This window comes from Albimonas pacifica (assembly GCF_900113695.1).
Taxonomy (GTDB): domain Bacteria; phylum Pseudomonadota; class Alphaproteobacteria; order Rhodobacterales; family Rhodobacteraceae; genus Albimonas; species Albimonas pacifica.
On sequence record NZ_FOQH01000009.1, the window covers coordinates 15,120 to 127,175 of the forward strand.

A 112,056-nucleotide genomic window follows, 5' to 3' on the forward strand; every position below is an offset into this window, starting at 1 on the left:
CCCCCGGCGCCCCGTCCGCCGCGCACCGCGCCCCCCCCCTGCCCGCGCCCCCCGGCCCGCGTCCGCCCCGCCCCGCCTCTCTCTCTCACTCCGCCCGCGCCAGGCGCCCCCTGCCCCAGGCCCCGCCGGGAGCGCCTGTTCTCCGGAGCCGTCCATCGCGGATGCCGTAAGAGCGACTCGCCCGCCCCGGTCAAGGATCGCGCAGCGACCCTCCGAAGGAGGGCTTGTCCTTGACCGGGGCGGGCGAGTCGCTCAGGCATCGGACGCGATGGACGGGTCCGGAGGACAGGCGCGGGCGTCTTGTTCTTGGGTGAGTCAGGAGCCCGCCGGAGGCTCCTCCAGCAGCCATTCCTCTGCTCCCTCCCCGTGATCGCCCCCCCGCCAAGCCCGCCCGCAGGGCGCCTGCAGACCGCCCCTCCCAACGAGAAACGCCGCCCCGAGGGGCGGCGTCCGGATCGCATTCGGCCGTTCGGCCCAGGGCTCAGCTCACTTCGGCGCCATGCGGATCGCGCCGTCGAGGCGGATGGTCTCGCCGTTCAGCATCGAGTTCTCGATGATGTGCGCCGCCGTCATCGCGTACTCCTTGGGATCGCCGAGGCGGGAGGGGAACGGCACCTGGGCGCCCAGCGACTTGCGGGCCTCCTCACGCAGGCCCATCAGCAGGGGCGTCAGGAACAGGCCCGGGGCGATGGTGCACACCCGGATGCCCGAGCGGGCGAGGTCGCGGGCCATCGGCAGGGTCATGCCCACCACGCCGCCCTTGGAGGCGGAGTAGCACAGCTGCCCGATCTGGCCCTCGAAGGCCGCCACCGAGGCGGTGTTGATGATCACCCCGCGCTCGCCGTCGTCGTCCAGCGGCTCGGCCGCGGCCATGCCGGCGGCGGACTGGGAGGCGACGTTGAAGGTGCCGAAGAGGTTGACCTTGATGATCTTCATGAAGTGGTCGGGGTTCAGCGGATTGCCGTCCCGGTCCACGGTCTTGGCCGCGCCGCCGATGCCCGCGCAGTTGATCGCGATCCGCTCCTGGCCATGGGCCTCGCGGGCCTTGGCGAGGCCGGCCTTCACCGACTCGGGGTCCGAGACGTCGGTCTTGACGTAGAGCCCGCCGATCTCGGAGGAGACCGCGGCCCCCTTCTCGTCGTTGAGGTCGAACAGGGTGACCTTGACGCCGGCCTCGGCCAGGCGCCGGGCGCAGGCCTCGCCGAGACCCGAGGCGCCGCCGGTGATGACGGCGGACAGACCGCTCTGGAGCTTCATGCTTCTCTCCTGGGAGTTTCTGGTTGCTTGGGGCCGCGAAGGGGCGCGTTCAGCGCTCCTTGGGCTTGATCTCCTCGACCGGGCCGCCGGCTTTCTTCCAGCCGCCGAAGCCGGTCTCGATATGGGCGACGGGGCTCAGCCCCATGTCCTGGGCGACCTTGGCCGCGAGCGCCGAGCGCATGCCGCCGGCGCAGTAGAGGACGAACTTCTTGCCGCTCTGGAACTCTTCCTTCGCGTAGGGCGAGGTCGGGTCGATCCAGAATTCCAGCATCCCGCGCGGCACGTGCCAGGCGCCGGGGACGGCGCCGTCGCGCCAGCGCTCGCGCACGTCGCGGATGTCGACGAAGACGACGTCCTCGGCCCCGAGCATCTCGATGGCCGTCTCGGCGGGGATCACCTCCAGCTCCGCGTTGGCGGCGGCGACCATCTCCTTGGTGCTCTTGATGGGCATGGGCGTGCTCCCTGGGCTCCCTGGCGCTGCGCCGGCGGTCGAGCGGGACTCGGGTCCGGCGTCGGTTCACTGGATGGTTAAGGCCCCTGCCGGCCGACTGCAAGCCGGCCGGCAGGTGAAGCCACGCGGCGAATGCGCTCCCGGATACGCGCCCGCGCGCGGCCGCGCCTCGTCGGTCCCGCCGAGGCGCGGCCTGTCGGCGGGCGTCGGGCTGCCCTCCCCGGGGCGGCGGCGCGCGCGAGGGGGGCGTTCCCGGCCCCCGCAGGCGCGCAGGCGGGTTGACAGTTTCATGACGAACCCATCCAGATGAACAGGATTTCATTTTCGCCGGCGCGCCGGCGCCGTCGCGAGGTTTCCGATGATCCCCCAGGTCCCGCCGGGCCCCTGGACCGGCCTGCCGCCCGGCCGTGCGACGGCCTCGCTTCTGGCGGTGGACGCGGCGCTGATCGGCGCCAACGTCGGGCTCTCGGCGCTGTCGTTCCTCGACCTGATCGCCTCGGTCCCCGATGCCTGGCGGCTGGAGACCGAGCGCAACCTCGCCGCCGCCTGGACGATCCTGAAATGGGCGGCGCTGGCCACGCTCTGCGCCTGGGCGGCCTGCCGGGGGCGCGGGGCGCTGCCCGCGGCGCTGGCGGCGGCCTTCGCGATGCTGCTGGCCGACGACGCGCTGGAAGGGCACGAGCGGCTGGGCCGGGCGCTGGCGGAGGGGCTGTCCCTGCCCGCCCCGCCCTTCCTGCGCGCCCAGGACGCGGGCGAGCTGCTGGTGGTCGCGGCGGAGTGCGCGATCCTCGCCCTGCTGCTCGCCTGGGCCTGGCGCCGCCGCCGGCAGGGGGACGCGCGGCGCCTGGCGGTGTTCGTCGCGCTCTTCGGGCTGCTGGGCCTCGCGGGGGTGGTCTGCGACATGGCGCACGAGGCGGTGCGGGCCTGGCCGGTCCCGCGCTACGCGACGGGGGTGGCCGAGGACGGCGGCGAGATGGTCGTGGCCTCCCTGCTCCTCGCCTACGCCTGGGCGGTCTTCGGCCCCGTCGCGCCGCGGAGCGAGCCCGACCCCGAGCCGGTCGCCGCGCCCGGGTTCGCGCCCGACCCCGAGCGCTAGCCCCCTCGGCCCGGCCTCAGCCCAGCTCCAGCGCCACAGCCGTGCCCTCGCCGCCGCCGATGCAGATCCCGGCCATGCCGCGCTTGAGCCCGCGCGCCTCCAGCGCATGGATCAGCGTCACCAGGATCCGCGCGCCGGAGGCCCCGATCGGGTGGCCCAGGGCGCAGGCGCCGCCGTTGACGTTGAGTTTTCCGCGCGGGATGCCGAGCTCGACCTCGGCGGCCATCGGGACCACTGCAAAAGCCTCGTTGACCTCCCACAGGTCGACGTCGTCCATGCTCCAGCCGACCCGCTCCATCAGCTTCCGCATGGCCGGCGCGGGCGCGGTCGAGAACCAGGCCGGCGCCTGCGCGTGGGAGGCGTGGCCCAGGATCGTGGCCTTCACCGTCAGCCCCAGCCGCTCCGCTTCCGATCGGCGCATCAGCGTCAACGCGGCGGCGCCGTCGGAGATCGAAGAGCTGTTGGCGGGCGTCACGGTGCCGTCCTTGCGGAACGCGGGCTTGAGGGTGGGGATCTTGTCGGGGCGGGCGTTGCGGGGCTGCTCGTCGGTGGCGACCTCGACCTCGCCCTTGCGCGTGCGGACCACGACCGGGGCCACCTCCGCCGCGAAGCCGCCGTCGGTCTGGGCGCGCAGCGCCTCCGACAGGCTGCGGATCGCGTATTCGTCCTGCGCTTCCCGCGTGAACTGGAACTTCTCGGCGCAGTCCTCGGCGAAGGTCCCCATCAGGCGGCCCTTGTCGTAGGCGTCCTCGAGCCCGTCGAGGAACATGTGGTCCTTGACCTCGGAATGCCCCAGCCGGGCGCCGCCGCGCATCTTGGGCAGGAGATAGGGCGCATTGGACATGCTCTCCATGCCCCCTGCGACCATCACGGTCTGCGAGCCTGCCAGAAGCTGGTCATGGGCCATCATCACCGTGCGCATCCCCGAGCCGCACATCTTGTTGAGCGTCGAGGCCGGGACCTCCTCGCCCAGCCCCGCGGCGAAGCCGGCCTGCCGCGCGGGCGCCTGGCCCTGCCCGGCGGGCAGGACGCAGCCCATCAGCAGCTCGCCCACCTGGCCCGGCTCGACGCCCGCCCGCTCCAGCGCCGCGCGGATGGCGACGCCGCCGAGCTCGGCGGCCGTGGCGCCGGAGAGCTCGCCCTGGAACCCTCCCATGGGCGTGCGCGCCGCGCCCACGACGACGACGGGATCTTCGGAAACGGACATCGGCGGCCTCCCGGAGTTTCTGGCTGCCGCGACTCTGGCGCCCCCCGCCCGCCCCCGCAAGCGCCCCCCGGGTGCGCGCCCGTCCCCGCAACCGACGCCCGCCGCCTCTCTCCCCGCTCCGCCCGCCCCGGGCGACCCGGAGCGACGCCGGCCATGCCTCGCAAAGCGCCTGTTCTCCGGAGCCGTCCGTCGCGGATGCCGATCAGAGCGACTCGCCCCCTCCGGTCAGGGATCGCGAAGCGACCCCGCGAAGCGGGGCTTGTCCTTGACCGGAGGGGGCGAGTCGCTCAGGCATCAGACGCGATGGACGGATCCGGAGGACAGGCGCGGGGCCTGTTCTTGGGTGAGTCAGGAGCCCGCCGGAGGCGTCTCCGGTCTCCCCCCGATGCAACGCCCCACCGCAAGCGCCCGCCAGCCAGGCCCGCCCGCAGGGCGCCTGCGGACCGCCCCCCGGCCGCGCCGCGCTCGGCGGCGTCCCCGCGCGCGTCGATCGCAAAACGACGAAGGGCCCGGCGTCGCCGCCGGGCCCCCCTTGTCTCGCGTCTCGCGCGCCTTACTGGTTGCGCTGGCGATAGCCGATGCGGCGGACCGAGCCGGTGCGCGAGCGCATCAGGATGGTCTCGGTCTCCATCCACTCGCCGTCGCGCCGGGCGCCGCGGAGGATCGAGCCGTCGGTGACGCCGGTGGCCGCGAAGATCACGTCGTCGGTGACCATCTCGGTCAGCGAATACTTCTTGTCGAAGTCGGTGATCCCGGCCTTCTTCGCCCGGCCCCGCTCGTCGTCGTTGCGGAACAGCAGCCGCCCCTGGATCTGGCCGCCCATGCAGCGCAGCGCGGCCGCGGCCAGCACGCCCTCGGGCGCGCCGCCGGACCCCATGTACATGTCGATCCCGGTCAGATGCGCCTCGGCGCAGTGGATGATGCCGGCGACGTCGCCGTCGGTGATCAGGCGGATGGCGGCGCCGGTCTCGCGGACCTCGCGCACCATCTCCTCGTGGCGGGGCCGCTCGAGGATGCAGCAGGTCACGTCCGAGGGCTTGCCGCCCTTGGCCTTGGCCAGCGCCAGCACCCGCTCGGTGGGGGTCATGTCGAGGTCGACGAGCCCGGGCGCGTAGCCCGGCCCGATCGCCAGCTTGTCCATGTAGACGTCGGGGGCGTGCAGCATCGAGCCGCGCGGCCCCATCGCGATCACCGCCAGCGAGTTCGGCATGTCCTTGGCGCAGAGGGTGGTGCCCTCCAGCGGGTCCAGCGCGATGTCGACGGCGGGCCCGCCGCCCTGCCCGACCTCCTCGCCGATGTAGAGCATCGGCGCCTCGTCGCGCTCGCCCTCGCCGATCACCACCACGCCCTCGATGTTGAGGAGGTTGAGCTGGGTGCGCATCGCGTCGACGGCGGCCTGGTCGGCGGCCTTCTCGTCGCCCCGGCCGACCAGCTTCGCCGCGGCGATGGCGGCGGCCTCCGACACGCGGGCCAGTCCCAGGGACAGCATGCGGTCGGCGAAGATGCCGCCGGGTTCCTTGATCGTGTCGGGCATGGACGCTCCTCGGGTCGCGCATTCCTGAAGGGACCTGACGGCCCCATGGCTTCCTACGAAGCGGGGCGCGCGGCGGCAAGGGAAACTCCTGTGGCGCGCGCGCGCGGGCGCCCGGGACCGGCAGGGGCCGGCACGATCCCTCGCCGAGGATCTTGGCAATTCTTTGGAAAGGACATGGGGCTATTTCCGACGCGACGCATCGAGAGGAGTCGCTGCATGTTCGGATTCGCCCGCCCCGCCTCCCGTGGGAAAGACCCGCTTCGCCGGGCGCTGGACGAGGCCTGGGCCGTGATCGAGTTCACGCCCGAAGGCGAGATCCTCGACGCCAATCCCAGTTTCCAGAAGCTGGTCGGCTACACCCTCGAGGAACTCGTGGGCCGCCACCACCGCACGCTCTGCCCGCCCGAGGTGACGGGCAGCGACTACTACCGCACGTTCTGGAGCCGGCTGGCGGCGGGCGAGCATATGGACGGCCGCTTCCGCCGCGTCGGCAAGGGCGGCCGGATCTGCTTCCTGCGCGCCTCCTACATGCCGGTGCGCGACGAGGCGGGCAAGGTGGTGCGGGTGATGAAGCTCGCCGTCGACGTCACCCAGGACGCGACCGCCGAGCTCGACGCCCGCGGCAAGATCGAGGCGATCTCGCGCGTGCAGGCGGTGATCGAGTTCGACACCAAGGGCACGATCCTCGACGCGAACGAGAACTTCCTCAAGACCATGGGCTGGCGGCTGGAGGAGATCAAGGGCCGCCACCACCGCATCTTCATGCCTGAGGGGGAGGCCGACACGGGCGACTACGCCGAGTTCTGGCGCAAGCTCTCCCGCGGCGAGGCCGTCTCCCAGGAATTCCGCCGCCGCGCCAAGGACGGCGCCGACGTCTGGATCCAGGCCACCTACAACCCGGTGAAGGACCGCTACGGCGAGGTGCGCCGCATCGTGAAGTTCGCGCAGGACATCACCCCCCGCGTCACCGCCGTGCGCCGCCTGGGCTCGATGCTCGAGACCCTGGCCTCCGGCGATCTCGACAGCGTCGACGACGCGCCGATGGACCCCGCCTACGTGCCCCTGCGCGACGCGGTCCACTCGTTGCGCGGCTCCTGGCGCGACCTGGTCGAGCGGATGCGCTCGGCGATGGACCGCATCAGCCACGGCTCGACCGACATCCGCGGCAGCGCCGACGACCTCTCCGACCGGGCCGAGCGCCAGGCCGCCACGCTCGAGGAGATCGCCGCGACGGTCGAGGAGCTCTCGGCCACGATCAACGCCACCGCCAACAACTCGCGCGACGGCGAGCAGGTGGTCCGCCGCGCCGCCGAGCGCACGGAGGAAGGCCAGCAGGTGATCGAGCAGGCCACCGACGCGGTGCGCACGATCGAGGAAAGCTCGAAGCGGATCAACGAGATCAACGGCGCGATCGAGTCGATCGCCTTCCAGACCAACCTCCTCGCCCTGAACGCCGCGGTCGAGGCCGCACGGGCGGGCGAGGCCGGCAAGGGCTTCGCGGTGGTGGCCTCGGAGGTGCGCAACCTCGCCCAGCGCTCCTCGGACGCGGCCGCCGACACGACCCGGCTGATCAAGCAGAGCTCGGCGGACGTCGAGCAGGGCGCGAAGCTGATGGCCTCCGCGGTGGAGGTCTTCGCCGAGATCCGCGGCCAGGTCGGAGAGCTCGCCCGCAAGATCGCCGAGATCAACGCCGCCAACACCGAGCAGGCCTCGGGCGTGAACGAGATCAACCACGCGATGTCGGAGCTCGACTCCAACACCCAGCGCAACGCCGAGATCTCGACCCGCAACGCCTCGGCCGCCCGCGACCTCGACCAGGAGCTGGCGACGCTGACCGAGATGCTGGCCTACTTCCGCTGCACCCCGGCCGGCGGCCGCGCGCGGGCCGCGGCCCGAGCCGCCTGACGCCAGGGGCCGGCGCCCCCTGCGGGCGCGGCCCCGAGGCGACCCGGCCCACGGCCTCGGCCGGTCGGCGATCCCGCCCCCGGCGGCGGCTCCTCTCGGGCGCTCCCCGGGCCCGCCCCCGGAACGCGGAAGGCCCTCCCCGGCGCCCGGGGAGGGCCTTCGTTCCGCGGCGTGTTCCGGTCCCCTGCGGGCCGTCGCCTCAGAGGATCTCGACGCGAAGCGCCATCGGCGCGTCGATGCATTCCTCCATCGCCCCCAGCCGCCCCAGCGCCCCGTCGAGCGAGGCGCGCTCGGCCGGGTGGGTCACGAAGATCACCGGCGCGGCGCCCCCCTCGTGGTCGTACTGGCGCATCTGGCGGATCGAGACGCCCTCTTCGCCCAGCGCCGCGGTCACCTTGGCCAGCGTCCCCGGCGCGTCCTGCAGGGACATGCGCAGGTAGTAGGCCGCCGCGCCGGCGTCCGAGGCCCGCGGCGCCGCCGCCAGCCGCGTCGCCGGCACGCCGAAGGTGGTCCCCACCTGCCCGCGCGAGATGTCGAGCACGTCCGCCATCACCGCCGAGGCCGTCGGCCCCTGCCCCGCGCCGGGCCCCTGGAACACGGTCTGGCCGACGAAATCGCCCTCGACCACCACCGCGTTGGTGACCCCCGCCAGGAGCCCGATCGAGCTCCCCGCCGGCACCAGGCAGGGCGTCATGCGCTGCTCCAGCCCCAGGGGCGTCATCTTGGCGACGCCGAGCAGCTTGATGCGGAAGCCCATGTCGCGGGCCTGGTGGATGTCGGTCAGCGAGATCCGGTCGATGCCCTCGGTCTGCACGCCGGGGAAGTCGACGCGCGTGCCGTAGGCGATCGCGGCCAGCAGCGCCAGCTTGTGGGCCGCGTCGATGCCGCCCACGTCGAAGGTCGGGTCGGCCTCGGCGTAGCCCAGGCGCTGCGCGTCCTCCAGCACCGTCTCGTAGGGGGCCTCGGTCGCCTCCATCTCGGTGAGGATGTAGTTGCAGGTGCCGTTCATCACGCCCATCAGGCGCTCGATGCCGTTGGCGGCCAGGCCCTCGCCCAGCGCCTTGACGATGGGGATGCCGCCCGCGACGGCCGCCTCGAACTTCAGGGCGCGGCCGGCGGCCTCGGCCTGCTCGGCCATCGCCTGGCCGTGGTGGGCCAGCATCGCCTTGTTGGCGGTGACCACGTGCTTGCCGGTCTCCAGCGCCGCCTCGACGCAGGCCTTGGCCGGGCCGTCCTCGCCCCCCATCAGCTCGATCAGCACGTCGACGTCCTCGCGCCGCGCCAGCGCGACCGGATCGTCCTCCCAGTCGTAGCCCGAAAGATCCACGCCCCTGTCGCGGTTGCGCGAGCGTGCGCAGACCGCCGAGATGGTCACCGGCCGCCCGCCCCGCGCCTCCAGCATCGCGGCATGGGTCTGGACGATCCTGACCACCCCCGCGCCCACGGTTCCAAGTCCGGCGATGCCCAGGCGGAGAGGTTCGGTCATGATGCCCCTTGCGGATGATTGCGATGCTGCGGCGGCGATTCCGGGCCCTTGCTAGCCCCAAGCCGACGGCGCCGCAACAGCGCGCGGCGCCCGCGCGACGCCGCGCCCCCCAAACCCGCGCCCCCGAAACCCGCGCCCCGCCCGCCCCGCGCCGCGAGCCGACCGCCGGCCCCCGGCGCCGCGCCCGACGCGGCGCTCCCCGGCGGCCCGCCGCCGATGCCCGGGACCGCCCAGGCCCCCGTCCCGCAAGCGCCCCTTCCCGCGATCGCGCCGCGAACACGCCGCCGCTCCGGGGCGCGCGCCCCGACGCGGCGCTCCGCCACCCGCCCCAAGCCGGGCCCGCGCCAGGGAAGAAACCGTCCCCCAGGCGCCTCCGCCCGCCGCCGCGCCGCGAGCGGACCGCCCGTCCAGATCGAGACGCCCGACGCGGCGCTCCCACGCCCGCCCCAGGCCCGGGCCGCGCAGGGAAAGAAACCGTCCCCCGCGCGCCCCGCCCGCCTCGCGCCGCGGGCGGGCCGCTCCCCCCGGGCGGGACGCCCGACGCGGCGCCCGCGCGCCGGGGCGGTCGGCTCAGACCTCGTCCTCGTCGGGCATGTCGCGGTTCAGCGCCTTGTCGGTCCGCGGACCGCGGGCGGGGGCGGCGGCAGGCTCGGGGGCCGGGCTCGCCTCGCCCTCGACCACCTCGGCCTTGTCGTCGCGCACCATGTGCACCGGAGGGGCCGAGCCGTCCTTGAGCTCGCCGAAGTAGACCGTCTGGTGGGGGAACGGGATCTCGATCCCGCGGGCGTCGAAGATCTTCTTGATCTGCTCGTTCCAGGCCCGGCCGAAGCCCCACTGGGAGCCGGGGCGGGTCTTCGCCCGCGCCCGCAGCACCACCGCGCTGTCGCCCAGCGCCTGCACGCCGAACCATTCCACGTCGCCCAGCAGCGCCGCGCCCTGGGTCTCGTCCTCCTTCAGCGCGGCGAAGGCGTCCAGCACCGCCTGCTTGGCCTCGTCGATGTCCTCGCGATAGGCGATGCCCGCGTCCATCACGCAGTAGGCGAAGTCGCGCGTGAAGTTCGAGACCATGTCGACCGAGCTGAACGGCATCAGATGGTAGGTCCCGTTCAGGTCGCGGATCGAGACCGAGCGCACGGTCAGCTTCTCGACCCCCCCGGTGATCCCGCCCACGGTCACCACGTCGCCCACGTTCATCGCGTTCTCGAGCTGGATGAACACGCCCGTGATCACGTCCTGCACCAGCTTCTGCGCGCCGAAGCCGATGGCGAGGCCCAGCACGCCCGCCGAGGCGATCAGCGGCGCGATGTCGATCCCCAGCTCCGAAAGCGCGAACATCAGCGTGATCACCAGCAGCGCGATGGTGGCGGCGTTGCGCAGCAGGCTCAGCAGCGTCGTCTCCCGCGGCGTCGGCACCCGGCCCACGTCGGGGCTCAGCCGCCAGTCCACCCAGGCCGAGAAGGCCAGCCACACCAGGAAGGCGCCCAGCAGGATGAAGATCACGCTCACCGCGGCCCCGGTCATGCGCAGGCCGGTCTCGGTCGCGAGCCAGCCCTCGGTGTCGAAGACGCCCGCCTGCTCCAGCGCCACGCCCAGCACCACCACCGCCACGATCAGCCGCACCGCCAGCAGCAGCCGGGGCACGAAGGCGTTCAGCCGATGCTCGAGCAGCGGCAGCTTGGCGCTCAGGCTCTCGGGCAGCTTCACCCCCGCGCGCATCCGCGCGGCGAGGAAGCCGTTGATCATCATCCCGATCACGATCGCCAGCAGGATCTTGCCCGAGGCCTCCAGCACCGGCCACAGCACGTTGCCCGGCCGGGTCATCACGATCACGAAGAGCACCGCGAGGTAGATCAGCACCGGCACGTGCCACAGCTTGGCCAGGGCCGCGAAGACCCGGCGGCTGCCCGGCTCGGCCGGGGTCAGCCAGTCGGCCACGGCCCGGCGGTGGCGCAGCACCGCCACGAAGCCCATCAGCACCACGACCAGCCCCACCGCGACGCCCACCGCCTGGCCCGCCTGCCAGCCGGCGTTGCGGGCCACGATGGGAGCGGCCAGAAGCTGGCCGTAGCCCAGGATCGCCGCCGCCACGATCAGCCGCGACGTCAGATAGCGCGCCGCCGCGTCCGGCATCGGGATCAGCCGCAGCGAGCCCGTCTCGGGCCGCAACATCAGCCGGATCACGTTGCGCGCGATCTCGACCGCCACGAAGGCGTTGAGATACATGGTCTGCCGGATCCCGACCGAGCCCGGCGGATCCAGCGCGAAGGTGGCGATCGCATAGCCCGCGGCCCAGGCGGCGACCACCGTCGCCGCGTCCAGCGCCGCCATCGCGAAGCCCATCAGCAGCTTGTGAAGCGGCCCGCCCTCGGCGCCCGAGCGCCCGATCCGCCGCCGCAGCCCGCCGGCCCCCAGCCGGATCAGCACGTAGACCGCGTAGGTGCCGACGATGGTCAGTCCCAGCTCCTTGAGCGCCGACAGCAGCACCGAGGGGTCCACCGCCTCGCCCAGCCCGTCGAGACGGTCCGGCGCCTCCAGCAGCTCGTTCCAGGTCGACATCGCCGTCGAGGCGACGGCGTTCACCCAGGCCTGCGTGGTCTCGGCGATGCGCGCGCCGAGGCCGTCCTCGCCGGGCGCGGGGGCGACGGGGGCCGCCGTCTCGCCGGAGGCCGAGGCGGAGGCCGCCTCGCCCCCGCCGCCGGAAGTCTCGCCGGCGCCCTCGCCCGTGCCCTCTGCTGTTCCCTCGCCCTGGGCCTGCTCCAGCGCCTCGATCAGACGGTCGCGGGCCTCGGCGTTCCGGAGCACCTCGAGCAGCGCCGCGGTCGGCAGGGCGGCGGCCTCGGCCGCGGCCTCGCTCTCCTGGGCGCCGCCCGTCTCGGCCGCGGCGCCGGTCTGCTGCGCCTGGGCGGGCGCGAGCGACAGGGCGGCGATTCCGGCGAGGAGCGCGACGATCAGGCCGGCCAGCGTCCGCCGTCGCTTCGCCCCCCCGCGCTTCGACGGACGGGCCGCGGCCGGGCGGCGGTCAGGCGGCGGCGGGGCGGGCGTGCGGACGTCGATAGGGGGCAAGGATCTCTCCGGGGGCGGTTTCGGTTCGGTTGCGCTCCGGTCGGACGGCGCACGCGCGAAGCTAGCGCCCCGGCGCCGATTGTCACCCCCCCGCGACCCTGTCCCGCGCCGCCCGGCGGCCCGCGCGCGCACCGCAGGCGCCGCGTCGGCCGTCCCGCCCGGGGCCGCTCGTCCGCCCGCGGCGCGCCCGACGCCCGGCGCCGGCGGGCCCCGACTTCCGAAGCGGAAGGCCCGCTTCGCCGCCGTCCTGCGCCGCCCGGCGCGGGCCGCGGACGCGCCGCGTCCACGGATCCGCCCGGACCGGGCGTCGCGCCCGCGGCGCGGGCCCGGCGGCGCGCCCGGGGGCGCCGTCTCCCGTCCCGCGCCTCGCCCGATCGCCGGGGCGCCGCGCGCGAGGGCGGACCGCGCGGCCCGACGCCCTCGGCCAGCTCAGAAGATCGAGTACCCGCCGTCGATCCGCAGGCAGTCCCCGGTGTGGGCCGAGGCGCCGTCGGTCATCAGGTAGACCGCGAGGTTCGAAAAATCCTCGGGCGTGCAGTAGCGCCGGATCGGGGTCCGGCCCATCGTCGCCTTCACGAACTTCTCGTTCGAGAAGGCCGGCGCGGTCATCTCCGACTCGGTCCACCCCGGCAGGATCGCGTTCGCCGTGATCCCGAAGCGCGCCAGCTCCACCGCCAGCGCCCGCATCATCGAAAGCACCGCGCCCTTGGAGCCGCCATAGGGCTCGTTCCCCGCCGCCCCGAAGATCGTCGAAGTCGAGGAGGTCACCACCAGCCGCCCGAAGGCGTCCCCGTCCTTCGCCCGCTCGACCATGTGGGTCGCCGCGGCCTTGAAGACGCGGTGCACGCCCAGCACGTTGGCCTCGAAGACCCGGCGCCAGTCGTCCTCGGTCCGGTCCAGGAGCGAGGCCTTCCGCGCCGAGATCCCGGCGTTGGCGAACATCCCGTCCACGCGCCCGAACCGCTCCAGCGTCTGCGCCATGGCGGCGTCCACCGCCTCCTGGCTGTTGACGTCGACCGCGAGCGCCATGGCCTCGCCCGGCGCCTCGGCCAGGCGCGCCAGTGCCTTGGCGTTCTTCTCCTCGTTGCGGGCCCAGACGGCGACCTTGGCGCCCATCACCGCCAGCCCCTCGGCCATGCCGAGGCCGATGCCGCCGTTGCCGCCGGTGATCACCACCACCCGGCCCGAGAGATCGAAAGGATTCTTCGCAGCCATCACGCAGCTCCCGCCCTGGCGTCCGCCCAGTATTCGTCTTTCAAGAGACGCTTCATCAGCTTGCCCGTCGCCGTGCGCGGCAGCTCGGCGCGGAAGTCGATCGACTTGGGCGCCTTCACATGGCTCAGCCGGCCCTTCACCCAGGCGATCAGCTCCGCCTCCAGCGCGTCCGAGGCCTCGGCGGGGTTCATCAGCTGCACCACCGCCTTCACCGCCTCGCCCATCTCCTCGTCCGGCACGCCGAAGACGGCGGCGTCGGCGATCTTGTCATGGGTGATCAGCAGGTCCTCGGTCTCCTGCGGGTAGATGTTCACGCCGCCCGAGATGATCGTGTAGGAGGCCCGGTCGGTCAGGTAGAGATACCCGTCCCCGTCCAGGAACCCCACGTCGCCCAGCGTGCCCACGCCCGGCTTGAGGAAGGACTTCGCGGTCTTCTCGGGATCGCCGAAATAGACGAAGTCGATGCCGGTGTTGAAGTAGACGCCGCCGGTCTCGCCCTGGGGCAGCTCCTCGCCGTCGGGGCCGGCGATGTAGATCGCGCCGACGATGGGCTTGCCGACGGTGCCGGGATGGGCCAGCCACTCATGGCTGTCGCAGAAGGTGGCGCCGTTGCCTTCCGTGCCCGCGTAGTACTCGACCAGCACCGGGCCCCACCAGTCGATCATCTTCTGCTTGATCTCGCGCGGGCACGGGGCGGCCGCGTGAACGGCGGTCCGGATCGAGGAGACGTCGTATTTCGCGCGCACCTCCTCGGGCAGCTTCAGCATCCGCACGAACATCGTGGGCACGAGCTGGGAGTGGGTGACGCGGTATCTCTCGACCGCCGCGAGATACGCTTCGGGATCGAACCGCTCCATGATCACGCAGGTGCCGCCGAAGTTCGCCATGATCAGGCAGAAGCGCAGCGGCGCCGCGTGATAGAGCGGCGCGGGCGAGAGATAGACGGAGTCCGCGTTCGCCCCGCACTTCCCCCCCACCAGCATCTCGAGGAACGGGTTGATGTAGTCGATCGGCTCCTCGACCCAGGCCTTGGAGATGCCCTTGGGCCGCCCCGTGGTGCCCGAGGAATAGAGCATGTCCGTGCCCGCGCACGGGTCCGCGACGGGCTCGGACGGCTGGGCGGCGACCAGCGCCTCCCAGCTGTCGTAGCCCGGGGCCGTGCCGCCGACCATCATCAGCTTCGTGCCCGGCTTCACCTGGGCGGCGAATTCGTCGCCGCGCTCGGCGTATTTCTCGGAGGTGACGAAGACCTTCGCGCCGCAGTCCTGGATGATGTAGCCGGCCTCCTCGGGGGTGAGGTAGCGCGAGACGGCGGTGTAGATGATCCCGGCCCGGTGGCAGGCCCACAGGATCTCCATGAACTCGAGCCGGTTCTCCATCAGGATGGCGACGCCCTCGCCCTTCTGCACGCCCAGGCTGCGCAGCGCCTGCGCGCCGCGGTTGGAGACGGCGTCGAGCTCGGCGTAGGTCAGCCCCTTCCCCGAGCCCGCCATCACGTAGGCGAGCTTGTCGGGCGTGGTCTTCGCGTGATGCGACGGGTGCTTCATCCAATCCTCCCTGGTCGTCCGGGCCTTCGGCGGCGCGCCCGGCTTCGTCCCCTCGCGCCTCCTGCGGCGCAGGCCGCCGGAGTCGCTCTTAATCAAGCCATTAACGCGCGGGCGGGCGGAATGCAAAGCAGGCTTGCGCTGCGACCGCCCGCCGCATAGGCTGCCCGCGGCCGCCCCGCAGAGCGCATGTTCGCTCCGCCGGGTCGGCGCACCTGAGGCGACGGCGCGAAGACGCCGCGCCGGGAGGAGACGCCTTCTTGGCCGGCCCGGCCGGTGGACGGTCCCCAGGGACGGGCGGCGGCGACGTCGCCCGCCCTTGGGTCATCTTCCAGACGCCGGGCTTTCCGAAAACCCTTGCTCCGCAGGCGTGTGCGCGCCGTGGCACGACCGGACCCGCGCCGCCCGCACGCGCGGTTGCGCGCCCGCGCCGCAGCCCCGCTCGTCGCTTCGGACGACGCCCTTGCCTGTCGGTCGGTTAGCGTATACCTGCGGTCCAAGCGTTCCGCTGTGCGGCGCCGCACGCACATTCACTGACCGATTAACAGGCTTGACCCCCTCCCTCGGCGAACGGCACTCTCCCGCGCGACGCGTGGCCGCCGGCGCCCTGGAACGGGCCCGGGCCGCGGAGCCGGAGGAGAGCCCCATGGCCGAAGCCGCCTACATCTACGACGCCATCCGCACGCCCCGATCCAAGGGCAAGGCGGACGGCTCGCTCAACGAGGTCAAGCCCATCGACCTCGTGACCACCCTGCTGCACGAGATGCAGTCCCGCCACGACCTCGACACCGCGCGCGTCGACGACGTGATGCTCGGCTGCGTCGAGCCGGTGATGGAGCAGGGCGCGGTCCTGCCCAAGATCGCCCTGCAGAAGGCCGGCTGGGACGAGACGGTCCCCGGCGCCCAGGTGAACCGCTTCTGCGCCTCGGGCCTCGACACGTTCAACACCGCCGCCGCCAAGGTCGCCTCGGGCTGGGAGGACCTGGTCTGCGCGGGCGGCTACGAGAGCATGTCCCGCGTGCCGATGGGGGCCTCCGGCGGCCCGATGGCCGGCGATCCCGCGACCAACATCCAGACCGGCTTCGTCCCCCAGGGCATCGGCGCCGACCTGATCGCGACGCTCGAGGGCTTCACCCGCGACGACGTCGACGCCTTCGCCATGCGCTCCCAGCAGAAGGCGGCCGCCGCGCGCGACGCGGGCTGGTTCGACCGCTCGGTGGTGCCGGTGAAGGATGAAAGCGGCCTCGTCATCCTGCAGCGCGACGACTTCATCAAGCCCAACACCGACATGCAGGCGCTGGGGGGCCTGAAGCCCTCCTTCGCCGCTCCGGGCGCCATGGGCTACGACACCATCGCGCTGGCGAAATACCCCCATGTCGAGCGCATCGACCACGTCCACACCCCTGGCAACAGCTCGGGCATCGTCGACGGCGCGTCCCTCGTCATGGTGGGCAACGAGGCGGTGGGCAAGGACCTGGGCCTGACGCCCCGCGGCCGGGTTCTGGCGATCGCCCTGACCGCCTGCGAGCCCACCATCATGCTCACCGGCCCCGGCCCGGCCTCCAAGAAGGCTCTGGCGAAAGCCGGGCTGACCATCGACGACATCGACCTGGTCGAGATCAACGAGGCCTTCGCCTCCGTCGCCCTGCGGCTGCAGCGGGACCTGGATGTGCCCGATGAAAAACTCAACGTCGTCGGCGGCGCCATCGCCATGGGTCACCCGCTGGGCGCCACCGGCGGCTGCCTGGTGGGCACGATGCTCGACGAGCTGGAGCGTCGGAACCTCAAGCGCGCGCTGATCTGCATGTGCGTGGGCGGCGGCATGGGCATCGCCTCGATCATCGAGAGGGTCTGAGGAATGGAAGATTTCCGTTACGAGAAGGACGAGGACGGCATCGTCGTCGTCACCATGGACATGCAGGGCCAGGGCGCGAACACGATGACGCCCGCCTACAAGACGGGCATGACCGCGATCATCGACCGCCTGTATGCGGAAGAGGGCCTCAAGGGCGTCGTCATCGCCTCGGGCAAGAAGACCTTCTTCGCCGGCGGCGACCTCAACGGCCTTTTGGCGACCGAGGAGGTCGATCAGGCCTATTTCGACGATCTCCAGAAGAACAAGGGGATGCTCCGGCGGATCGAGAAACTGCCCGTCCCGGTGGTCGCCGCCATCAACGGCGCGGCGCTGGGCGGGGGCTACGAGATCTGCCTCGCCTGCAACCGCCGCATCATCCTCGACACGCCGGGCGCCATCACCGGCCTGCCCGAGGTCACCCTCGGCCTGCTCCCCGGCGCCGGCGGCGTGGTCCGCACCACCGCCCTGCTCGGCCTGGAAAAGGCTCTGCCGGTGGTGATGGAGGGCAAGCCTCACGCGCCGAAAAAGGCCCTCGCGCTCGGCATGGTCGACGAGATGGTCGCCACGCAGGAAGAGCTGATCCCCGCCGCGAAAGCCTGGATCAAGGCCAACCCCGGCGCCCACGCCCAGCCCTGGGACCAGAAAGGCTTCCGCTACCCCGGCGGCGACGCGACCTCGCCCAAGGTCCGCCAGATCGCCTCGGTGGCCCCCACCCTGCTGATCAAGAAGACCCGCGGCCTGATGCCCGCGCCCGAGCGGATCCTGGACGTGGCGGTCAACTCCATGCGCATGGGCTTCGACTCCGCCCTGCGCGACGAGTCCCGCCAGTTCCTGCGCCTGGTGGTCTCGAAGGAGGCCAAGGCCGCCATCACCACCTTCTTCTTCGGGAACCAGGCCATCAAGGGCGGCAAGTTCCGCCCCAAGGCCGAGAAGTGGAAGGCCGGGTCCTCCGCCGTCCTCGGCGCCGGCATGATGGGCGCCGGCATCGCCTACGCCCACGCCGCCCGCGGCCTGCCGACCGCGCTGAAGGACACCGACCTCGCCAACGCCGAGAAGGGCAAGGCCTACTCGGCCAAGCTCGTCGAGGGCGCCAGGGCCAAGGGCCGGATGGACGACGCCAAGGCCGAGGCCCTGCTCGCCAACATCCGCCCCACCGACGCCGACGACTACGAGAACGTCGACATCATCGTGGAAGCCGTCTTCGAGGACATCGCCCTGAAGGAGCAGGTGATCCCCGCGACCTTCCCCAAGCTGTCCCCGACCGGCATCTACGGCTCCAACACCTCGACCCTGCCGATCTCGATCCTGGCCGAGGCGGCGCCCGACCCCAGCCGCTTCATCGGGATCCACTTCTTCTCGCCCGTCGACAAGATGGCCGTCGTGGAACTGATCCTGGGGGAGAAGACCTCGGACGAGACGCTGGCCAAGGCCTATGACTACGTCCAGCAGATCGGCAAGACGCCGATCGTGGTCAACGACAGCCGCGGGTTCTTCACCTCGCGCGTCTTCGGCACCTTCATGAACGAGGGCATGGCGCTGCTGATCGACGGCATGGCCCCCGCGATGATCGAGCGGGCCGCCTGGAAGATCGGCATGCCCGTCGGCCCCCTGCAGGTGCAGGACGAGGTCTCGATGGTGCTCTCCGAGCGGGTCCGCGAAACCCACCGCAAGCTCGACGAGCGCCTCGGCGTCACCGACGGCTTCCCGGTGAAGAACGAGGCTTCGGCGGCCATCGCCCCGAAGATGGTCGCGCTCGGCCGCGGCGGGCGCCACTACGGCGGCGGCTTCTACGACTACGGTCCCGAAGGGCGCAGCCTCTGGCCCGGCCTCAGCCAGTTCATGACCGGCAACGGCGGCGTGACCATGGACGAGGCCCAGGACCGGATGCTCTACCGCCAGGCGATCGAGACCCTGCGCTGCCTCGACGAGGGCGTCCTGCGCTCCGAACACGAGGCCAACATCGGCTCGATCATGGCCATCGGCTTCCCCGCCTGGACCGGCGGCGCCCTGCAGTTCATCCGCGGCGTGGGCGTGGACGCCTTCGCCCGCCGCGCCGAGGAACTGGCCGACGCCTGGGGCGAGCGCTTCCGCGTGCGCCCCGAGGCCTACGACAAGCTGCGCGAAACGACGGCCAAGGCCGCCTGACCGCGACCCCGAACCACCCTTCCGGCCCCCCGCCCACCGGGCGCGGGGGCCGGTCCCGTCAGAGCGCCCCCGCAAGGCGCCCCCCCTTGGGAGGACCCCCATGATCGCCCGCACGCTTTACGAAGAAGACCACGAGATGTTCCGCGACTCCGTCCGCAAATGGGTCGCGGCCGAGGTCACCCCCCACGTCGAGACCTGGCGCGAGAACGGCCAGGTCAGCCGCGAGGTCTGGAAATCCGCCGGCGCGCAGGGCTTCCTGTGCATGTACGCCGACGAGAAATACGGCGGCGCCGGCATCGACGACTTCCGCTACGACATGATCCTGATCGAGGAGATGGCGATGGCGGGCGCGAGCTCGGGCTTCGCCGCCTCGCTGCACAACCGCGTCGTCGGCCCCTACCTGCACAAGTTCGGCACCGACGACCAGCGCGACCGCTTCATGGCCGGCTGCGTCTCGGGCGAGACGCCGCTCGCCATCGCCCTGACCGAGCCGGGCACCGGCTCCGACCTCGCGGGGATGAAGACCCGGGCCGAGGACAAGGGCGACCACTGGCTGATCAACGGCCAGAAGACCTACATCTCCAACGGCCAGATCGCGAACCTGATCGTGGTCGCCGCCAAGACCGACCCGGACAAGTCCCACGCCGTCGGCCTGTTCCTGGTCCCCGGCGACACCCCCGGCTTCCAGCGCGGCAAGAAGCTGCGCAAGATGGGCGGCCACGGCCAGGACACGTCGGAGCTGTTCTTCGACAACGTCAAGGTCCCCAAGGAGAACGTGCTGGGCGACCCGACCGGCGGCTTCAAGGTGATGATGAACAACCTCGCCGAGGAGCGGATCATCTCCGCCGTCGGCTCCCTCTCGGCCGCCGAGCGCTCGTTCCAGATCACGCTGCAGTACATCAAGGAGCGGACCGCCTTCGGCAAGCCGATCGGCCTGTTCCAGAACTCGCGCTTCAAGATGAGCCACCTGCGCACGCGCCTCGACGCGACCTGGGCCTTCCTCGACCACTGCGCCCTGCAGCACGTCAACGGCAAGCTCACCTCCGAGCTCGCCGCCGAGATCAAGCTCTTCGCCTCCGAGACGCAGGCCGAGACGGTGGACGAGTGCGTCCAGCTCCACGGCGGCGCCGGCTACATGGACGAATACGAGATCGCCAAGCAGTACGTGGACGCCCGCGTCACCCGGATCTTCGCCGGGTCTTCGGAGATCATGAAGGAGATCATCGGCCGCGGCCTGGGTCTCGACGACCGCAAGAGGAACCACTGACATGCCCGGACCGCTCGAAGGACTGAAGCTGATCGAGATGGCCGGCATCGGCCCGTGCCCGCTCGCCGGCCAGCTGATGGCCGACCTCGGGGCCGAGGTCATCGTCATCGACCGCAAGTCGGGGGGCGAGCGCCCCTCCGACGTCAACAACCGCAACAAGAAGTCGGTGGCCCTGAACCTCAAGACGCCCGAGGGCGTCGAGGCGGCGCTGGCGCTCATCGCGTCGGCCGACGCCCTGATCGAGGGCTTCCGGCCGGGCGTGATGGAGCGCATGGGGCTGGGCCCCGACGTGTGCCTCGCGAAGAACCCCGGCCTCGTCTTCGGCCGGATGACCGGCTGGGGGCAGGACGGGCCGTGGAGCCAGATGGCGGGCCACGACCTCAACTACGTCTCGCTGACCGGCGCGCTGGGGATGATGGGCAAGAAGGGGCAGGAGCCGACCCCGCCCCTCAACCTCGTCGCCGACTACGGCGGCGGCACCATGTTCCTGATCTTCGGCGTGCTGTCTGCGCTGTGGGAGCGGTCGAAGTCCGGCAAGGGCCAGGTGGTCGACGTGGCCATGATCGACGGCGTGGCGGCGATGACCGGCATCTTCCGCAACCTGATGGCCGCCGGCCGCTGGGGGCCCGAGCGCGAGAGCAACATGCTCGACGGCGGCGCGCCCTACTACCGCTGCTACGAGACCAAGGACGGCAAGTACATCTCGGTGGGCTCGATCGAGCCGCAGTTCCACCGCGAGATGATCGAGAAGGCCGGCCTCGACCCCGCGGACAACGAGACCCAGGACGACAAGGCCGTCTGGGAGAAGCGCCGCGCGGCCTACGAGGCCCATTTCAGGACCAAGACCCGCGACGAGTGGGAGGCGATCTACGCCGGCGGCGACAGCTGCGTGGCGCCGGTGCTGACCCCGCAGGAGGCCGAGACGCACCCCCACAACGTGGCGCGCAACGCCTACCTCGAGGTCGGCGGCGCCACGATGGCGAGCCCCGCCCCCCGCTTCGACCGCACCCCGGCCCCGACGCCGAAGCCCGCCCGCCCGATGGGCGCGGACACCGAAGCCGCCCTGACCGCCGCCGGCGTCTCGGCCGAGGATCTCGCCCGCCTGAAGTCGGCCGGCGCGCTCTCCTGAGGCGTCGCGCCTGAGGCCTCGGGCGCGCCTGCGCGCGCCCCCGCCCCCCTGCCCGCCACCGGCGGGAGAGGGGGCGCCCGGCCGCGCCGCCTCGCCCTGACCAGACCCCCGAGCCCCGTCGCGCATCCCGCGGCGGGGCTCGACGCTTCCGCGGCGGCGCGCCGCCGCGACCCTGGGCCCGACGCTCCGCCGGCCTATCTTCAGCCCCCGCCCGCCGTTTCCAAAGGGACCGCCCATGCGCTCGCTCGTTCCCCCTCCCGGCCGCCTCGCCGCCGCCCTCCTCCTGGCGGCGGGCCTCGCCTCCCCGGCGCTTGCAGACGAGGCCGCGGGCGTGCAGCCCGTCTCCGGCTTCGAGCTCGAGCGCTATCTCGGCCTCTGGCACGAGATCGCGGTGATCCCGAACTGGTTCCAGTCCGATTGCGCCGCCGCCACCACCGCGACCTATGCGCCCGCGCAGGACGTCGACGGCATCGAGGTGATCAACAGTTGCCTCGAAGCGGACGGCGCCCGCGCGACGGCCGAGGGCCGGGCCCGCTTCACCGGCGCCTCCGACCGCGGCGCGCTCGAAGTCGCCTTCGTGAGCGTGCTGGGAACCTGGCTCTGGCCGCTCTCGGGCGACTACATCGTCTTCGCGCTGGACCCGGACTACCAGTGGACCGCGATCGGCCATCCGTCGCGCGACTACGGCTGGATCCTGGCGCGCGACGAGACCCTGCCGCCCGAGACCCTGGCCGGGATCCGCGCGCGCTTCGTGGCGGCCGGCTACGACCCCTGCGCCCTGCTCATGTCGCCCCGGGCCGTCGGCGACCCCCGCACCCCGCTCTGCGAGCTGCCCTGAGCCCCGCGTCCGCGCAGGCCTCGCCGCGCGGAGCGTCGCTCCTCGCGCGGAAGCTGCGCCCGCGCCTTGGAACCTTTCGCCGCGGGGCGGTTTACATCGCGCCCGACAGTTGCGACCTTGGACCCGGAGCGACCGAGCACCCGCGCGCCGCGCGGCCTCGGCAAATTCACCCCCCCCGCCGAAAGGACATCTCATGACTCAGGCGAAGCCGGGCGACACGCTGCATCTTCACTACACGGGCAAGCTGGACGACGGCGCCGTGTTCGACAGCTCCGAGGGGCGCGATCCGCTGACCTTCCAGCTGGGCTCCGGCCAGATCATTCCCGGGCTCGAGGCCGGCGTGACCGGCATGGAAGTCGGCGAGAAGCGCACCGTGCGCATCGAGCCCGCCGAGGCCTATGGCGAGCACGATCCCGCCCGCGTCCAGGCCGTCGAGCGCGCCGCGGTCCCCGACCACATCCCCACCGAGCCGGGCACCCAGCTTCAGGTGCAGCTCCAGGACGGGCAGATGATGAACGTCACCGTGGCCAAGACCACGGAGACCGAGCTCTACCTCGACGCCAACCACCCGCTCGCCGGCAAGGCCCTGACTTTCGACGTCGAGCTGGTCGAGATCGCCTGAACGGGGCCCGGGATCGCCCGGGCCCCCGCGGCGCAGGAAAGGGGCGAGCCCGACGGCTCGCCCCTTTCCATCTCCGGACGCGCCCCGACGGGGTCCGTCCCGCGCGCCCCCGGACCCCGACCGCCCGCGGACCCCGGGCGGCGGGCGCGCGGCAAGGCAGGCCGCCGCCCCCATGATCCCGCCGACACCGCGGGCCCCGGGCGCGCAGGAGCGCGGACGGCGGCGGGCGCGCCCCGCCCGGTCCCCGGCGTCGCGGCCCTGCCTGGCGCGGTTGACTTCGGGTCCCGCGCGGGGGAGCGCTTGGGCGCCCGCTCGCCGGCCCCCTGCCCGATCTCCCGGAGGATCCCATGTCCCTGATCGTCATCACCGGCGCCGCCCGCGGCATCGGGCTGGAGATGGCCCGCCAGGCCCGCGCCCGCGGCGACGAGGTGCTGGCGCTGGTGCGCGACCCCGCGGCCGCGGCGCTCGCCGGGACCGGCGTGCAGGCCCTGCCCCTCGACGTGACCGACCCCGACGCCTTCGCGGCGCTGGCGCCGAAGCTCGAGCAGGCGCTCGCCGGCCGGCGCGTCGACCTCGCGGTCTGCAACGCCGGCGTGCTGCTGGGGCGCGGGGCGCTGCCCTCGGCCCCCACGCCCGCGCAGTGGGCCGAGAGCTTCGCGGTCAACGTCGCCGGCGTGTTCCTGACCGCGACGACCCTGCTCCCGTTCCTCGCGCGGCCGGGGGGGCGGCTCGCGGTGATCGGCTCGGCGATGGGCAGCCAGGCGCGCGCGCCCGGGGGCAGCTACGCCTACCGCGCCTCCAAGGCCGCGGCGCTGAACGTGGCGCGCAACCTCGCCGCAGACCTGAGGGCCGAGGGGATCGCGGTCGGCTGCTGGCACCCCGGCTGGGTGCAGACCGACATGGGCGGCGCCTCGGCCGAGGTCGCCCCCGCCGCCTCCGCCGCCGGCCTGCTCGCGCGGTTCGACGCGCTGACGATGGAGACCACCGGCGTCTTCGAGGACTGGCAGGGCGCCCCGATCCCGTTCTGACGGGATCCGCGGCGCGCCCCGCCCCGCGGCGGCGGGGTCAGTCGAAGCCGCCCCGCGGCGGCAGGGTCAGGCGAAGCCGCCCTGGGCCGAGAGCTTGGAGGGGTCGACGCCGATCTTGAGCATGGCGCGGCGCCACTTGGCGTCGTCGTCCGGGCCGAACACCAGCTCGGGGTCGGAGGGGCAGACCAGCCAGCCGTTGGCCTGAAGCTCCTGCTCGAGCTGCCCGGGCGCCCAGCCCGCGTAGCCCAGCGCCAGCACCGCGCGGCGCGGGCCCTTGCCCGCCGACATGTCGCGCAGGATGTCCACCGTCGCGGTCAGCGCGAGACCGCAAGCCAGCGGCTTGGTGGCGCCCGGCGCCTCCCAGTCGTCGGAGTGCAGGACGAAGCCGCGCCCCATTTCCACCGGGCCGCCGAAGTGGACCGAGAATTCCTCCGCCCCCTCCCCCGGCTTCACGCCCACCTGCTTGAGCAGGTCGGAAAAACTGAGCTCTTTCGCGGGCTTGTTCACGATCAGCCCCATGGCGCCGTCGTCGCCGTGGGAGCACATGAAGATGACCGTCTGCGCGAAACGGGGATCGCCCATGGCGGGCATGGCGACCAGCAGCTCGCCCTCGAGGGGGCCGCCGGCTCGGGGCTCGGCCTCTGGGGCCGCGTCTGCGGAGGGGACCGTCGTCATGCAGAGAATGATGGACCTCCCACCCCCCCTCTTCAACGGTTGGATGGCGAAATATGCGCCCGCCGGGATGGGTTCGCCGGAACGTGACTTCCGGGGATCGCGCCACGGGGCTATCTGGATGACATGAACCGTTCGCACCGCCCTCTCCGCCGCGGCCTCGCCGCGCTCGCCCTCGCCGGCCTCGCGCTCGCCCTGCCCTCCGCGCAGGGCGCGCAGGCGGGCGGCCCGGCGCGCAGCCTCGCCATCGCCTGGAGCGCGCAGGAAGGCGCGGGCCCCGTGGGCGAGACGGCGCGCGCCCAGCGCTCGGACCTGCGCCTGCTGGCCGGGTGGGAGACCGAGGACGGCGGGCGCATGGCGGGCCTGACCATCCGCCTCGACGACGGCTGGAAGACCTACTGGCGCGTGCCCGGCGACGCCGGCATCCCGCCGGAGTTCGACTGGAGCGGGTCGGAGAACGTCGCCTCGGTCGAGGTGCTGTGGCCGCGCCCGGTCGCCTTCGATCTCTTCGGCATGACCACGCTGGGCTACAAGCAGGAGGTGACGCTGCCGCTGAAGGCCGTCCCCGTCGATCCCGCCAAGCCGATGGTCCTGCGGCTGAGCCTCGCCTACGGCGTCTGCGCCGACATCTGCATGCCCGAGATGGCGGAGGTGGCGCTGCCGCTGGGGGGCGCGCCGAACCGGGGCCTCGCCCCGATCGAGGCGGCGCTCGCGGCGCTGCCCGAATCTCCCGCCTCGACCGGCGCCCGTCTCGCCGGCTGCCGCCTGACCGGCGAGGGCGACGCCCGCCGGCTGGAGGCGAGCCTGCGCCTGCCCTCCCCGCCCCGCGGCCCGCTGCTGGCCGTGGTCGAGGGGCCGGAGCCGTTGTGGTTCGAGCCCGCGGCGCTGACCGCGGCCCCCGATCTGGGCCGCGACGCGATGCGCCTCAGCGCGCGGCTGGACCCGGCCTCGGGCGCCGCCTGGCTCGACCGGACCGCGCTGCGGGTCACGGTGCTGGGCGCCGACCGCGCCGTGGCCTTCGAGGGCTGCGAGGGCTGAGCCCCGCCCTCCGGGCGCGCCCCGTCGCCCCGGGCCCAGGCCCGCCCGCAGGGCGCCCACGGACCTGCGAATCCCCGCCTTTCCGGCTCTCGCCCCGCCCCCGGCCCACGGGCGCCCCGCGGGCGGGCTCGGCGGGACCGCGCCCGGGGCGGGCGGAGCGCGACGCGCAGGCGCAACAATATGTCCTTCTTTTGGCCACATCGGCGAACTTTATTGCGCAAGATAGTTGCGCAATCGTCTTCGCTGCGCTAGGTGCAGTGCAGCAAGCCCGCCGCTGCGGGCGAATCCGGGCCGGCGTCGCCGGTCCCCCTTCGGGAGAGCCGACATGCTCGACAACCTGCCGCGCGGCACGATCTGCATCGAGGAAATGGAGATCGGCATGTCGCGCTACGTGCTGAAGACGATCACCGACCTCGACATCGAGCTGTTCGCCCAGGTGTCGACCGACCGCAACCCGGTGCATCTCGACGACGCCTACGCCCGCGACACGATCTTCGCCGGGCGCATCGCCCACGGGATGCTGACCGCGTCCCTGATCTCGGCGGTGATCGGCGAGCAGCTGCCCGGCCACGGCACGGTCTACATGGGCCAGTCCCTGAAGTTCCTCGCCCCCGTGCGCCCCGGCGACACGGTCGAGGCGCGGGTGACGGTCGCCGACATCATCCACGCCAAACGCCGCGTCGCCCTTGATTGCGAATGCCGCGTGGGCGACAAGGTCGTCCTCAAGGGCGAGGCGCTGGTTCTGGCGCCCTCCAGCAAGTTCGACTGACCTACACCGGGCGGCCCCGCGGCTTCGCCCGGGGCCTTCCAGGGGACCCGATGCGCCTCATCCGATCCGGGACCGAGATCCGTCCCGAGGACCGCGGCGCCTCCGCCGCCATGGGCAATTTCGACGGCGTTCACCGCGGCCATGCCTCGGTGATCGACCTCGCACGGCAGGAGGGCCGCCCCCTCGGCGTGGTCACCTTCGAGCCGCACCCGCGCGAGGTCTTCGCCCCCGACGCGCCCCCCTTCCGCCTGATGAACGCCCCCGCCCGCCGCCACCGGCTGGAGAAGCTGGGCGTGGACCTCTGCGTGGAGCTCGAATTCGACCGCGCCATGGCCGCGCTCTCGGCCGAGGCCTTCGCCCGCGACATCCTCGCCGGCCGCCTGGGCCTGAGCCGGGTGGTGGTCGGCGAGGACTTCCGCTTCGGCAAGGGCCGCGAGGGCGACGCCGCGATGCTGGCCGAGCTGGGCGCCCGATACGGGTTCGAGGCGGTGACCGCCCCGATGGTCGAGGGCCCCGCCGGCCGGGTCTCCTCCACCGCCATCCGCGAGGCGCTGTGCGCCGGCGACCCCGAGGCCGCCGCCCGGATGCTGGGCCACTGGCATCGCCTGGACGGCACGGTCAGCCACGGCGACAAGCGCGGGCGCGAGCTGGGCTTTCCCACCGCCAACGTGGTGCTCGAGAACCTGCTGCTGCCGAAATTCGGCGTCTACGCGGTCGAGATCGAGGTCTTCGACGGCCCCCATGCCGGGCGATACCCCGGCGCGGCCTCGCTCGGCGTGCGCCCGACCTTCGGGATCAACGCCCCGAACCTCGAGACCTATCTCTTCGACTTCTCCGGCGATCTCTACGGGGCCGAGGTCTCGGTCGCGCTGATCTCCTGGCTGCGCGGCGAGGAGAAGTTCGACGGGATCGAGCCGCTGATCGCCCAGATGCACGCCGACTGCGACCTGGCGCGCGAACGACTCGCCGCCCGCATCGACCCCGCCGCCTGAGCGACCGCCCGGGCGGCTCCCCGCCCGCCCCGCAGGCGCCCCACGGCCCGGCCGCGCAAGCCGTTCGCTCGCAACCGCCCCCCGCGAGCGCCCCGGGCTGGACCCGGGGCCTCTCCCGCCCTCGCGGCCCGTACGCCGCGGGGCCCTCGCAGCCGCGCCCGCCGCGGCGCGCCCCTGCGCCCCGGCCCGGCCGCGCACGCACGCGCACGCCCCGCGCTTGCCCCCCGCCGCCCGCTCGGCTAGCAGCGAAGGCGAAGGAGCCGCCCGATGACCACGCCCGACCCCGCCTCCGCGCCCGTGCATTTCTTCCTGCACGTCCCCAAATGCGCCGGCACCACCGTCGAGCGCCATTTCGAGCGCACCCTGGGCGAGGGCTTCCTGCTGGCGCCGCGCTGGCGCAATCCCCTGCGCGACGTGATCGGCAACCGCTATCCCTCGCTGAGCCTCGAGGACCTGGCGGGCGTCCGCGCCGTCTCCGGCCACTCCCTCTCCCGCTCGCTCTCGGAGAAATTCCCGGGGCGCGAGGTGAAGTGCTCGGTGCTGCTGCGCGACCCGGTCTCCTACCTGGTCAGCTTCTACAACTACCGCTGGGCCCGGCATGAGGAGCGCGGCCAGCCCGCCCCCGGCGCCTTCGACGCCTGGCGCGGCGCCCAGCGGCGCAACCCGATCACGCGCTTCCTGCTGCACCGGTTCTTCGAGGTGGGCTACCCCGGCATCTACCGCCTCTCGACCCGCGCGCGCTTCCTCTACCTCGAGGCCGCCTTCCAGGGCTTCCACTTCGTCGGCGGCTACCGGCGCTGCGACGAGGCGCTGGCCGGCATCTCGCGGGAGCTGGGCGTGGATCCCACGGTCGAGTCCGAGAACGTGGGTCACGTCAAACGCCTCTCCGCCGCCGACCTGAGCGAGGCGCAGATCGCCGCGATCCTGACCGAGAACGCCGCCGACGCCCTGCTGTTCGAGCGCTGGAAGGACCGGGGCTTCGAGCGCGCCGCCAATCCCGCCGACCCCGAGGGCGCCGCCCGCGCCCTGCCCGGGCGCGACCTGGCCGCCAACCTCGCCGCCGACGTCGAAAGCGCCGTCCGCCGCAAGCTCTGGCGCGGCTGAGGCCGCCCGGCCCCCGGTCCCCCACGCGCCCCCGCCCGCCCCGCCGCGCGGGCGCGCCCTCGCCCCGGGCGCTGCGCCCGACGCGCGGCGCCGCGCCCCCGGCGCGGCGTCGAACCTCGCCGCCATCGCCGCGGCACGCCTTGCCCGCGCAGGCTGCGCCGCTATGATGCCCGCCAGCCGACGTCCCCCCCTGAGAAGAGGCCCGCATGAGCATCGACGCGCCCGAGACCGAGATCGTCGAGAAAACCCGCATCGCCTGCGACGGCGGCGGCCCGGGCATGGGTCATCCGCGCGTCTGGCTGCAGATCCCGCCCGAGGACGGCTTCGTCGAATGCGGCTACTGCGACAAGCGCTTCATCCTCAAGGACGGCCCGGCCGACACCGGAACCGCCGACACCGGCGCGGCCTCGTAAGGCCCCGCGCCCCCAAAGCGACAGGAGGGGCCCGATGGGACCCGGCGATCGTCTCGAGCTGATCGACGGCTCGGGCTTCATCTTCCGCGCCTATCACGCGCTGCCCGCCCTCACCCGCAAGTCCGACGGACTGCCCGTCGGCGCGGTGGCGGGCTTCTGCAACATGCTCCAGAAGATCCTCGAGGCGCGCGCCGCCAACGACGCCGAGGCCCCGACCCACGCCGCGGTGATCTTCGACTACTCGGCGAAGACCTTCCGCAACGACATCTACCCCGAATACAAGGCCCACCGGCCGGAGCCTCCGGAAGACCTGCGCCCCCAGTTCGCCCTGATCCGCGACGCCACCCGCGCCTTCAACCTGCCCTGCATCGAGATGGAGGGCTATGAGGCCGACGACCTGATCGCCACCTACGCCCGCCAGGCGGAGGCCGCAGGGGCGAAGGTCTCGATCGTCAGCTCCGACAAGGACCTGATGCAGCTCGTCACCGACGCGGTCTCGATCGTGAAGCCCGGCCTGAAGGGCGGCGCCGACGAGATCATCGGCGCCGACGGCGTGCGCGAGAAGTTCGGCGTGGGGCCGGATCGGGTGGTCGACGTGCAGGCGCTGGCCGGCGACTCGGTCGACAACGTCCCCGGCGCCCCGGGGATCGGCCTGAAGACCGCGGCGCTGCTGATCAACGAATACGGCGACCTCGACACGCTCCTCGCCCGCGCCGAGGAGATCAAGCAGCCCAAGCGCCGCCAGACCCTGATCGACAACGCAGACCAGGTGCGCATCTCCCGCGAGCTGGTGACGCTCTGCGCCGAGGTCCCGGTCGAGGAGCCGCTGGACGACTTCGCCCTGCGCGACCCGGACCCCGAAACCCTGCTGGGCTTCCTGCGGCTGATGGAGTTCCGCACCCTCACCGCCCGCGTCGCCGAGCGGCTGGGCGTCACCGACCTCCCCGCCCCCGCCGCCCCCGAGGGCGCGAGCCCGGAGGCCAGGGGCGAGACCGGCGGCAAGGCCGCGGACGCCCTGCCCGCCGAGGACTGGCGCGACCCCGCCCTGACCGCCCCCATCGACCCCTCGACCTACGAGATCGTGCGCGACGCCGACGCCCTGCGCGCCTGGATCGCCCGGATCGAGGACCGCGGCGAGGTCGCCATCGACACCGAGACCACCTCCCTCGACGAGATGGTGGCCGAGCTCGTCGGCGTCTCCCTCTCCGTCACGCCGGGCGAGGCCTGCTACGTCCCCCTCGCCCACATGACCGGCGACGGCGACCTGCTGGGCGCGGCCGAGAAGGCCCCCGGCCAGATGGACCGCGAGGAGGCGCTGGAGATCCTGCGCCCGATGCTGGTGGATCCTGCGATCCTCAAGATCGGCCAGAACCTGAAATACGACCTCAAGGTGCTCGCCCGCCACGGCACGCCGGTCAGCCCCATCGACGACACCATGCTGATCTCCTACGCGCTCGACGCAGGCCTGCACGGGCACGGCATGGACACGCTCTCGGACAAGCATCTCGACCATCGCCCGATCCCGATCAAGGACCTCCTGGGGACCGGCAAGGCCGCGATCACTTTCGACCGGGTCGAGATCGACAAGGCCGCCCCCTACGCCGCTGAGGACGCCGACGTCACGCTCCGCCTGCACCGGATCCTCAAGCCGCGCCTCGCGCGCGAGGGCCTCGCCTCGGTCTACGAGGTGATGGAGCGCCCCCTGGTCCCCGTGCTGGCGCAGATGGAGATGGCCGGCATCAAGGTCGACCGCCAGCACCTGAGCCGCCTCTCGGGCCGCTTCGCCCAGCGCATGGCCGGCCTCGAGGCCGAGATCCACCAGCTGGCGGGCGACAAGTTCAACGTCGGGTCCCCCAAGCAGCTCGGCGAGATCCTGTTCGAGAAGATGGACCTCCCCGGCGGCAAGAAGGGCAAGAACGGCGCCTGGGGCACCGGCGCCGACGTGCTCGAGACGCTGGCCGCCGAGCAGGGCTCCGAGCTCGCCTCGCGAGTGCTGGACTGGCGCCAGGTCTCGAAGCTGAAATCCACCTACACCGACGCCCTGCAGGAGCATATCAACCCCGAGACGGGGCGCGTGCACACCTCCTTCAGCCTGGCCGCGACCACCACCGGGCGGCTCGCCTCGACCGATCCCAACCTTCAGAACATCCCCGTGCGCACCGAGATGGGCCGCGAGATCCGCGCGGCCTTCATCGCCGAGCCCGGGAACGTGATCCTGTCGCTCGACTACTCCCAGATCGAACTGCGCATCCTCGCCCATATCGCGGGCATCGAGGCGCTGAAGCAGGCGTTCAGGGATGGCCAGGACATCCACGCGATGACCGCCTCCGAGGTCTTCGGCGTGCCGATGGCGGAGATGACGCCCGAGATCCGCCGCCAGGCCAAGGCGATCAACTTCGGCGTGATCTACGGCATCTCGGCCTTCGGGCTCTCCAACAACCTGCGCATCCCACGCGACGAGGCCAAGGCCTTCATCGACGCCTATTTCGAGAAGTTCCCCGGCATCAAGGCCTACATGGACGCGACCGTCGCGGGGGCGAAGGAGACCGGCTACGTCTCCACCCTCTTCGGCCGGCGCATCCACACGCCCGAGATCGGCGCCAAGGGTCCGCGCGCCGGTTTCGCCCAGCGCGCGGCGATCAACGCCCCGATCCAGGGCTCGGCCGCCGACATCATCCGCCGCGCGATGATCCGGGTGCCCGCCGCGATGGCCAAGGCCGGACTCGCCGGCCGCATGCTCCTCCAGGTCCACGACGAGCTTCTCTTCGAGGTCCCTGAAGCGGAGGCCGAGGCCACCATCGCCACGGTCCGCAAGACCATGGAGGGCGCGGCCCTCCCCGCCGTCGACCTCGCCACGCCCCTGGTGGTCGACGCCGGCCAGGGCGCGAGCTGGGCCGAGGCGCACTGAGCCCGTCCCGCGCCGGCGCCCGGGCCCACAGGCGCCCTGCGGGCGGGCCTGGCGGCGTCGCGCCCGGCGCAGCCGCCCGCCTCTCCAGGCGCCCCCGGCGCCCGGCCCGCCCCGGTCGCGAAGCGCCTGTTTCCCGGAGCCGTCCGTCGCTGATGCCGATCAGAGCGACTCGCCGGGAGCGGTCAAGGATCGCGAAGCGACCCGCGCTTGCGCGGGCTTGTCCTTGACCGCTCCCGGCGAGTCGCTCAGGCATCTTCAGCGACGGGCGGATCCGGGGAACAGGCGCGGCCCTGTTTCCGGGTGAGATCCCGAGCGTCCCCTCGCTCCGCAAACGCGCGCCCCACGCAATCGTGCGCCCCCGCGCGCTGACGCGCGGCCGCGCCGCCGCTATCTCCCTCGGCATGACCCTGACCCGCCGCCCCGTCCTCGCCGCCCTTCTGGCCGCCGTCGCCGCCCCCGCGATTCTGCGCGCCCGCGCGCTCGCCGAGGCCGACCTCGCCCCAGCCGCCGCCCGCGCCTCGGAGCTCGGGCAGCTGCACGCCCTCGCCGTCGCCCACCGGGGCGAGACGATCTACGCCCGCGCCTTCCGCGGCCCCGCGCCGGAGCGTCCGGTGAACGTGAAGTCGGTCTCCAAGACCATCGTCGCCGCGCTGGCCGGCGCCGCCATCGACCGCGGGATCCTGGAGGGGCCCGGGCAGACCCTCGCCTCCGCCGCGCCCTCGCTGATCCCGCAAGGGGCCGACCCGCGCGTCGCGCGGATCACGCTGGGCGACCTGCTGAGCCTGCGCGCGGGGCTCGAGCGCACCTCCGGCCCCGGCTACGGCCCCTGGGTGCAGAGCTCGAACTGGGTCCGCCACGCCCTCACCCGCCCCTTCGTGGACGCGCCGGGGGGGCGAATGCTCTACTCCACCGGCTCCACCCACGTGCTGGGCGCCGTCATCGCCGAGGCCGCGGGCCGCGACCTGCGCGCCCTCGCGCGGGCCTGGCTGGGCGAGCCGCTCGACATCGCCTTCCCCCCCTGGACCCGCGACCCCCAGGGCCGGTTCATGGGCGGCAACAACATGGCGATGTCCCCGCTCGAGATGCTGCGCTTCGGCGAGATGGCGCGCCAGGGCGGCCGCTGGCAGGGCGCGCAGGTGCTGCCGCAGAGCTGGCTCGAGGCCTCCTGGACCCCGCGCGGCCGCTCGCCCTTCTCGGGCGACGCCTACGGCTACGGCTGGTTCCTCTCCGAGGCCCGCGGCCACCCGCTCGCCTACGCCCGCGGCTACGGCGGCCAGGCGATCTACGTGATCCCCGAGCTGGAGCTGACGGTCGCCGTCACCTCCGACCCCGACCGCCCCGCCCGCTCGCAAGGCCATTTCGGAGACCTCAACGCCCTCGTGGCCGACGAGATCGTGCCCGCCGCCGAACGCCTCGCCTGAGGTCGCGCCGGCGCGCCCGCCCGGCCGGCCCCACGGCCGACCGCCGGACCGCCGCCGCGCGCCGACCGCCTGCCCTGCGCGCGCCCGTCGCGCGGCGGCGCCGGCGCCGCAGGCGCCGGCTACCCGGTCCAGGCTCTCGAGATGGTCGGCCCTCCGGGCGTCCGCGCGCGGCGCGCCCGCCCCCGGGCCCGACGCCGGTCCGCCGTCGCGGGCCGATCGCCCGCCCCGGGCACGCCCGGGACGCGGCGGCGCCCGGGCCGCAGGCCCGGGCCCTCAGGGTTTCGCGAAATCACGGGCGTTCGCCAGCGACGGCACCCGGCCGCGGGCCTTCGCCACCTCGGCCAGATCCAGGTCGACCAGCGTCGCGCCGATCTCCTCGCCCGCGTCCGCCAGCACCTCGCCCCAGGGGGCGACGGCCATGGAATGCCCGTAGGTCCTGCGCTGCCGCCCCTCCGCGACCGCCACCATCGGGTGCGTCCCGGTCGAGGCCGGGGCCAGCACGAAGCAGCCGGTCTCGATCGCCCGCGCGCGCATCAGCGGCTCCCAATGGGCGGCCCCTGTGGGCTGGGTGAAGGCCGAGGGGATGGTCAGGATCTCCGCCCCCGCCTCGGCCAGCGCGCGATAGAGCGCGGGGAAGCGCAGGTCGTAGCAGATCGTCATCCCGATCCGCCCCCAGGGCGTGTCGGCGACCACCGCCTGCCCGCCGGGCCGGTAGGCGGCGGATTCGCGATAGCTCTCGCCCTCGCCCACCTCGACGTCGAACATGTGGATCTTGTCGTAGCGCGCCACGATCCCGCCCGCGGCGTCGATCAGGAAGCTGCGGTTCACGAACCGCCCCTTCGGGAACCCCTCCTCCGGCGGCGCCTTCAGCGCCAGCGAGCCGACCAGGATCCAGATCCCCAGCTCGGCGGCCAGCGCCCGGTAGCCCGCGAGGCTCTCGTCCGCCTCCTCGGGCTTCAGCACCTCGGCCTGCAGGGCGCGCGAGAAGGTGACCATGTTGGTCACCTCCGGCGTCAGCGCCAGCTGCGCGCCCCGCGCCGCCGCCTCGCGGATCAGCGCCGAGGTCGCGGCCAGGTTCTGCGCCGGCACGTCCGAGGCGCAGGTCTGGATCAGCGCGACCCTCAGCGTGCCCGCCATCAGGCGACCATCGCGTCGAGCCTGCCCTCGCGCTCCAGCGCGTGCAGCTCGTCGCAGCCGCCGACGCCTTCGCCCGCGATGAAGATCTGGGGCACGGTGCGCCGGCCGGCGGCGCGCTCCATCATCTCCTCGCGCGCGCCGGGCACGGAGAACACGTCGTACTCGACGTAGGGGATCCCCTTCTGGTCCAGCAGGCGCTTGGCGCGCACGCAGAAGCCGCAGATGGGGCTGGTGTAGATCTCGACCTGTTTCATTCCGAACCTTCGCTCTGCCGGGCAGAGAATATGGGCCCGTCGGCCTCCGGCGCAACCCGCGCGAGGCAGAGCGCGTCGACGCGCACCGCCCCCGCCGCCCGCAGCGCCGCCGCGCATGCCGAGAGCGTGGCGCCCGAGGCATAGACGTCGTCGACCAGCAGCACCGCGCGCCCCTCGACCCGCGCCCGCCGGCGCGCGGGCACCGCGAAGGCGCCGGCCTGGTTCGCCGCCCGCGCCTCCCGGCTCAGCCCCCGCTGCATCGGCGTGGCGCGGGTGCGCGCCAGCAGGTCCGCGCAGCAGGGCGCCCCGGTGCGGACCGCGATCCGCCGCGCCAGCTCCGCCGACTGGTTGAAGCGCCGGCCCAGCAGGCGGCGCCAGTGCAGGGGCACGGGCGCGATCACGTCCGCCGCCTCCAGCAGCTCCCGCCCCGCCCGGATCATCCAGGTCGCCGCCGGCCGCGCGATGTCCAGCCGGTCGCCGTGCTTGAGCGCCAGCGTCAGATCCCGCCCCCGCCCCTCGTAGAGCACGGCCGCCCGCGCCCGCCCGAAGGCCAGCGCGCGCCCGAGGCAATGGTCGCAGAACGGCGCGTCCTCGGCCCCCGAGAGCGGCGAGCCGCAGCGGTCGCACAGCGGATGCGAGATGAAGGTCGCCTCGCGCCAGCAGGCGGGGCACAGCGCGTGGGCCTCCTGCACCTCCGCGCGGCACCAGGTGCATTGGGGGGGATAGAGCAGGTCCGCCGCCCCCAGCCACAGCGGCCGCAGCCAGCCGCGCGCCGCGGCCCCGGCGCGGGCGAGGCGCGGGGGCGCCGGCAGGGTCTCCCGCGCGGCGGGCGGATCGATCTCGGGAACGGACGCAACGAGACGGGTCATCGGCGAGCCGGCCTCCTTCCCCTTGCGTCCCGATGCCAATATATCCCGGCGCAGCCGCGGCGCCAGCCCGCGCTGCGCCCCGGATGCAGAGGAAGGAGAGCCGCCCTGCCCCCGAAGCCCGCCCGCCCCCGCGCCGACCGATCCCGGGCCGCCCGGCCCCGCCCCCCCCGGTGCGCGCGATGAGCCAGCCCCCCGACCTCTCCGCCGCCGGCGGCGCGCAGCCCCCCGCGCTCTTCGACCGCGCCCTGTGGCTCGCGCGGCGCGCCCGCCGCGCCCTGCCCCGGCCCGAGGCCCGCTTCCTGCACGAGGCCGCGATCGAGGGCGTGCTCGACCGGCTCTCGATGGTCGCCGACCGGACGTTCCCGAAGGCCGCCCTGGTCTGGCCCGGCGCGCCCGAGTGGGCCCCCGCCCTCGCCGCCCACCCCCGGGTGGGCGCGCTCGAGACCGCGCCCCTGACCGCGGAGGAGGTCCTGCCCCTCGCGCCCGGCGGCTTCGACCTCGCCGTGCTCGGCTTCACCCTGCACTGGGCGAACGACCCGGTCGGCGTGCTGATCCAGATGCGCCGGGCGCTGAAGCCCGACGGGCTGCTGATCGCCTGCGGCCTCGGCGGCGCGACGCTGGCCGAGCTGCGCGAGGCGCTGGCCGAGGCCGAGGCCGCGACCACCGGCGGCCTCTCGCCCCGCATCTCCCCGATGGGCGAGATCCGGGCGATGGGCGCGCTGCTGCAGCGCGCGGGCCTCGCGATGCCCGTCGCCGACGTCGACCGGATCGAGACGAGCTACGCCGACAGCCTCGCGCTGATGCGGGAGCTGCGCGCGATGGGCGAGGCCAACGCCCTGCACGCGCGCAACCGCGCCCCCCTGCGCCGCGAGCTCCTGGCCCGCGCCTGCGCGATCCACGCCGAGCGTCGCCCGGCGGAGGGCGGCCGCGTCGCCGCCGCCTTCGAGATCGTGACCCTCACCGGCTGGGCCCCCGGCCCCGACCAGCCGCAGGCCAGGCGCCCCGGCTCCGCCGTCGCCCGCCTCGCCGACGCGCTGGGCACGACCGAGCGCCCGACCGGCGACAAGCCCCCCCGCTGACCGCGCGCCCCGACCTGACGCCCGGGCCTGCGCCCGCCGCCCGCGCCGCCCCCGCCTGCCCCGCCGCTCGGCCCGCCCCACGCGCCCCCGGCCCCAGGCGCTGCCGGGAGCGCCTGTTCTCCGGAGCCGTCCATCGCGGATGCCGTAAGAGCGACTCGTCCGCCCCGGTCAAGGATCGCGCAGCGACCGGCGAAGCCGGCTTGTCCTTGACCGGGGCGGGCGAGTCGCTCAGGCATCAGACGCGATGGACGGCTCCGGAGAACAGGCGCGGGCTTGTTCTTGGGTGAGTCCGGAGCCCGCCGGAGGCTCCCCCCTCCCCCATCCCTCCCGACGCCTCCACCACGCGCCCCCAGCCAAGCCCGCCCGCAGGGCGCCTGCGTCCCGCCCGCCCCCCCTTGCCCCCGCCCGGGCGACGCGGCATGACGCCCCCAGCGCCCTCGTCGCCATTGACCCGCGTCCGCCTCCCCCTAAGTGCGGGACGCCGGGTCCGTCGCGGGGGCCGCAGGAAACGGAGGGGCCGATGCTCGACGCCAGCCAGATGACCGAAGCCGGAGCCGGCCGGCTCGCCCATGCGCCGGGCGACCATCCCCCGGTTCCCCGCGCGAAGATCGGCGTGATGCTGGTCAACCTCGGCACGCCGCCGGCCACCGACTACTGGTCGATGCGCCGTTACCTGTCGGAGTTCCTCTCCGACCGCCGGGTGATCGACTACTCGCCCCTGTTCTGGCAGCCGCTCCTGCAGCTGGTGATCCTCTCCAAGCGCCCGTTCTCCTCGGGCAAGGCCTACGAGAGCATCTGGAACAGGGAGCGCGACGAGAGCCCGCTGCTGACCATCACCCGCGAGCAGACCGAGAAGCTGCGCGCCCGCCTCGCCGCCGACCTCGGCGAGGGCGTGGTCGTCGACTTCTGCATGCGCTACGGCGAGCCCTCGACGATCAGCCGCGTGAAGGCGATGCAGGCGGCGGGGGCGGAGAAGATCCTGTTCTTCCCCCTCTACCCCCAGTACGCCGGCGCCACCACCGCGACCGCCAACGACGCCTTCTTCCGCGCGCTGATGGAGATCGAGTGGCAGCCCGCCGCGCGCACCGTGCCGCCCTACTACGCCCACCCCCTCTACATCGAGGCGCTGGCGAAGTCGGTCGAGGCCGCCTATGCGGGCATGGACCGTCGCCCCGACGCGCTGGTCACCTCCTACCACGGCCTGCCCAAGCGCTACCTGGTGGAGAAGGGCGACCCCTACCACTGCCAGTGCGCCGCCACCACGCGCCGCCTGCGCGAGCGGCTGGGCTTTCCCACCGAGGAGGTCGTGCTGACCTTCCAGTCCCGCTTCGGCTCCGAGGAATGGCTGCAGCCCTACACGGTCGAGGAGGTCGCGCGCCTCGCCAAGGCCGGCAAGACGCATATCGCGATCATGGCCCCGGCCTTCTCGTCGGACTGCGTCGAGACGCTCGAGGAGATCTCCGAGGAGATCAAGGAGAGCTTCCTGCATGCCGGCGGCGAGCGCTTCGACTACATCCCCTGCCTCAACGCCTCCGAGGACCACATGGCGATGATCGAGGCGATCGTGCGCAACGAGCTGCAGGGCTGGATCTGACGCCCCGACGCCAACCGGCGCGGCCCCGCCCGTTGCGGCCGCGCCGCGGCGCCCTATGTCCTTCCCCGAGAGGGAATGGATACGGGAGCGCACAATGGAACTCTTCGCCATACCCTGGATCGTCGCCTTCGGGCTGGTGGTCTGGTGGGCCTCGGTCTGGGGGCGCAGCGTGTTCTGGGCCGTCGTCGGGTCGCTGTTGCTGACGCCGCTGGTCTGGGGAATCGTGCTGCTGATCATGGGCCCCGACCGCGAGGCGATGGGCTGAGGCGGCCGCCGCCGGCCGCGCCGGCCCCTGAAAGCCGCGTCGGGCGCGCCGCATTCCGGCGCCCGACGCGACGTCTTTCGACGCGAACGTCAATCGTTTCTTGATTCCGCGCAGGGCGCGCGGAAGTCTTTTTCCAGCGAGCGGCCGCGCCGCGGCCCGTCGCCGTCCACCTCGCGCCGCGCCCGGCCGTTCCGGCCCGGGCCTCCGACGCCCCTCCCGTACGGCGACCGAGCCCCGCACGCGACCGCCTGCCGCCGCCGGCAAGGCCGCCCGTCCCCTGCCGACGCGCCCGCATCGGAGCCGGACGGACGGAGGACGCCATGAAACTGCTGCCTGCCCTCTTCCAGAAAGCCATCGTGAAGGGTCGGGTCGAGCTGCGCACCCCCGAGGGCGAGACCGTCGTCATCGAGGGCGCCGAGCCCGGCCCCTGGGTCGCGATCCGCATCACCGACCCGACGCTCGACTGGAAGATCCCCCTCAATCCCGAGCTGATCGGCGCCGAGGCGTTCATGGACGGGACCCTGATCGTCGAGGACGGTCCCGAGGGCGGCACCGCCTACGACCTGCTGAGCCTGCTGTTCGAGAACGAGAGCGCCTTCAACCTCTCCGGTCCCCAGGCGCTGGTGCACTGGATCGACAAGGCCTTCCGCCGGATCTGGCAGCACAACCCCGCCTGGCGGTCGAAGAAGAACGCCTCGCATCACTACGACCTCGGCAACGCCTTCTACCGGAGCTGGCTCGACCCCGACCTGCAGTATTCCTGCGCCTACTACCGCGACGGGACCGAGAGCCTGCGCGACGCCCAGATCCTCAAGAAGCGCCACATCGCGGCCAAGCTGAACCTGTCGCCCGGGCAGCGGGTGCTCGACATCGGCTGCGGCTGGGGGGGCATGGCGCTCTATCTCGCCGCGACCGCGGATGTCGAGGTCACCGGCATCACGCTGGCCGAGGAGCAGCTCGAGATCGCCCGCGCCCGGGCGAAGGCCGCAGGCCTCGAGCATCGCGCGCGCTTCGAGCTGATCGACTACCGCGACGTGACCGAGCGCTACGACCGCATCGTCTCGGTGGGGATGCTGGAGCATGTCGGCGTGGGGCACCTGGAGACCTATTTCGCCAAGGTCCGCGACTGCCTGAAGGACGACGGGGTGGCGCTGATCCACACCATCTCCTCGATGAGCCCGCCGGCGGGCACCGGCCCGTTCCTGCGCAAGTACATCTTCCCCGGCGGCTACACCCCCACCCTCTCGGAATGCTCGGCCGCGACCGAGAAGGCGGAGCTGTGGGTGCTCGACTGCGAGGTCTGGCGGCTGCACTACGCCCGCACGCTGCGCGCCTGGCAGGACAACTTCCAGAAGGTGCGCGCCGAGGTCGAGGCGATCTACGACCCGCGCTTCGCCCGGATGTGGGAGTTCTACCTGGCGGCCTGCGAGTGCAGCTTCGCCTACGGCTCCTCGAACGTGCTGCAGCTCCAGATCGGGCGGGCGCGGGACGCGACGCCGCTGCACCGCGACTGGATCTCCTCGGCCGCCGCGGCGCTGGCGCGCAACGAGCCCGAGGCGGTCAGCCGCATCGAGGCCGCCACCGCCCGCGTCTTCGGCGAGACCCCCGCGACGCCCGAGACCGCGCCGGGCCACGTCTACGACGGCCCGCGCGAGGCCAAGGGCTGAGCGAGGCCCGGCCGGGCCGCCGGAGACGCGAAGGACCGCCCCGGGGGGCGGCCCTTTTCGTCCGCCCGGGGGCGGTCCGGACCCCCGCGCGTCCCGGGGGACGCGCGGGCGGTCACTCGTCCTCGAGCCGGGTGACGATCACCGTCACCACAGGCCGCTTGCCCCAGCGCCGCGCGCAGACGGCGCGGACCGCGCGGGAGGCGACCTCCTCGATGTCCTTGTCGGCCCGGCGGCGCTTGGGCAGGCCCTCGACCGCCTCGTCGACGGCCTCGTAGATCATCGCCTCCAGCGGCATCGGCCAGCGCTCGCTCTGCGACGGGCCGCCGATGACGCGGATCTCGGGATCGGCGAGCAGCTCGCCCCCCTCGTCCACCACCAGGGCCGCCACCACGTGGCCCTGGCGGGCCATCTTCAGGCGCGAGCGGACCACGCCGTCCATCGCCCCGATCATGGTGTCGCCGTCGAGGTAGAGACGCCCCGTCGGCACCTGGTCCACGATCACCGGCCGGTCGCCGCCGATCGCCACCACCGTCCCGTTGGGCGCCGGGATCGCCGGCACCTGCAGCGAGGCCGCGAAGGCCGAATGCTCGACCAGGTGGCGATGCTCGCCGTGCATCGGCACCGCGATGCGGGGCTTGAGCGACTCGTAGAGGGCCCGCAGGTCCTCCTTGCGCGCGTGGCCGGAGACGTGGATGCGCCCGGTGAGCTCGGGCGAGCTCTCGTCGACCACGTGCACGCCCCGCTCGGAGAGCTGGTTCCACAGCTTCACCACGCCCGGCTCGTTGCCCGGAATGGTCTTGGAGGAGAAGATCACCATGTCCCCCTCCCCCAGCCGCACGGTGGGGTGGGAGCCGGACGCGATGCGCGCCAGCGCCGCGCGACCCTCGCCCTGGGAGCCGGTCACCAGATAGAGCACATGCTCCGCCGGGACGTCCTTGGCCTCGTAGTCCGAGATCACCTTGGGGAAGTCGCGCAGCAGGCCGGTCTCGACCGCGGCGGAGACCATGCGCTCCATCGCCCGGCCGACCAGCACGATCGCCCGGCCGGCGTCGTTGGCCGCGGTGGCGATCGACTTCAGCCGCGCGACGTTGGAGGCGAAGGTGGTCGCGGCCACCGCCCCCTTGGCCGAGCGGATCAGGTCGGTCAGCGGGCGGATCACCTCGGCCTCGGAGCCGCCGTGCCCCGGCAGGAACACGTTGGTCGAGTCGCAGACCATCGCCTGCACCCCCTTGGACCCGATGGCGCGGAACGCCTCCAGGTCGAAGGGCGCGCCGATCTGGGGATCGTCGTCGACCTTGAAGTCGCCGGTGTGCACGATCCGCCCCGAGGGCGTGTCGATCACCAGGCTGGCGGCCTCGGGGATCGAGTGGGTCACGGGCTGGAAGCGGACCTTGAAGGGCCCGGCCTCGATGGTCTCGCCCACGTCGACGATGTTCAGGCAGCGCGGGTCGACGCCCGCCTCCTCCAGCTTGCGACGGATGTGCAGGCCGGTGAAGGGGCGGGCGTGGATCGGCGCTTTCAGCTGCGGCCACAGGCGGCCGAGGCCGCCGATGTGGTCCTCGTGGGCGTGGGTCGCGAAGATCCCCACCAGCTTGTCGGACTGCTCGGCGATGAAGGAGGGGTCGGCCATCACCAGCTCGATGCCGGGAGAGGTCTCCATGTCGCCGAAGCCGACGCCGCAGTCGACCATGATCCAGCGGCGCTTCGCGCCCTGCCCATGGCCGTAGAGATACATGTTCATCCCGATCTCGCCGGCGCCGCCAAGCGCCACGAAGACCAGGTCGGAGGGGTCGGACATCAAGTCTTGCCTTGTTTATTCAATTCATAGATGGCGGCCAGGCCCCTGAGCGTCAGGTCCCCGTCGACCGCGTCGATCACGTCGGTTCCTCGCGCGAACAGCGGCGAGAGACCCCCGGTCGCGATCACCTTCATCTTGCGGCCCCGCTCGTCCATGATCCGACGGCAGAGTCCCTCGATCAGGGATACGTAGCCCCAGTAGATGCCCGATTGCATGCACGCAACCGTATTCAGCCCGATCACCTTCTCGGGCTTGGTCACGTCGATCTCCGGCAGGGCCGTCGCCGCGGTCTCCAGCGCCTTGAGGGCGAGGTTCACGCCGGGCGCGATGATGCCCCCTTCGTAGGCCCCGTCCTCGCCCACCACGTCGATGGTGGTGGCGGTGCCGAAGTCGATCACGATGACCTCGCCGCCGTAGGTCCGCCAGGCCGAGAGCGTGTTGACCAGCCGGTCGGCGCCCACCCGCGTGCCGGGATCGACGCGCACGTCGATGCCCACCGCGGTCTCGGGCTTGCCCACCACGATGGGGCGCACGCCGAAGTAGCGGTCGGCGAGCACCCGCAGGTTGAACATGGTGCCCGCGGCCGTCGAGGAGATCACCACCGCGTCGATCTGCTTGGCCGAGACGCCGTGATGGTCCATCAGCTGGCGCAGCCAGACGAAGTATTCGTCCGCGGTGCGCTTCACATCGGTGGCGCAGCGCCAATCCGCAAGATATGCCGTGCCGTCATGCAGGGCGAACACGCTGTTGGTGTTGCCCACGTCGATCGCCAGAAGCATCGCCCGGTCTCCTCCCGCTCGGCTTCGTCTTTCAGGGAAAGAACACGTCCGCGGCCGCGATTCTGCGCGCGCCCTGCGGGGTGTCCAGAACCAGCCGACCGTCGGGGTCGAGGTCGGCGAAGATCCCCGTGACCGTCTCCCGCGGCAGGCGGGCGACCACGGGCTCGCCCAGGCGCGCGGCGCGGGCGAGGAAGGCGTCGCGCAGGGGCGCGAACCCCTCGTCGCGATAGCGGTCGAACCAGCGCGCGAAGGCGGCGGCGAGCACGGTGAAGGCCGCTTCGGCCGAGGGCGCCGGCACGCCGGCGTCGGCCAGGCTGATCGGCGGAAACGCCGCGGCCGGGTCGCCCGGCGGGCGCGAGGCGAGGTTCACGCCGATCCCGACCGAGATCCAGTCGGGCCGCGCGCCCTGCCCCTCGGACTCGAGCAGGATGCCGGCGATCTTGCCGCCGTTCACGAGCACGTCGTTGGGCCACTTCAGCGCGATCTCGGCGGCGGGCGCGAAGCGCCCCGCCAGATCCGCCACCGCCAGCGCCGAGACGAAGCTCAGCAGCGCCGCCTCCTTGGCCGACATCTGCGGGCGCAGCATCAGCGTGGCGGCGAGGTTGCCGCCCGGGTCCTTCCAGGCGTTGCCCCGGCGGCCGCGGCCGCCGGTCTGCAGCTTGGCCATGATCCAGACCGGCCCCGGCTCGCCCGCGCGGGCTTTCGCCCGCGCGTCGTCCATGGTGGAGCCGGTCTGCTCGTGGATCTCGCGCCCGTAGCCCTCGGGCCAGACGTCCATCTAGTGGATCAGCGAGGCGGCGGCGACCGCCGCGGCCTCCGGCACGCCGAAGAGGTTGATCAGCGGCATGCCGCCCAGCCCGATGACCAGCGCCGAGACGGCCAGCGTCACGCCATGGGCCAGCGGCATCGGGCCGGTCAGCCCCTGCCCGACCTCGTCGAAGAACATGATCTTGACGATGCGCAGGTAGTAGAAGGCGCCGATCACCGAGGCCACCGCCCCCGCCGCGGCAAGCGGGATCATCCCCGCCTCGACCGCCGCGGAGAACGAATAGTACTTGGCCCAGAAGCCCACCAGCGGCGGGATGCCGGCCAGCGAGAAGAACAGCACCAGCATGGCGATGGCCGCGGCCGGACGGGTCCCGGACAGGCCCGCCAGGTCCGAGATCTGGGTGACCGGCTTGCCGTCGCGCTCCATCGTCAGGATGAAGGCGAAGACGCCGACGTTCATGGTCACGTAGATCGCCACGTAGATCAGCAGCGAGGTCGCCCCGTCCGGCGTGCCCGCCGCCAGCCCGACCAGCGCGAAGCCCATGTGGGCGATGGACGAATAGGCCATCAGCCGCTTGATGTTGCTCTGCCCGATCGCGGCGACCGAGCCCAGGAACATGGACGCGATCGCGAGGAACGCGAGGATCTGGCCCCAGTCGTGCGCCGCCCCCCCGAACCCGTCGTAGAGCACGCGGGCGAACAGCGCCGCCGCCGCCGCCTTGGGGGCGGTCGCGAAGAAGGCGGTCACCGGGGTCGGCGCGCCCTCGTAGACGTCGGGCGTCCACATGTGGAAGGGCACGGCCGAGATCTTGAAGGCCAGGCCCGCGCACAGGAACACCAGCCCGAACAGCAGGCCGATCGAGGTCTCATGCTCGGCCACCGCGGCGATGGACTCGAACTTCGTGGCGCCGGTGTAGCCGTAGACCAGCGACGCGCCGTAGAGCAGCAGGCCCGAGGACAGGGCGCCGAGCACGAAATACTTCAGCCCCGCCTCGGTCGAGCGCAGGCTGTCGCGGCGGATCGAGGCGATCACGTAGAGCGCGAGCGACTGCAGCTCGAGCCCCATGTAGAGCACCATCAGGTCCCCGGCCGAGACCATCACCATCATGCCCAGCGTCGCCAGCGCGATCAGCACCGGATACTCGAAGCGCATGATCTTGTGCTTGCGCATGTAGCCGTCCGACAGCAGCAGGATGATCGCCGCGCCGAACAGGATGATCACCTTGGCGAAGCGCGCGAAGGGATCGTCGATGAAGGTGCCGTTGAAGGCGGTGTGCGTCCCGCCCGTCAGACCGTCCACCGCGCCCAGGATCGCGAGGAACAGGGCGGTCAGCCAGGTGATCGGCCCCGACCACTTGTCGCCCTGCCCGTAGGCGCCCGCCATCAGCGCGACCATCGCGAAGATCGCGAGCATCAGCTCGGGCAGGATGACGGAGATGTCTTGGCTCAGCATGTCAGTGCGTCCCCTGCGCGGAATGCCCGCCGTCGCCGTGGCCGCCCTCGGGGGCCTCGGCGGCCTCCATCAGCGTCGGCGCCGCGTCCGCGGTCGTGATGATGCCATGGTCCCGCGCCTCGGCCACCGCCTGGTCGACGCCGCCGACCAGGTGCTCGACCGAGGGGCCGAACACGTCGGTGATCAGGCTGGGATAGACGCCCAGCAGCAGCGTGCCCACGACCAGCGGCGCGAACAGCGCCTTCTCCAGCCGGGTCATGTCGGCGATCTGCTTCAGGCTCTCCTTGATCAGGTCGCCGAAGACGACCCGGCGGTAGAGCCACAGCGCATAGCAGGCCGAGAAGATCACGCCCGTCGCCGCCCCGAGCGCCGCCCAGGTCGAGACCTGGTAGGTGCCGGCCATGGTCAGGAACTCGCCGATGAAGCCCGAGGTGCCCGGCAGGCCGACGTTGCCCATGGTGAACAGCATGAAGATCACCGCGAAGGCCGGCATCCGCACCGCGAGGCCGCCATAGGCCGCGATCTCGCGCGTGTGCATCCGGTCGTAGATCACGCCGACGGTGAGGAAGAGGGCGCCCGAGATGAAGCCGTGGCTCAGCATCTGGAAGATGGCGCCGTCGACGCCCTGCTGGTTGGCCGCGAAGATGCCCATGGTCACGAAGCCCATGTGGGCGACGGAGGAATAGGCGATCAGCTTCTTCATGTCCTCCTGCATCATCGCCACCAGCGAGGTGTAGATGATGGCGACGACCGAGAGGAAGAAGACGAAGTCCGTCATCAGCTCGGAGGCCACGGGGAACATCGGCAGGCTGAAGCGCAGGAAGCCGTAGCCGCCCATCTTCAGCAGGATCGCCGCCAGCACCACCGAGCCGGCCGTCGGCGCCTGCACGTGCGCGTCCGGCAGCCAGGTGTGCACCGGCCACATCGGCATCTTCACCGCGAAGGAGGCGAAGAAGGCGAACCACAGCAGCGTCTGCATGCCGCCCAGGATCTCCCAGCCCATCAGGCTGAAGGGCTCGGCCGAGAACGGGTAGGTCAGCAGCGTGGGGATGTCGGAGGTCCCGGCCTCCCAGTACATCGCCAGCATCGCCACCAGCATCAGCAGCGAGCCGAGCAGCGTGTAGAGGAAGAACTTGAACGAGGCGTAGATGCGGTCCTTGCCCCCCCAGATGCCGATGATCAGGTACATCGGGATCAGGCCGGCCTCGAAGAACATGTAGAACAGGAACATGTCCAGCGCCGAGAACACGCCGAGCATCAGCGTCTCGAGCACCAGGAAGCAGGCCATGTATTCCTTCACCCGGCTCGTGACGTGCCAGGAGGCGCCGATCACGATGGGCATCAGGAAGGTGGTCAGCATCACGAACAGGATCGAGATCCCGTCCACGCCCATCTTGTAGCTGAGCCCCATCAGCCAGGTCCCCTCTTCCACGAACTGGAAGTCGGGGTTGGAGCTGTCGAAGCCGCCGAGGATCACGAGGCTCAGCAGGAAGGTGGCCGTGGTGGTGATCAGGGCCACCACCTTGGCGTTGAGCTGGGCGGCTGCGTCCTCGCCGCGCAGCACCAGGATGAGGACCAGCGCCCCGATCAGGGGCAGGAAGGTCACCAGCGTGAGGATGTTGTCCATCTCAGTGCGCCCCCCCGCCGACGCTCAGCCAGGTGATCAGGATCGAGATGCCGATCAGCATCACGAACGCGTAGTGGAAGACGTAGCCGGACTGGGCCCGGCCCGCGAGCCGGGTGAAGAAGGGCACCACGCCCATCGCCAGCCCGTTGATGGTCCCGTCGACGACGGCGCCGTCGCCCTTCTTCCACAGGGTCCGGCCGATCCACATCGCGGGCCGCACGAAGATCCAGTGGTAGAGCTCGTCGAAATACCACTTGTTGAGCAGGAACTTGTAGAGGCCGTAGTGGCGCTCGGCCAGCTCCCGCGGCAGCGAGGGCGACTTGATGTACATGATCCAGGCCACCAGCAGACCGCCGAGCATCGCCACGAAGGGCGAGAGCTTCACCCAGGCCGGAACGGCGTGGCTGTCATGCATGACGTGGTTGGCCTCGCCCATGAAGAGGGCGACGTTGAACCATTCCTCGGCGCTCTCGCCCCCGATGAAGGGGTAGTAGAACACCATGCCCGCCAGCACCGCGCCCGCCGACAGCAGGTAGAGCGGCCACATCATCACGCCCGGGCTCTCATGCGCGTGGTCGTAATGCTTCTTGTCCCGGGTCTCGCCGAAGAAGGTCATGAACACCAGGCGCCAGGAGTAGAAGGAGGTGAAGGCCGCCGCGATCACCAGCATGGTGAAGGCGAAGCCCGAGGCCGCGTTGTGCGAGGCGTAGGCGCCCTCGATGATCGCGTCCTTGGACACGAAGCCGGCGAAGCCGATCGGCAGGTGGATCAGGTCGTAGCTGAACGGGATGCCGACGCCGGTGATCGCCAGCGTGCCCAGCGTCATGCACAGGAAGGTCACGGGGATCTTGTGGCGCAGGCCGCCGTACTTCCGCATGTCCTGCTCATGGTGCATCGCGTGGATCACCGAGCCCGCGCCGAGGAACAGCAGCGCCTTGAAGAAGGCGTGCGTGAACAGGTGGAACATCGCCGCCTGGTAGTAGCCCACGCCCGCGGCCACGAACATGTAGCCCAGCTGCGAACAGGTCGAATAGGCGATGACGCGCTTGATGTCGTTCTGCACCAGGCCGACCGTCGCGGCGAAGAAGGCGGTCATGCCGCCCACCACCACGATGAAGGTCTGGGTCGCGGGCGCGAACTCCATCACCGGCGACATCCGGCAGACCAGGAACACGCCCGCGGTCACCATGGTGGCGGCGTGGATCAGGGCCGAGACCGGGGTCGGACCCTCCATCGCGTCGGGCAGCCAGGTGTGCAGCAGAAGCTGCGCCGACTTGCCCATCGCGCCGACGAAGAGAAGGAAGCAGGCGAGCTCGGCCGCGTTCCACTCGGTCCACAGGAAGTGGACGGAGGTCCGCGCGAGTTCAGGCGCCGCGGCGAAGATGGTGTCGAGGTCGATGGAGTCGGTGACGAAGAACAGCGTGAAGATGCCCAGCAGGAAGCCGAAGTCGCCCACCCGGTTGACCACGAAGGCCTTCATGGCGGCGGCGTTGGCCGAGGGCTTCTTCCACCAGAACCCGATCAGCAGGTAGGAGGCGACGCCCACCCCTTCCCAGCCGAAGAACAGCTGCAGCAGCGTGTCGCCGGTGACCAGCGCCAGCATCGCGAAGCTGAAGAACGACAGGTAGGCGAAGAAGCGCGGCTTGGCGGGATCCTCCTCCATGTAGCCCATGGAGTAGAGATGCACGAGCGCCGAGACCGAGCACACCACCACCAGCATCACCGAGGTCAGCCGGTCCAGCCGGATCCCCCAGTCCACGGTCAGCGAGCCGCTGTCGACCCAGCGGAACAGGGTCAGCTTCTCGACGCCCTCGGGCAGCGAGAAGAAGACGATCCAGGCGAACAGGGCCGCGACCATCATGATGCCGGTGGTCAGCATCATGGCGCCCTTGTCGCCGAGCATGGTCTTGCCGAAGCCGGCGAGGATGGCCCCCGCCAGCGGCCCCAGCAGGATGAAGAGCGTCAGGCTCTCGAGCATCCCTTATCCCTTCATCATGTTGACGTCCTCGACCGCGATGCTTCCGCGGTTGCGGAAGAAGCAGACGAGGATGGCGAGGCCGATGGCGGCCTCCGCGGCGGCGACGGTCAGCACGAACAGGGTGAAGACCTGCCCGGCGAGGTCGCCCAGGTGGGCGGAGAACGCCACGAAGTTGATGTTGACCGCGAGCAGCATCAGCTCGATCGACATCAGGATGACGATGATGTTCTTCCGGTTGAGGAAGATGCCGAAGATCCCCGTGACGAACAGGATCGCCGCCACGGTCAGGTAGTGCTCGATGCCGATGCCCGCGCTTTCCATCGCGTTCCCTTTCAGCTTGCCGTCCCGCGGCGTGTCGTTCAGAGGCCCTGACCGGGCTTCACGTCCTTCAGCTCCACGGCCTCGTGCCGCTCGCGGTAGATCTGGTTCAGCACGTCCTGGCGCTTGATGCCGGCCTTGTGGCGCAGCGTCAGCACGATGGCGCCGATCATCGCCACCAGCAGCACCAGGCCGGCGAGCTGGAACAGCAGCACGTAGTCCGTGTAGATCAGCCGCCCGAGCGCGCGGGTGTTCTCCACCTCGGCCGGGATCGGGGCGACGGCGGTGCGCAGCTCCGGCGCGGCGTCCGCGAAGACCCACTGGCCGGCGACGAGGCCGAGCTGGATCAGCAGCACCAGCCCGATCAGCAGGCCCACCGGCAGATAGTCCGACATCCCCGCGCGCAGCTCGGCGAAATCGACGTCGAGCATCATCACCACGAACAGGAACAGCACCGCCACCGCGCCCACGTAGACGATGGCCAGCAGCATCGCCACGAACTCCGCCCCCACCAGGACGAACAGGCCCGAGCAGGAGAAGAAGGCCAGGATCAGCCACAGCACCGAATGGACCGGGTTGCGGGCCAGGACGGTCATCAGCCCCGCGGCGATGGCCGTGCAGGCGAAGAGATAGAAGGCGAGGGTCGCCACGGTCATCGGTCCGTCCCCGTGTTGCGGGGCGCAGGGGTCTGCGCCATCTCAAGGCGCGCAGTCCCCTGCGCCGTCGTTCCGTTCAGCAGGCGTTCCCGCGGGCCCGCCAGGCGGAGGCCCGCCAGGGCGCGTCCGTCGCGGAGCGCGTGAAATCGATCTCCAGGTCGCAGGCGTATTCCTCGACCCGGGTGCGGTAGGAGGGGCCCGGCCAGCCCCAGCCGCCATACATCCCCGGCCCGCCGTAGCGGGGGGACAGCGTGCCCAGCCCGCCGGGCTGGTAGGGCGGCCAGGGGCCCCAGGGATCCTCCCAGGCCACCACCCGGCGCTGCGACCAGCGCAGCGAGCGGACGTCGTCCGCCACGTCCGGCGTCTCCTCGCCGGTGGTCAGCTCGGCGTCGGGGACGCCCAGCTCCTGCACGATCTCGCGCTCGGTCAGGCCCATGCGCGGGTCCATGCGTTCCTTCAGCGTCGGCGTCGGCGCGCCCCCGGTGCAGCCCGCGAGGGCGAGCGCAGCCAGGCAGGCGGTCGCGATACGGCGCAGCATAGGCCGTCTCCTTTCGTCCCCCCAGGTGGTCGCCGCGCATCATGCCCCTCGGTCCCCCGCTCAGCGATAGGGGGCGTCGAGCTCGAGGTTGCGGGCGATCTCCCGCTCCCAGCGCTCGCCGTTCGCGAGGAGCTTCTCCTTGTTGTAGAACAGCTCCTCGCGGGTCTCGGTCGCGAACTCGAAGTTCGGACCCTCGACGATGGCGTCCACCGGGCAGGCTTCCTGGCAGAAGCCGCAGTAGATGCACTTCGTCATGTCGATGTCGTAGCGCGTGGTGCGGCGCGAGCCGTCCTCGCGCGGTTCGGCCTCGATGGTGATCGCCTGGGCGGGGCAGATCGCCTCGCACAGCTTGCAGGCGATGCAGCGCTCCTCCCCGTTGGGGTACCGGCGCAGGGCATGCTCGCCGCGGAAGCGCGGCGAGAGGGGGCCCTTCTCGAACGGGTAGTTCAGCGTCGCCTTGGGCTTGAAGAAGTATTTGAAGCCCAGGCGGAAGCCCCCGATGAAGTCGGCGAGCACGAAGTAGCGCGCGGCGCGGGCGGCGGTGAAAGCCATCTGCGGTTTCTCCTTACCAGCGGGCGTAGCCGGGGACGCCGTACTGCGCGAGCCCGGCGGCGATGACCACCCAGCCCAGCGACAGCGGCAGGAACACCTTCCAGCCGATGCGCATCAGCTGGTCGTAGCGGAAGCGGGGCACGACCGCCTTCACCATGGCGAACATGAAGAAGAAGAAGACGGTCTTGAGCGTGAACCAGAAGATGCCGTCCGGCAGACCCGGGATCGGCGACAGCCAGCCCCCGAAGAACAGCGTCGTCATCAGCGCGCACATCAGCGTGATCGCCATGTACTCGCCGATCATGAACAGCAGGTAGGGGGTGGACGAATACTCGACCTGGTAGCCGGCGACCAGCTCGGATTCAGCTTCCGGCAGGTCGAAGGGCGGGCGGTTGGTCTCGGCCAGGGCCGAGATGAAGAACATGATCATCACCGGGAAGTGCGGCAGCCAGTACCAGGAGAACAGGCCGTAGGCGCCGTCCTGCGCCTCCACGATCCGGGTCAGGTTCAGCGAGCCGGTGGTGATCAGCACGCCCACGATGATCAGGCCGATCGAGACCTCGTAGGAGATCATCTGCGCGGCCGAGCGCAGCCCGCCCAGGAACGGGTATTTCGAGTTCGACGCCCAGCCGCCCATGATCACGCCGTAGACCTCGAGAGAGGACACGGCGAAGATGAACAGGATGCCGACGTTGATGTCGGAGACCACCCAGCCCGCGTTGAACGGCACCACCGCCCAGGCGATGGTCGCCAGCACGAAGCTGATCAGGGGCGCGAGGAAGAACACGGTCTTGTCCGCGCCGGCGGGGACCACGATCTCCTTCATCGCGAACTTGAGGAAGTCGGCGAAGCTCTGCAGCAGGCCGAAGGGGCCCACCACGTTGATCGACTTGCGAAGCTGCACCGCGCCCCAGACCTTGCGGTCCATCCACAGCAGGAAGGCGAGCGAGACGAGAAGGCAGACCGTCACCACCAGGCACTGAAGCAGGATGATCAGGCCTGGGAGGGCGTAGGAGGTCCAGAAGCCGGCGTCTTCCATGGGTTCGGTTACTCCGCGGCCATCGGCTGCGCCTCACGGTCCGCCTTCAGCCGGGAAAGCTCGGCCATGACGGTGGAGGCGCGCTGGATCGGGTTGGTCAGGTAGTGGTCCACGACCGGGGCGATGAAGGCCGCGTCGTCGATGTCGCCGGCGGGAAGCGCCGGGCCCTCGTTGACGGGAACCTCGTCGATCTGGCCCAGGTGAGGGACCGCCTCGAACATCTTGGCGCGCAGCGCCGAGAGGCTGTCGAAGGGCAGCGTCTGCCCGAGCGTGGCCGAGAGGGCGCGAAGGATCGCCCAGTTCTCGCGCGCGTCGCCCGGGGGGAAGCCGCAGCGGTTGGCCATCTGCGGACGGCCTTCCGTGTTCACGAAGATCCCCGACTCCTCGGTCCAGGCGGCGCCCGGCAGGATCACGTCGGCGCGATGCGCGCCGCGGTCGCCGTGGGAGCCCTGGTAGACCACGAACGGGCCGGCCGGGATGTCGCCCTCGTCGGCGCCGAGGTTGAAGACCACGTCGGCCTTCAGCGCCTCGGGCACGCCGCCCTCGGCGACGCAGCCGAGATCCAGCGCGCCGACGCGGCTGGCCGCCGTGTGCAGGATCAGCAGGCCCGACTGGGTCCTGGCGCAGATCTCCTGCACCATCGCCAGGATCGAGAGGCCGTCGGCGCGGGCCAGCGCGCCCTGCCCGACCACCACGACCGTGTTCAGGTCATGGTTCTCCTCGGGGTTCTTCATCTCCAGCACGTCCTTGAGGGCGGCCTTGCCCTCGCCAGCATGATGGACGTCGTAGGTCAGGTCGTTGCGCGCGCCGATCCGGCCCACGGTCGCCCCGTTCAGCCAGGCCTTGCGGATGCGCGCGTTCAGCACCGGCGCCTCGGAGCGCGGGTCGACGCCGACCAGCAGGATGCGGTCCGCGGTCTCCAGATCCTCGATCGTGGCGGTGCCGGCGTAGGCGGCGCGGTTGTCGGCGGGCAGCATCGCGCCGTTCAGTCGGCTTTCCACGACGCCGCCCAGGCTCTCGACCAGCGACTTCAGCGCGAAGGCGGACTCGGTGGAGGCGAGGTCGCCGACCAGGCCCGAAACGGTCTTGCCCTTGGCCGCGGCGGCGATCGCCTCGAACGCCTCCGTCCAGGTGGCGGGGGCCAGCTTGCCGTCGCGACGGATGTAGGGCTTGTCCAGCCGCTGGCGGCGCAGCCCGTCCCAGACGAAACGGGAGCGGTCGGCGAGCCACTCCTCGTTCACCCCGTCATGGTTGCGGGGCAGGATGCGCATCACCTCGCGCCCACGCACGTCGACGCGGATGTTGGAGCCCAGGCCGTCCATCACGTCGATGGTCTCGGTCTTCTTGAGCTCCCACGGCCGCGCGGTGAAGGCGTAGGGCTTCGAGGTCAGCGCGCCCACCGGGCACAGGTCGACGATGTTGCCCTGCAGCTCCGAGGTCAGGGTCTGCGCGAGGTAGTTGGTGATCTCCGAGTCCTCGCCGCGGCCGGTCTGCCCCATCTCGGGGACGCCCGCGACCTCGGTGATGAAGCGCACGCAGCGGGTGCAGGAGATGCAGCGGGTCATGCAGGTGCCGACCAGCGGTCCGAGGTCCATGTCGACCGCGGCGCGCTTGGGCTCGCGGTAGCGCGAGAAGTCGACGCCGTAGGCCATCGCCTGGTCCTGCAGGTCGCACTCGCCGCCCTGGTCGCAGATCGGGCAGTCGAGGGGGTGGTTGATGAGCAGGAACTCCATCACCCCTTCGCGGGCCTTCTTGACCATCGGCGTGTTGGTGAAGACCTCCGGCGGCTGGCCTTCCGGCCCGGGCCGCAGGTCGCGCACCTGCATGGCGCAGGAGGCGGCGGGCTTGGGCGGCCCGCCCTTCACCTCGACGAGGCACATGCGGCAGTTGCCGGCGATCGACAGCCGCTCGTGGTAGCAGAAGCGAGGCACCTCGACCCCCGCGGCCTCGCAGGCCTGCAGGATGGTCATGGCCCCATCGACCTCGATCACCTCGCCGTCGATGCTGATTTTCTTGAGGTCGCTCATGCCGCCTCCGCCGCTCCGCGGCCCCGGGTCTTCCAGAGCTGCGCCTGTTCCAGATGGGACCAGCCGAACGCCGCGTCCGTGTCGCCCTCGGCTTCGAGACGACGCAGACGGGCGACGCCCTCCTCGACCGAGGGGCGATGGCCGACCGGGACCCACCACATCACCAGCCGCGGGGTCGCCCACGGCTCGAACCACTCATGACCGCGGGCGTAGAAGCGCCCGTGCACGGTCCTGAAAACGAAACGCTCCAGCGCCTCCGCGCTCTCCCACACCGAGAGGGCCGAGGCGATGCGCGGATCGCCGCCCAACGCGCCCTGCGGGTCGAGCTGCGCGGCCTCCATCGCGGCGTCGCCGAGACGCCACACGAAGCCTTCGCTGCGCTCCCCCACCGCGTTCACCCGGTCGAGCGCGTCCCTGAAGGGCGCGACCCGCGGGTCCTCCCAGTCATGGAGCAGCCGGCCCAGGTTGAAGGCGGCGAGATGATGGGCGGCGGGCTGCATCACTCCGCGGCCACCGCGGCGGAGATGCGGCCGGTTTTCTTCGCCTTGATCCGGTCCTCGATCTCGCCGCGATAGTGGCGGATCAGGCCCTGGATCGGCCAGGCGGCGGCGTCGCCCAGCGCGCAGATGGTGTGGCCCTCGACCTGCTTGGTGACGTCGAGGAGCATGTCGATCTCCTCGATCTCGGCGTCGCCGGTCACCAGGCGGTCCATCACCCGCATCATCCAGCCGGTGCCCTCGCGGCACGGCGTGCACTGGCCGCAGCTCTCGTGCTTGAAGAACTTCGCCAGGCGCCACACCGCCTTGATCACGTCGGTCTGCTGGTCGATGACGATGGCGCAGGCGGTGCCGAAGCTGGATTTCAGCTCCCGCATGCCGTCGTAGTCCATGATCGCGTCCTCGCACTGCGAGGCCGGGATGATCGGGCAGGAGGCGCCGCCGGGGATCACCGCCTTGAGGTTCTTCCAGCCGCCGCGCACCCCGCCGCCGTGCTTCTCGATCAGCTCGCGCATCGGGATCGACATGGCCTCTTCGACCACGCAGGGCGTGTTGATGTGCCCGGTCAGGCCGAAGAGCTTGGTGCCGGCGTTGTTGTTGCGCCCGAAGCCCGCGAACCACTCGCCGCCGCGGCGCAGGATGGTGGGCGCCACCGCGATCGACTCGACGTTGTTCACCGTCGTCGGGCAGCCGTAGAGGCCGGTGTTCGCCGGGAACGGCGGCTTCAGCCGCGGCATGCCCTTCTTGCCCTCGAGGCTCTCGAGCAGCGCCGTCTCCTCGCCGCAGATATAGGCGCCGGCGCCGTGGTGGAGGTAGACGTCGAAGCCCCAGCCGTGGGCGTCGGGGCCCAGCAGGCCCGCGTCGTAGCACTCGTCGATGGCGCTCTGCAGCGCCTCGCGCTCGCGGATGAACTCGCCGCGGATGTAGATGTAGGCGGCATGGGCGCCCATCGCGAAACCGGCGACCACGCAGCCCTCGATCAGGGTGTGCGGGTCATGGCGCATGATCTCGCGATCCTTGCAGGTCGCGGGCTCGGATTCGTCGGCGTTGACCACCAGGTAGTGCGGCCGGCCGTCGGATTCCTTGGGCATGAACGACCACTTCAGGCCGGTCGGGAAGCCCGCGCCGCCGCGGCCGCGCAGGCCCGACTTCTTCATCTCGTCGATGATCCAGTCGCGCCCGCGCGCCAGCAGGCCGGCCGTGTCGTCCCAGAGGCCCCGGGCCTGCGCGCCTTTCAGCGTGCGGTCCTTCATCCCGTAGATGTTCTGGAAGATCCGGTCTTCGTCCCGCAGCATTCGCGTCACTCCTTATCGGCGCCCCGGTCGGTTTCCCGCCGGCGCCAGACCAGAAACAGGGTCACCAGGGCCCAGCCGAGCGCGGCCAGGCACAGCATGTCGAGCAGGAAGGCGAAGCGGAGCGGGATGCCCAGTTCGCCGCCCAGGAAGCTGAGCGCCATCCACAGCAGCATGGCGACGACGATGACGATGCTCGCCAGCCGCGTCTGCGCCCTGTCGGCGTCTCCGTCCCGCTTCCCGGTCACGCTCATCGCCCCCCGGTTCCCTTCAGTTCTCGCCCGCGTCTTCCGCGAGCGTCTTGGCCTGCCCGCGCCAGTCGTCGCGGGAGGCGCGGCCGGCGGCGCCGGTCACGTTGGCCTCGATCCAGGCGAGCTCGGCGTCGCTCCACCCAGCGATCTGGCTGTAGTGGAAGACGCCGGCCAGGTTCAGGTTGCCCTCGATCGCCGGGCCGATGCCCGTGATCTTCTTGAGGTCGTCGGGCTTGCCCTCGATCGCCTCGGCGAGCACGTCGGGCTGGATCGCCTCCAGCGCCTCCGACCCCTCGGGGCGGGCCTCGTGGTCGTACTCGGTCTCCGCCTCCGGCTGAGGCGGCGCGGCCTCGGGCTGGGGCGCCTCGGGCGCCTTCTCGGGCGCGGGCGCGCCCATGTCCGAGTTGATCACCGCCGCCGTGGCCACCGCCTCGGTCCCCTGGATCCGGGTCTGCCCGTCGCCCAGCGCGGTCGCGAGCTGCACCGAGGCGTTGCGCGAATTGCGCGGCTCGCCCTCGGGGATGATCAGCGCGGTCAGGCCGGTCTTCGGCTCGGAGGCGTAGCGCCCGCCCTGCGGGCCGGGCGTGGGCACGCGGCCCTCCGCCAGCTCGTCGAGGATCCAGGCGAATTTCTCCGCCGTCAGATCCTCGTAGAAGTCCTTGCCGATCTGCACCATCGGGGCGTTGGCGCAGGCGCCGAGGCACTCGACCTCCTCCCACGAGAACATCCCCTCGCGGTAGGGGGTGTGCGCCTTGGGCCCGATCTTCTCCTTGCAGACGGCGATCAGGTCCTCGGCCCCGCAGATCATGCAGGTGGTGGTGCCGCAGACCTGCACGTTGTAGCGGCCGACCGGGGCCATCTGGAACATGAAGTAGAACGAGGCCACTTCCAGGACGCGGATGTTGGCCATGCCCAGCATCGAGGCGACCGTCTCGATGATCGGGCGGGAGATCCAGCCCTCCTGCTCCTGGGCGCGCCACAGGAGCGGGATCACGGCCGAGGCCTGGCGGCCTTCCGGATACTTGGCGATCTGCGTCTTCGCCCATTCCAGGTTCGCCTCTGTGAAGGCGAAGCTCTCGGGCTGTTCGTGATGAAGACGGCGAAGCATCAGTGACGCTCTCCCAGGTCCTTGACTGCGCACTCGGCGGTCGGCCGACCGGGGTCGGCGACCAGCACGTAGCGGCGGGTTTCCGTCGGCAGGATCGGGCCCGCGACGATCCAGTCCTCGATCTCCGCCACCCTAGAGGCGCCGGTCATCGCGTTCTCGGCCGAGAGGATCAGGAACGCGCCGACGCGCTCGGGCTCGATCGAGGCCTGGCGATACAGGCCCGCGCGCTCGGAGGCCATGATCTCGCAGAACCCTTCCAACAGCGGACGGCGATCCGTCCGCACCAGCGCCTCGTCGAACTCCGCGGCCAGGGCCATGGACGGACCAGCCAGGCACATCGGTCCGGCCAGCGCGAGGGCGCCTGCAGCCGCCGTTCTCACCGGTCCACCTCCCCGAACACGATGTCGAGCGAGCCCAGGATGGCGGAGACGTCCGCCAGCTGGTGGCCCTTGCAGATGTGATCCATGGAGGCGAGGTGCGCATAGCCCGGCGCACGCAGCTTCACGCGGTAGGGCTTGTTGGTCCCGTCGGAGACCAGATAGACGCCGAACTCGCCCTTGGGCGCCTCGACCGCGGCGTAGATCTCGCCGGCCGGCACGTGGAACCCCTCGGTGTAGAGCTTGAAGTGGTGGATGAGGGCCTCCATCGAGGTCTTCATGTCCGACCGCTTCGGCGGGGAGAGCTTGCCCTTGTGCTGGACCGGCTCGCCCTTGCATTTGTCCAGTTTCTCAATGCACTGGCGCATGATCTTCACGCTCTCGCGCATCTCTTCCATGCGGCAGAGGTAGCGGTCGTAGCAGTCCCCGTTCTTGCCCACGGGGATCTGGAACTCCATCTCGTCGTAGCACTCGTAGGGCTGCGCGCGGCGCAGGTCCCAGGCCATGCCCGAGCCGCGCACCATCACGCCCGAGTAGCCCCAGGCCAGCGCCTCCTCCTTGGAGATCACGGCGATGTCGACGTTGCGCTGCTTGAAGATGCGGTTGTCGGTGAGCAGCGCCTCGAGGTCGTCGACGACCTCCAGGAACGGGTCGCACCAGTCCCAGATGTCCTGCAGCAGCTGCTGGGGCAGGTCCTGGTGGACGCCGCCGGGACGGAAATAGGCCGCGTGAAGGCGGGCGCCGCAGGCGCGCTCGTAGAAGACCATCAGCTTCTCGCGCTCCTCGAAGCCCCAGAGCGGGGGCGTCAGGGCGCCCACGTCCATGGCCTGCGTGGTCACGTTCAGCAGGTGGTTGAGGATGCGGCCGATCTCGCAGAACAGGACGCGGATCAGCTGGCCGCGGCGCGGAACCTCGACGCCGACCAGACGCTCGATGGCCAGGCACCAGGCATGCTCCTGGTTCATCGGGGCCACGTAGTCGAGCCGGTCGAGATACGGCAGGTTCTGCAGGTAGGTGCGGCTCTCCATCAGCTTCTCGGTGCCGCGATGCAGCAGGCCGATATGGGGATCGGTCCGCTCGACGATCTCGCCGTCAAGCTCGAGCACCATGCGCAGAACGCCATGCGCCGCAGGGTGTTGCGGGCCGAAGTTCAGGTTGAAGTTGCGGATCCGCTGCTCGGCGGTCTGGAAGTCGGAACCGTCCATGTCAGTTGCTCTCCCTGTCCGGGCCGCGGAAGGCCATGACCCACAGCAGAATGATCGAGACCGGCGGGATGATCGCGAACAGCGCCAGCCACGACGGCATGCCGGAGCGCGGCAGCAGCTTCCAGAACGGCACGATCACCAGCAGCGCGCCGATCAGCCAGACCAGCCATCCGGACATGCCGAAGGCGAAATAATGGGCCTCGCCCTGCATCATTTCGCGCCCGCCTTGTCGTCGCCGGGCAGGATGTACTCGGCGCCCTCCCAGGGGCTCATGAAGTCGAACTGGCGGTAGTCCTGGGTCAGCTTGACGGGCTCGTAGACCACGCGCTTGGCGGCCTCGTCGTAGCGGACCTCGACATAGCCGGTCGTCGGAAAGTCCTTGCGCAGCGGATGGCCGCGGAAGCCGTAGTCGGTCAGGATCCGGCGCAGGTCGGGGTGGCCCGAGAAATAGACCCCGTACATGTCGAAGGTCTCCCGCTCGAACCAGTTGGCCGAGGGGTGCAGGTTCACGATCGAGGGGACCAGCTCGTCCTCGCGCACATGGACCTTCAGGCGGATGCGCAGGTTCTGGCGCATCGACAGGAAGTGGTAGACCACGTCGAAGCGCTGCTCGCGCGCGGGCCAGTCGACGCCGGAGACGTCCACCAGCGTGGTGAACTGGCAGGCCGGGTCGTCGCGCAGGAACTTCACCGCCTCGGGCAGCTTGTCCAGCGCCACGATCACCGTCAGCTCGCCCACCGAGATGGAATGGGAGACGACCGCCTCGGGCAGCCGCGCCTCCATCAGGGCGGCGATTTCGGCGAGGGCTTCTGACATCGGTTCGCGGTCTCCTGGCTCGGTCGCTGGGGTCCGCCCGCGCTCAGCGGGCGATCACCCCGGTGCGCCGGATCTTTCGCTGAAGCTGGAGGATGCCGTAGAGCAGCGCCTCGGCGGTCGGGGGGCAGCCGGGAACGTAGATGTCGACCGGAACGACCCGGTCGCAGCCGCGCACCACGGAGTAGGAGTAGTGGTAGTAGCCCCCGCCGTTGGCGCAGGAGCCCATCGAGATCACGTAGCGCGGCTCCGGCATCTGGTCGTAGACCTTGCGCAGGGCCGGGGCCATCTTGTTGGTCAGCGTGCCCGCCACGATCATCACGTCGGACTGGCGCGGGGACGCGCGCGGCGCGAAGCCGAAGCGCTCGACGTCGTAGCGGGGCATCGAGGTCTGCATCATCTCGACCGCGCAGCACGCCAGGCCGAAGGTCATCCAGAACAGCGAGCCGGTGCGCGCCCAGTTGATCAGGTCGTCGGCGGTGGTGAGCAGGAAGCCCTTGTCCGCCAGCTCGTCCGAGAGGTTCCGGGCGAAGATGTCCTTGTCCGCGCCGGCCGAGGCCGGCTGCCAGGTCGAGGCCTTGGCGGCGGGGACGTATTCGCCGTCGGGACCGGCGGTCTTGGCCTCGGTCCCCTGTCCGGTGGGCGTCACTCCCATTCCAGGGCTCCCTTCTTCCACTCGTAGGCGAAGCCGATGGTCAGGACCGCGAGGAAGATCATCATCGACCAGAAGCCGAACAGCCCGACGTCCTGGAAGGCGACCGCCCAGGGGAACAGGAAGGCGACCTCGAGGTCGAAGATGATGAACAGGATCGAGACCAGGTAGAAGCGCACGTCGAACTTCATGCGCGCGTCGTCGAAGGCGTTGAAGCCGCATTCGTAGGCGGAGATCTTCTCCGGATCGGGCCGCCGCACGGCGAGCACGACCGCCGCAAGGATCAGCACCAGGCCGAGCCCGATCGCCAGAGCGAGGAAGATCAGGATCGGAAGGTATTCACGGAGCAGGTCTTCCATGGGCCCTCCCGCTGGCCGTACGGACCCGCGCCGACCTCGGCGCGCCCTCGGCCTTCAGAGACGGGCCACGTCTATCGCCGCGCCGCGGGGCAGTCAACAAAGCGCGGCCCCAAGAAAGCGGCGGATTTGGGGAGGCGATTCCGCCGGATCGCGACTGGCGCGACGGCAAGATCCTGATCCGGCGGGGGAATCGACGGCGCACAACCGCATGCAGTTGCATACGGCCGCATTGCTGCGCCGCGGAAGAATCGCGGGCGCCCTCGTCGGGCCGCCGCCTGCGCCGCAGGAGTCGCTCCGGGCGCGCCTGTTCCGCGGTGATGCAGCGCAAGGGATTGAGAAACCGTTTCCACCTGGCCGGACGGTCGCGCCGAACCCTGCGTCGCGCCGATCGGGAGGGAGAGGGGATCCTCCGTCCTCGCGGGATCGGACGGATCCGATCCCGCGGGAGGAGTGGGCGGCGATGGCGCGGTTGACGGGGCTCGAACCCGCGACCCCCGGCGTGACAGGCCGGTACTCTAACCAACTGAGCTACAACCGCAGCCGCCGTCCCGGTCCGGTTCGTTCCGGGAGTGGGCGGTTGATATTCGGCCGGGCCGGGGGCGTCAATACCCCTTCAAGCGGAAAATCGGAGGAAATCCGCATGCCGTGAGGTCGGCTTTCCGCGGGCCCCGCGACGCCCATATGAAAGGGTCTCGCCGCAGGCGGGCTCCGCCCCGCACGCCCCGCCGATTTCTCCCCGGGAGACCCTCATGTTTCGCACCCTGCTCGCCGCCTTCGCCCAGCCCGAGCCCCCCGAGCGGCTGGACACCGAGGACTCGCGGCTGGCGCTGGCGGCGCTGATGGTGCGCGCGGCGCGGGCCGACTCGATGTACGAGGCGAGCGAGCGGGCCGAGATCCTCGCCCGCCTCGCCGCCCGCCATTCCCTGCCCGAGGCGCAGGCCCGCGCGCTGCTCGAAGAGGCCGAGGCGCTGGAGGCCGAGGCCCCCGACACCGTCCGCTTCACCCGCCTCATCAAGCAGGCCGTCCCCTACGAGGACCGCACGGAGGTGATCGAGGCGCTGTGGGCCGTGGCGCTCGCCGACGGCGCCCGCGCCCCCGAGGAGGACGCCTTCCTGCGCCAGCTCGCCCCCCTGCTCGGCGTCTCCGACCAGGACAGCGCCCTCGCCCGTCGGCGCGCCGCCCGCGACTGACGCGCCCCCGGCCCGGGGAGCAGGCGCGACCTCTGTTCCCTGGCGAGTCCGGAAGCGCCCGGCACGGCCGGCCCGAACGCCCCCCGGTTGCCAAATCCCTCTCCCGGACGCAGGCTCGCGCGCGATCCTCTCCCCCTCCCGGAGCCTCCGATGACCCATCCCGCCCTTCCCGCCGTCCTGGAGCGACTCGACCAGGATCTCGACGCGGGGCTCGAGCGGCTGTTCCACCTGCTGCGCTTCCCCTCCATCTCGACCGACCCCGCCTACAAGGGCGACTGCGCCGCGGCGGCCGAGTGGCTGGCGGGCGAGTTGAGCGGCCTCGGCTTCGACGCGCAGGTGCGCCCCACGCCCGGCCACGCGATGGTCGTGGCCCATGGCGACGCGCTGGCCGAAGAGGGCGCCGACGGCCCCAGCCTGCTGTTCTACGGCCACTACGACGTGCAGCCCGTCGACCCGCTGAACCTGTGGGATGACGAGCCCTTCGATCCGAAGATCGACACGCTCCCCGACGGCCGGCGCGTGATCCGCGCCCGCGGGGCGGCCGACGACAAGGGCCAGCTGATGACCTTCGTCGAGGCCTGCCGCGCCTGGGTCGCGGTCCACGGCAAGCTGCCCGCCCGCGTCTCGATCCTGTTCGAGGGGGAGGAGGAATCGGGCTCCCCCAACCTGGTCCCGTTCCTGAAGGCGAACGCGCAGGAGCTGTCGAAGGACATCGCCCTGATCTGCGACACCGGCATGTTCGCCCCCGGCAAGCCCGGCATCACCACCATGCTCCGCGGGCTGGTCGGCGAGCAGATCACGGTGAAGGCCGCCAACCGCGACCTGCATTCGGGCATGTACGGCTCGGCCGCCGCCAACCCGATCCGGGTGCTGGCGAAGATCCTCGCCTCCCTGCACGACGACCAGGGGCGCGTGCAGATCCCCGGCTTCTACGACGACGTCGACGAGCTGCCCGAGGAGATCCGCGCCCAGTGGCAGGCCCTGCCCTTCTCGGCGCAGGAGTTTCTGGGCGAGGTCGGCCTGAGCCATCCCGCCGGCGAGCAGGACCGCTCGGCCCTCGAGATGATCTGGTCGCGCCCGACCTGCGAGTTCAACGGCATCTCCGGCGGCTACGAGGGCGAGGGCTTCAAGACCGTGATCCCTGCGCAGGCCTTCGCCAAGGTCTCCTGCCGGCTGGTCTCGCGCCAGGACCCCGAGAAGATCCGCGCCTCCCTGCGCGCCTTCGTCGAGGCCCAGCTTCCGCCGGACTGCACGGTCGAGTGGCATCCCCACGGCGGCGCCGGCGCCACGGTGATGGATTTCTCGAAACCCTCCTTCGAGGCGGCGCGCGAGGCGCTGTCGGCCGAGTGGGAGACCGAGGCCGCCTTCATCGGCTCGGGCGGCTCGATCCCGGTGGCGGGGCATTTCCAGAGCCTGCTGGACATGCCGTCGATGCTGATCGGCTTCGGGCTGGACGACGACCGCATCCACTCGCCGAACGAGAAATACGACCTCGAGAGCTTCCGCAAAGGCGCCCGCGCGTGGGCGCGCATCCTCGCGAAGCTCGCCGAGAAGGGCTGAGGCGCGACGCCTCGGGACGCGGAAAGGGGACGCGCGGGCGTCCCCTTCTTCGTTTCGGGCGGTCCTCGCGTCGGACGGTCTTCGCGTCGGGCGGTCTTCGAGTGGGGCGGTCTTCGTTCCGGAGCGTCGCGGCGCTCAGCGCGCCCGGCGGCGGCCGGTGCGGCGGGTCCCGGCGGTCTCGGCGGCGGCCAGGCCCTCGGCGAGGACGGCGGTCATCGGGTGATCGGAGGCCTCGGCGGCGTAGCGGGCGTGGAGGGCGCGGACGGCCTCGGTCGTGCCCTCGTCCCGGCTGCGGCCCAGCGCCCAGTCGAAGAAGATCGCCCGGCAGGCCACGGCGTCGATCCCGGGCATGCGATAGGCCTCGGCGATCAGGCCGCGGGGGTCGAGCGGATCGGACGGGGGGCGAGACTGGCCCATGGGCGGCTCCTGTCGGGGCGGGAGCGCCGCGCGCTCCCCGCCCGCACCCCTAGCCGCGCGAGCGCCCGCCCTGCAACCGCGGAGGCGACGGGGCGCAGGTCGCTTCCCGACCTCCGCCCGGGGCGATCCCGCCGCCGGAGGTCTCGTCTCCCCGCCCGCGCGCCTGACGGGGCGGCCGCGGGAGCGCCCGGCGCAGGGCCTGCTCCGACACCGCCGGACAAGGTCCCATCAGCCGGCGGGCGCCCTCGCCGCTCTCGACGCTCGGCCCCCGCCCGGCGGCTGGCGCGAGTTGACAGCTGTCAACTCGCGCCAGCCGCCAGCCGTCGCCGCGCACGGATCGGCCGCCCTCGGGCCCGGCGCGCCGACGCCCGAGCGCCAGGTGTCCGACGCCAGCGGCGGAGCGGCGCGTCGATGCCGATCGGCGCGGAGCCGGGCGGCCTGCCGGCGCCGGTCGGCCCCCGACGGGGCGGAAGCCGGCGGGCTCGGGGCGGCGTCCACGTCCCTCCGGTTCCGCCGGGGTCCCGCCGCCGGCCGCAGGCGACCGGGCCGGAGGCGGCGCGGCGGCGTCGGGTCAGGCGGCCTCCCGGTCGCCCTGGGCCTCGCGGATCGCGGCGGAGAGGTCGGCCAGCGAGTAGGGCTTGGGCAGGAACACGAAGTCCCGCAGCCCCTCCAGGTTGCGGCGGAAGGCGCCCTCGGCGTAGCCGGAGACGAAGACCACCGCCACGTCGGGCCGCGTCTCGCGCGCGGTCTTCACCCAGCTCGGGCCGTCGAGGCCCGGCATCACCACGTCCGAGACGATGACGTCGACGTGGAAGCCGGGATCCTCGAGGATCTCCAGCGCCTCCTCCGCGTTCTCGGCCTCGACCACCTGGTAGCCGCGCAGGCCCAGCGCGCGGGTGGCGAAGGAGCGCACCGGCGCCTCGTCCTCGACCAGCAGCACCACGCCCTCGGCCCGGGTCTCGGCCACGCGGCGGGCGTCGGCGTCGGCGGGCGGGGCGCGGTGGGCGGCGCCGGCCTCGCCCTCGAGCCGCGGCAGGTAGACGGTGAACACCGCCCCCGAGCCCGGCGGGCTGTCGGCGAAGATGAAGCCGCCGGTCTGCTTGACGATGCCATAGGCGGTCGACAGGCCCAGCCCCGTGCCCTCGCCCGGCTTCTTGGTGGTATAGAAGGGCTCGAAGATCTGGCCGATGCGGTCGGGGGGGATGCCCTGGCCCTCGTCCGAGACCTCGATCGCCACGTAGTCGCCCGGCGGCAGCACGGCGCGGTCGCGGCGGAATTCCTCGTCGAAGCGCACGTTGCGAGTGCGCACGCGCACCTCTCCGCCGGCGGGCATCGCGTCGCGGGCGTTGACCACCAGGTTCATCACGACCTGCTCGAACTGGCGCTCGTCGACGCGCACCAGGCCGAGATTCTCGCCATGTTCCAGCTTCAGGCGCACCTTCTCGCCCAGCAGGCGGTTGAGGAGGTGGCTGAGCTCGGTCAGCGTCGCCACCAGGTCGGTGGTCCGGGGCTGCAGGGTCTGCTTGCGCGAGAAGGCCAGCATCTGGCGCACCAAGGCGGCGGCGCGGTTCGAGTTCTGGCGGATCTGCATCAGGTCCGAATGGTCCGCGTCCGAAGCGTCGTGGCGCATCAGCAGCAGGTCGGTGTGGCCCGCGATCGCGGTCAGCAGGTTGTTGAAATCATGCGCGACCCCGCCGGCGAGCTGGCCCACGGCCTGCATCTTCTGGCTCTGCACGAACTGGGCCTCGAGCGTCTTGAGCTCGGTCGCGTCGCTCATCACCGCGATCAGGGTGGGGCGGCCGTCCTCCTCGAGGCGGGAGAAGGAGAGCTGCAGGAAGGTCTCGCGGTCGTCGCGCCGGCCCCGCGCGATCTCGGCCCGGCCGGTGGAGCGGCCGCGCGCGGCCTCGGCGATGCGCTCGGCGATGGGGCGGCCGAGCCCCTCGGCCAGACGCTCGAACCGGGCGCCGGCGACGGCGCCGGGGCCGAGCAGGCGGCGCGCGCGTTCGTTGGCCGAGATCAGCACGCCGTCGACCCCCAGCCGCGCGACGGCCACCGGCAGTCGGTCGAGCAGGTCGAGCCCGGCCGCGCGCGGGCGCGCGTCGCCGGGCAGCAGCAGCCAGCCCAGGCGCCCGGCCTCCGGCCCCGGCGCGTCGGCCTCGGCGGCGATGCGGGCGCGCAGGGCGGTGGGCAGCGGCAGGCCGCGCAGCGGGCCGCCGTCGGCCGAGGCGAGGTCGTCGGGCGGCGCGGCGGCGGCGGGATCGAGCTCCGCCAGCGCGGGGGCCACGTGGCGGGCGGCGGCGTTGGCGGCGAGCCCGCCGGGCCCGCGCATCACCGCCGGCAGCCCCATCGCGTCGAGGGCCGCGGCGAGGCCGGCGGCGGCGGCGGGCGAGGGCGGATCGATGCGCCACAACAGCCGGTCGGGCGAAAGGCGGCGCAGCCCCACCCGGCAGGCGCGGCCGCCGAAGCGGAGCTGCCGGGTCTCGGCTGCGCCCTCCGCCCGGGCGACGCGCAGCAGGCGGTAGATCTCGCGCGCAGGGGGCGTGCCGTCGGCGCTCGGGGAGGGCGCGTCGAACAGCGCCTCGGCATGGTCGGGCAGGCCCGCGGGGAACAGCAGCGGCGCGGCCTCGGGCAGGCCCGGCGGGGGGACGGCCCGGCGCGCGAGGCGCAGCGCGGGGTTGCAGGCGAGGGTCCGGCCCCGGGCGTCGGTGAGGGCGACGGGGCCCGGATCCTCGGCGTGCAGCGCCTCGAGCGCGAGGGCGTCGGGCGAAGGGCGCGGCGCGGCGCGCGTCGACCAGGGCTGGGCGGCGCGGGCGACGAGCGCGATGGCCAGCGCCCCGATCGCGAAAGCGCCGAGCGCCATGCCGATGTGGTCGTCGATCGCGAGCGCCAGCGCCAGCGCCAGCGAGGCGACGCCGATCACCACGATCTCGGGCGCCGCGCGCAGGTCGCCCGCCGTCGCGGCGGACGGGCCCGCGGCCGGCCGCCGCGGCGAGGCGTCGTCCGGGAGGCCGGCGGCGGCGTCGGCAGAGGCGTCGGCAGGGGCCTGGGCGTCGGCGGCGTCGTCGGCGGGGGCGGCGCGGACCGGTCCCGCGGGGGGGCGACGCGTGTCGGGCGCGTCGGCCTCGCGTCCCGGCTCGGGCGGAGGCGCGTCCTCGGGCGGGCGGCGGCTGGCGTCGAGCGTCATCCGCGGGCGCCTGCGGGGGGCGGGCAAGCCGCCGCTCTGCGGGCGGGCGGCGCGGCGCAGGGCGCGGCGCGGGGCGTGATCGTCGCCTCGCCCGGGGGCGGCGCGGTTGCGCGAGACCCAGCCTTCCTCATCGCCGCCATCGCCTCCCCATCGCCCAGCCCGATCCGGCCGCACGGCGGCCGGTCTTCCCGACCCGCCGAAGCCGGCGGCGAAGGCGACCGACCCCGCGCCGGGCCGTCCCCGAACAACAGGGGACCGCGCCGACGCTCTGGCCGTCACCGCGCCGGGACAGTGAAGGCGTGAAACCCTTAGAAAGGGTAAACCATGAAAGCGCAACTATCTAGAGTTGAGCGCGACTTGCGCCCATCCCCGGCGGCGGCGTGGGGCGACGGCGTGGGGATGCGGCGCCGGGCGCAGGCCGCGCAGCGCCCGGACGGCGGCCCTGCCGGCCCCCGCGCGGTCAGGCCGGGCCGCGCACGAGCCGGGCGGCGTAGAAGCCGTCCCCGCCGTCGAGGGGGGTCAGGCGCAGCTCCTCCGACAGCTCGAAGCCGGAGCCGGGCAGGAAGGCGCGCACGCGGGCGCCGTTCTCCTCCTCCAGCAGCGAGCAGGTGGCGTAGACCAGCCGGCCGCCGGGGCGCACGAAGGCGGCGGCGGAGGCCAGCACCTGGGACTGCACGCGGGTCAGCCGCGCGAGCCCCTCGGGCGAGAAGCCCCACTTGGCGTCGGGGTTGCGCCGCCAGGCGCCGGAGCCCGAGCAGGGGGCGTCGGCGAAAACCAGGTCGAAGCTCGCCTTCGCCGAATCGGGGACCGGGCCCGGCAGCGGCGCGATGCGCGCGCCGGCGCGGGCCGCGCGCGGGGGCAGGTCCTGCATCCGGGCGGGGTCGACGTCGTGGGCGATGACCTCGCCCTCCCCGCCCATCGCCGCGGCCAGCGCCAGCGCCTTGCCGCCGCCGCCGGCGCAGTAGTCGAGCACCCGCTCCCCCGGACGGGCCCCGGCGAAGGCGGCGGCGGCCTGGGAGGCCACGTCCTGCACCTCGACCCAGCCCTGCAGATAGGCGTCGGCGCTCTTCAGCCCGCGCCCGCCGGAGGTCACCCGCAGCGCGTCCGGCGTGGCGGGGCCCGAGGCGATCGAGACGGGCGCCGCCAGCACCCCCTGGGCCGCGAGGCTCGCCAGCGCCTGCTCGGGGCGCGCCTTCAGGCGGTTCACGCGCAGGTCGACGGGGGCGCGGCGGCGCAGGCTGTCCATCACCGCCTCGGCGTTCGGGCCGTGGGCGGCGCGGAACAGGGGCGGCAGCCAGTCGGGGAGGTCGAGGCGCAGGGCGTCGGGCGCCTCGATCACCCCGCGCTCGGCGCGCTCGGCCAGGCGCTCGCGCTCGTGCTCGGTGAGGGGGGCGGGGGCGTGGCGGGCGCCGGAGAACAGGGCCTCGGGGTCGCCGGTCTCGGCCGCCAGCGCCAGGATCCGGGCGCGGCCGCCGTCGCCCGCGCCCTCGCCGGCCGCGGGCCAGGCCAGCGAGCGCCAGCGGCGCAGGGCGTCGTAGACGAGGTCCGCGATGGCCGCCCGGTCGCCGGAGCCGGCGTAGCGGTTGGCGCGCCGCCAGGAGACCAGGAGGCGGTCCATCGGGCGCCCCGGCGCCCAGGCGTCGAGGATGTCGATGGCGGCCTGGAGGCGGGCGGCGGGGGTCATGGCGGGTCTCCTGCGCTTCTGGCGGCGTCTGCACGCTCAACCTAGCGCCGCGCTGCAGCGCAGCAAAGGGGCGGCGGGGGCGCAGGCGGGGAGATCCCGGCGGAGATCGGTCGAGGATCGCCAAGCGCGCTGGCCCTGCGCGCGCGGAGCGCCTAGCCTCCGCCCCCGAAGCCCCGGCCAGACGTCTGCGAGGAGCCGCCATGTCCCGTCGCCCGCCTTTCCCGACCGCCCTGCCCGGCCTGGCGCTGGCGGCCCTGCTGGCGCTGCCCGCCGCCGCCCAGACCCAGGTCGCGCCCGAGGCGACCCACGCCCGCCGCCCGGTCCCCGCCGAGGCCGTGGCGGAGCGCTTCATGGTCGCCGCCGCCCATCCGCTGGCCGCCGAGGCGGCGCGCGACGTGCTGGCCGAGGGCGGCACGGCGGTCGATGCGGCGATCGCCGCGCAGGCGATGCTGGGGCTGGTGGAGCCGCAGAGCTCCGGCCTCGGCGGCGGCGCCTTCGCGCTGGTCTGGGCGGGGGGACGCCTGACCTCCTGGGACGGGCGGGAGACGGCGCCGGCGGCGGCCGGCCCCGACTACTGGCTGACGGCGGAGGGCGAGCCGATGGCCTTCGCCGACGCCGTGCCGGGCGCGCGCTCGGTCGGCGTGCCGGGCGTGCCGCGGCTGATGGAGGCGATGCACCAGGCCCACGGGCGCCTGCCCATGGCGCGCCTGCTGGCGCCCGCCATCGCGGCGGCGCGCGAGGGCTTCGCGGTCTCGCCGCGGATGGCGGCCTCGATCGCCTCGGCCCCCGGGCTCGACGCCTTTCCCGCCGCCCGGGCCTATTTCTTCGCGGGCGGCGCCCCGCTGGCCGAGGGGGCGCGCCTGCGCAACCCGGCCTATGCCGGGTCGCTGGAGGCGCTGCGCGACGCGGGGGCCGAGGCCTTCTACACCGGCCCCCAGGCGCAGGCGCTGCTGGAGGCGCTGGAGGGGTCGTCCAACCCCTCGCCGATGACCGCGGAGGATCTCGCGGCCTACCGGGTGGTGGAGCGGCCGGCGGTCTGCGTCGACTATCGCGCCTGGGAGATCTGCGGGATGGGCCCGCCCTCCTCGGGCGGTCTGAGCGTGGGGCAGATCATGGGCATCCTGGCGCATCGCGACCTGCCCGCGCTCGGCGACGGTCCGCAGGCGTGGCGGCTGACGGCGCAGGCCTCGGCGATGGCCTTCGCGGACCGCGGCCTCTACATGGCCGACGCGGATTTCGTGGAGATGCCGCAGGGGCTGCTGAACCCCGACTACCTGGCGGCGCGCGCGCAGGCGCTGGACGCCGACGCCCCGCCCGCGGCGCCCTATGCGCCGGGCGAGCCGCCCTGGGACCACGCGCGGCTGCGCGCCCCGGACGCCCAGGCGGAGCGGCCGGGGACCACGCACCTGTCGGTGGTGGACGCGGAGGGGATGGCGGTCTCGTGGACCGCCTCGATCGAGACGGGCTTCGGCTCGCGGCTGATGGCGAACGGGTATCTGCTGAACAACGAGCTGACCGACTTCAGCTTCCGCCCCGAGCAGGACGGCGCGCCGGTGGCGAACCGGGTCGAGGGGGGCAAGCGGCCGCGCTCCTCGATGGCGCCGACGATCGTGCTGCGCGACGGCGAGCCGGCGCTGGTTCTGGGCTCGCCCGGGGGGGCGCGGATCATCGGCTACGTGGCGGGGACGCTGGTGCGGATCCTCGACTTCGGGATGAGCCCCGCGCAGGCGGTGGCGGCGGGGCACGTGGCGAACCTCAACGGGATCACGCATCTCGAGGCGGGGACCGAGGCGGAGGCGCTGGCGCCGAGCCTCGGCGAGACGCGGGCCTTCGACATGAACTCCGGCCTGCACGTGATCGCCATCGGTCCCGACGGGCGGCTGAGCGGCGCCGCGGATCCGCGGCGGGAGGGCGTGGCGCTGGGCGAATAGGGCGCCGCGTCGGGCGTCGCGCCCGGGGCCGAGGCCCCGCCCGCGGCGCGCCCGGGAGGCGTCGCCCGTGGCGAGCGGTCCCGGACGCCGCCGCCGCGCCCCCCTCCGGTCGGGGGCGGGGTGGGTGGGCGGGAGCCGCCGGCCGGAGGGGGGCGCGGCGGCGGCGCTACCCGTCGAGGAAGGCGCGCACCTGGCCGAAGACGTCCTCGAACATCTCGGTCGTCAGCACGCCGGTGTTGGTGTTGTAGCGCGAGCAGTGGTAGCTGTCGAAGACCGTCAGCCGCCCCACCTCGTGGCGTGCGGCATGGCCGAAGGGATGGTCCTTCAGCTTCGCCCCCAGCGCGCGGATCACGCTGTCATGGCTGATCCGCCCCAGGCAGACGATCGCCCGCAGCCCCTCCAGCGCCCCGATGCGCGACGCGAGGAACCGCCGGCAGGTGTTGATCTCCGCCCCCACCGGCTTGTTCTGCGGCGGCACGCAGCGCACGGCGTTGGTCACCATCGCCCCGTGCAGCGCGAGCCCGTCGTCGGGCGAGGCCTGGAATTCCCCGGAGGTGAAGCCGAACCTGCCGAGCGTGGCGTAGAGCAGCCCGCCCGCGAAATCGCCGGTGAACGGCCGTCCGGTGCGGTTGGCGCCCGAGACGCCGGGCGCCAGCCCCACCACCAGCAGGCCGGCCCCAGGGTCGCCGAAGCTCGCCACCGCGCCGTTGAACCAGTCGGGTTCGCGGGCGCGGACCTCCTCGCGATAGGCGACGAGACGGGGGCAGAGGGCGCAGTCGGCCGGCGCCTCGGGCGGCGCGGGCGGCAACGCTTGGGCGCTTCGGCTCATGGCGGGGGGATCCGTCGGCGAAGAGGGGCGGATCGCCGAGCGAGGCGGCGAAGGCGGAGGTCCCGCAACCGGCGCGGCCCGCGCCGGGGGGCGCGGGCCGCGAGCGGTTGCGGAGCGACGATCAGGCGTCGTCTTCGGCGTCGACCGTGTCGGGCGCGCGCACCGGGCGGGGCGGACGGCCGATGATCTCCTTGAGCTCGTCGAGCTCGATGAAGTTGTCGGCCTGCCGGCGCAGGTCGTCGGCGATCATCGGCGGGCTGGTGCGGATGGTCGAGACCACCGAGACCCGGACCGCCTTGCGCTGGATGCCGGCCACCAGCGGGCGGAAGTCGCCGTCGCCGGAGAACAGCACCATGTGGTCGATGCGGTCGGCCATCTCCATGGCGTCGACCGCCAGCTCGATGTCCATGTTGCCCTTGATCTTGCGGCGGCCGGTGGAGTCGGTGAACTCCTTCGCCGGCTTGGTGACCATGGTGAAGCCGTTGTAGTCGAGCCAGTCGACCAGCGGGCGGATCGGCGAATACTCCTGATCCTCCACCAGGGCGGTGTAATAGAACGCCCTCACCAGCTTGCAGCGACGCATGAACTCGTTACGCAGAAGCTTGTAGTCGATGTCGAAGCCCAGGGCTTTCGCGGCGGCGTAGAGGTTTGACCCGTCAATGAAGAGGGCCAGACGTTCGTCACGGTAGAACATGCAATCTCCTTCGCCGCGAACCGCGTGCCTGACAATTTCTCCGCCCTCAGCAGGGCGAATCGGTTCCGGCGCGTCGTGCGGAGCCTTTCGCCAAGCCAGAGAAGGATGCAACCATCGCGCGGCCGAAATCGACCGTCTTTGAAGCCCGGGAAGTGCGATTCACGCCAAAGCGTGCATTTTTGATCCGCGTCGACGGCGGTTCGACGGGCGGTTTCGTCTCGAATTGTTAACCATTGGGGCAAATTCGCGGCGAAACCGCGTCCACCTTCTCGGCAGGGGCGCAAGATTACCTGTTGGGCGCCCCATTATTCGGCGCCGACGGCGATCCGTCACGAAAAAGTTGAGAAAATCGCTCGGCCGCATCGGAAACGCCTTGACGCGGGAGCGCGCGCGCGGGCGAGGTGGGGCGCGCGTCGCCGGAGTCCGCGCAGCGACGCCCCGCCGCGGGGCGCGCGCCGCTCGACGCGTCGAATTCGCACCGTGCGCGCCCTTGCGCATCGTCTCGGCAAGGCATACTAAGGCGGTTCTCCCGAAACGCCTGCCGGAGACGACTTCATGGCCCGCGTCACCGTCGAGGATTGCGTCGACAAGGTTCCCAACCGGTTCGATCTGGTTATGCTCGCCGCCCATCGTGCGCGCGAGATCTCGACCGGCGCCGAGATCACCATCGACCGCGACAACGACAAGAACCCGGTCGTCGCGCTGCGCGAGATCGCCGACCAGACCCTGACCCCCGACGACCTCGAGGAAGGGCTGATCCAGTCGCATCAGCGTCATATCGAGGTCGACGAGCCCGAGGACGACGAGATGGCGCTCCTGATGGGCGGCGGCGAGGTCGACGCGCCCGTCGACGACGTCTCGGAGGAGCAGCTGCTCCGCGCCCTGATGGCCGAGCAGGCGGAAAACAAGGGCTGAGGTCGAGAGGATCCCCCGCCCCGGGCGACCGGGGCGGCGCATGGGGGAGGACGATGTGGGCGACGGCTTCATCCGACAGTTCGAACTCGTCGAGAGGGTCCAGGCCTACAACCCCAACACGGACGAAGGTCTGCTGAACGCAGCCTACGTCTTCGGCGCAAAGGCGCACGCCCCCCAGAAACGCGCCAACGGAGAGCCCTACTGGGGCCACCCCGTCGCGGTCGCCGGCATCCTGACCGAGCTGAAGCTCGACGACGCCACCATCGCGACCGCGCTCCTCCACGACACGATCGAGGACTGCCCGGGCGTCACCTACGGGACCATCGCCGAGCATTTCGGCGACGAGATCGCGGAGCTCGTCGACGGCGTCACCAAGATCTCCAAGCTCAAGCTCTCCTCGAAGGAGACCGAGCAGGCCGAGAACCTGCGCAAGCTGCTGATGGCGATGTCCAAGGACGTGCGCGTCCTGCTGGTCAAGCTCGCCGACCGGCTGCACAACATGCGCACCATCCAGTTCCTCAAGCCCGAGAAGCAGGAGCGCAAGGCTCGCGAGACCATGGAGATCTATGCGCCGCTCGCCGGGCGCATGGGCATCCAGTCGCTGCGCGACGAGCTCGAGGACCTCTCCTTCCAGGTGCTGAACCCGCGCGCGCGGGATTCGATCATCCGCCGCTTCGGCCAGCTGAAGCGCGAATCCGGCGACGTGATCCCCCAGATCCTCGAGGATCTGCAGATCGTCCTCGCCCAGGAAGGCATCGAGGCCGAGGTTTCCGGCCGCGAGAAACGCCCCTACGCCATCTGGCGGAAGATGGAGGAGAAGGGGCAGGAGTTCTCGCGCCTCTCCGACATCTACGGGTTCCGACTGATCTGCCGGACGGAGTCCGACTGCTACCGCGCGCTGGGCGCCGTGCACCGGCGCTGGAAGACGGTGCCGGGGCGGTTCAAGGACTACATCTCGACGCCCAAGACCAACGGCTACCGCTCGATCCACACCACGGTGTCGGGGCGCAACGCCAAGCGGGTCGAGGTGCAGATCCGCACCCGCGAGATGCACGAGGTCGCCGAGACCGGCGTCGCCGCGCACTGGGCCTACAAGGACGGGCAGCGGGGCGAGAACCGCTTCACCGCCGACCCGTTCGCCTGGCTCCGCCAGCTGACCGACGATTTCAAGAGCGCCGAGAAGCCCGACGAGTTCCTCGAGCACGTGAAGCTCGACATGTTCCAGGACCAGGTGTTCTGCTTCACCCCGAAAGGCAGGGTCGTCACCCTGCCCCGGGGGGCCACGCCGATCGACTTCGCCTACAACATCCACACCCGCATCGGGGACAGCTGCGTCGGCGCCAAGATCGACGGGCGGCGCGCGCCGCTCTCGACCCGGCTGCGCAACGGCCAGACGGTGGAGATCATCCGCGCCGAGGCCCAGCGCCCCCAGCCGGTGTGGGAGGAGATCGCCGTCACCGGCCGCGCCAAGCAGGCGATCCGCCGGGCGCTGCGCGCCGAGCGGCGCGAGGCCGACGTGCGCATCGGCCGGGGCATCGTGCAGTCGGCCTTCGAGCGCGCCTCCAAGACGATGACCCGCAAGGCGCTGGCGCTGGCGGCCGAGAAGCTCAACCACGACGGGCCCGACGACCTGCTGCAGGCGGTGGGGGCGGCCGAGGTCTCGGCGACCCAGATCCTGACCGCGCTGTTCGGGCGAGAGGGCGACTTCGACGCGCCCCTGCGCCCCGCGGCGCCGGGCGACAGCTCCCGCCTGCCGGTGACGGGCGTGTCGCGCGCGCGCAAGGTCAAGTTCGGGGAGTGCTGCCAGCCCGTCCCCGGCGACCGCATCGTGGGCATCGCCGAGAAGGGCAAGGGCGTGACGGTCCACGCCATCGACTGCCCCGTCCTCGCCGACTACGAGGAGACGCCCGAGGCCTGGGTCGACCTGCGCTGGGACCCCGAGACCGCCTGGACCCAGCCCCACCAGACCTCGCTGACCGTGACCTTCGCCAACCAGACCGGGGCGCTGGCGCGCGTGTGCACGGTGATCGCGGAGCTCAACGCCGACATCGCCCACCTGGAGCTGATCGAGCGCAAGCCCGACTTCTATCGCGCGCGCATCGACCTCGAGGTGCGCGACGTCAAGCACGTCTCCCAGGTGGTGACGATGCTCAACGCCCAGACCATGGTCCACGAGGCCGCCCGCCTGACCCCGGGCGCAGGCGCGCCCGCCAGCCGTCCCGCCCCCCTGCCCGCCGGTCCGGTGGTGCGCATGGCCGGGCGCGAGGACGGGCTCGGCGCCGAGCCCTCGGGCGCGCGCACGCCGGGGTCCGCCCGCGGGCGGGCCGGCGCGCCCGCCGGGGGCGGCTGACTCCATGTTCCGCCGCCGCGACCCTCTTCCCTTTCGCGACCGGTTCCGGGAATTCCTGTCCCCCCGCAAGGGCTGGCAGCGGGGATACCGCTACCTGGGCAAGCGCATGCAGCGGCTGCCCGACACGCCGCACCGCATCGCGCTGGGCTTCGCCTGCGGGGTCTTCGCCTCGTTCACCCCGTTCTTCGGCTTCCATTTCGTGATCGCCGCGGCGCTCGCCTTCGCGCTGCGCGCGAACGTGCTGGCCTCGGCCACGGGCACCTTCGTGGGCAACCCGCTGACCTTCCCGGTGATCGCCGGCGCCTCGTTCTGGATGGGGCGCAAGATCACCGGCATCCACTTCGCCGAGCCCTACCACGGCTGGACCTTCGGCTGGCTGTGGGACAACCTCGACGCGATCTTCGTGCCCTATCTGGTGGGGGGCGTGCTGCCGGGGCTGGCGGGCTCGGTCGCCTTCTACCTGGTGCTGCGCCCGATGATCGCCGCCTATCAGAACCGCCGTCGCTCGAAGCTGATGGCCGTCGCCAAGGAGCGGGTGCGCCAGGCCCACGAGCGGCGCCGTGCGGCGAAGGAGGCCAAGCAGGCCGCCAAGGCCTCGCCGATCCGCCGCGCCGGCGATCCGGCGAGCTGAGCCGCGCCGTCCCTCCGGCGAGGACCTGCCCGACGATCCGCGGAGAGGGCGCCGAGGCGCGCTCTGGTCGCGCCTGGAGGCCGCCTGGCGTCAAGACAACCTCGCCGCGGGCGCCTATGCTGCCCGCGACCGACTCTGCGAAAAGGACCCGCGCGATGACCCTGGCGAAGCCTCTCGGCCGACTGCGGCTGGGCGTGAACATCGACCACGTCGCCACCATCCGCAACGCCCGCGGCGGCGCGCATCCCGACCCGATCAAGGCCGCCAAGATCGCCGAGGCCGCGGGCTGCGACGGCATCACCGCGCACCTGCGCGAGGATCGCCGCCACATCACCGACCCCGACATCGAGGCGCTGATGGGCGCCCTGTCGGTGCCGCTGAACTTCGAGATGGCCGCCACCGACGAGATGCAGGCGATCGCCCTGCGCCACCGCCCCCATGCCGTCTGCATCGTGCCCGAGAAGCGGGAGGAGCGCACGACCGAGGGCGGGCTCGAGGTGGCGAAGGAGGAGAACCGGCTCGCCCATTTCATCGCGCCCCTGCGCGAGGCGGGCTGCCGCGTCTCGATCTTCATCGCCGCCGACCGCCGCCAGATCGAGGCCGCCGCGCGCATCGGCGCCCCGGTCATCGAGCTGCACACCGGCGCCTATACCGACGCCCATAACGAGGGCCGCTTCGACGAGCGCGACGTCGAGCTCGAGCGTCTGCGCGAGATGGCCGCCTTCGCCCATTCCATCGGCCTCGAGGTCCATGCCGGCCACGGCCTGACCTACGACACGGTCAAGCCCGTCGCCGCCTTCCCGGAGGTGATGGAGCTCAACATCGGCCATTATCTCATTGGCGAGGCGATCTTCTCGGGCCTCGACAGCGCCATCCGGCGGATGCGGGCGCTGATGGACCAGGCCCGGCAGGAGGCGTTCGGCGAAGGGGCGGCGTAGGGCGCATTTCAATGCGCCATCGGCGGGCGGAGGGCGGCAAGGCGCATTGAAATGCGCCCTACCCCTCCGCCAGCCTGCGGGCGAGCCTGCGGTGCTTTTCGACCTCGGCCTCGAAGCCCTGCATGACGATGCGCCCCTCGCGGACCACGGCGCGGCCCTCGACATAGGTCTCGCGGGCCCTGGCGTCGGCGCAGAGGAGGAGGCCCGCCAGAGGATCCCAGCCGCCCGCCTGGGCGAGGCCGTCGGTGGCGAACACCGCGAAATCGGCGCGCTTTCCGACCGAGAGGGAGCCAAGGTCGTCCCGCCCCAATACCTGCGCGCCGCCCAGCGTCGCGATCTCCAGCGCCTCGCGCGCGCTCATCGCGTCGGCCCCGCGGGAGACGCGCTGCAGCAGCATCGCCTGCCGCGCCTCCGCCAGCAGGTCGCCGGAGTCGTTGGAGGCGGAGCCGTCGACCCCCAGCCCCACCTTCACGCCCGCGTCGCGCATCGCGCGCACCGGGGCGATGCCGCTGCCGAGCCGGCAGTTGGAGCAGGGGCAGTGCGCGACGCCGGTCCCGGTGCGGGCGAAGAGCGCGATCTCGGAGGCGTCGAGCTTCACGCAGTGGGCGTGCCAGACGTCCTCGCCGACCCAGCCGAGCCCCTCGGCGAAATCGCCGGGGCGCTGGCCGAAGGTCGCCAGCGAATAGGCGATGTCCTCGTCGTTCTCGGCGAGATGCGTGTGCATCAGCACGCCCTTGTCGCGCGCGAGCAGCGCCGAATCCCGCATCAGTCCCGGCGAGACCGAGAACGGCGAGCACGGCGCCACCCCCACCCGGATCAGCGCGCCGGGGCGGGCGTCGTGATGGGCGTCGATGACGCGGATGCAGTCCTCCAGGATCGCGGGCTCGTTCTCGCACAGCGCGTCGGGGGGCAGGCCGCCCACGCTCTCGCCCACCGACATCGAGCCGCGCATGGCGTGCAGGCGGACGCCGAGGCGCAGGGCTGCGTCGATCTCGTCCTCCAGCCGCGCGCCATTGGGGAAGATGTAGAGGTGGTCGGAGGAGAGCGTGCAGCCCGCGAGCGCCATCTCGGCCAGGCCGATGAGGGCGGAGGAGTGGATCTCCTCCGGGCCCATGCGGCTCCAGATCGGGTAGAGCGACTGCAGCCAGCCGAAGAGCAGCGCGTCCTGGCCGGCGGGGACGGCGCGGGTCAGGGTCTGGAACAGGTGGTGATGGGTGTTCACGAGGCCCGGGATCACCACGCAGCCGGAGACGTCGAGGATCTCGTCCGCCGCCGCGGGCAGGGTCGCGGTCGGCCCCACCGCCTCGATCACCCCGTCGCGGGCGAAGAGGCCGCCGTCCGCGATCTCGCGCCGCTCCCCGTCCATCGTGGCCAGCACCCGCGCGTGGCGGAGGAGAAGCGTGCCCATGCTCAGGCCCTCTGCATCGCGAGGCGGGCGGCGAGGGCGAGGAAGATCGTCCCCGTCGCCGCCTGCATCGCCTGGGTCATGCGGCGCGAGCGCGCCAGCGCCCGCCCGATGTGGCCCGCCGACAGGCCCACCGCGCCGTTGATCGCCATGCCCCCGATCCCCAGCACCGCGCCGAAGACCAGGAACTGGGCGAGGATCGGCCCCGCCTCGGGCCGCACGAACTGGGGGACGAGGGCCAGCACGAAGATCCCCATCTTGGGGTTCAGCAGGTTCACCAGCAGACCCGCGCGAAACGCGGCCGCGGGCCGCATCGCCCGGGCCGCGGGGCCGCGGGCGAGCCCCTCGCCCCGCGCGAGTTCCCGGAAGGCGCCGAAGGCGAGCCAGACGAGATAGGCGACGCCGGCCCAGCGCACGACCTCGAAGGCGACCGGGTGGGCGGCCATCAGCGCGGCCAGCCCCACGCCCGCCGCCGTCGCATGCACGAGGCTTCCGGCCGAGATCCCCGCCGCCGCCGAGACCCCCGCCGCCGGCCCCGAGCGCGCCCCCTGCCCGAGGCAGAACAGCATGTCCGCCCCCGGCGTCAGGTTCAGGGCCAGCGCCACGGGCACGAAGAGGGCGAGGGTCTCGGGGGCGACGGGGAGGGGCATGGCGGGCTCCGGGCTGCGGTCGGCTCCCGCCTACTCCGAGGGCGCGCCGGCGCGCAACCAGGCGCCGAGGACGGCGCGCTCCTCGGGGGTGATGCCGGTCTCGTTGCCCAGCGGCATGATGTTGGACATCACCGCCTGCGCGATCATCTTGGGCGCGTGGGCGCGGATCTGGTCGAGATCGTCGAACATCACCCCGCCCGGCGCCTCGTCGAAGCTCTCGTGGCTGGGACGGGCGGCGTGGCAGGTCGAGCAGTGGGTCGCCACGATCGCCATGGCGCGCTGGGGCTCGAGATCCGCCTGCACCTGGTCGGGCCGCCAGGACGAGAGCCACATCATGCCCACGAACAGGAACGAGGCGACGGGAAGCTGCCAGTAGACCGCCCAGCCGTGCTTGCCCATGTCGTGGCTGTTGAAGAAGTGGCGCACGATGCCGCCGATCGCCAGCACGAAGGCCACCATGATCCAGTTCAGCGGATGGCCGAAGGCGATCGGATAGTGGTTCGAGATCATCATCGCGACCACGGGCAGCGTCAGGTAGTTGTTGTGGGTCGAGCGCAGCTTGGCGATCTCGCCGTAGCGGGGATCGGGCTCGCCGCCGGCCTTGAGGACCTCGACCACCTTCTTCTGGTTGGGGATGATCACCATGAACACGTTGCCCGACATCATCGTGGCGATCAGCGCGCCGGTGTGCAGCCAGGCCGCGCGGGCCGAGAACACCTGGCCGTAGAGCCAGCAGATGAAGACGATGGCCGCGTAGAGCACCGCGAACAGCAGGGGCGGATTGGCGCGCAGCGCGCTCTTGCACAGCTGGTCGTAGAGGAACCAGCCCACGAACAGCGACCCCGCCGAGACCAGCACCGCCAGCCCCACGGGGATGTCGGCGACGGAGCGGTCGATCAGCAGGCCTTCGGCCCCCCACCAGTAGGTGACGGCGAGCATCACGAAGCCGGTCAACCAGGTGGAATAGGCCTCCCACTTGTACCAGTGCAGGATGGCCGGCATCTTCTCGGGGGCCACCGAATACTTGCGGATCTGGTAGAAGCCGCCGCCGTGGACGGACCAGCTCTCGCCCTTCACGCCCTGGGGCAGGTCCGGGTCGTGGCGCAGCGAGTAGTCCAGCGCCATGAAATAGAACGACGACCCGATCCAGCCGATGGCGGCCACGATATGCGCGGCCCGGACCAGAAAACTGATCCAGTCGTGAAAAAGCGCCTCCATGGGCAGGGTCCCCCGTCGTCCGGTCTTTATTTCCTGGGGGGGGAGGTTATCTGCGCTAGGCGGCCCCGGCCAAGGGCGTTTCGCGCTCGCCACCGGGGCTTCGGCGCCGCAGCATGTCTTCCGCCCTCCCCGCTCGAAGGAGCCGCCATGTTCGTTTTCCCCCAGCCCCCCGCCGAGATGACCCGGGACGCCTTCGTCGCCCGCTTCGGCGGCGTCTACGAGCACTCGCCCTGGGTGGCCGAGCGCGCCTGGGACGCGGGACTGGGCGAGGAGACGGCGACCTCGGGCGGCCTCTCGGGCGCGCTGCACGCACAGGTGATGGCGGGCGACGAGGACGAGCGGCTGGCGCTGCTGCGCGCGCACCCCGACCTCGCGGGCAAGCTGGCGCTGGCGGGCGGGCTGACCGCCGAATCGAGCGCCGAGCAGGCGGGCGCCGGCCTCGACCAGTGCACGCCCGAGGAACTGGCGGAGTTTCAGGAACTGAACGCCCGCTACACCGCGCGCTTCGGCTTCCCCTACATCCTCGCCGTGAAGGGCCGCCACCGCGAGCAGATCCTGGAGAATTTCCGCGCCCGGGTGGAGAACGACCCCGAGGCGGAGCTGGCCGAGGCCATCGAGCAGGTCCGCCGCATCGCCCTCCTGCGGCTGGAGGCGATGGCCGGGGGCTGAGCAGGCGGAAGCTTCCGCTACGGAATGCCTTGATTTCACGTCACAATGATTGCTTCCCGTTCATCCAGGAGGTTAGGGTTCCTCATCATCTGTTCACCTGACGATCCGTCGGGCTGCGTAAATCGGACCAGCGTACCATGGCACTCCCCCGGCTTTCCGTCCCCGTCCTTGCCTTCGCGGCCGTCGCCGCGTTCGCGCCGCAGACGGGCGCCCAGGCCGCGACCGCCTACGACAGCGGCGTCGGCGCAGCGGATGCGACCTATCTCGAGCCGTCCTACACCGGCCCCGTCGGCGACCCGATCGACGACTACGAGTTGGCGGACGACATCATCCTGGGCTCGGACTACGACATCGGCTCGGCGACCTTCCTGGGGTCGAGCACCGACGCCGCGCCGTTCAGCTTCGACATCGCCTTCTACGCCGTCGACGGCGCCGCGCCCGCGACGTCCCCGACCGCGAGCCGGACCGGCGTCGCCTACTCGACCTTCGACACCGGCGAGACGCTGAACGGCCGCGCCCTGCAGAGCTACACGATCGCGTTCGACGTGATCTCGCTGACGGCGGGGAACTGGTGGGTGTCGATCGTCGCCAACGCCCAGGGCGATGACAAGTGGCACTGGGCGGGCGTCTACCAGAACACCTCCTCGATGCGCTTCCGCGAGGCGGGCGGCGGCGGCGCCTGGGGAACCTACACCCCCCTCGACATGGCCCTGACGCTCGACGCCGGCGCCTCGGGCACGCCGGTCCCCGCGCCCGCCGCGCTGCCGTTGCTGGCCGCGGGCCTCGCGGGCTTCGCCCTGGTCGGGCGCCGCCGCCGGGCCTGATCCCGCCGGCCGCCGGGCGCCCGCGCCCCCGGTTTTCCCCGCCCCCGCGCGCTCCGGCCGGAGGTCGGCGGGGGTGGGCGGGCGGGAGCCGACCTTCGGTCGGAGCGCGCGGGGGCGGGCGGCTCCCCTCAGGCGGCCAGGGCCGCCGCCTCCTCGAACAGGATCGCGTGGCGGGCCGCCAGCTCGTGCGGGTCGCGCGAGTAGCCGCCGCCCAGGGCCGCGGCGACCGGCAGGCCGCGGCCGCGCAGCCGCTCCAGCACCAGCCGGTCGCGCCGGCGCAGCCCCTCCAGCGTCAGCGCCAGCCGTCCCAGGCGGTCGCCCTCCCAGGGATCGACGCCGGCGTTGTAGAAGACGAGGTCCGGCGAGGCCCGCTCCACCGCCTCGTCCAGCGCGTCGGAGAGGCGGGCGAGATAGGCCTCGTCCCCCAGCCCGTCCTCGAGCCCCACGTCGAGGTCCGAGACCGCCTTGCGCGCCGGAAAGTTCTTCTGCGCGTGGATCGAGAAGGTGAACACCCGCGGGTCGGAGGCGAAGATCCACGCCGTCCCGTCCCCCTGGTGCACGTCGCAGTCGACCACCAGGATCCGCGGCGCCGCGCCCTCGTCCGCCAGCGTGCGCGCCGCCACCGCCACGTCGTTGAACACGCAGTAGCCCGAGCCGTAGTCGGGGCCTGCGTGATGCGAGCCCCCGGCCGCATTCACCGCCAGCCCCCGGTCCAGCGCCAGCCGCCCCGCGAGCAGCGTGCCCGCCGAGGAGAGCTGCGCGCGCCGGGCCACCTCGGGCGTCGAGGGCAGGCCGATGCGCCGCGTCTCGTCGGCCGTCAGGGTGCAGGCGATCACCCGCTCCACATAGCCGATGTCATGGGCGCCCGCGACCTGCAGCGCCTTGAGCGGCGCAGGCGCGAGCCAGCCGCCGGTCTCCATCAGGCCGCGCTCCTCCAGCGCCTGGCGCAGGTAGAAGTATTTCGACATCGGGAACGGGTGGTTGGGCCGCAGGGCGACCGTGTAGTCCGGATGCCAGACGATGGGCAGCGTCATCCGCCCGGCCCCTCGGCCGAAGGCGCGGGCAGCAGGCGGTCGACGACCTCGGCCGCGGCCTCCCGCGCGGCCTGCATCCGCTCGGCCAGCGCCTCGATCTCCGTCTCGCCCGAGACGCGCAGCAGCGCGGCGATGGGGCCCGGGCCCGCGGTCGCGGGATCGAAGCCGCCGGAGGTCGCGACGCGCAGGGCCTGGAGGAGGCGCGACTGCAGGTCGTGCGCCTGCGCCAGCGCCGCGACGTCGCCGGGATCGAGCCGCCCCGCCGCCTCCAGCGCCGCCAGCGCCCGGGGGGCGGAGGCGCCGCCCAGCGGCAGGTCCGGCGCGCCCTCGGCGGCGGCGGCGAGCAGGCCCGCCTGGGCCACGAACTCGATGTCCATCAGCCCGCCGCGGTGGCGCTTCATCGCCCAGGGGTCCTCGCGCCCGCCCTTCTCGGCCTCGGCGATGCGCGCGCGCATGTCGGCGGCGCCGGTCCAGGCCTCGGCGGCGGGACGCTCGAGGCGCAGGGCCTCCCCGACCGCGGCGCGCACGTCGTCCTGCAGGTCCGCGCGGCCCGCGACGGGGCGCGCGCGGGTCAGGGCCATGCGCTCCCAGGTCCAGGCGCGCTCGGCCTGGTAGGCGCGGAAGCCCGAGAGCGAGGTCGCCACCGTCCCCTGCCGGCCGGAGGGGCGCAGGCGCATGTCGATCTCGTAGAGCTCCCCCTCCGCGGTCTTCGCGGTCATCGCCGAGATCAGCGCCTGCGTGAAGCGGGAGAACCAGGCGGGGGAGGACAGGGATTTCTTCCCCTCCGAGGCCTCCTGCCCGCCCGCGTCGTAGAGCACGATCAGGTCGAGGTCCGAGGTCGCGGTCATCTCCCCCGAGCCGAGCCGCCCCATCGCCAGCACCGCGGCGCCGCGGCCGGGCGGGGGCCCGTGGCGGCGGGCGAACTCGGCCTCCACCAGCGGGAACAGCGCGCGGATGCAGGCCTCGGCGATGGCCGAGAACCCGTGGCCCGCCTCTTCCGCGTCGGCGATGCCGCGCAGGAGCTGCACGCCCATGCGGAAGCGCATCTCCTTGGCCCAGGAGCGGGCGACGTCGAGCTGGCGCTCGTAGTCCTCCTCCCGCGCGAGCCATTCCGAGAGCTCCTCGGTCAGGGCGTCGGCGCCGGGCAGCGGCTCGAAGAAGTCGGTGGCGAGGATCGCGTCGAGCACCCGCGAGGAGCGCCCCAGCGCCTCGGCCAGGCGCGGCGAGGCGGCGCAGATCTCGGCGATCAGGTCCACGAGGCGGGGGTTCTGCTCGAAGAGCGAGAACACCTGCACCCCCGCCGGCAGGCCCGACAGGAACCGGTCGAACTGGGCGAGCGCGTCGTCGGGCGAGGCGGCCGCGCGCAGCGCCTGGAGGATGCGCGGCTCGAGCCCCGCCAGCAGCGTGCGCGCGCGGGTCGAGCGGGTGGCGGGGATCGCGCCCTGGCGCCAGCGGTCGATGATCCCCTCGGCGTAGTCCGGCCGCTCGAACCCGGCCGAGGCGAGGTCGGGGGCCTGCGCGGGCTCGGCCGCGGCGGGGGCGCCGGGGGGCTGGAAGAAGGCCTCGGCGATCTTCGAGACCCGCTCCATGCGCGCCAGGATGTCGGCCTCGAACGCCGCGCGGTCCGACCAGCCCGAGAGGGCGGCGACCCGGTCGCGGGCCTCGGGCGCGGTGGGCATGGTCTGGGTCTGGCGGTCCTCGATCATCTGCAGGCGATGCTCGAGCTCGCGGTGGGCGACATAGGCGGCGTCGAGCTCGGCGGCGGCCTCCTCGCCGACCCAGCCGGCTCCGGTCAGGGCGCGAAGGGCGGCGCGGGTGCCGCGGTCGCGCAGCGCGGGGTCGCGGCCGCCGCAGATCAGCTGGCGGGTCTGCACGAAGAACTCGATCTCGCGGATGCCGCCGCGGCCGAGCTTGACGTTGTGGCCGGGGATCGAGATCGGGCCGCCGCCGCCGCGGTGGGCGCGGATCCGCTCGCGGATGTCGTGGGCGTCGCGGATGGCGGCGAAGTCGAGGAACCGCCGCCACACGAACGGGCGCAGGCGGCTCAGGAACGCCTCGCCCGCCGCGATGTCGCCGACGCTGGCGCGGGCCTTGATGAAGGCCGCCCGCTCCCAGGTGCGGCCGAGCGATTCGTAGTAGCGCTCGGCCGTGTCCATGCCGATGCAGACCGGCGTCACCGAGGGATCGGGGCGCAGGCGCAGGTCGACGCGGAACACGTAGCCCTCGCCGGTGGGCTTCGACAGCAGCTGGCTGACCCCCTGGACGACCTTCACCAGGCGCGAGCGGACCTCGGCGTAGGCGTCGGCCTCGTGGCGGGATTCGTCGAACAGGAAGATCAGGTCGATGTCGGAGGAATAGTTCAGCTCCCGCGCGCCGCCCTTGCCCATGGCGAGCCCGAAGAGGCCCGCGGCCCCCGCCGCGTCGTCGGGATCGCGGGACAGCCGGCCGCGGGCGAACTCGTCCGCCAGCAGGCCGCGCAGCGCGCCCTCCACCGCCGCGTCGGCGAAGTCCGACAGCGCCGCGGTGGCCGCGTCCAGGTCCCAGACCCCGCCCAGATCCGCGAGCCCCGTCAGCACCGCCAGCCGCCGCTTGCCCCGGCGCAGGATGCCGGCGCGCTGGGCGGTGTCGGCCTCGGCCACGGCGCGCATCTCCGCCGCCAGGGTCGCGAGCGCGGGCTCGGGCGGGCCCTGCAGGACGTCGGCCAGCCACTCCGCTTCGCGCCGGATCAGGCCGTGGAGGAAAGGGGAGGAGCCCCCGGTTCCCTCCACCAGCGGGCGCAGCTCGGGCGCGGACAGGTGGGCCGAGAGCGCCTCCCACGCCTCGGCCCCGCGGGCGGGGTCGTGGGCGAGGGGCGCGCGGGTCAGGCGGGAGGCGAAGGGTTCGGCGGTCATGGGGCGCATCCTCGCCGCCCGGGGGCGCGTGTCAACGCACGAGCGAGGCCCTCTTGCGTCGGTGCGGCGGCGGGCGCATCGATAAGGAAACCACACGAAAATGGGGAGGACTCGCCGTGACCGCCGCAACCCTGACGCCCGACCGCTACCGCTGGGTGGTGGTCTTCGCCGCGGCGGTGATCCTGGCGCTGAGCATGGGCCAGATGGTCAACGGCCTTGCGGTGTTCTTCGTGCCGCTGGAGCGGGAATTCGGCTGGGCGCGCGGGGACGTGGCGCTGATCAACGCGGCCGGCGTCGCCGGGCTCGCGGTCGGCGGCATTCTGATGGGGCGCCTGGCGCCGCAGGTCGGGACCCGGGCGGTGTGCCTGTTCGGGGCCGCGGTGATGGGCCTGTGCGTGATCGCGGCCAGCCAGGCGAGCGCGCTGTGGCAGTTCTACCTGCTGTTCGCGGTGGCGGGCGCGCTGGGCGGCTCGGCCTTCTTCGCGCCGCTGATCGCGCTGGTGGGCAACTGGTTCGCGGCGGGCGCGGGGATGGCGCTGGGGATCGCCTCGGCCGGGCAGGCGCTGGGCCAGGGCGGCGTGCCGCTGGTCTCGGCGATGATGATCGAGGCCTGGGGCTGGCGCGGCGCCTTCATGGGGCTGGGGGTCGCGACGCTCGCGGTCTGCGTGCCGCTGGCGCTGCTGATGCGCGAGCCGCCGGCGCCGGCCTCGGGCCTCGCCGGCGCGGTCGAGCCGCTGCCCACCCCCCTGCCCCACCGCACCGTGGTGGCGCTGATGTGCGTGGCGGTGGTGGGTTGCTGCACGCTGATGTCGGTGCCGCTGATGCATCTCGCGCCCCTGATGCAGGGCTGCGGGCTGACGGCGACGGATGCGGGGGGCGTGATGGTGGCGATGCTCGCCTCGGGCATCCTGGGGCGGCTGGTCTTCGGGCGGCTCGCGGACGTGATGGGGGCGCTGCCGGCCTATGCCACCGCCTCGCTGTGGCAGACGCTGATGGTGTTCGGCTTCACCCGCTTCGCGACGCTCGACGGGTTCTACGTCTACGCGGTGCTCTACGGCTTCGGCTATGCGGGGGTGATGACGGGGGTGCTGACCTCGACCCGGGCGCTGTCGCCGGCGGCGAAGCGGGCGTCGGCGATGGGGATCATCGGGGCCTTCGCCTGGCTGGGCCACGGGGTCGGGGGCTGGCAGGCGGGGGCGCTCTACGACCTCACGGGGGGCTACGATGCAGGCTTCGGCGTGGCGCTGGCGGCGGGGGTGATGAACCTCGCGGTGCTCGCCGGGCTGATGGTCTTCATCCGCCGGGCGGGAGCGCCGGCGGCGGCCTGAGCGCTCAGCGCGCGGCGGCGAGGAAGGCCGCGAGGTCGCCGTAGCCGGTGAAGCGCCGCTGGTGGGCGAGGCCGAGGCGGGCGGCGGCCTCCTCGGCCTTGCGGTCGAGCGCGGGGTCCTCGACCTGGGCGAGGTGGACCAGCGTGGTGTAGTTCCCGAACAGCATGTCGCGCAGCTGCGGGTGGCGGTCGAGGCCCATGGGCTTCCACACGAAGGCGTCGAACTGCCGGACCAGGAAGTCGGTCAGATAGAAGCAGGTCATCTCGGCGTCGCCGCGGGCGGCGAAGGTCTCGTTGCCGTCGAAGAAGCTGTAGCAATGGGGGCCGGGGATCATCTCGACGCCCAGCTCCTGGCAGCGTTTCGCCAGCAGGCCGCCGGTGCCGCAGTCGGCGTAGACCACCTTGATGGCGTCGAAGCGGCCGCGGGCGCGGGCGACCTCGGCCTCGACCGCGTCGGGGATCAGCTCGGGGCGCAGGTGGAGCTGAGCGGGGAGGCACTTGAGGTCCAGGTGCGACCAGCCGTTCAGGCGGATCAGCGCCAGGATCTCGCGCGCCAGCGCCCCGCAGGCGATCAGCCGGGTGCGGGGCGCGCCCTCGGGCGCGGCGGCGGGGGCGGAGAGGCCCTCGACGGTCAGGGCTGCGTCGTCGATGCCGAGATCTTCGGGGCCGAGATCTTCGGGGCGGGGGTCTTCGGGGCGGGGGTCTTCGGGCGCGGGCCGGGTCATCGGGGCGGGGTCATCCTTTTCTGCGCGCGGCGTAGCCGACGCTGCCCGCCGGCAGGGGGTGGTCGCCCCAGCGGTCGAGGGGGCGGGCCTCGAACCCCGCGCGCTCGAGCAGCGCGAGCACCGCCTCGGGCGCGGGCGCCGCCAGCAGGCGGCGGGCGCGGCGCAGGCGGGGGCGGCCGTCGACGAGGCGCTCGGTCTCGGTCTCGCGCGCGAGCGTGTCGCCGATCCTGAGCGATCGGGCGGCGTAGCGCCAGCCCGGCCCCTCGGCCGCGTCGTCGGGCGGCAGAACCGCGGGATCGGGGAGGTCGAAGATCAGCCAGGCGCCGGGGCGCAGGATCTCGCCCGCGCGGCGCGCGACGGTGTCGAGCGCGGGGCGGCCGGCGGCGTCGAGATAGGCCAGCGCCCAGCCCAGCGCGGTGACGAGGTCGACCGCGGGCATCGGCGCCCGGGCAGCGTCCATCGTGGCGGGGCGCAGGCCGCGGGCCCGGGCGAGCGCGGTGCAGGCGGGCGAGAGGTCGAGCCCGGTGACCCGGAACTGCGCCGCCTGGGCGGCGGCCATCCAGCGCCCGTCCCCGCAGCCCAGATCGTGGAGCGAGGGGTTTCGCCCCGCCCCCACCGCCGCCGCCCGGCCCATGGCGATCAACCAGGGCAGACCCGGGTCGAGCCTTGGCGCGAGCGCCTGCGCGTGGATCGCGGCGAGGTCCTCGTCGAAGGCGCCCGGGGCGAGCGGGAAGGGATCGGCGGGGGCCATGGGGCGCTCACCGGCGGGCGGGGGCCGCGGGGGTCCGGCGCGCGGCGGCGAGGCTGGGGAGGGGGCGCGCGGCGGCGCGCGGCGCGCCCGGGCGCGGATCCGCGCCGACGGCGGCCGCCCGAGGGTCGGCCGAACGCCGCGCCGCGACGGCTTCCGGCCTGCGGGGCGCGGACGCGGCCTGCGAGGCCGCGCTCCCGACGCGCGCGAAACGATGCAGGGGGATTCGCCCATAGCTTGCAACGCCGCGCTGCGAGGCTCGGTCGCCTCGCCGGGAGGGCGAGGCGCAGGGGGCGGCCGCCTGCCGCGGGGCGCGGGGGGCGCGGGCGATCAGCCCGCGGCCACCTGGTTGTGCTTGCGCGCGGCGATCAGCTGCTTGGCGGTCTCCACCGCCACGGCCGCGTCGCGGCAGTAGGCGTCGGCGCCGATGGCGCGGCCGAACTCCTCGTTCAGCGGCGCGCCGCCGACCAGCACGATGATCTGGTCGCGGATGCCCTTCTCCTTGAGCTGGTCGATGACGACCTTCATGTAGGGCATGGTCGTGGTCAGCAGCGCGGACATGCCGAGGATCGCGGCCTCCTCGCGCTCCAGCGCCTCGAGGTAGTTCTCGACGGCGTTGTTGATGCCGAGGTCGACCACGTCGAAGCCCGCGCCCTCCATCATCATCGAGACCAGGTTCTTGCCGATGTCGTGGATGTCGCCCTTCACGGTGCCGATCACCATGGTGCCCATCTTGGGGGCGTCGGTCTCGGCCAGCAGGGGGCGCAGGATGCCCATGCCGGTCTTCATCGCGTTGGCGGCGAGCAGCACCTCGGGCACGAACAGGATCCCGTCGCGGAAGTCGTCGCCGACGACCTTCATCCCGGCGACCAGCGCCTCGGTCAGGACCTTGTAGGGGGCCCATCCCCGCTCGAGCAGGATGTTCGTCCCCTCCTCGATCTCTTCCTTGAGACCGTCGTAGAGGTCGTCGTGCATCTGCTGGACGAGCTCGTCGTCGTCGAGCTCCGCAAGGACGATGTCGTCGTCTTCGTCCGCCATGGACAGGCCTTTCTGCGTCTGGGCGGCGCGCCGGAGACCGGAGGAGGGCCGCCGGGGCGTCGCGCGTCGCGTGCGTTGCGGGCACGATAGACCGCTTGCGCCGGTCGTGCACGGCGGAAACGCGACGCAATGTCCGCGTCCCGCGTCGTCCAGGCGGGCCCGCAGCGCCCCTGCGGCACGGGTTTGGGGGGCGGTCCGGGGGGGCGGGCCGGGCGCTCAGGCCCCGGCGGCTTCGGCCTCGGCCAGCGCGCGCAGGCGCGCGACCATCGCGCGCAGGCCGTTGGAGCGCTGGGAGCTGAGATGCTCGGTCAGGCCGAGGCGCTGGAACTGCGCCTGCGCATCGGTGGCCAGGATCTCCTGCGCGGTGCGCCCGGAGTAGAGCGCGCGCAGCACCGCAATCAGGCCGCGCACGATCAGCGCGTCCGAATCCCCGTCGAAATGCAGGCGGCGGGGGGCGCCCTCCTCGACCCGGGGGACGATCCAGACCTGGCTGGCGCAGCCGTCGACCCTGGTCTCCGGACCCTTCAGGGCGTCGGGGAGGGGCGGCATCTTCTTGCCGAGGTCGATGACGTAGCCGTAGCGGTCCTCCCAGTCGTCGAGGAACTCGAAGTCGGCGGCGATGTCCTCGAAGGCCTGAGGGGCGTCGGTCATGGCGATCTCCTGATTGGGGCCTCACCTAAGGCCCCCGGGCGGGCGCGGCAACACCCCGGCCGGCGCGCGGGGCCGTCCGGGCGGCCCTCGCGTCCGCTGCGCGGCCGCGTCGCCCCGCCCTGCCGTCCCCGTCGCGGGGCGGAGCGCGGCCGGGGCGCCCGGAGCGGGGGCGGATCGGCGGTCGGATCGAGGAACGGCGCCGGGCTCGCGACGGATGGGCGACGGGCGAGCCACGCACGGGCGATGCGCCGGGATCGGCCGGCGCGCGGGGCTGCGGCGGCGGCGGGCGTCCCGGCGGAAGGCGGGCGCAGGCCTTTCCTTTCCGGGCGCGCTGTGGCGTGATGCGCGCCGCCGCCGACGGGCGGCGCAGAGGAATGGACCGACGACTGGGATGACGGGGACGACGAGCATGGTTCTGCCGCGAGCGACGCGCGCATGGGGACGTCCGGCCGTGGCCGCGGCGCTGACCGCGGGGCTGGCGCTGGCCGGCTGCAGCTGGGGCGAGGAGGAGCAGGCGCCGGTCGAGGCCCAGACGCCGCCGCAGGGCGGCGCCCCGGGGCCGAGCGGCCCGGTCTACGAAAAGCGCCCCGTCGCCAGCGTCGAGTCGCTGGAGATCGGCCAGATCTACCGCGGCCGCCTGCTGACCGCGCACGGCGCCGCGCCCGCCACCGGCTGGTTCCACGCCACGCTGGAGCCGCGCAACGGCTCGCGCCTGGCGCCTGACGGATTCCTGGAATTCGACCTGGTCGCGGCCCCGCCGGAGCTCAACGGCGGCGAGCCGGGCGTGCCCGCCCGCCTGCCGATCCGCGCCGACCGGGCGATTCCCACCGCCGACCTGGTGGGCGCGCAGGGCGTGCGCGTCTATGCCGGCGCCACCGCGGCGGCGCTGCGGGTCTCGGTCTCCGCGCCCCAGCCGGGGCAGGCCGGCGGGCCGCGCACCCAGGCCGTGTTCAGCCCCGTCGCGCCGACGCGGAGCGTCGATGCCGACGACCCCGCCTCCGCCCCGCCGACGCCCCCGCGCATCGGCCAGTAAGGACGCGCGCGGCGGCCTCGCCCGCCCCCGGCGCGCCCCCTCGGCCGCGGTCCGCGCCGCCGCCGGCCGCAGCGCCCGCCCCCCGCCCCGGCCCTCGCCCCGGCCCCCGCGATCCGGGAGCGCCGGTCCCCAGGGGCGGCCGCGAGGGGGACGGCCGGGCGGGGCGATGCGGAGGCGCAGCCGACGCGAGGGCCGCCCGAGCCGGGCCCGAAACGCCGGCGGGCGGCGCGGACCTTCGCCCGCGCCGCCCGCCTGGATCGTCCGAGACCGGACCGGATCAGTCGTCGAACTCGACGATCTCGATGTCGGTCCCGTTGGCGCTGAGCGCGATCTCGCCGCGCTTGAGCTGCAGGGCGAGCTCCCCGAAGGCCTTGCGCCGCCAGCCCGACAGGGCCGGCACGTCCGGCTCGTCCTCGGCCGCGATCAGGTTCAGGTCCTCGGACGAGGCCAGCAGCTTCGGCGCCACCCCCAGGTCCTCGGCCCGGCTCTTGAGCAGGACCTTCAGCAGGTCGATCAGCGCCTCGGAGCCCTTGCGCGAGGCCTTGGGCGCCTCCCGCTCGGGCGTCTCCTCCTCGGGCGTCTCCAGGCCCCTGGCGACGGCGGCCAGGATCTCCTTGGCGACGTCGCCCTTGCGGGCCTCCCGCTGCAGGAAGCGCGAGCGCTGCAGCTCGTCCATCGAGGTCGGACGGGCCGAGGCGATCTCGAGCAGCGCGTCGTCCTTCATCAGGCGCGAGCGGGGCACGTCGCGCTCCTGCGCGCGGGTCTCGCGCCATTCGGCGAGCGCCGCGGCGACCGCGAGGAACCGGGGCGAGGAGGAGCGGGTCTTCAGCCGCTTCCACGCCTCGGTCGGCTCGTTGCGGTAGGTGGCGGGGTCGGTCAGCACCGCCATCTCCTCGCCCACCCAGGGGCCGCGGCCCGAATCGCGAAGCTCCTGGTCGAGGTGCTCGTAGATGCGGCGCAGGTGGGTGACGTCGGCGATCGCGTAGGCGAGCTGCTTCTCCGACAGCGGCCGCGCGGCCCAGTCGGTGAAGCGCGAGCTCTTGTCGAGGCCCTGCTTGCAGATCTTGCGCACCAGGGTCTCGTAGCCGACCTGGTCGCCATAGCCGCAGACCATCGCCGCCACCTGGGTGTCGAACAGCGGCTCGGGGATCAGGTCGCCCAGCTTCCAGAAGATCTCGAGATCCTGGCGGGCGGCATGGAACACCTTCACGACGGAGGTGTCCCGCATCAGCTCGAACAGCGGCCCGAGGTCCAGGTCCGTCCCGATCGGGTCGATGATGGCGGCCGTCTCGTCGCCGGAGCCCGGATAGGCGACCTGCACCAGGCACAGCTGCGGCCAGTAGGTGCGTTCGCGCAGGAACTCGGTGTCGACGGTGACGTAGGGGTGCTTGGCGCAGCGCGCGCAGAAGTCGGCGAGCGCCTGTGTGTCCTTGATGACGTTCATGAGGAGTGCCGGTCGTCCTCCGGGGGGTGAGCGGGGCGCGGTCATCGCGCCCGGGTGCGTGGGGCTATAGACCCAATCGGCGAGACTGCACAAGCGCGGCGGACCTCGCGGCGCCCGACGCGGGCGTCAAAGCGCCTCGAATTGCGCCGCGACATGGGCGACCAGCGCCGCGTCGCCCCGGTTCAGCGCCCGGATCCGGGCGACCAGCGAGGGGTCGAGGCTCTCGATCCCCGGCTTGCCCCGGGTGCGGCGCACGTGACCGAGCGGCGGGAAGGCCAGCCCCAGCTTCTCGCCGATCCGCTCCACGAAACGGTCGATCTGGGGCAGCGTGGCGGCGAGCCACAGCCGCTCGTCCACCGCGCGCCGGGCGGCCTCGAGGTCAGGGAGGCCGCCCGCGAGCTGCCGGCACTGGTAGTCGTGCTGGTAGACCTCGGGTCGCGCCTCGATCGCCTCGACGAACTCGGGCAGCTCCAGGTCGTAGAGCCGATGCTCGAGACAGTCCGAGCGCGCCCGGTCCCGCTTGCCCCGCATGAAGGCGTGGTCCGAGAGAAACCGCTCGGCCGGGTCGCGCAGGATGGTGATGTAGTGGCGCGGCCGCGGGCTGGGCGGCTCCTGGCCCAGGATCATGTGGGCCCCGTAGAAGGGCTGGTCCTCGACCAGATGCACCGGCCGCCCCGTCAGCCGCCGGCCGAGGATCGCAAGATCCTCGCCCAGGTTGATCGCCGCCCGCCTCAGCGGCCCGTGGATCGCCAGCAGCCCGGTCTCGGCCCGCTCGGCCGAGCCCCAGGGCGTGCGCATCGGCGGATGCGCCCCCAGCCCCTGCATCAGCACGGCCGCGAGCGCGGTGCCCGCGGTCTTGCGGATGTGGACGAAGACGATCTGGTCGGTCGCCGGGTTGGGCGTGACCTGGTGGTAGAGCATGACGCCTCCGGCCGGATCGGGACCGGGCAGACTTACGACCCGCCGCCCGAGGCGGCAAGCGCCGGGACCCGTCGCGAGGGCCCCCCGCGCGGCGCCCGCGCGCGAGGGGCGAGGCGGCCAGGGGCCCGGCTCGGCGGCGCAGACCCTGCGCACCCGGCCCGGCGGCCCGGGGCGCACCCGGGCGAGACGCCCGCCCTCGAAGGTCGGGATCAGCTTCGGCGGCGGCCCGGCGACGGAGTCGTCGTGGACCAGCCCCATGTCCGCCCGCCGCGCCGCCTCGCGGCTCAGGGCGCCGGTCTCCCTCTCTCCGGCCAGCACGCGCGACAGGCGCGCGTGGTCGAAGGCGCCGGAGCGCTCGATCGCCCGGCCGATGCGGGCCCGGCGGGTGATCCGGCCGGCAAGCGACCGGCTCTGCAGCTCCGCTTCCGAGCGGGCCGCGCCGACCAGCGCCTCGTCGGCGAACTTGACGGAACAGGCCATGAGGGCGCCGCCTGAGGCATAAGGCGGCGCTTCTCCACCCCGGCTTCAAGGTCGGGTGAATCGCCCGGCCCGGAACGGCGAGGGGCGCGCCGGGTCTCCCCGACGCGCCCCTCGCGGCCCGGTTCGGGCGGCTCAGTCCCGGGGGACGACCCGCAGGCCGAGCTCGCGCAGCTGCTCGTTGGTGGCGGGCGAGGGGGCCTGCATCATCAGGTCCTCGGCGCGCTGGTTCATCGGGAACATGATGACTTCGCGGATGTTCTCCGCCCCGGCCAGCAGCATCACGATGCGGTCCACGCCCGGCGCGATGCCGCCGTGCGGGGGCGCGCCGAAGCGGAAGGCCGAGAGCATGCCGCCGAAGTGGTCGTCGACGAACTGACGGTCATGGCCGACGATCTCGAAGGCCTTGTACATGATCTCCGGCTTGTGGTTCCGGATCGCGCCGGAGCTGAGCTCCACCCCATTGCACACGATGTCGTACTGGTAGCCCTTGACGTCGAGCGGGTTCATCGTCTCCAGCGCCTCGAGCCCGCCCTGGGGCATCGAGAACGGGTTGTGGGAGAAGTCGAGCGCGCCGGTGTCGGGGTCCTTCTCGTACATCGGGAAGTCGACGATCCAGGCCAGCTTGAACTCGTTCTTCCACGCGTCGTTGGGCTGCAGGTCGGCCCAGATCGTGTTGCGGGCGCGCCCGGCCACGTCGACGAACTTCGCCGGCTCGCCCGCGAGGAAGAAGGCCGCGTCGCCCGCCTTCAATCCGAGCTGAACCCTAAGCGCTTCTGATCGCTCGAAGCCGATGTTCTTCGCCAGAGGGCCGGCTGCTTCGTAGAGATACGAACAATCGACGCCCTGGAAATTGGTATCGCCGCTCGCCGCAAGGTCATTAATTCGTTGCTGGCGCGCCATTTCATACAGTTCGCTGCCCGGAGCAGCATCCTCGCCCGTCAACTCGATCCGTCGCCAGAAGATGTAGCCCATGCCCGGCAGGCCTTCCTTCTGCGCCCAGGCGTTCATCCGGTCGCAGAACTTGCGCGACCCGCCGCCGGGCGCCGGGATGGCGCGGACCTCATGGCCCTCCTGCTCGACGATCTTCGCGAAGATCGCGAAGCCGGAGTCGCGGAAGTGGTCGGAGACGACCTGCATCTCGATCGGGTTGCGCAGGTCGGGCTTGTCGGAGCCGTATTTCAGCATCGACTCCGCGTAGGGGATGCGCGGGAAGACCTTGGAGACGGGGCGCCCGCCGCCGAATTCCTCGAAGACGCCGCGCATCACGGGCTCGATGGCCTGGAACACGTCCTCCTGCTCGACGAAGCTCATCTCGATGTCGAGCTGGTAGAACTCGCCCGGGGAGCGGTCGGCGCGCGGATCCTCGTCGCGGAAGCAGGGCGCGATCTGGAAATAGCGGTCGAAGCCCGCCACCATGATCAGCTGCTTGAACTGCTGGGGGGCCTGCGGCAGGGCGTAGAACTTGCCCGGATGCAGGCGCGAGGGCACCAGGAAGTCGCGCGCGCCCTCGGGCGACGACGCCGTCAGGATCGGCGTCTGGTATTCTAGGAACCCCTGGTCGGTCATCGAGCGGCGCAGCCAGGAGATGACCTTCGAGCGCATCACGATGTTCTGGTGCAGCTTCTCCCGGCGCAGGTCGAGGAAGCGGTACCGCAGGCGGGTCTCCTCGGGGTATTCCTGCTCGCCGAAGACCGGCAGCGGCAGCTCGCCGGCCTCGCCCAGCACCTCGACGTCGCGGACGTAGACCTCGATGTCGCCGGTGTCGAGCTTGGGGTTGCGCAGGTCCTCGGCGCGGGCCTTGACCACGCCGTCGATGCGCACCACCCACTCGGAGCGGACCTTCTCGACGTCCTTGAAGGCGGGGCTGTCCGGGTCGCAGAGCACCTGGGTCATGCCGTAATGGTCGCGCAGGTCGATGAACAGCACGCCGCCATGATCCCGCACGCGATGCACCCAGCCGGAGAGGCGGACGTCCTGGCCGACATGCTCGGCCCGGAGCGCGGCGCAGGTGTGGGAGCGGTAGGCGTGCATGATCATCCCCTCGGGAGGCGTCGGAAGCGGTCGGAAGTCGGCGAGGGGCTTCCACTTCCCGGGCCCCGATGTCAAGGGCGCGCCGCCCTCGAACCGCCCCCGCCCGCCCCGCACCCCGCCGGAAGCGCCTGTTCTCCGGAGCCGTCCGTCGCTGATGCCGGAAAGAGCGGCTCGCCCGCCCCGGTCAAGGATCGCGAAGCGACCGCGCTTGCGCGGCTCGTCCTTGACCGGGGCGGGCGAGCCGCTCAGGCATCAAGCAGCGACGGACGGCTGCGGAGGACGGGCGCGGGCCTGGTCTCGGGTGGGTTCCCGAAGCGCAGAAGGCCCCGCCGAAGCGGGGCCCTCCTGAGGCCCGCAAGGGCCGAGGCATAGGCGTGCCCGCCTCCGGCGGGCGCCGCATCCTCAGAAGAACGCCTGCAGCCCGGTCTGCGCCCGGCCCAGAATGAGCGCGTGCACGTCATGCGCGCCCTCGTAGGTGTTCACCGTCTCGAGGTTCATCGCGTGGCGCATCACGTGATACTCCGCCGAGATCCCGTTGCCCCCGTGCATGTCCCGGGCCATCCGCGCGATGTCCAGCGCCTTGCCGCAGTTGTTGCGCTTGATGATCGAGATCATCTCCGGCGCCGCCATCGCCCGGTCCATCAGACGACCCACCCGAAAGGCCGCCTGCAGGCCCAGCGAGATCTCCGTCTGCATGTCCGCCAGCTTCTTCTGGAACAGCTGGGTGTTCGCCAGCGGCCGGTTGAACTGCTTGCGATCCAGCCCGTACTGGCGCGAGCGGAACCAGCAGTCCTCCGCCGCCCCCATCACCCCCCAGGCGATGCCATAGCGGGCGCGGTTGAGGCAGCCGAAGGGACCCGACAGGCCCTCGATGTTGGGCAGAAGGGCGTCCTCGCCGACCTCGACCCCCTGCATGGAGATCGAGCCGGTGATCGAGGCCCGCAGCGACAGCTTCTGCTCGATCTTCGGCGCCGAGAGACCCTTCATGCCCTTCTCGAGCACGAAGCCGCGGATCTTGCCGCCATGGGCGTCGGACTTGGCCCAGACCACGAAGACGTCGGCGAAGGGGGCGTTCGAGATCCACATCTTCTCGCCGGTCAGCCGGTAGCCGCCGTCGATCTTCTCGGCCCGGGTCTTCATGCCGCCGGGGTCGGAGCCCGCCTCCGGCTCGGTCAGCCCGAAGCAGCCGATCAGCGTCCCCGCCGCGAGGCCCGGAAGATACTTCTTCCGCTGCTCCTCGGAGCCGTAGGCGTAGATCGGGTACATCACCAGCGAGCTCTGCACCGACATCATCGAGCGGTAGCCCGAGTCCACCCGCTCCACCTCCCGCGCGATCAGCCCGTAGCTCACATAGCCCGCGCCGATCCCGCCGTATTCCTCGGGGATGGTCGAGCCCAGCAGCCCCATCTCGCCCATCTCGGCGAAGATCTCGGGCTCCGAGGTCTCCTCGAGGAAGGCCTTGGTGACCCGGGTCGCCAGCTTCTCCTGCGCGAAGGCGTGGGCTGCGTCCATCAGCGCGCGCTCGTCCTCCTCCAGCTGGTCGGCCAGCAGGAACGGGTCCTCCCACACGAACGACGCCTGCGACGGACGATCCTTGGGCTTCAGCTGCGCGGTCATGGTCTTCTCCTCCCCGCGCCGGCCGCGTGTCGGCGCAGGCCGGCGAGGGCCCTGCGCGGGCGCGGAGGGGGCGGGCGCCTCCGCGCGGCGAAACAGAGGGCGAAGCGTTACCCCAGCCGGGCGCGGATGCAAACCGCAGGCGCGCTGCCCGCGCCCCCTGCCACGCGCGCCCCGCGCCCCCTGCCCGGCCGCGCACGCGGTTGTGAGCGGGACGCGCGCTCGCTATAGCTGGCGGGGACCGCCACGCGCCCGGAACAGGGGCGTCCCCCGCGGCGCCGCGAGCGGCCGAAGCCCCGCGCGCCCGGCCCCGAGACCCATGCTGCAGGACCGTCCATGACCGACAAGCTCAGCCAGTTCCTCGCGACCCGCCCCTGGATCCTCGCCGACGGCGCGACGGGCACCAACCTCTTCGCGCTGGGGCTGGAGCATGGCGACGCGCCGGAGCGCTGGAACCTCGAGGAGACCGACAAGGTCAAGGCGCATTACCGCAGCTTCATCGACGCCGGCTCCGACCTGGTGCTGACCAACACCTTCGGCGGCACCGCCAACCGCCTGAAGCTGCACCAGATGCAGGACCAGGTGCACGAGATCAACGCCGCCGCCGCGCGCCTGCTGAAGGAGGCGATCGCCGAGTCCGGGCGCGACGTGATCTGCGCGGGCGACGTCGGCCCGACCGGCGACCTGTTCCAGCCCGTCGGCCCGCTGAGCTTCGAGGACGGCGTCGCCGCCTTCGAGGCGCAGATGAAAGGTCTGAAAGACGGCGGCGCGGACGTGCTGTGGGTCGAGACCATGTCCTCGGAGGAGGAGTACAAGGCCGCCCTCGAGGCCGCGCATCGCGTCGGCCTGCCGGTGGTGGGCACCATGTCCTTCGACACCAATGGACGGACGATGATGGGCGTGGCGCCGAAGCGGCTCGCGGCGCTGGTGCATGAATGCGGCCACGACCATGCGCCGGTGGCCTACGGCGGCAATTGCGGGACCGGGGCGCCGGACCTGCTGGTGGGGATCATTTCGGCCGCGGACGAGATCCGCGAGGACGACGTGATCGTCACCAAGGCCAACTGCGGCATCCCCGAGTATGTCGACGGCGCCATCCGCTATTCCGGCACGCCGGAGCTGATGGCCGACTACGCCTGCCTCGCGCGCGACCTCGGGGTGAGGATCATCGGCGGCTGCTGCGGCACCCAGCCGGGCCATGTCGCGGCGATGCGCCGGGCGCTGGAGGCGGTGCCCCGCGGCCCGCGTCCGACGGTCGAGGACGTGATCGCCAAGCTGGGCAAGACCACCGGCTCGACCCTGGACCTGCTGAGCGACGAGACCGCCGCCGCCCCCAAGCGCGGCGGCGGCCGCCGGCGGCGCAGCGCCGGCTGAGGCCCGGGCCCCGGTCCGGGAGGTGAAACGGCGCGCCCCGCGGGGCGCGCCGTTCGCGTTCGCGGGAGCGGGGACGGCGCCGATCGCTCCGACGACCGGCGCGGAGCGCGGGCGGTTGGCGGGCGACACGCGCGCCGGCCCCACCTTCCCTTGCAGCGCCGGCCGCCCGGCCCCGCCCGCCGCAGACGCGGCGTCCGCCCTGCGCCGCCGTCGCCGCCCTCGACCCAGGCGTGCGACACGAAAACGCCCGCCGCGGCGGGGGCCGGGGCGGGCGCGTTCAGGTCAGGTCGCCGGGGCGCGGGGCCGCCGGCGAGGGCGGCCTCAGCCGACCAGCTCGAGGCCCGAGAAGAAGAAGGCGATCTCGATGGCCGCGTTCTCGGCCGAGTCGGAGCCGTGGACCGAGTTCTCGCCGATCGAGAGCGCGAAGGCCTTGCGCACGGTGCCCTCGGCGGCTTCGGCCGGGTTGGTGGCGCCCATGACTTCGCGGTTGCGCGCGACGGCGGACTCGCCCTCGAGCACCTGCACCACCACGGGGGCGGAGGCCATGAAGTCGCAGAGCTCGCCGTAGAAGGGGCGCTCGGCGTGGACGGCGTAGAACTGGCCGGCCTGGGCCGGGGTCAGCTGGATGCGCTTCTGCGCGACGATGCGCAGGCCGGCATCCTCGAACATCTTGTTGATCGCGCCCGTGAGGTTGCGGGCGGTCGCGTCCGGCTTGATGATGGACAGCGTGCGCTCGACGGCCATGGGTGGTCCTCTCGTCAGGAGATCGGGGTGTCGATCAGGTTGTCGGAGGGGCCGCGCGATCGCGCCGGCCCCGGAAAAGGCGCGCGCTCGGTAGCATGGGAGACCGGACCATGAAAGCGCATTTCGCGGGCTTCGCCCGCTACAACGCATGGGCGAATCGTCGCCTCTACGACGCCGCGGCAGGGCTGAGCGACGGCCGGCTCCGCTCGGACGAGGGCGCGTTCTTCGGCTCGCTCCACGGCACGCTCAACCACCTGCTGGTCACCGACGTGATCTGGATGGCCCGGATCCGCGGCATCAAGGGCCCGCCCTGGACGCTCGACCACATCGCCCACGACGATTTCGCCGACCTGCGCGCCGCGCGCGAGGCGCTGGATGCGGATATCGTCGCCGGCATCGACGCGCTGCGCGAGTCCGACATCCTTGCAGGCGAGATCGCCTATACCCGCGTCACGCGCCCCGAGCTGATCGTGCAGCCGCTGGCGCACGCGCTGGCGCATCTGTTCAACCACCAGACCCACCACAGGGGGCAATGCCACATGATCCTGACCCGGCTGACGGGAACCGCGCCCGAGCTCGACCTGCTGGTCTACCAGCGCGAGGCGACGGCCGCCGCATGACCGACCTCCGCCCCCCCGTCTGGTTCGAGGACCTGACCCCCGGCACGGTCATCAAGACCGCCGGCGCCACGATGACCGAGGGCCAGATCATCGAGTTCGCGATGCGCTGGGACCCGCAGCCCTTCCACATCGACGTGGAGGCGGCGAAGGAGAGCATGTTCGGCGGGCTGGCGGCCTCGGGCTTCCACACCATGCTGACCGCGTTCCGGCTGCTGCACGCGACCAATTTCATGTATCCCGCCGGCCAGGGCTCGGGCGGGATGGAGAGCCTGCGCTGGCTGATCCCGGTGCGGCCGGGCGACACGATCCGCATGGAGTGCGAGGTCACCGACGCGCGCGTGCTGAAGTCGAAGCCGCACATGGGCGTGTGCGCCTTCCACTACCACGTCTACAACCAGCGCGACGAGCAGGTGATGGACTGGAAGGCCTCGGCCTTCTATCTGCGCCGCCCCGAGAACCGGCCCGGGAACCGGCCCGAGGGCGGGACGGCGGCGGGAGCGGCGGCGGAGTGAGGGGGCTCGCCCGCGGGCGGCCCGCGCCGGCGTCGCGAGGGGGCCGCGCCCCCGGCGACGCGGGCGGGGTCAGTCGAAGCGGGCCTCGATCGGCGTCGGCAGGCCCGCGACGCGGGGTTCGGAGCGCACGCGGGCGCCGATCGCCTCGATCCGCGCCAGCGCGCGCGCAGCGGTGACCGAGGCGCCCCCGGTCTCCTCAAGCAGTTCGCAGCAGGTCTCCGACAGGTCCTGGAGCGCCCGGCGCGCGCGTTCCGCCTCGTCGGGGTCGCCGTTCAGGCGGGCCACGTCGGCGAGGAAGGCTGCGATCTGCCCCGCCACGAAGGCCGCCGCCCCGACCGCCTGTTCAGGCGGCAGCTCGTAGACCTCGCCCAGCACGTCGAAGACGGCGTCTTCCAGTTCGGCCCTCCGATCGTCTCCATCCCGCAAATTCGTTTGTGCGCGCATGGCCTTGGCCCCTTTTCGGCTTGCGACAGCTTGTGCGTCGAAGTGTAGCTGGGGCGCCGGGCCTATCAAAGCGAATCAAGCCGTCGCGGATGAATATTCGATTGTCATGAACCACCGACCGCCCTGTAATGGGGTCGGTTTCCGCACAGCGGCGCCATGATCCGCGCCGGGCCCCTTCGACGCCCCCCCGCGACGGGCCTTTCCCCGGCCCGCGGCCTGCGCTATCCGCGGGCCCATGATCGCGATCCGCAACATCGACTTCTCCATCGCCGGCCGCCCCCTGTTCGAGGGCGCCTCTGCCACGATTCCGCTCGGCCACAAGGTGGGCGTCGTCGGGCGCAACGGAACCGGCAAGACCACGCTGTTCCGCCTGATCCGGGGCGAGCTGCACCTGGACGGCGGCGAGATCGAGGTCGGCCGCGGCCTGCGCCTGGGCGGCGTCGCGCAGGAGGCGCCGGGAACGGAGCTGTCGCTGCTGCAGACGGTGCTCGACGCCGACGAGGAGCGCGCGGCGCTGCTGCGCGAATCCGAGACCTCCGAGGATCCCCTGCGCATCGCCGAGGCGCAGGAGCGTCTGGTCGCCATCGAGAGCCACACCGCCGAGGCCCGCGCCAGCGCGATCCTGCGGGGCCTGGGCTTCGACGCCGAGGCGCAGGCGCGGCCGTGCTCGGAATATTCCGGCGGCTGGCGGATGCGGGTGGCGCTGGCGGCGGTGCTGTTCTCGCGCCCCGACATCCTGCTGCTGGACGAGCCGACCAACTACCTCGACCTCGAGGGCTCGATCTGGCTGGAGAACTTCCTCGCCACCTGCGCGGCGACGGTGATCGTGATCTCCCACGACCGGGGGCTCCTGAACCGGGCAGTGAACCACATCCTGCATCTGGATCGCAAGAAGCTGACCCTCTACGGCGGCGGCTACGACCAGTTCGAGGAGGTGCGCCGCCTGAAGATGGAGCAGACGGCCGCCGCCGCGGAGAAGCGCGCCAAGGCCCGCGCCCATATGCAGAGCTTCGTGGACCGCTTCCGCGCCAAGGCCTCCAAGGCCAAGCAGGCGCAGAGCCGGATCAAGATGCTGGAGAAGATGACCCCGATCGAGTTCCAGGCGGACTCGGACGTCTCCCCCTTCTCCTTCCCCTCCCCGGCCGAGCTGCCGCCGCCGCTGATGCAGGCGGAGAAGGCGGTGCTTGGGTATAATGGCCGGGCGGTGCTGCGGGACCTCAACTTCCGCATCGACCAGGACGACCGCATCGCGCTGCTGGGCGCCAACGGCCAGGGCAAGTCGACGCTCGCCAAGCTGATCTCCGGCCGGCTGCCGCCGATGGAGGGGGGCTGGCGCTGCTCGCGCGGGATGAAGGTCGGCTTCTTCGCCCAGCACCAGCTCGACGAGCTGGTGCCCGGCGAGACGCCGATCCAGCACGTCCAGCGCCTGCTGCCGGATGCGCCGCAGGGCAGGCTGCGCGCGATCCTGGCGCGCGGCGGCATCGGGGGCGACATCGCCGCGAACCCGGTCGACCGGCTCTCGGGCGGGCAGAAGGCGCGGCTCTTGATGCTGCTCGCCGCCTGGGACGCGCCGCATGTGCTGGTGCTGGACGAGCCCACCAACCACCTCGACATCGAGAGCCGCGAGGCGCTGGCCCAGGCGCTGGCGGAATACGAGGGCGCGGTGATCCTGATCTCCCACGACCCGCACCTGGTCGAGGCGGTCGCGGACCGGCTGTGGCTGGTCAAGGACGGGCGCGTGCGCGCCTACGACGGCGACATGGAGGACTACCGCCGGCTGCTGCTGTCCGAGCGCGGCGGCGGCGGCCGGCTGGCGAGCCAGGCCGAGAAGCGCGAGGCGAAGGAGGCGAAAGCCGCCGAGAAGGCCGCCGCGAAGGAGGCCGCCCGCCCCCGCCGCTCCCAGGCGGAGCTGCGCCGGGCGCTGGCGCCGCTGAAGGCGGAGGTCGCGAAATGCGAGGAGCGCATCGCCAAGCTGGAGGCGATGCGGCGCAAGATCGACGCCCGCCTGATGGCGCCGGGCTTCTACATGAACGCCCCCGCCGACGAGGCCGAGGCCCTGCAGCGCAAGCGCGCCGAGATCGAGGCCGCGGTGCTGCGGGCCGAGGACCTGTGGGCGGCGGCGCAGGAGCGGCTCGACGCCGAGGAGTCCGCGGCCTAGATCGAACGGGCGGGGGGGCTGACCACGGAGGCCCCGATGCCGAACCCGAGCATCAAGGACGAAGACGTCTACCAGGCCCTGCGCGACCAGGGCGCGAGCAAGGAAAAGGCGGCGCGCATCGCCAACGCGAAGGCGGCCGGCGACAAGCCGTCCCGCAAGGGCGGCAAGGCCTCGCCCTACGAGGACTGGACGGTCGAGGCGCTGCGCAGGCGCGCCGCCGAGCTCGACGTCTCCGGCCGCTCGAAGATGCGCAAGGCCGAGTTGATCGAGGCCCTTCGCGCCCGTTGACCGCCCCCGGCGGCGCCGCCGCCTCCCTGCGTCCACGCCGGCCGCAGGACCCGGTCGCCCCCGGCGCCCCCAGCTCGTCATCCGGCCATAGGCCCGCACTCGGCGGCGGCCCGGCCAGGCGCCGCCTCGACCCGGCGCCGCGGGCGCGCGGCGCCGGCCGGGCGCGACCCCGACGCGGCGCCTCCGCCGCCCGCGACCGGGGTCGCGGCCAGTACCGTCAGGCAGCGGCCGGCCGCGGGAGGCGGCCCGCGCCGCGCGCGGAGCAGGCCCTGTCGTCAGCGGCCGGCGAGGGTCCGGCCCGGCGCCCCGCCCGCCCGGCGCCGCGGGCGGAGCCGCGCGGCCGGACGGGACCGCGACGCAGCGCCTCGTTCAGCCGCGAGGCGCGTCGAGGCCGGTGACCTCCGAGGGCGGGGCGAAGACGTCCACCGCGACCGTGTCCTCCAGCGCCTCGATGGCGTGGGGCACGCCGCCGGGCAGGCGCAGCAGGTCGCCGGGGCCGATCTCGTAGACCGTGGTCTCGCCCGGATGGCCCACCGTCAGGCGCAGGCGGCCGAGGATCACCAGGGTGAACTGCTCGTTGGGATGGCTGTGGGGCGGCAGCGACAGGCCCTTCGCGACGATCGCGTGCTGGATCATCGCCTGCTCGCCCTTCACCCGGCGCAGGATCGCGCCGGGGACCGGCTCCAGCCCCTCCATCTCGTCGAAAACGCTCTTCAGGCCCTGCATCGGTCCCTCCCCTGCCCGGCGCGCCGGCCCCGCGCCCGCGCCGCCGCCCGCAGGCTAGGCCGGGCGGCGCGCAGGGGGAAGGCCGGGCCGCGCGGCGCCCGGCGCGGGGCCCGGCGTGGGGCGGAGGAGCGAAAGGCGGGCGCGCCGCCCGGCGCCCTGCCGGCCCTCGCAGGGGCTTGCGGCCGGCGGGCGCTTGCGTTCCGCGCGCCTGCACCCGATGTTCCCCCCATGGACGCACTCGACGGCATCGCGCTGGAGCGCCTGGTCTACCTGGTCCTGCTCCTGGGCGTGGTGCTCTCGGCGGTGGTCTCCGTCTATCGCGGCCGGATCGGCACGGGGCTTCGCGACGCGCTGCTCTGGGGCCTGATCTTCATCGGCTTCGTCGCCGTCTACGGCATGCGCGAGGACCTGGCCGCCTCCCTCTCCCGCACCCAGGACCGGGTCGCGGCCTCGGGCGAGGTCGTCGTCCCCCGCAGCCCCGACGGCCATTTCCGGGTGCGCGCCCAGGTCGACGACGCGGAGGTGATCTTCCTGATCGACACCGGCGCCTCGGGCGTGGTGCTGACCGCCGACGACGCCCGCCGCGCGGGCTTCGACCCCGACGAGCTCGCCTATACCGGCCGCGCCCAGACCGCCAACGGCGAGGTGCGCCTCGCCCCGATCCGCCTCGCCCGCCTCCGGCTGGGCGAGGTCGAGGCCGAGCGCTTCCGCGCCTCGGTCTCGGAGGGGCAGCTGTTCTCCTCCCTCCTCGGCATGGACTTCCTGCAGCGCTTCTCGCGGGTCACGGTCGAGGGCGACCGGATGGTGCTGGAGCCCTGAGGCCGGCCTGCCCGCCGGCTCAGCCGATCCGGGAGACCTCCGCCAGCAGCCGCCCGCCGGCCGCGATCCGGCGGCCGTTCTTCCACACCTCGCGCCCGCCCGGGGCGCCGGCCACGGCCTCGGGCACGTGGGCGGCGGGGATCGTCACGAAATCGGCCGCGGCGCCGGGGCGGAAGCCGTAGTCGGCGAGACCCAGCGCCTTCGCTCCCGCCTCGGTGACGACGTCGAAGGCCATGGCGAGCTGCGCGTCGGTGTTGAAGCCCGAGCGATAGCCGATCATCCGCGCCCGCCCCAGCATGTCGCCGTCGCCGTAGGGGGACCACGAATCCCGGATGTTGTCGCAGCCCGACCAGACCGTCGCCCCCGCCTCGCGCAGCAGCGCCACCGGCGGGAAGTTCCGCGCGCCGGGGGCGGTGGTCATGATCGCCACCCCGGCGGCGGCGATCCGCTCGGCCGCCTTGCGCTGCGCCGTGGGGTCGACGTCGCCCAGGCCATAGGCGTGGGAGACGCCGACCCGGCCCTGCATCCCCAGCGCGACCGTGCGCTCGCAGATCCGCTCGATCTCGAAGACGCCCAGCGTGCCGGTGTCGTGCAGGTGGATGTCGACCGGCGCGCCCCGCCGTTCGGCGAGGTCGAAGACCGCGTCGAGGTGCCCCTCGACGTCGCGGTCGAAGGTGGCGGGGTCGAGGCCGCCGACCACCTCGCAGCCCATCTCCAGCGCCGCGTCCATCATCCCGGCGACGCCCGGCGAGTGCAGGATGCCGTTCTGGGGAAAGGCGCAGAGCTGCAGGTCGATCAGGCCCGCATACTCTTCGCGCACCGAGAGCAGCGTCTCGACATGGCTCAGGCCCACGGTCAGGTCGATCATCAAGTGGCTGCGCATGCGGGTGGAGCCGTGGGCGAGGCAGAGCTCGAGCTGGCTGCGCGCCCGCGGCGCGAGGGGCGCGGCCTGCGCCAGGTTCTCGTGCTGGAAGGCCACCCGCTCGTGCACGTCGAAGCCGTCGGTGCAGGGCTTGTAGGGGAACCAGGCGTCGCCCCAGAAGGAGGTGTCGAGGTGGATGTGCCCCTCGACGAAGCCCGGCGCCACGAGGGCGCCCGCGAAATCCACCGTGCCGCCGGCCTCGGGGCGCGGCGCGCCGGGCGGCAGGATCGCCTCGATCCGGCCGCCGGTCACGGCGAAGGCGGCGCGGGTGCCGTCAGGGAGCAGGGCGTTCTCGAAGATCAGGTCGGTCACGGGGGGGCGGGCTCCGGCGGCTGGGATCGGGGGCGGGCCCGCGCAGGCTAGAGCCTCGCCGGCGGCGAGGAAACCGCTCCGCGCGCGGAAGCGCCGCGTCGGGCCGGGCGCCCGGCCCGGGCGGTCCGCCCGCGGCGCATCGCGGCCGAGCCGCCCGGGACCCCGGCCGCGGGCCGGCGACGGGGCCCCCGGGCGCGCCCGTCGACCCGCGCCGCGGGCGGACCCGCGCGATGGGCGCACGGCCCGACGCGGCGGCGCCTGCGCGCGGGGCCGGGGACGGCGCCCCGGGGCCGGGCCCGCCGCCCGCGGCAGGCCTGCGACGGCGCCCGCAGGCGCCGCCCGGGCCGCGCGCCGCGGGCGGACCCTCGGCACGGGCGCGCGGCCCGACGCGGCGCTCCGCCGCCGGCGGCGCGCGCAGCGCCCGCCGGCCGCGCAAGCTCAGACCGCGACGCCCAGCTCGACCAGGTGGCGCGCGCCTTCGGGCAGGTCGGCGCGGTCCTTCAGCTCCAGGATCAGGCGCGCCCCGGGAGCGTGCTCGGCGATCGCGGCGAACAACGGCTTCCACGCGATCCGCCCCTGCCCCGGCGCCCAGTGCCGGTCCGCCCAGCCGTCCACGTCCTGCACGTGGACATGGCGCAGCCGCGCCCCGGCGGTCAGCACGTGCAGGTCCGTCGGCCGCCCGCCCCGCGCCACATGGGCGTATTCCGCGTGCCCGGTGTCGAGCGAGACGAAGACCGGCGCCGGCGCCAGCGCGTCGACCAGCGCCACGCGGTCGGCGGGGTCCTTGTCCTCGACGTTCTCGATCACGAGCTCCACGCCCAGCTCGACGGCGCGCGCCAGCACCGGGGCCAGCAGCTCGGCGCAGCGGGCGATCAGGCCCTCGCGCCCGCCCGGCATCAGCACGAGGTTGTCGTGGCTCCAGGTGGTGAAGGGCGAGTGGGCGACCATCTGGCTCGCCCCCAGCCGGCCCGCCGCCTCCAGCCCCTGCATGAGGCGGCGGCGCGCGAAGGCCTGCGCCTCGGGATCCCAGGCGGCGAGGTCGACGTTGAAGAACGGGCCGTGGATGCCCAGGCGCCCCGACCAGCCGTCGAGCGCCCGCTTCGCCGCCGCGACCAGCGGCGCGGGATCCTCGAGCGCGGCGGGCAGGAACCAGTCCTGGATCTCGAGGTCCCGGTCGCGCTCGCGCAGCCAGTCGACATGGGCGGGGATCTCGGCCGTCATCATCGCGGCCCCGAGAACGAGGGTCATGGGCAGGCTCCTGTCAGCTCGCCCCCTTCCACGCCCCGAAGACGACGGGGGCGTGACGGGACGAAGAAGGTTGCGCGACGCCGGCGCCCGGGCCTCCGCCGTCGGCGCGGCCGCGGGGCGGCGCCGGGCTCAGCCCCCGCTTTCGGCGCGCTTCACCCAGCGGCCGCCGTCCTGCGCCCAGTAGACCGCCTTCATCCCGCCCGAGGAGACCTCGCGCCAGGCCGCGCGGGCGCGGTCCTTGGCGGGCGCGTCGGCGTCGTCGAACATCAGCACCACCCGCTCGAAGCCCGCGAACTCGGGCACGTCGGGGGCGGCGCCGTCGACCAGCATCAGCACGTCGGGGCGGTTGGGGGTCTCGCGCCCGGCGGTGAGGTAGATGGGCTGCGCCTCGGGGAAGCCGTCCTCGGGGGCGCCGTGGGGGAGGAAGGACTCCTCGCGATAGGTCCACAGCCGCTGGTTCAGCGCCGAAACCCGCGCCTTGGAGCCCGCGCGCACGCAGACCCGCCAGCCGCGGGCGAGGCATTTCTCCAGGATCTCCGGCGCCGCCGCCTCCAGCGCCGTGTCGGTGAGGTGGTAGAACCAGGCCTCGGCCATGCGTCTTGCGACCTCTCGATGCGCTCCGCGATCCGGGCGCCGGCCGGGCCCGGCCCGGCGCGGTCTCGGGGGGCTCGACGCCCCCCGAGACCGCCCCGCCGCGCCGGGGCGCGCGGACCTCAGCCCTTCTCGCGCCCTTTCACCAGCGCGTCCACCGCCCGCACGCCCCAGCCGGTCGCGCCGCGGGGCGCGAGGTCGGTGGCCTCGGACATCAGCGCCACGCCGGCGATGTCGACATGGATCCACGGCACCTCGTCCTTGACGAAGCGCTTGAGGAACTGGGCCGCGGTGATCGAGCCCGCGGGCCGCCCGCCGGTGTTCTTGATGTCGGCGAGGCGCGACTTGATCTGCTTGTCGAAGGCCGGGTCCATCGGCAGGCGCCAGGCCTTCTCCCCGGCCGCCTTCGCCGCCGCGCCGAACTCGTCGGCGAAGGCGTCGTCGTTGGCGAAGTAGCCCGCGTACTGGTGGCCCAGCGCGATGATCATCGCCCCCGTCAGGGTGGCGAAGTTCATCATCACCGCGGGCTTGAACCGCTCCTGCGCGTACCAGAGCACGTCGGCGAGCACGAGGCGCCCCTCGGCGTCGGTGTTGATCACCTCGATCGTGTCGCCCTTCATCGACTTCACGATGTCGCCGGGGCGCTGCGCCTTGCCGTCGGGCATGTTCTCGACCAGCCCGACCAGCCCCACCACGTTGGCCTTCGCGCCGCGCAGGGCGAGCGCGCGCATCACGCCCGCCACCAGGCCGGCGCCGCCCATGTCCATGGTCATCTCTTCCATGCCGCCCGCGGGCTTGAGCGAGATGCCGCCGGTGTCGAAGACCACGCCCTTGCCGACCAGCGCGATCGGCGCCTCGTCGCCGCCGCCCTTCCAGGACATGACCACGACCTTGGAGGGCTGGCAGGAGCCCTCGCCCACCCCCAGCAGCGCCCGCATCCCGAGCGACTTCAGGTCGGCCTCCTCGAGGATCTCGACCTCCAGCCCCAGCTCGCCCATGGCGGCGAGGCGGGCGGCGAACTCCTCGGTGCCCAGCACGTTGGCGGGCTCGTTGACCAGATCGCGGGTGAAGAACACGCCCTCGGCCACCGCCATGTCGTCGCGCGCGGCGCGGGAGACCTTCTCGGGCGCGTCGGCGTAGAGGCGGACCTCGCCGCGCTCGGTCTTCTCGTCCTCGCCGGTCTTGTAGACGTCGAAGCCGTAGGCGCGCAGCGCCATGCCGAAGGCGAGGGCGGCGGCGATCCCGGGCTCGCCGGTCCCGCCCGCGAAGACCGAGATCCCCTTCTTCGCGGCCTTGCCGGAAACGGCGGCCGAGACCGCGCCGCCGGCCTTGCGCGCATCCTCGACCGAGGGCTCGGCCCCCAGCGAGACCAGCAGCAGCGCGTCGGCGGCGAGGCCCGCGGGAGCGGGGAAGCGGATCAGGTCGCCGGGCTTGCCCTTCCACTCGGCGGCGGCGACGGCGCGGGTCAGGCCGCCGCCCATGGCGGCGTCGGCGGCGGCCGCGGCGGGGGTCAGGGCGTCGGGGCCGAGCGCCAGGACCACGACGGTCCCGCCGGCGGCGGCCAGCGCGCCCTCTTCCTCGGTCTCGAACTCGATCTCGATCGGCGCGCTCATCTTCGGCCCTCCCCGGCGCTTCTTGCGATGATGTCGAAGACAGACCTAGCCCCGCGAGGCGCCCCTTGCCAGCGCCGCAGGGTCGCGGCGCGACGTCGCTGGCCGCGCGCGGGCGGCCCCCCGCCGCGCCCCGCGCGGGCGGCGGAGGCGCCGCGCGACGCGCCCGCCCCGGGGCGGGCGTCCGTCCCGCGGCGCGCGGGACCGCTCCGCCTGGGGCGAGCGGCGCGGGACGCCGCCGGCCCGCCCCGAAGCCCCTCCGCGGGTCTGCGCCGCGGGCCGGGCGCCGGCCCCGGGCGGCGACCGTCGCGCGGCGCGGCGCGCCCTGCGCCCCGGGGTGCGCGTGGCGGGGCGGCCCCCGCCCGCCCAAGGCGCGCCGCGTCGGCCTGTGCCGCGGGCCGAGCGCCTGCCCCCCGCGATGTCCGTCGCGCGGCGCGGCGCAACGCGGATCCCGGGGCACGCGCGCCGGGCACCGTCCCCGAACGCGACCCGCGCCGCGGCCGGGAACGCGCCGCGGGCCGGACGCCGGCCCCGGGCGGGCGCGCGGCGCGGCGCCTCGGCTCGGGGCGGGACGCGAGGGGCACGCGGCGGGGCGCCCCGGGGGCGCGAGCGGGCGTGATCGGGGCCGTCTTGCCTCCGCCCCGCGGCGAGCGCATGTTCCGCCCCATGCGCGGCGTCGCCTCCCGATACGTGATCTCCCAGATCCTCGGCCCCTTCGGCCTGTTCTCGCTGGTCCTGCTGGGGCTGGTGTGGCTGACGCAGTCGCTCAGGGTGATCGAGACGGTGGTCGCCTCGGGCCAGTCGGCGGCCGTGTTCCTGGAATTCGCCGCCCTGCTGCTGCCGGTGGTGATCTCGATGATCCTGCCGGTCGCGGGCTTCGCGGCCTCCCTCTACGCCCTGAACCGGATGTTCATGGACTCGGAGGTCGTGGTGCTGATGGCCGCGGGCATGTCGCGCCTGCGCCTCGCGCGTCCCGTGCTGATCTTCGGCCTGGGCGTGATGACGGCGATGTTCGTCGTCACCCTCTACCTGATGCCCACCGCCAGCCGCGAGCTGCGCGACCGCATGGCCGAGGCCGGCGCCGACGTCGCCGGCGCCCTGCTGCGCGAGGGCGAGTTCCTCAACCCCGCCGACGGCGTCACCGTCTACGTCCGCCGCGCCGGCCGCGACGGGCAGATGGCGGGCCTCTTCGTGCAGGACGACCGCGACGCCGACAGCCGCGTCACCTACACCGCCCAGCGCGCCGCCCTGGTGCGCACCGAGGCCGGCCCCCGGCTGGTGATGTTCGAAGGCGCCGCCCAGCGCTTCGACCGCGAGCAGCGCACCCTCTCGGTGCTCGCCTTCGACAAGCTGGTCTACGACCTCGCCCCCCTGATGCGCACCGGCGACGAGCGCCGGCTGCGCCCCTCGGAGCACTACTTCTGGGACCTGGTGGCCCCGAGCGAGGCGGTCCTCGACGGGCGCGAGCGCGACGAGTTCGTGGCCGAGGGGCACGAGCAGCTCTCCTCCCCGCTCTACGCCGTCGCCCTGCCCCTGATCGCCATGGCCGCCCTGCTGGGCCCGGGCTTCCGGCGGCGCGGCTACGGCAAGCGGCTCGCCGCGGGCGTGGCGCTGGCGGCGCTGTGCCGGCTGCTGGGGGTGGCGGCGAAGTCGACCACCGCCTCCTTCGCGCTGGCCTGGCCGGTGATGTATCTGGTGCCGGTCCTGGGGGCCGCGCTGGCGCTCGTGGTGCTTTGGCGCGGCATTCCCCAGCGACGCCAGCCCGCCCCCGACCCGGAGCCCGAGACCCCGGCGGAGGCCGCATGATCGGAACGCTCTCGCTCTACGTCATGCGCCGCTTCGTGGGCGCCTTCACCGCGGCTTTCGCCGCGGTGCTGTTGCTGGTGGTGCTGGTGGACCTCGTCGAGCAGATGCGCCGCTCGGCCGGGACCGCCACCAACTTCTCCCAGGTGCTGGAGCTGTCGCTGCTCCACGCCCCCTCGCTGATGATGGAGATCCTGCCCTTCCTGACCCTGATCGCCGCGCTGACCTGCTTCGCACGCCTCGCGCGGTCGTCCGAGCTGGTGGTGACGCGGGCGGCGGGCGTCTCGGTCTGGCGGCTGATCGCGCCGGCGGTGGCGGCCGCGGCGCTGGGGGGCGTGCTGGCCTTCTCGGTGCTCGACCCGCTGTCCGCCGGCCTCCTGCAGCGCTTCGAGCGGCAGGAGGCGCGCTGGATCAAGGACCGCGCGAGCCTGCTGTCGGTCTCAGGCAACGGGCTGTGGCTGCGCCAGGCGGGCGGCGAGGGGCAGACCGTGGTCCACGCCCAGCGCGCCAACGGCGACGGCACGCAGCTGTGGCGCGTCAGCCTGTTCCGCTTCGCCGAGGGCGACCGGCTGGCCGCCCGGGTCGAGGCGGCGCGCGCGGTGCTCGAGCCCGGGCGCTGGGTGCTCTACGACGTGCGCGAATGGGACCTCGCGCAGCCCACCGCGCGCAGCTCGCCCGAGGGCGGCACGCCGCCGGCGGGCGAGACCGACGCCCAGGCGCAGGCCGAGCTCGGCGTCGCCCCCGCCATGGGCTGGACCGACCTCGAGCAGCTGACCCTGCCGACCGAGCTGACCCGCGCCCAGATCCTGGAGAGCTTCGCCTCCCCCGGCACGATCTCCTTCTGGGCGCTGCCCGGCTTCATCAAGGGGCTGGAGGCGGCGGGCGTCTCGGCCGCGCGCCACCGGATGCACTGGCAGGCGCAGCTCGCGCTGCCGCTGCTGCTGCCGG

The 112,056-nt window shown here is 72.8% G+C and carries 98 protein-coding genes and 1 tRNA gene (1 of these 99 cut by a window edge); 39 read left to right on the forward strand and 60 right to left on the reverse strand.

Translation table 11 applies throughout. The features are described 5' to 3' along the window. Positions 1-486 precede the first annotated feature (486 nt). Both BM064_RS19045 and BM064_RS19050 read right to left on the reverse strand, forming a co-directional pair. Positions 487-1,257 carry a 3-hydroxyacyl-CoA dehydrogenase gene (locus BM064_RS19045; protein WP_092862310.1) on the reverse strand — a complete coding sequence of 257 codons (771 nt, stop codon included), beginning with the start codon at positions 1,255-1,257 and terminating at the stop codon, positions 487-489. A 49-nt stretch (positions 1,258-1,306) separates the two neighbouring features. Further along, positions 1,307-1,708, reverse strand: coding sequence for a rhodanese-like domain-containing protein (locus BM064_RS19050; protein ID WP_092862312.1), 402 nt, complete (start codon positions 1,706-1,708; stop codon positions 1,307-1,309). A gap of 358 nt (positions 1,709-2,066) precedes the next feature. Between BM064_RS19050 and BM064_RS19055 the strand changes: the two genes are divergently transcribed. Further along, complete coding sequence (locus BM064_RS19055) at positions 2,067-2,804, forward strand: hypothetical protein (RefSeq protein ID WP_092862314.1); 738 nt, start codon at positions 2,067-2,069, stop codon at positions 2,802-2,804. Positions 2,805-2,820: 16 nt separating this feature from the next. On the opposite strand, the gene BM064_RS19060 is transcribed toward BM064_RS19055, so the two are convergent. Together BM064_RS19060 and glpX are read right to left on the reverse strand one after the other, a co-directional pair. Continuing rightward, entirely contained in the window at positions 2,821-4,011 is a 1,191-nt protein-coding gene (locus tag BM064_RS19060; RefSeq protein WP_092862316.1) for an acetyl-CoA C-acyltransferase, read from the reverse strand. 553 nt (positions 4,012-4,564) lie between these two features. After that, the gene (gene glpX / locus BM064_RS19065; RefSeq protein ID WP_245779217.1) at positions 4,565-5,545 is read right to left on the reverse strand and encodes a class II fructose-bisphosphatase; all 981 of its coding nucleotides are present in this window, start codon (positions 5,543-5,545) and stop codon (positions 4,565-4,567) included. A 216-nt stretch (positions 5,546-5,761) separates the two neighbouring features. Between glpX and BM064_RS19070 the strand changes: the two genes are divergently transcribed. After that, a complete protein-coding gene (locus BM064_RS19070; protein WP_177236328.1) occupies positions 5,762-7,450 on the forward strand; it encodes a methyl-accepting chemotaxis protein in 1,689 nt (562 codons plus the stop codon). A gap of 199 nt (positions 7,451-7,649) precedes the next feature. On the opposite strand, the gene BM064_RS19075 is transcribed toward BM064_RS19070, so the two are convergent. The 4 genes from BM064_RS19075 to BM064_RS19090 all read right to left on the reverse strand — a co-directional run bounded on the left by BM064_RS19075 (position 7,650) and on the right by BM064_RS19090 (position 14,761). Further along, a complete protein-coding gene (locus tag BM064_RS19075) occupies positions 7,650-8,936 on the reverse strand; it encodes a homoserine dehydrogenase (RefSeq protein WP_092862320.1) in 1,287 nt (428 codons plus the stop codon). A 570-nt stretch (positions 8,937-9,506) separates the two neighbouring features. Further along, positions 9,507-11,999, reverse strand: coding sequence for a mechanosensitive ion channel domain-containing protein (locus BM064_RS19080; RefSeq protein WP_245779218.1), 2,493 nt, complete (start codon positions 11,997-11,999; stop codon positions 9,507-9,509). Positions 12,000-12,428: 429 nt separating this feature from the next. Further along, positions 12,429-13,214, reverse strand: a complete 786-nt coding sequence (locus BM064_RS19085) for an SDR family NAD(P)-dependent oxidoreductase (protein ID WP_092862322.1) — start codon at positions 13,212-13,214, stop codon at positions 12,429-12,431. After that, positions 13,214-14,761, reverse strand: coding sequence for an acyl-CoA synthetase (locus BM064_RS19090; RefSeq protein WP_092862324.1), 1,548 nt, complete (start codon positions 14,759-14,761; stop codon positions 13,214-13,216). Before BM064_RS19090 ends, BM064_RS19085 begins: the two co-directional genes overlap by 1 nt. A gap of 643 nt (positions 14,762-15,404) precedes the next feature. Here BM064_RS19090 and BM064_RS19095 point away from each other — a divergent pair. From BM064_RS19095 to BM064_RS19125, 7 genes are all read left to right on the forward strand, one after another. Then, positions 15,405-16,613, forward strand: coding sequence for an acetyl-CoA C-acetyltransferase (locus BM064_RS19095; RefSeq protein ID WP_092862326.1), 1,209 nt, complete (start codon positions 15,405-15,407; stop codon positions 16,611-16,613). A gap of 3 nt (positions 16,614-16,616) precedes the next feature. After that, positions 16,617-18,758 carry a 3-hydroxyacyl-CoA dehydrogenase NAD-binding domain-containing protein gene (locus BM064_RS19100; RefSeq protein WP_092862328.1) on the forward strand — a complete coding sequence of 714 codons (2,142 nt, stop codon included), beginning with the start codon at positions 16,617-16,619 and terminating at the stop codon, positions 18,756-18,758. A gap of 100 nt (positions 18,759-18,858) precedes the next feature. Further along, positions 18,859-20,025 carry an acyl-CoA dehydrogenase family protein gene (locus tag BM064_RS19105; protein WP_092862330.1) on the forward strand — a complete coding sequence of 389 codons (1,167 nt, stop codon included), beginning with the start codon at positions 18,859-18,861 and terminating at the stop codon, positions 20,023-20,025. A 1-nt stretch (position 20,026) separates the two neighbouring features. Beyond that, positions 20,027-21,154, forward strand: a complete 1,128-nt coding sequence (locus BM064_RS19110; RefSeq protein ID WP_092862332.1) for a CaiB/BaiF CoA transferase family protein — start codon at positions 20,027-20,029, stop codon at positions 21,152-21,154. Positions 21,155-21,389: 235 nt separating this feature from the next. Next, on the forward strand, positions 21,390-21,992 hold the full coding sequence (locus tag BM064_RS19115) for a lipocalin family protein (RefSeq protein WP_092862334.1): 603 nt from the start codon (positions 21,390-21,392) through the stop codon (positions 21,990-21,992). Positions 21,993-22,185: 193 nt separating this feature from the next. Then, the gene (locus BM064_RS19120) at positions 22,186-22,614 is read left to right on the forward strand and encodes an FKBP-type peptidyl-prolyl cis-trans isomerase (RefSeq protein WP_092862336.1); all 429 of its coding nucleotides are present in this window, start codon (positions 22,186-22,188) and stop codon (positions 22,612-22,614) included. A 347-nt stretch (positions 22,615-22,961) separates the two neighbouring features. Next, entirely contained in the window at positions 22,962-23,642 is a 681-nt protein-coding gene (locus tag BM064_RS19125; protein WP_092862338.1) for an SDR family NAD(P)-dependent oxidoreductase, read from the forward strand. A gap of 66 nt (positions 23,643-23,708) precedes the next feature. Here BM064_RS19125 and BM064_RS19130 read toward each other — a convergent pair whose 3' ends face one another. Beyond that, positions 23,709-24,317 carry a YqgE/AlgH family protein gene (locus BM064_RS19130; protein ID WP_092862340.1) on the reverse strand — a complete coding sequence of 203 codons (609 nt, stop codon included), beginning with the start codon at positions 24,315-24,317 and terminating at the stop codon, positions 23,709-23,711. A 123-nt stretch (positions 24,318-24,440) separates the two neighbouring features. On the opposite strand from BM064_RS19130, the gene BM064_RS19135 reads away from it, so the two are divergent. From BM064_RS19135 to BM064_RS19165, 7 genes are all read left to right on the forward strand, one after another. Next, the gene (locus BM064_RS19135) at positions 24,441-25,352 is read left to right on the forward strand and encodes a protein-disulfide reductase DsbD domain-containing protein (protein ID WP_092862342.1); all 912 of its coding nucleotides are present in this window, start codon (positions 24,441-24,443) and stop codon (positions 25,350-25,352) included. Positions 25,353-25,677: 325 nt separating this feature from the next. Beyond that, positions 25,678-26,121 carry a MaoC family dehydratase gene (locus tag BM064_RS19140; protein ID WP_092862344.1) on the forward strand — a complete coding sequence of 148 codons (444 nt, stop codon included), beginning with the start codon at positions 25,678-25,680 and terminating at the stop codon, positions 26,119-26,121. Positions 26,122-26,171: 50 nt separating this feature from the next. Next, positions 26,172-27,113, forward strand: coding sequence for a bifunctional riboflavin kinase/FAD synthetase (locus BM064_RS19145; protein WP_092862346.1), 942 nt, complete (start codon positions 26,172-26,174; stop codon positions 27,111-27,113). A 267-nt stretch (positions 27,114-27,380) separates the two neighbouring features. Next, complete coding sequence (locus BM064_RS19150; protein WP_092862348.1) at positions 27,381-28,217, forward strand: sulfotransferase family protein; 837 nt, start codon at positions 27,381-27,383, stop codon at positions 28,215-28,217. 206 nt (positions 28,218-28,423) lie between these two features. Then, positions 28,424-28,630, forward strand: a complete 207-nt coding sequence (locus BM064_RS19155; RefSeq protein WP_092862350.1) for a zinc-finger domain-containing protein — start codon at positions 28,424-28,426, stop codon at positions 28,628-28,630. A gap of 34 nt (positions 28,631-28,664) precedes the next feature. Then, a complete protein-coding gene (gene polA / locus BM064_RS19160; protein WP_092862352.1) occupies positions 28,665-31,538 on the forward strand; it encodes a DNA polymerase I in 2,874 nt (957 codons plus the stop codon). Between the two features lie 401 nt (positions 31,539-31,939). Next, positions 31,940-32,959, forward strand: coding sequence for a serine hydrolase domain-containing protein (locus BM064_RS19165; protein WP_092862944.1), 1,020 nt, complete (start codon positions 31,940-31,942; stop codon positions 32,957-32,959). A gap of 273 nt (positions 32,960-33,232) precedes the next feature. Here the strand turns inward: BM064_RS19165 and BM064_RS19170 are convergent, their stop codons facing one another. From BM064_RS19170 to BM064_RS19180, 3 genes are read right to left on the reverse strand one after another with little or no spacing between them, the layout of a single operon-like run. Beyond that, complete coding sequence (locus BM064_RS19170; RefSeq protein ID WP_092862947.1) at positions 33,233-34,084, reverse strand: carbon-nitrogen hydrolase family protein; 852 nt, start codon at positions 34,082-34,084, stop codon at positions 33,233-33,235. An 11-nt stretch (positions 34,085-34,095) separates the two neighbouring features. After that, positions 34,096-34,350 (reverse strand): glutaredoxin 3, encoded by a 255-nt coding sequence (grxC, locus tag BM064_RS19175; RefSeq protein WP_092862354.1) that lies wholly within the window; start codon positions 34,348-34,350, stop codon positions 34,096-34,098. Continuing rightward, entirely contained in the window at positions 34,347-35,219 is an 873-nt protein-coding gene (locus tag BM064_RS19180; protein ID WP_245779219.1) for a ComF family protein, read from the reverse strand. Before BM064_RS19180 ends, grxC begins: the two co-directional genes overlap by 4 nt. Before the next feature lie 179 nt (positions 35,220-35,398). Between BM064_RS19180 and BM064_RS19185 the strand changes: the two genes are divergently transcribed. The 4 genes from BM064_RS19185 to BM064_RS19195 all read left to right on the forward strand — a co-directional run bounded on the left by BM064_RS19185 (position 35,399) and on the right by BM064_RS19195 (position 39,824). Then, complete coding sequence (locus BM064_RS19185) at positions 35,399-36,298, forward strand: methyltransferase domain-containing protein (RefSeq protein WP_092862953.1); 900 nt, start codon at positions 35,399-35,401, stop codon at positions 36,296-36,298. Between the two features lie 520 nt (positions 36,299-36,818). Then, positions 36,819-37,892, forward strand: a complete 1,074-nt coding sequence (hemH, locus tag BM064_RS19190) for a ferrochelatase (protein WP_425426183.1) — start codon at positions 36,819-36,821, stop codon at positions 37,890-37,892. 94 nt (positions 37,893-37,986) lie between these two features. After that, positions 37,987-38,157, forward strand: coding sequence for a hypothetical protein (locus BM064_RS27565; RefSeq protein ID WP_177236329.1), 171 nt, complete (start codon positions 37,987-37,989; stop codon positions 38,155-38,157). A gap of 320 nt (positions 38,158-38,477) precedes the next feature. Further along, positions 38,478-39,824, forward strand: a complete 1,347-nt coding sequence (locus BM064_RS19195; RefSeq protein WP_092862356.1) for a class I SAM-dependent methyltransferase — start codon at positions 38,478-38,480, stop codon at positions 39,822-39,824. Between the two features lie 112 nt (positions 39,825-39,936). Here the strand turns inward: BM064_RS19195 and BM064_RS19200 are convergent, their stop codons facing one another. From BM064_RS19200 to BM064_RS19310, 23 genes are all read right to left on the reverse strand, one after another. Next, a complete protein-coding gene (locus tag BM064_RS19200; protein WP_092862358.1) occupies positions 39,937-41,622 on the reverse strand; it encodes a ribonuclease J in 1,686 nt (561 codons plus the stop codon). Beyond that, positions 41,622-42,401, reverse strand: coding sequence for a type III pantothenate kinase (locus BM064_RS19205; protein WP_092862360.1), 780 nt, complete (start codon positions 42,399-42,401; stop codon positions 41,622-41,624). Before BM064_RS19205 ends, BM064_RS19200 begins: the two co-directional genes overlap by 1 nt. A 31-nt stretch (positions 42,402-42,432) precedes the next feature. After that, positions 42,433-43,179, reverse strand: coding sequence for a biotin--[acetyl-CoA-carboxylase] ligase (locus BM064_RS19210; protein WP_092862362.1), 747 nt, complete (start codon positions 43,177-43,179; stop codon positions 42,433-42,435). Further along, positions 43,180-44,622, reverse strand: coding sequence for an NADH-quinone oxidoreductase subunit NuoN (gene nuoN, locus BM064_RS19215; protein WP_092862364.1), 1,443 nt, complete (start codon positions 44,620-44,622; stop codon positions 43,180-43,182). Between the two features lies 1 nt (position 44,623). Then, positions 44,624-46,249 (reverse strand): NADH-quinone oxidoreductase subunit M, encoded by a 1,626-nt coding sequence (locus BM064_RS19220; protein WP_092862366.1) that lies wholly within the window; start codon positions 46,247-46,249, stop codon positions 44,624-44,626. 1 nt (position 46,250) lies between these two features. Beyond that, complete coding sequence (gene nuoL / locus BM064_RS19225) at positions 46,251-48,227, reverse strand: NADH-quinone oxidoreductase subunit L (RefSeq protein WP_092862368.1); 1,977 nt, start codon at positions 48,225-48,227, stop codon at positions 46,251-46,253. A gap of 3 nt (positions 48,228-48,230) precedes the next feature. Further along, the gene (nuoK, locus tag BM064_RS19230) at positions 48,231-48,548 is read right to left on the reverse strand and encodes an NADH-quinone oxidoreductase subunit NuoK (protein WP_092862370.1); all 318 of its coding nucleotides are present in this window, start codon (positions 48,546-48,548) and stop codon (positions 48,231-48,233) included. 38 nt (positions 48,549-48,586) lie between these two features. Beyond that, positions 48,587-49,201 (reverse strand): NADH-quinone oxidoreductase subunit J, encoded by a 615-nt coding sequence (locus BM064_RS19235; protein ID WP_092862372.1) that lies wholly within the window; start codon positions 49,199-49,201, stop codon positions 48,587-48,589. Between the two features lie 76 nt (positions 49,202-49,277). Further along, positions 49,278-49,739: a hypothetical protein gene (locus tag BM064_RS19240; RefSeq protein ID WP_092862374.1), complete on the reverse strand. Its 462-nt coding sequence runs from the start codon at positions 49,737-49,739 to the stop codon at positions 49,278-49,280. Positions 49,740-49,799: 60 nt separating this feature from the next. Then, on the reverse strand, positions 49,800-50,291 hold the full coding sequence (gene nuoI, locus BM064_RS19245) for an NADH-quinone oxidoreductase subunit NuoI (RefSeq protein ID WP_092862376.1): 492 nt from the start codon (positions 50,289-50,291) through the stop codon (positions 49,800-49,802). 13 nt (positions 50,292-50,304) lie between these two features. After that, entirely contained in the window at positions 50,305-51,330 is a 1,026-nt protein-coding gene (gene nuoH / locus BM064_RS19250; RefSeq protein WP_092862378.1) for an NADH-quinone oxidoreductase subunit NuoH, read from the reverse strand. Positions 51,331-51,338: 8 nt separating this feature from the next. Beyond that, positions 51,339-53,357, reverse strand: coding sequence for an NADH-quinone oxidoreductase subunit NuoG (nuoG, locus tag BM064_RS19255; RefSeq protein WP_092862380.1), 2,019 nt, complete (start codon positions 53,355-53,357; stop codon positions 51,339-51,341). Next, the gene (locus BM064_RS19260) at positions 53,354-53,857 is read right to left on the reverse strand and encodes a DUF3291 domain-containing protein (RefSeq protein ID WP_092862382.1); all 504 of its coding nucleotides are present in this window, start codon (positions 53,855-53,857) and stop codon (positions 53,354-53,356) included. The genes nuoG and BM064_RS19260 overlap by 4 nt, the downstream gene beginning before the upstream one ends. Next, positions 53,857-55,149, reverse strand: coding sequence for an NADH-quinone oxidoreductase subunit NuoF (gene nuoF, locus BM064_RS19265; RefSeq protein ID WP_092862384.1), 1,293 nt, complete (start codon positions 55,147-55,149; stop codon positions 53,857-53,859). Before nuoF ends, BM064_RS19260 begins: the two co-directional genes overlap by 1 nt. A gap of 5 nt (positions 55,150-55,154) precedes the next feature. Beyond that, positions 55,155-55,400 (reverse strand): DUF5337 domain-containing protein, encoded by a 246-nt coding sequence (locus BM064_RS19270; RefSeq protein WP_092862386.1) that lies wholly within the window; start codon positions 55,398-55,400, stop codon positions 55,155-55,157. A gap of 16 nt (positions 55,401-55,416) precedes the next feature. Then, a complete protein-coding gene (gene nuoE, locus BM064_RS19275) occupies positions 55,417-56,505 on the reverse strand; it encodes an NADH-quinone oxidoreductase subunit NuoE (protein ID WP_092862388.1) in 1,089 nt (362 codons plus the stop codon). Beyond that, positions 56,505-56,822: a hypothetical protein gene (locus BM064_RS19280; RefSeq protein WP_092862390.1), complete on the reverse strand. Its 318-nt coding sequence runs from the start codon at positions 56,820-56,822 to the stop codon at positions 56,505-56,507. The genes nuoE and BM064_RS19280 overlap by 1 nt, the downstream gene beginning before the upstream one ends. Before the next feature lie 59 nt (positions 56,823-56,881). After that, positions 56,882-58,087, reverse strand: a complete 1,206-nt coding sequence (locus BM064_RS19285) for an NADH-quinone oxidoreductase subunit D (RefSeq protein ID WP_092862392.1) — start codon at positions 58,085-58,087, stop codon at positions 56,882-56,884. A gap of 1 nt (position 58,088) precedes the next feature. Beyond that, positions 58,089-58,301, reverse strand: coding sequence for a hypothetical protein (locus tag BM064_RS19290; RefSeq protein WP_092862394.1), 213 nt, complete (start codon positions 58,299-58,301; stop codon positions 58,089-58,091). After that, entirely contained in the window at positions 58,298-58,903 is a 606-nt protein-coding gene (locus BM064_RS19295; protein WP_092862396.1) for an NADH-quinone oxidoreductase subunit C, read from the reverse strand. The genes BM064_RS19290 and BM064_RS19295 overlap by 4 nt, the downstream gene beginning before the upstream one ends. A 43-nt stretch (positions 58,904-58,946) precedes the next feature. Beyond that, positions 58,947-59,555: a NuoB/complex I 20 kDa subunit family protein gene (locus BM064_RS19300; RefSeq protein WP_245779220.1), complete on the reverse strand. Its 609-nt coding sequence runs from the start codon at positions 59,553-59,555 to the stop codon at positions 58,947-58,949. Next, complete coding sequence (locus BM064_RS19305) at positions 59,546-59,911, reverse strand: NADH-quinone oxidoreductase subunit A (RefSeq protein ID WP_092862397.1); 366 nt, start codon at positions 59,909-59,911, stop codon at positions 59,546-59,548. Before BM064_RS19305 ends, BM064_RS19300 begins: the two co-directional genes overlap by 10 nt. A gap of 461 nt (positions 59,912-60,372) precedes the next feature. After that, a tRNA-Asp gene (locus BM064_RS19310) sits at positions 60,373-60,449 on the reverse strand. 211 nt (positions 60,450-60,660) lie between these two features. On the opposite strand from BM064_RS19310, the gene BM064_RS19315 reads away from it, so the two are divergent. Both BM064_RS19315 and BM064_RS19320 read left to right on the forward strand, forming a co-directional pair. Beyond that, on the forward strand, positions 60,661-61,101 hold the full coding sequence (locus BM064_RS19315; protein WP_092862399.1) for a tellurite resistance TerB family protein: 441 nt from the start codon (positions 60,661-60,663) through the stop codon (positions 61,099-61,101). Between the two features lie 150 nt (positions 61,102-61,251). Beyond that, entirely contained in the window at positions 61,252-62,661 is a 1,410-nt protein-coding gene (locus BM064_RS19320) for a dipeptidase (RefSeq protein WP_092862401.1), read from the forward strand. 135 nt (positions 62,662-62,796) lie between these two features. Here the strand turns inward: BM064_RS19320 and BM064_RS19325 are convergent, their stop codons facing one another. The 3 genes from BM064_RS19325 to BM064_RS19335 all read right to left on the reverse strand — a co-directional run bounded on the left by BM064_RS19325 (position 62,797) and on the right by BM064_RS19335 (position 67,946). Next, a complete protein-coding gene (locus BM064_RS19325; RefSeq protein WP_092862403.1) occupies positions 62,797-63,078 on the reverse strand; it encodes a hypothetical protein in 282 nt (93 codons plus the stop codon). Between the two features lie 571 nt (positions 63,079-63,649). Further along, entirely contained in the window at positions 63,650-66,262 is a 2,613-nt protein-coding gene (locus BM064_RS19330; protein WP_245779221.1) for an ATP-binding response regulator, read from the reverse strand. Positions 66,263-66,722: 460 nt separating this feature from the next. Then, positions 66,723-67,946, reverse strand: coding sequence for an RsmB/NOP family class I SAM-dependent RNA methyltransferase (locus tag BM064_RS19335; protein WP_092862405.1), 1,224 nt, complete (start codon positions 67,944-67,946; stop codon positions 66,723-66,725). 200 nt (positions 67,947-68,146) lie between these two features. Between BM064_RS19335 and BM064_RS19340 the strand changes: the two genes are divergently transcribed. Further along, positions 68,147-69,877, forward strand: coding sequence for a gamma-glutamyltransferase family protein (locus BM064_RS19340; RefSeq protein ID WP_092862407.1), 1,731 nt, complete (start codon positions 68,147-68,149; stop codon positions 69,875-69,877). Positions 69,878-70,043: 166 nt separating this feature from the next. Here the strand turns inward: BM064_RS19340 and BM064_RS19345 are convergent, their stop codons facing one another. Both BM064_RS19345 and BM064_RS19350 read right to left on the reverse strand, forming a co-directional pair. Further along, complete coding sequence (locus BM064_RS19345) at positions 70,044-70,706, reverse strand: uracil-DNA glycosylase (protein WP_092862409.1); 663 nt, start codon at positions 70,704-70,706, stop codon at positions 70,044-70,046. A gap of 121 nt (positions 70,707-70,827) precedes the next feature. Then, a complete protein-coding gene (locus tag BM064_RS19350) occupies positions 70,828-71,400 on the reverse strand; it encodes a LabA-like NYN domain-containing protein (protein ID WP_092862411.1) in 573 nt (190 codons plus the stop codon). Between the two features lie 555 nt (positions 71,401-71,955). Here BM064_RS19350 and rpoZ point away from each other — a divergent pair. The 4 genes from rpoZ (at position 71,956) to BM064_RS19370 (ending at position 76,234) form a co-directional block, all read left to right on the forward strand. After that, positions 71,956-72,315, forward strand: coding sequence for a DNA-directed RNA polymerase subunit omega (gene rpoZ, locus BM064_RS19355; protein WP_092862413.1), 360 nt, complete (start codon positions 71,956-71,958; stop codon positions 72,313-72,315). Positions 72,316-72,355: 40 nt separating this feature from the next. Beyond that, positions 72,356-74,665, forward strand: coding sequence for a RelA/SpoT family protein (locus BM064_RS19360; protein WP_092862415.1), 2,310 nt, complete (start codon positions 72,356-72,358; stop codon positions 74,663-74,665). Between the two features lie 4 nt (positions 74,666-74,669). Further along, positions 74,670-75,296, forward strand: a complete 627-nt coding sequence (locus BM064_RS19365) for a DUF2062 domain-containing protein (RefSeq protein WP_092862417.1) — start codon at positions 74,670-74,672, stop codon at positions 75,294-75,296. Positions 75,297-75,451: 155 nt separating this feature from the next. Beyond that, complete coding sequence (locus tag BM064_RS19370) at positions 75,452-76,234, forward strand: pyridoxine 5'-phosphate synthase (protein WP_092862419.1); 783 nt, start codon at positions 75,452-75,454, stop codon at positions 76,232-76,234. Positions 76,235-76,292: 58 nt separating this feature from the next. On the opposite strand, the gene BM064_RS19375 is transcribed toward BM064_RS19370, so the two are convergent. From BM064_RS19375 to BM064_RS19385, 3 genes are read right to left on the reverse strand one after another with little or no spacing between them, the layout of a single operon-like run. Then, positions 76,293-77,642: an 8-oxoguanine deaminase gene (locus BM064_RS19375; protein ID WP_092862421.1), complete on the reverse strand. Its 1,350-nt coding sequence runs from the start codon at positions 77,640-77,642 to the stop codon at positions 76,293-76,295. A 2-nt stretch (positions 77,643-77,644) separates the two neighbouring features. Continuing rightward, positions 77,645-78,289 carry a LysE family translocator gene (locus tag BM064_RS19380; protein ID WP_092862423.1) on the reverse strand — a complete coding sequence of 215 codons (645 nt, stop codon included), beginning with the start codon at positions 78,287-78,289 and terminating at the stop codon, positions 77,645-77,647. 30 nt (positions 78,290-78,319) lie between these two features. Further along, complete coding sequence (locus BM064_RS19385; protein WP_092862425.1) at positions 78,320-79,507, reverse strand: urate hydroxylase PuuD; 1,188 nt, start codon at positions 79,505-79,507, stop codon at positions 78,320-78,322. A gap of 147 nt (positions 79,508-79,654) precedes the next feature. Between BM064_RS19385 and uraD the strand changes: the two genes are divergently transcribed. Both uraD and BM064_RS19395 read left to right on the forward strand, forming a co-directional pair. Beyond that, a complete protein-coding gene (gene uraD / locus BM064_RS19390) occupies positions 79,655-80,176 on the forward strand; it encodes a 2-oxo-4-hydroxy-4-carboxy-5-ureidoimidazoline decarboxylase (RefSeq protein ID WP_092862427.1) in 522 nt (173 codons plus the stop codon). A 137-nt stretch (positions 80,177-80,313) separates the two neighbouring features. Then, positions 80,314-81,000 carry a PEP-CTERM sorting domain-containing protein gene (locus BM064_RS19395; RefSeq protein ID WP_092862429.1) on the forward strand — a complete coding sequence of 229 codons (687 nt, stop codon included), beginning with the start codon at positions 80,314-80,316 and terminating at the stop codon, positions 80,998-81,000. Between the two features lie 128 nt (positions 81,001-81,128). On the opposite strand, the gene BM064_RS19400 is transcribed toward BM064_RS19395, so the two are convergent. Continuing rightward, positions 81,129-82,034, reverse strand: coding sequence for a histone deacetylase family protein (locus BM064_RS19400; protein WP_092862431.1), 906 nt, complete (start codon positions 82,032-82,034; stop codon positions 81,129-81,131). After that, positions 82,031-84,925 (reverse strand): bifunctional [glutamine synthetase] adenylyltransferase/[glutamine synthetase]-adenylyl-L-tyrosine phosphorylase, encoded by a 2,895-nt coding sequence (locus BM064_RS19405; RefSeq protein WP_092862433.1) that lies wholly within the window; start codon positions 84,923-84,925, stop codon positions 82,031-82,033. Before BM064_RS19405 ends, BM064_RS19400 begins: the two co-directional genes overlap by 4 nt. Positions 84,926-85,041: 116 nt before the next feature. Here BM064_RS19405 and BM064_RS19410 point away from each other — a divergent pair, with 116 nt between their 5' ends. Further along, positions 85,042-86,253: an MFS transporter gene (locus tag BM064_RS19410; RefSeq protein WP_218161080.1), complete on the forward strand. Its 1,212-nt coding sequence runs from the start codon at positions 85,042-85,044 to the stop codon at positions 86,251-86,253. 4 nt (positions 86,254-86,257) lie between these two features. Here the strand turns inward: BM064_RS19410 and BM064_RS19415 are convergent, their stop codons facing one another. The 4 genes from BM064_RS19415 to BM064_RS19430 form a co-directional block, all read right to left on the reverse strand. After that, positions 86,258-86,977, reverse strand: coding sequence for a DUF1638 domain-containing protein (locus BM064_RS19415; protein WP_092862435.1), 720 nt, complete (start codon positions 86,975-86,977; stop codon positions 86,258-86,260). Positions 86,978-86,987: 10 nt separating this feature from the next. Next, complete coding sequence (locus BM064_RS19420) at positions 86,988-87,728, reverse strand: methyltransferase domain-containing protein (protein WP_143103383.1); 741 nt, start codon at positions 87,726-87,728, stop codon at positions 86,988-86,990. 327 nt (positions 87,729-88,055) lie between these two features. Continuing rightward, positions 88,056-88,763, reverse strand: a complete 708-nt coding sequence (locus BM064_RS19425; RefSeq protein ID WP_092862440.1) for a corrinoid protein — start codon at positions 88,761-88,763, stop codon at positions 88,056-88,058. A gap of 216 nt (positions 88,764-88,979) precedes the next feature. Continuing rightward, on the reverse strand, positions 88,980-89,414 hold the full coding sequence (locus BM064_RS19430; protein WP_092862442.1) for a SufE family protein: 435 nt from the start codon (positions 89,412-89,414) through the stop codon (positions 88,980-88,982). 451 nt (positions 89,415-89,865) lie between these two features. Here BM064_RS19430 and BM064_RS19435 point away from each other — a divergent pair, with 451 nt between their 5' ends. Further along, positions 89,866-90,447: a hypothetical protein gene (locus BM064_RS19435; protein ID WP_092862445.1), complete on the forward strand. Its 582-nt coding sequence runs from the start codon at positions 89,866-89,868 to the stop codon at positions 90,445-90,447. A gap of 277 nt (positions 90,448-90,724) precedes the next feature. Here BM064_RS19435 and rnd read toward each other — a convergent pair whose 3' ends face one another. The 4 genes from rnd to BM064_RS19455 all read right to left on the reverse strand — a co-directional run bounded on the left by rnd (position 90,725) and on the right by BM064_RS19455 (position 96,940). Then, positions 90,725-91,891, reverse strand: a complete 1,167-nt coding sequence (gene rnd, locus BM064_RS19440) for a ribonuclease D (RefSeq protein WP_092862448.1) — start codon at positions 91,889-91,891, stop codon at positions 90,725-90,727. A gap of 126 nt (positions 91,892-92,017) precedes the next feature. Then, complete coding sequence (locus BM064_RS27025) at positions 92,018-93,292, reverse strand: TA system antitoxin ParD family protein (RefSeq protein ID WP_143103385.1); 1,275 nt, start codon at positions 93,290-93,292, stop codon at positions 92,018-92,020. Positions 93,293-93,424: 132 nt separating this feature from the next. Beyond that, positions 93,425-95,323: an aspartate--tRNA ligase gene (gene aspS / locus BM064_RS19450; protein ID WP_092862967.1), complete on the reverse strand. Its 1,899-nt coding sequence runs from the start codon at positions 95,321-95,323 to the stop codon at positions 93,425-93,427. A gap of 402 nt (positions 95,324-95,725) precedes the next feature. Beyond that, complete coding sequence (locus BM064_RS19455) at positions 95,726-96,940, reverse strand: acyl-CoA dehydrogenase (protein WP_092862451.1); 1,215 nt, start codon at positions 96,938-96,940, stop codon at positions 95,726-95,728. Positions 96,941-97,273: 333 nt separating this feature from the next. Between BM064_RS19455 and bmt the strand changes: the two genes are divergently transcribed. After that, positions 97,274-98,311: a betaine--homocysteine S-methyltransferase gene (gene bmt, locus BM064_RS19460; RefSeq protein WP_092862453.1), complete on the forward strand. Its 1,038-nt coding sequence runs from the start codon at positions 97,274-97,276 to the stop codon at positions 98,309-98,311. 321 nt (positions 98,312-98,632) lie between these two features. Here bmt and ndk read toward each other — a convergent pair whose 3' ends face one another. Further along, positions 98,633-99,055, reverse strand: coding sequence for a nucleoside-diphosphate kinase (gene ndk, locus BM064_RS19465; protein ID WP_092862456.1), 423 nt, complete (start codon positions 99,053-99,055; stop codon positions 98,633-98,635). 110 nt (positions 99,056-99,165) lie between these two features. On the opposite strand from ndk, the gene BM064_RS19470 reads away from it, so the two are divergent. Continuing rightward, the gene (locus BM064_RS19470) at positions 99,166-99,675 is read left to right on the forward strand and encodes a DinB family protein (RefSeq protein ID WP_092862459.1); all 510 of its coding nucleotides are present in this window, start codon (positions 99,166-99,168) and stop codon (positions 99,673-99,675) included. Then, positions 99,672-100,187: a MaoC family dehydratase gene (locus tag BM064_RS19475; RefSeq protein ID WP_177236330.1), complete on the forward strand. Its 516-nt coding sequence runs from the start codon at positions 99,672-99,674 to the stop codon at positions 100,185-100,187. The genes BM064_RS19470 and BM064_RS19475 overlap by 4 nt, the downstream gene beginning before the upstream one ends. Positions 100,188-100,256: 69 nt before the next feature. On the opposite strand, the gene BM064_RS19480 is transcribed toward BM064_RS19475, so the two are convergent. After that, positions 100,257-100,631 (reverse strand): hypothetical protein, encoded by a 375-nt coding sequence (locus BM064_RS19480; protein WP_143103386.1) that lies wholly within the window; start codon positions 100,629-100,631, stop codon positions 100,257-100,259. 235 nt (positions 100,632-100,866) lie between these two features. Here BM064_RS19480 and BM064_RS19485 point away from each other — a divergent pair, with 235 nt between their 5' ends. Both BM064_RS19485 and BM064_RS19490 read left to right on the forward strand, forming a co-directional pair. Next, positions 100,867-102,789: an ABC-F family ATP-binding cassette domain-containing protein gene (locus BM064_RS19485; RefSeq protein WP_092862468.1), complete on the forward strand. Its 1,923-nt coding sequence runs from the start codon at positions 100,867-100,869 to the stop codon at positions 102,787-102,789. 36 nt (positions 102,790-102,825) lie between these two features. Further along, positions 102,826-103,077 carry a DUF7218 family protein gene (locus tag BM064_RS19490; RefSeq protein ID WP_092862471.1) on the forward strand — a complete coding sequence of 84 codons (252 nt, stop codon included), beginning with the start codon at positions 102,826-102,828 and terminating at the stop codon, positions 103,075-103,077. A 369-nt stretch (positions 103,078-103,446) separates the two neighbouring features. On the opposite strand, the gene BM064_RS19495 is transcribed toward BM064_RS19490, so the two are convergent. After that, entirely contained in the window at positions 103,447-103,803 is a 357-nt protein-coding gene (locus BM064_RS19495; RefSeq protein WP_092862475.1) for a cupin domain-containing protein, read from the reverse strand. 228 nt (positions 103,804-104,031) lie between these two features. Here BM064_RS19495 and BM064_RS27030 point away from each other — a divergent pair, with 228 nt between their 5' ends. Continuing rightward, positions 104,032-104,622, forward strand: coding sequence for a retropepsin-like aspartic protease family protein (locus tag BM064_RS27030; RefSeq protein ID WP_143103387.1), 591 nt, complete (start codon positions 104,032-104,034; stop codon positions 104,620-104,622). 19 nt (positions 104,623-104,641) lie between these two features. Here BM064_RS27030 and BM064_RS19505 read toward each other — a convergent pair whose 3' ends face one another. The 4 genes from BM064_RS19505 to BM064_RS19520 all read right to left on the reverse strand — a co-directional run bounded on the left by BM064_RS19505 (position 104,642) and on the right by BM064_RS19520 (position 109,308). Then, a complete protein-coding gene (locus tag BM064_RS19505; RefSeq protein ID WP_092862481.1) occupies positions 104,642-105,856 on the reverse strand; it encodes an amidohydrolase family protein in 1,215 nt (404 codons plus the stop codon). 438 nt (positions 105,857-106,294) lie between these two features. Continuing rightward, positions 106,295-107,104 carry a sugar phosphate isomerase/epimerase family protein gene (locus tag BM064_RS19510; protein WP_092862484.1) on the reverse strand — a complete coding sequence of 270 codons (810 nt, stop codon included), beginning with the start codon at positions 107,102-107,104 and terminating at the stop codon, positions 106,295-106,297. Between the two features lie 129 nt (positions 107,105-107,233). After that, positions 107,234-107,698 carry a DNA polymerase III subunit chi gene (locus BM064_RS19515; protein WP_092862487.1) on the reverse strand — a complete coding sequence of 155 codons (465 nt, stop codon included), beginning with the start codon at positions 107,696-107,698 and terminating at the stop codon, positions 107,234-107,236. 119 nt (positions 107,699-107,817) lie between these two features. After that, a complete protein-coding gene (locus BM064_RS19520; RefSeq protein ID WP_092862490.1) occupies positions 107,818-109,308 on the reverse strand; it encodes a leucyl aminopeptidase in 1,491 nt (496 codons plus the stop codon). Positions 109,309-109,959: 651 nt separating this feature from the next. Between BM064_RS19520 and lptF the strand changes: the two genes are divergently transcribed. Together lptF and lptG are read left to right on the forward strand one after the other, a co-directional pair. After that, the gene (lptF, locus tag BM064_RS27570) at positions 109,960-111,111 is read left to right on the forward strand and encodes an LPS export ABC transporter permease LptF (RefSeq protein WP_092862493.1); all 1,152 of its coding nucleotides are present in this window, start codon (positions 109,960-109,962) and stop codon (positions 111,109-111,111) included. After that, positions 111,108-112,056, forward strand: partial view of an LPS export ABC transporter permease LptG gene (lptG, locus tag BM064_RS19530; RefSeq protein ID WP_092862496.1) — the 5' portion only. 230 nt of this gene lie beyond the right edge of the window; 949 of the gene's 1,179 nt are visible here — the first part of the coding sequence; the start codon lies at positions 111,108-111,110; its stop codon lies beyond the right edge, outside the window. Before lptF ends, lptG begins: the two co-directional genes overlap by 4 nt.

Excerpts from the sequence above, each read along its gene's own strand:
- BM064_RS19045 (WP_092862310.1), bottom strand. The coding sequence starts at position 1,257 with ATGAAGCTCCAGAGCGGTCTGTCCGCCGTCATCACCGGCGGCGCCTCG.
- BM064_RS19050 (WP_092862312.1), bottom strand. The coding sequence starts at position 1,708 with ATGCCCATCAAGAGCACCAAGGAGATGGTCGCCGCCGCCAACGCGGAG.
- BM064_RS19055 (WP_092862314.1), top strand. The coding sequence starts at position 2,067 with ATGATCCCCCAGGTCCCGCCGGGCCCCTGGACCGGCCTGCCGCCCGGC.
- BM064_RS19060 (WP_092862316.1), bottom strand. The coding sequence starts at position 4,011 with ATGTCCGTTTCCGAAGATCCCGTCGTCGTCGTGGGCGCGGCGCGCACG.
- glpX (WP_245779217.1), bottom strand. The coding sequence starts at position 5,545 with ATGCCCGACACGATCAAGGAACCCGGCGGCATCTTCGCCGACCGCATG.
- BM064_RS19070 (WP_177236328.1), top strand. The coding sequence starts at position 5,762 with ATGTTCGGATTCGCCCGCCCCGCCTCCCGTGGGAAAGACCCGCTTCGC.
- BM064_RS19075 (WP_092862320.1), bottom strand. The coding sequence starts at position 8,936 with ATGACCGAACCTCTCCGCCTGGGCATCGCCGGACTTGGAACCGTGGGC.
- BM064_RS19085 (WP_092862322.1), bottom strand. The coding sequence starts at position 13,214 with ATGGCTGCGAAGAATCCTTTCGATCTCTCGGGCCGGGTGGTGGTGATC.
- BM064_RS19090 (WP_092862324.1), bottom strand. The coding sequence starts at position 14,761 with ATGAAGCACCCGTCGCATCACGCGAAGACCACGCCCGACAAGCTCGCC.
- BM064_RS19095 (WP_092862326.1), top strand. The coding sequence starts at position 15,405 with ATGGCCGAAGCCGCCTACATCTACGACGCCATCCGCACGCCCCGATCC.
- BM064_RS19100 (WP_092862328.1), top strand. The coding sequence starts at position 16,617 with ATGGAAGATTTCCGTTACGAGAAGGACGAGGACGGCATCGTCGTCGTC.
- BM064_RS19105 (WP_092862330.1), top strand. The coding sequence starts at position 18,859 with ATGATCGCCCGCACGCTTTACGAAGAAGACCACGAGATGTTCCGCGAC.
- BM064_RS19110 (WP_092862332.1), top strand. The coding sequence starts at position 20,027 with ATGCCCGGACCGCTCGAAGGACTGAAGCTGATCGAGATGGCCGGCATC.
- BM064_RS19115 (WP_092862334.1), top strand. The coding sequence starts at position 21,390 with ATGCGCTCGCTCGTTCCCCCTCCCGGCCGCCTCGCCGCCGCCCTCCTC.
- BM064_RS19120 (WP_092862336.1), top strand. The coding sequence starts at position 22,186 with ATGACTCAGGCGAAGCCGGGCGACACGCTGCATCTTCACTACACGGGC.
- BM064_RS19125 (WP_092862338.1), top strand. The coding sequence starts at position 22,962 with ATGTCCCTGATCGTCATCACCGGCGCCGCCCGCGGCATCGGGCTGGAG.
- BM064_RS19130 (WP_092862340.1), bottom strand. The coding sequence starts at position 24,317 with ATGACGACGGTCCCCTCCGCAGACGCGGCCCCAGAGGCCGAGCCCCGA.
- BM064_RS19135 (WP_092862342.1), top strand. The coding sequence starts at position 24,441 with ATGAACCGTTCGCACCGCCCTCTCCGCCGCGGCCTCGCCGCGCTCGCC.
- BM064_RS19140 (WP_092862344.1), top strand. The coding sequence starts at position 25,678 with ATGCTCGACAACCTGCCGCGCGGCACGATCTGCATCGAGGAAATGGAG.
- BM064_RS19145 (WP_092862346.1), top strand. The coding sequence starts at position 26,172 with ATGCGCCTCATCCGATCCGGGACCGAGATCCGTCCCGAGGACCGCGGC.
- BM064_RS19150 (WP_092862348.1), top strand. The coding sequence starts at position 27,381 with ATGACCACGCCCGACCCCGCCTCCGCGCCCGTGCATTTCTTCCTGCAC.
- BM064_RS19155 (WP_092862350.1), top strand. The coding sequence starts at position 28,424 with ATGAGCATCGACGCGCCCGAGACCGAGATCGTCGAGAAAACCCGCATC.
- polA (WP_092862352.1), top strand. The coding sequence starts at position 28,665 with ATGGGACCCGGCGATCGTCTCGAGCTGATCGACGGCTCGGGCTTCATC.
- BM064_RS19165 (WP_092862944.1), top strand. The coding sequence starts at position 31,940 with ATGACCCTGACCCGCCGCCCCGTCCTCGCCGCCCTTCTGGCCGCCGTC.
- grxC (WP_092862354.1), bottom strand. The coding sequence starts at position 34,350 with ATGAAACAGGTCGAGATCTACACCAGCCCCATCTGCGGCTTCTGCGTG.
- BM064_RS19180 (WP_245779219.1), bottom strand. The coding sequence starts at position 35,219 with ATGACCCGTCTCGTTGCGTCCGTTCCCGAGATCGATCCGCCCGCCGCG.
- BM064_RS19185 (WP_092862953.1), top strand. The coding sequence starts at position 35,399 with ATGAGCCAGCCCCCCGACCTCTCCGCCGCCGGCGGCGCGCAGCCCCCC.
- hemH (WP_425426183.1), top strand. The coding sequence starts at position 36,819 with ATGCTCGACGCCAGCCAGATGACCGAAGCCGGAGCCGGCCGGCTCGCC.
- BM064_RS27565 (WP_177236329.1), top strand. The coding sequence starts at position 37,987 with ATGGAACTCTTCGCCATACCCTGGATCGTCGCCTTCGGGCTGGTGGTC.
- BM064_RS19195 (WP_092862356.1), top strand. The coding sequence starts at position 38,478 with ATGAAACTGCTGCCTGCCCTCTTCCAGAAAGCCATCGTGAAGGGTCGG.
- BM064_RS19200 (WP_092862358.1), bottom strand. The coding sequence starts at position 41,622 with ATGTCCGACCCCTCCGACCTGGTCTTCGTGGCGCTTGGCGGCGCCGGC.
- BM064_RS19205 (WP_092862360.1), bottom strand. The coding sequence starts at position 42,401 with ATGCTTCTGGCGATCGACGTGGGCAACACCAACAGCGTGTTCGCCCTG.
- BM064_RS19210 (WP_092862362.1), bottom strand. The coding sequence starts at position 43,179 with ATGGACGTCTGGCCCGAGGGCTACGGGCGCGAGATCCACGAGCAGACC.
- nuoN (WP_092862364.1), bottom strand. The coding sequence starts at position 44,622 with ATGCTGAGCCAAGACATCTCCGTCATCCTGCCCGAGCTGATGCTCGCG.
- BM064_RS19220 (WP_092862366.1), bottom strand. The coding sequence starts at position 46,249 with ATGGACAACATCCTCACGCTGGTGACCTTCCTGCCCCTGATCGGGGCG.
- nuoL (WP_092862368.1), bottom strand. The coding sequence starts at position 48,227 with ATGCTCGAGAGCCTGACGCTCTTCATCCTGCTGGGGCCGCTGGCGGGG.
- nuoK (WP_092862370.1), bottom strand. The coding sequence starts at position 48,548 with ATGGAAAGCGCGGGCATCGGCATCGAGCACTACCTGACCGTGGCGGCG.
- BM064_RS19235 (WP_092862372.1), bottom strand. The coding sequence starts at position 49,201 with ATGACCGTGGCGACCCTCGCCTTCTATCTCTTCGCCTGCACGGCCATC.
- BM064_RS19240 (WP_092862374.1), bottom strand. The coding sequence starts at position 49,739 with ATGCTGCGCCGTATCGCGACCGCCTGCCTGGCTGCGCTCGCCCTCGCG.
- nuoI (WP_092862376.1), bottom strand. The coding sequence starts at position 50,291 with ATGGCTTTCACCGCCGCCCGCGCCGCGCGCTACTTCGTGCTCGCCGAC.
- nuoH (WP_092862378.1), bottom strand. The coding sequence starts at position 51,330 with ATGGAAGACGCCGGCTTCTGGACCTCCTACGCCCTCCCAGGCCTGATC.
- nuoG (WP_092862380.1), bottom strand. The coding sequence starts at position 53,357 with ATGAGCGACCTCAAGAAAATCAGCATCGACGGCGAGGTGATCGAGGTC.
- BM064_RS19260 (WP_092862382.1), bottom strand. The coding sequence starts at position 53,857 with ATGCAGCCCGCCGCCCATCATCTCGCCGCCTTCAACCTGGGCCGGCTG.
- nuoF (WP_092862384.1), bottom strand. The coding sequence starts at position 55,149 with ATGCTGCGGGACGAAGACCGGATCTTCCAGAACATCTACGGGATGAAG.
- BM064_RS19270 (WP_092862386.1), bottom strand. The coding sequence starts at position 55,400 with ATGAGCGTGACCGGGAAGCGGGACGGAGACGCCGACAGGGCGCAGACG.
- nuoE (WP_092862388.1), bottom strand. The coding sequence starts at position 56,505 with ATGCTTCGCCGTCTTCATCACGAACAGCCCGAGAGCTTCGCCTTCACA.
- BM064_RS19280 (WP_092862390.1), bottom strand. The coding sequence starts at position 56,822 with ATGGCCCTGGCCGCGGAGTTCGACGAGGCGCTGGTGCGGACGGATCGC.
- BM064_RS19285 (WP_092862392.1), bottom strand. The coding sequence starts at position 58,087 with ATGGACGGTTCCGACTTCCAGACCGCCGAGCAGCGGATCCGCAACTTC.
- BM064_RS19290 (WP_092862394.1), bottom strand. The coding sequence starts at position 58,301 with ATGATGCAGGGCGAGGCCCATTATTTCGCCTTCGGCATGTCCGGATGG.
- BM064_RS19295 (WP_092862396.1), bottom strand. The coding sequence starts at position 58,903 with ATGTCAGAAGCCCTCGCCGAAATCGCCGCCCTGATGGAGGCGCGGCTG.
- BM064_RS19300 (WP_245779220.1), bottom strand. The coding sequence starts at position 59,555 with ATGGGAGTGACGCCCACCGGACAGGGGACCGAGGCCAAGACCGCCGGT.
- BM064_RS19305 (WP_092862397.1), bottom strand. The coding sequence starts at position 59,911 with ATGGAAGACCTGCTCCGTGAATACCTTCCGATCCTGATCTTCCTCGCT.
- BM064_RS19315 (WP_092862399.1), top strand. The coding sequence starts at position 60,661 with ATGTTTCGCACCCTGCTCGCCGCCTTCGCCCAGCCCGAGCCCCCCGAG.
- BM064_RS19320 (WP_092862401.1), top strand. The coding sequence starts at position 61,252 with ATGACCCATCCCGCCCTTCCCGCCGTCCTGGAGCGACTCGACCAGGAT.
- BM064_RS19325 (WP_092862403.1), bottom strand. The coding sequence starts at position 63,078 with ATGGGCCAGTCTCGCCCCCCGTCCGATCCGCTCGACCCCCGCGGCCTG.
- BM064_RS19330 (WP_245779221.1), bottom strand. The coding sequence starts at position 66,262 with ATGACGCTCGACGCCAGCCGCCGCCCGCCCGAGGACGCGCCTCCGCCC.
- BM064_RS19335 (WP_092862405.1), bottom strand. The coding sequence starts at position 67,946 with ATGACCCCCGCCGCCCGCCTCCAGGCCGCCATCGACATCCTCGACGCC.
- BM064_RS19340 (WP_092862407.1), top strand. The coding sequence starts at position 68,147 with ATGTCCCGTCGCCCGCCTTTCCCGACCGCCCTGCCCGGCCTGGCGCTG.
- BM064_RS19345 (WP_092862409.1), bottom strand. The coding sequence starts at position 70,706 with ATGAGCCGAAGCGCCCAAGCGTTGCCGCCCGCGCCGCCCGAGGCGCCG.
- BM064_RS19350 (WP_092862411.1), bottom strand. The coding sequence starts at position 71,400 with ATGTTCTACCGTGACGAACGTCTGGCCCTCTTCATTGACGGGTCAAAC.
- rpoZ (WP_092862413.1), top strand. The coding sequence starts at position 71,956 with ATGGCCCGCGTCACCGTCGAGGATTGCGTCGACAAGGTTCCCAACCGG.
- BM064_RS19360 (WP_092862415.1), top strand. The coding sequence starts at position 72,356 with ATGGGGGAGGACGATGTGGGCGACGGCTTCATCCGACAGTTCGAACTC.
- BM064_RS19365 (WP_092862417.1), top strand. The coding sequence starts at position 74,670 with ATGTTCCGCCGCCGCGACCCTCTTCCCTTTCGCGACCGGTTCCGGGAA.
- BM064_RS19370 (WP_092862419.1), top strand. The coding sequence starts at position 75,452 with ATGACCCTGGCGAAGCCTCTCGGCCGACTGCGGCTGGGCGTGAACATC.
- BM064_RS19375 (WP_092862421.1), bottom strand. The coding sequence starts at position 77,642 with ATGGGCACGCTTCTCCTCCGCCACGCGCGGGTGCTGGCCACGATGGAC.
- BM064_RS19380 (WP_092862423.1), bottom strand. The coding sequence starts at position 78,289 with ATGCCCCTCCCCGTCGCCCCCGAGACCCTCGCCCTCTTCGTGCCCGTG.
- BM064_RS19385 (WP_092862425.1), bottom strand. The coding sequence starts at position 79,507 with ATGGAGGCGCTTTTTCACGACTGGATCAGTTTTCTGGTCCGGGCCGCG.
- uraD (WP_092862427.1), top strand. The coding sequence starts at position 79,655 with ATGTTCGTTTTCCCCCAGCCCCCCGCCGAGATGACCCGGGACGCCTTC.
- BM064_RS19395 (WP_092862429.1), top strand. The coding sequence starts at position 80,314 with ATGGCACTCCCCCGGCTTTCCGTCCCCGTCCTTGCCTTCGCGGCCGTC.
- BM064_RS19400 (WP_092862431.1), bottom strand. The coding sequence starts at position 82,034 with ATGACGCTGCCCATCGTCTGGCATCCGGACTACACGGTCGCCCTGCGG.
- BM064_RS19405 (WP_092862433.1), bottom strand. The coding sequence starts at position 84,925 with ATGACCGCCGAACCCTTCGCCTCCCGCCTGACCCGCGCGCCCCTCGCC.
- BM064_RS19415 (WP_092862435.1), bottom strand. The coding sequence starts at position 86,977 with ATGACCCGGCCCGCGCCCGAAGACCCCCGCCCCGAAGACCCCCGCCCC.
- BM064_RS19420 (WP_143103383.1), bottom strand. The coding sequence starts at position 87,728 with ATGGCCCCCGCCGATCCCTTCCCGCTCGCCCCGGGCGCCTTCGACGAG.
- BM064_RS19425 (WP_092862440.1), bottom strand. The coding sequence starts at position 88,763 with ATGGCGGACGAAGACGACGACATCGTCCTTGCGGAGCTCGACGACGAC.
- BM064_RS19430 (WP_092862442.1), bottom strand. The coding sequence starts at position 89,414 with ATGACCGACGCCCCTCAGGCCTTCGAGGACATCGCCGCCGACTTCGAG.
- rnd (WP_092862448.1), bottom strand. The coding sequence starts at position 91,891 with ATGAACGTCATCAAGGACACACAGGCGCTCGCCGACTTCTGCGCGCGC.
- BM064_RS27025 (WP_143103385.1), bottom strand. The coding sequence starts at position 93,292 with ATGGCCTGTTCCGTCAAGTTCGCCGACGAGGCGCTGGTCGGCGCGGCC.
- aspS (WP_092862967.1), bottom strand. The coding sequence starts at position 95,323 with ATGCACGCCTACCGCTCCCACACCTGCGCCGCGCTCCGGGCCGAGCAT.
- BM064_RS19455 (WP_092862451.1), bottom strand. The coding sequence starts at position 96,940 with ATGACCGCGCAGCTGAAGCCCAAGGATCGTCCGTCGCAGGCGTCGTTC.
- bmt (WP_092862453.1), top strand. The coding sequence starts at position 97,274 with ATGACCGACAAGCTCAGCCAGTTCCTCGCGACCCGCCCCTGGATCCTC.
- ndk (WP_092862456.1), bottom strand. The coding sequence starts at position 99,055 with ATGGCCGTCGAGCGCACGCTGTCCATCATCAAGCCGGACGCGACCGCC.
- BM064_RS19470 (WP_092862459.1), top strand. The coding sequence starts at position 99,166 with ATGAAAGCGCATTTCGCGGGCTTCGCCCGCTACAACGCATGGGCGAAT.
- BM064_RS19475 (WP_177236330.1), top strand. The coding sequence starts at position 99,672 with ATGACCGACCTCCGCCCCCCCGTCTGGTTCGAGGACCTGACCCCCGGC.
- BM064_RS19480 (WP_143103386.1), bottom strand. The coding sequence starts at position 100,631 with ATGCGCGCACAAACGAATTTGCGGGATGGAGACGATCGGAGGGCCGAA.
- BM064_RS19485 (WP_092862468.1), top strand. The coding sequence starts at position 100,867 with ATGATCGCGATCCGCAACATCGACTTCTCCATCGCCGGCCGCCCCCTG.
- BM064_RS19490 (WP_092862471.1), top strand. The coding sequence starts at position 102,826 with ATGCCGAACCCGAGCATCAAGGACGAAGACGTCTACCAGGCCCTGCGC.
- BM064_RS19495 (WP_092862475.1), bottom strand. The coding sequence starts at position 103,803 with ATGCAGGGCCTGAAGAGCGTTTTCGACGAGATGGAGGGGCTGGAGCCG.
- BM064_RS27030 (WP_143103387.1), top strand. The coding sequence starts at position 104,032 with ATGGACGCACTCGACGGCATCGCGCTGGAGCGCCTGGTCTACCTGGTC.
- BM064_RS19510 (WP_092862484.1), bottom strand. The coding sequence starts at position 107,104 with ATGACCCTCGTTCTCGGGGCCGCGATGATGACGGCCGAGATCCCCGCC.
- BM064_RS19515 (WP_092862487.1), bottom strand. The coding sequence starts at position 107,698 with ATGGCCGAGGCCTGGTTCTACCACCTCACCGACACGGCGCTGGAGGCG.
- BM064_RS19520 (WP_092862490.1), bottom strand. The coding sequence starts at position 109,308 with ATGAGCGCGCCGATCGAGATCGAGTTCGAGACCGAGGAAGAGGGCGCG.
- lptF (WP_092862493.1), top strand. The coding sequence starts at position 109,960 with ATGTTCCGCCCCATGCGCGGCGTCGCCTCCCGATACGTGATCTCCCAG.